Consider the following 109226-nt stretch of genomic DNA (forward strand, 5'->3'; position numbering starts at 1 on the left):
TTCGATCCATTATCTCGACCTGATCCGGCAATTGCTCGGCGACCCCAAGGGGGTTCACGCCAAGACGCTCGGCCATCCCGGCCATAAGGTTGCGCAAACGCGCACCAGCGCGATCCTCGACTATGGCGACACCGTGCGCTGTGCACTGTCGATCAACCACGATCACAAATTCGGTCGAAAACACCAGGCCTGCGAATTCCGCATCTGCGGCACCGAAGGCGCCGCCTACCTCAAATTGGGCGTCAACCTCGACTATCCGCGCGGCGAGCCGGACATCCTCGAAATCTACCCCAAAGGCGGCAAGGACTGGATTGCGGTTCCACTCGTCGGCGCATGGTTTCCGGACGCCTTTGCCGGCCGCATGGCCAATGTCCAGCGCTACGCGTCGGGCGAGGACGCCGAGCTTGTCAGTTCCGTCGAGGACGGCTGGAACACCATGGCGCTGGTCGAAGCCGCCTACCAATCGAGCGCGGCGCCGGCAACACCGATCGCGGCGAGGCCCTGACTTGGAGCAGACTGTCTATTTCGAGGACTACCAGATCGGCTCGTCGCGCATGACCAGCGGGCGCACCATCACCGAGACCGATTTCGTCGTCCATGCCGGCCATACCGGTGATTTCTTTCCCCATCACATGGACGCCGAGTTCATGAAGACGACGCCGTTCGGCCAGCGCATCGCGCACGGCACGCTGGTCTTTTCGGTCGGCGTCGGGCTGACAGCAAGCGTCGTCAACCCGGTCGCCTTCTCCTATGGCTACGACCGGCTGCGCTTCATCAAGCCGGTGTTCATCGGCGATACGATCAAGACCCGCGCCACCATCTCGGCCAAGGAAGACGACCCGAAGCGGCCCGATTCAGGCCGGGTCGTCGAGCGCTGCGAGGTGATCAACCAGCATGGCAACGTGGTGCTGGTCGCCGACCACATCTACATCGTCGAGCGTCGCGACAAGCCGAGCAGGGCCTCGACGGACGGCCCCGAAACCTGAAACAAAAAAACCGCCTTGCGGCGGGTCCTCGGTGCGAATCAGCACCATACGCAAATTAGTAGCATAGCTGCCGGCACAAAGCAAGAACAAAATGTGGCGCTGTCCGCAAAAAAATGCGAATTCACTTCACCCGTTCCCGTCTTTATCCGCTTGCCGAGATCGCGCTCAAGGCTGCCTGCCCCGGAACGTTAAGGTGGAACTGTCGGCAGGCAGCGGATGGTGCCGGCATCGGGAATTGGTCACACCCGGTTGACCGGATATACCGCCTTGCCGCCGCGCAGGACCGCTGCGACGTCGGCAAACACCTTGTTGCGAACCTCCGCGTAAGATTGCGTCGAGTAGTGCGCCGCGTGTGGACTGACCAGGACGGTGTCCAGCGCCAGCAGCGGATTGTCGGGCGAAGGCGGCTCCTGCTCGAACGTGTCGATGCCCGCGCCTGCCAGATGGCCGCGCCGGATCAGATCCGCCAACGCGACCTCGTCGACGAGGCCGCCGCGGGACACGTTAATGAATATCGCTCCTTCCTTCATCCGCGACAGGGCATCCGCCGACATGATGTTTCTGGTCTCCGGTGTCGCTGGAACGTGCAGCGAGACGATGTCGGCCCTGGCTAGCAGCTCGTCGAAGCCGACCGGTTCGGCACCGCCGGCCGTGATGCGCTCTGCCGGCATATGCGGGTCGTAGGCGATGATATGATAGCCGAAGACCCGCGCCCGCTCGGCAGTCAGGCGCCCGATCTGGCCGAAGCCGATCAGCCCGAGAATCTGCCTGTCCGGCCGCGTGATGCCGGCACCGTCGGTCATCGCCGCCCAGCGGCCGGCGCGCACCGCGCTGTCGAACTGCTTCAGCCTGCGCGCCAAGGCCAGGATCAGGGCCATGGCGTGGGTGCTGACTTCCACCAGATTGGCGTCCGGCACGTAGGTTACCTGAACACCGGCACGGCTAGCGGCCTCGACGTCGATCGAGTCGAGCCCTACGCCGAACCGCCCGATGACCTTGAGGTTCTTCAGTTCCGCCAAAACGCGAGCCGTGATCGGCTCCCGCAATACCATCAATGCGTCGGCGTCGCGGCAGTGTTCGATCAGGGCATCTTCTGTGAGCAGCGTCTTTTCGACAAACTCGGCGCTCAAGCCGTCGAGGTAGCGCAGCTGCTCCTCCTCGACTGACAGCACACCGTCGGTCTTGATGATCTTCATGGCAAACTCTTGCTATGAGGCGCTGCGCGCCGAGGCGACGCCGGCGGCAAGGCCGGCGCCGAGAAACATCGTGTCGCTGGCCAGCATGTAGAAGCTGATGCCGTGCCGCGACCATTTGCCGACATCATCCGCCGAAGGGCGAAAGATGCCGACGGCCTTGCCGGCCGCGCGCGCTACGGCCGCAATCCTGGTAATCGCGGCATTGAGCTTGTCCTGGCCGGCCGGCCCCATGGCGTCGATCGAGACCGACAGGTCGCCGGGGCCAATGAAGACCACGTCGACGCCGTCGACCTGGACGATGTCGTCGATGTTGGCCAGGCCCTCTGCCGTCTCGACCTGGATGGCGACCGTCAGGACCTCGTTGGCCGATTTGAGGTAGTCCGGAATCCTGTAGCCATAGCCGGCGGCGCGGCCCGGGCCGACACCGCGTGCGCCGACCGGCGGGTAACGGCAGGCCATGACCACCATGCGGGCTTGCTCGGCCGTCGAGACGCGGGGTACCAGGACGCCCGACGCGCCGGCGTCGAGCGCGGCCGCCATCCATTCCGGCGTGTGGCCGGGAACGCGCACCATCGCGGGAACCTTGTGGACATCGGCGGCGCGAACCAGATCCTCGAGCCGTTCGCGGCCGATCTGCGAATGCTCCCAGTCGATGCACAGGAAATCGACCCCGCTGGCGGCCGCCACTTCGACCGCCACCGGGTGCGGGATGGCGCAGAACGTGCCGATGAGGCGATCGAGAGAGACACATTTCTTGCGAAAGTCGTACATGAAATCTCCAGAGATTTTTCGGCGTCGGCAAAACCTGTTTGCGCTATGTGGCCCGCGGCAAAGGATGCACGGCTTCCGTCGACATCGGGAAATGCCGGCTGCCGCCTGAAAACGGCGGGAAAGTCTTGTAGTCGGCGCGCATCTCCAGCCGCGCCGGCGACTGCAGGGCGTGCGTCAATGCCGCGGGGCTGTCGAACATGACCCGGTTGCGCTGCATATGGTCGATGCGCGGCCAGGGCAGCGAACCGCACCAATCCAGTCGCGACAGAACCTCGATGTGGCGAATGCCGGGGAAGCCCCGCATCAATTGCGGATGATGCGTCACATAGTGGTAGAGCCAGACATTCATGTCTTCGGCCGGCCCGGGATAGTGGACAAGATAGCTGCAGGGGAGTCCCGACGTCTGGACGCCAGCGTCGTCGACGGGAAACGGACGCACGCACATAGCCTGTTGCGTCGGCCTCGAACCGGCGACGCTCGACAGCATACCCGGTGCGGCAAGCGCCTGCAGATGGCCGGACGGCGCCAGCGCCGCCTCCATGTCCGCCAATTCGTCGAAATAGAGCTGGAAGCCAAAGACCGGCGGTGGGCCATCCTTGTTGAACATGTCCGTCGCCACTTCGGGCAGATAGATGTTTGCAAGCGCAAGGCCCGGCGTCGATGCAATCACCCGCCGCACGGCATCAACGTCTTCACCGGCGATGGCCAAATTTGCCTCGCGGTCATCATGGAAGAAAGCAAGATAGGCAAAGCGCATTTGGACACCTGCTGGATCGAGTTCGACTAGATCAAATTCGGAAGAAAGAGAGCGATCTGCGGAAAGAGGACAATCAGCAGGATCAGCAAAAGCGTCAGCGCGATGTAGGGTGCCGCTGACATGGCAACCGTCTTGAGCGATGTGCCTTTCGGCGCAACACCGATCATGATGAACAGCAGCAGACCAAACGGCGGCGTGGTGAAGCCGACCTCGTAGGCGAGCAGCAGGATCAGCCCGAACCATACCGGCTCGTAGCCGAATTGGTGGGCGATCGGCAGGAAGATCGGCAGCGTGATCAGCATCATCGAGACCTGATCCATGAACATGCCGAGCAGCAGGATGACGAGCACCATCATGAGCAGCATGGGATACGGTCCAAGATCATAGCCGACGATGAACTGGATAAAGCCGTTGGAGGCGCCGGAGAAGGCGAATATCTGCGAAAACGTCGTCGAAGCCGAGATGATCAGGAAGGTCATGCCGGTGACCTTCATCGCATCGTCCAGCGACCTCCAGACAACCGACCAGCTGAACCGCCGGTAGACAAACAACAAGGCGAACACGGCGGCACAGCCGAGCCCCGCCGATTCCGTCGGCGTCGCTATTCCAAGGATGATCGTGCCAACCACCATGAACACGATGACGCTCATCGGAATGATGTTGACGGCAACCGCCCTCACCTTCTCGGCCGCAGGAACGGCGGGCACCGGATAGTGCGGAGAGGCGTCCGGATCGATCTTCGTCTGTGCGAAGATCAGCGCCGCGTACATGACAACGAGGAGCAGCCCGGGCAAAGCCCCCGCTATGAGCAGCGCGCCTACGTCGATCTGGGCCAGCGAGCCGAGCAAGACGGCCAGCGAGGATGGCGGGATGATGACGGCAAGGCTTCCGGCGCCAAGCACCGGGCCGTAGGCCATATGCGGCTTGTAGCCCCGCTTCAGCATCTCCGGCACCATCAGCGAACCCATCATGCCGGTATTGGCGAGGCTCGAGCCCGACAGCGCGGAAAAGATTGTGCCGGCGGCGAGAACGACATAAGCGAGGCGTCCGCGCAGATTGCCGATGCACAGGTCGAGCGCGTAGATGACCTTCTCGCCGAGGCCGGAGCGGAAGAACAGGCTGCCCATGACAAGAAACATCGGCAGCGGAGCGAGCGCATAGGTCGAGACGGCGTCGGAGAAGTTGGCGACCATCTGCGTCACGCCGATCGAACCGCCGAAGAACAGGTACAGCCCGATCACATTGGTGACGAAGAAAGCGAAGGCGACCGGCAGCCCAAGCCCCATCAACACGAGGATGGTGCCAACAAGCACGGCGAATGGAAACAGCCAGGCCACCGGTCAGAGCCCTTCCATTTCCAGCGGATCGAGCGTGTACAGCGTGTCACGGCCGAGGAGATATCTGAGCCATTCCAGCGCAGAGAGGTAGAAGGCGAGCATGATGGGCAGAAAGACCAGCCATTTCGGCATGTCGAAACTGCGCGTTTCATATTCGCCGCCCGCCACGGCGCTTGTCAGGGAAAACAAGGCGACGCTGCCAAGGTAGAGGCTGACGCCGATGCAGGCGAGATAGACCAGTTTTTCAAGCACCGCCCGAGCCCGCATCGGCAGCGCCTTGCGCAGGAACTCGACGAAGACATGGCCCTTGCTGTGGACCAGCCAGGGCATCGGCAGGAATGCCGCGTAAAGCAGGCCGTATTCCGTCGCCGATACTGCCCAGGCAAGCGGCCTCAGGCCCAGATTGCGGACGCATACATCAGCAACCACCGCGACGATGATGAGGCCAAGCACCACTTTTGCCGTCGCCGCCAACGCAAGGCTCAGCTTCGCAATCGCTGCAAACAATCTGTCCATGTCCGACGACCCTCATGTCCACCGTTGCCCCGCTTTTGCCCAGCTTTGATGGAGGGCTTACAAGGCAGCCTCCGCTCGGCTACTGGAAGAATTTCTTCAACTGATCGATGTTGGTGGGATCGCGTTTGGCCATTCTCGCCCAGCTCGCCTGCGTGGCAGCCGCCAGGAATTTGTCGCGGCCGGCACCGGTCAAGCTGATCACCTTCTGCCCGCCGTCGATCATCGCCTGTGCCTGCTTTTCCGACTCGGCAAGATTGGCGTCATAGCTCGCGCGCTCGTATTCGACGGCCGTGTCGGCAAGCAGCTTCTGCGCCTCGGGCGACAGCGTGTCCCATTTGGCCTTGTTGATCGAGATCAGCACGTCGGTTTTGAAGAATTGCGGGTCGACACGGTATTTGGTGAACTTGTCCCAGCCGAACGACGCATAGCCAAACACGGTATAGGCGTTGGCATTGACGACGCCGCGCTCGAGCGAGGTGTAGACGTCCCCTGGCGCTTGCACGATCACCGTTGCGCCCAGGGATTCAAGGAAATCGCGATAGAGCGGCGACGAGCGGATCTTCAGGCTGCTCCAGTCGATGCTGCCTTCGCTGTTGAGCTTGGGTTCGTCGATGGTGAAGACGTTGAAGCCCGAGCCCGCGTCGACATGCGCCAGCAGATGGGCATTGGCCTTCTTCTCGAAAATTCCGCTGATGAAGTCCCAGCCGCCATTCTCGCGAACCTCCCACGGCGTCTTTGTCGATGCGGAGAACACCTCGCCTTCGGGCACGAGCTCGAGGAACTGCCCTGCCGGCGTGTCGATCACGTCGATCAGGCCGCTCCTGAGCGCCGCGCCCTGCTGGATCGGCGGAATGACCTCCGGCCCGCCACGCACGTTGATCTGGACCACACCCTTGCCCTTTTCGTTCACCTTCTGAACGAACTTCAGGAAGCTCTGGGCGTAGCCGTTCTGCGTCGGCGTAAAATGCACGGCGTTGAGGACGACCTCCTCGGCCGGGGCGATACCCGCCACACCCGACAGGAGTGCAGCCAGAACAAGGGATTTCCAAATGCGCATTGCCGTACTCCCTTTGATAGTTCGCCCATGATCGGGCCGATCTGAAAATTACAATCGCTGCGCCGCCACGCGAACGGCGGTTAACTGGCATCATCTCCTACTGTCAGGAACCGTCCATGTGCGTAGAAGACCGGCGATCGGTCAGCGCGGTCCAGCGCGACGCCTGAGACGATGCCGATGACGATCATGTGCGACGCCCGCACAATGATTTCGGCCACCCGGCATTCGAACATTGCCCGCGCGCCGACAAGCAAGGGCGCGCCGGTTTCGCCACGCACCCATGATCCGGACGAGAACCGCGCGGCCCCCTTGGCTTTGGTCATGCCGCCAAAGGCACGCACAACGTTCTCCTGGTCGCCGGCTGGCAGATTGACCGAAAAGGGCAAGCCTTCGCGAATGGCCGAGGCAAAGGTGCTGCTGCGGTTGACGCAGGCCAGCAGCGAAGGCGGCTCGGCACTGAACGAGCAGAGTGCCGTCGCCGTGATGCCGCAAAAGCCGATCTCGTCATGTTCCGACGCGAGGATGGCGACCGAGCCCGCCACGGCCCGCATTGCCTGCTTGAAGGCGCGCGGATTGATGGCGTCGTGTCCATCCACCCACGGCGTCGGAATGGCGGCCGCCGGCATCAATTTACTCGAAGCCCGGCCTGGCGCATCAGCGGCAGCACGCGGTCGCAGAAGAAGGGCAATTCGTAGGTATAGTTGACGAATGTGAGGGCGGCGCCGGAATAACCCTGGTCCATGATCGCAGTGAGGTCGTCGACGATCTTTTCCGGCGTGCCGATGAGCGGGAAAGTTCCAGCACCGCCGGCGAACCTTTGCCGATATTCGGTGAAGGCCTTCGCATCATGCGAGTTCGCGAATTCCTTCTTCTTGCGCATATGCTCGTCGACGGCGCCCTCGTCCGCGCATTCCAGCGCGTAATGCCGGTAATAATCCTCGGCTTCCTGCTGGGTTTCCCGGCAGACGACGTGACAAACCGTATAGACGCCGACTTCGCGTCCGACTTCGGCCGCTCGGTTGGTGATGTCGACCACATGCGCACGGCCGTCGGCAATTTCGGAAAAAGTCGAAAACAGGTAGTCGCAGTGGCGCGCCGCATAGTTGCGCCCCGGCGCGCCGAAGGCGGCGTTCATGGTCACCGGTCGCGGCGCCTGCAGGCTTGGCGGGCGGCTGACGACCCCCTTCAGATCGTAGAACTCGCCGCTGAAGTCGAACGGCTCCCTCGATTGATAGGCACGCACGATGATGTTGATCCATTCCTCGGCCTGATCGTAGGTCCGCTCGCCGACCGTCTGCCCGAACATGGCGAACTCGTCCGGGTTCCAGCCGCAGACGATGTTCAAGCCGGCACGCCCGTTGGAGATGTGGTCGACCGTCGCCAGCGCTTTTGCAGCCTGCAGCGGATGAACCAGCGGCACATGCACCGTCATGAACAGGCCGATGTTTTCGGTGGCGACAGCAAGACCCGCCGCCCAGGTGAACGTCTCGAACGACCATTCCCGCACATGCGTCAAACCGCCGAAGCCGCGCCAGCGGGCGATCGGCAGCAGAAACTCGAGGCCGGCGCGATCGGCGATGCAGGCGGAGTTGAGGTTGTCTTCCCAGCGGGCACGCCAGCGCTCGGGGACGGTGGTCATTGCCAGGCCGCCATCGGCGTTCATGGAAAAGACGCCGAGCTTGAACCTGTTCGGCCCTTTCAGCGGGTGCTGCTTCCTGATCATGATTTCCCCCGCCGTGACATGCTCTTGCCCTCGCCGTCGGAGTTTTGAAACGGTGGGCTCAGCTTCATGAAACGCTCCTCGGCGTTCTGAATGAAGTGGGTCATGCGGTCGTAAGCGGCGACGGCGTCGCGCTTGACGAATGCCTCGTAGATGGCGCGCATGCCGGCCACGATAACGGCCTGCGTCGGCTGGTGCGACAGCGTCCTTAAACGGACGACGAGTACATGGTCGACGAAGCGGGCAATCGTTTGTGAAAGACGCTCGTTCGCGACCGCGCCAAGCCAACAATTCCTGAATGCCGAATTGGCCTGGAAAAAGCGGTCGGCATCGCCATCTGCGGCCGCAGCCTCTGCCTCCCGGAGCGCGGCTGCCAGGGTCTTGAGGCCAGCGGCGTCAAGTGTCCGTGCGGCGTGCGCGGCGGCCCGCGGCTCGAGCAACCGGCGGACCTCGAAGATGTCGGCGACATCCGTTGCGGTAAGCGTGGGCAGCGTGAAGCCGCGTGTGGTGCCGACGAGATAGCCCTCATGCACCAACTGCATCAAGGCGTCGCGGACAGGCATTCTGGAAATGCCGAGCCGGGCGGCAATATCGACATCGACCAGCTTCTGGCCAGGCGCCAATTCGCCATGCTGTATCGTCAGCCGGACTTGTTGATAGACCTGGGCACGCAGATTGCCATCGCCAACCCGTTTGAGCTCTATCGTTTCCGTCATCCACGCCTTCCCATGCGAAGATTTCGTATATCGTTTGAGGCTGTGATCTCGCAGTCGTGCCGTTGAAATGCAGCCATATATCGGCAGAAATCGACCTGTCAGCCATGTTCCCGGCTCAAGTGAAGCACAGGCTGGATCACCTGGCAAGATATTTCAAGTCTATAATGTATACTGTTTGAGCTCGCTGTCCGGAGGGCAGAGGATCGCGCCGTCTGTGCTGCCGCGCCGCGCGACGGCGGGTACAGGGCGCGGTTCGGTAAAAAACGTACAGACGTTTTTCCGTGACACATCGAAGTTGGCGGATTTAACTAAAATTACTTGCGATCTGCGCGCGCCGGCACGCCCACCCCCGATCCCCTCGCCGGTGCGCATTACTGGATCGCCCGCCGTATCGAAAGGTGCGGCGGGCTTTTCGTTTCGTTTGGCGGGGAGGCGCTTATGCGAGACTTGCCCAGGAATATCGACGCCGACGTCGTGATCGAAATCAGCAAGTTGCTCGACGACCGGGCGAAGTCCGTGCCGGTGCCGGTGCACAAGCTGGCGGCGATGATCCGGCTGGGCGTCGAAACCCTTCTGACCGATCACTCCATCGAGGAGCTGATCGTGGAAATGGCCGCGACGCGGGGGCTTCCGATGCTGTTCGATTTGCCGGTGATCAATGTCGACAACGTCGTGCCGATTGCCTTGGCGCGCCGTCCCCGCTGACATTTCGCTCGAGCCCCATCGGTAGTCGCGTCGCCGCCCGACTTCACTTGTCCTGATGCGCCGGCCGAGTGTCGCCTTTCTTTTCGGGGTCATGGGTATGGTGGCTGTCGCGTTCGCCGCCGCCGCCGGAGACCTTGCTGTGGCTGCGCTGGTCTGAATCGGCCGGCGGCTTTTCGACGCTCAGCGGCTTCTTGGCGTTTTCGTGCGCGGCGCCGGGACCGCCCTGGCGGATGCTGGCAGGAGTTTTCTTCGACGTGGACATGGCCTAGCGATCCTGGACGTTGCCTTGATGAGTGGTGTTGACCTTCGTATTGCCTTGCTGACCCTGCTTGTCGGGATCGGGGACGGTGGATTGCGGTGCCTGGTCGGCTGCTACCGATTTTTTGTCACCGGCGCCCTTTGGGCTCAGATTCTTCGGCGGCACAGGGGGAGGTTTCGTGCTCATGGCGTTTCTCCTTCCGCCACCCAAACAAGCGGCTCGGGAGAAAGGTTCCCGAGGGTCCGATACGAACGGCGATTGCCGCAACGAGCCGGGTCCACAGGCCGTGGCTTGGGGCCGGCGGGGTGCCCGCACAATCCAGGATTATTTCTTGATGATGTTTCCGTTGTTCAGATCGAAGGCCTGGGCACCGAACGCCTGCCTGAAGAAGTCCTCCTGCAGATCGCCCCATTCGCCGAGATAGGCGCCGCAATTGCTGCAATAGATCGGTGTGGAATCCTTCGGGTTGTCGGGAATCTCCATCAGGATCGTCCCGCACGCCTTGCAATCGAGCTTGTCATCCAAACGGCGGCCCATTGACACATGATCGCGCGTTTTCAGCCGCGCGCCAATTGTCGTTTTCGTACGAAGCCCGAATGGCGCGTTTTCCAACCAGCAAGGGGATCGAAAGCTAGCGTTCCGCCGGATTTCCGAAGGCCGGATCTCGCCGCCTCGAATACATCCCCACCCGCGGCAGCTCGTCTGGAAAGTCGACCCAGGGTAACCTCATGTCCCAGTATGCGTGGGCCTCTGGCGGAAACCGTTCGGGGTGATCGAGAAAGCCGATCGCCAGATAGAGTTCGTCGGGCAGGCCCTGGTCGACATAGCCGATCGATGTTCCGCAATCCGCGCAGAAGGACCGGAGCACACCGGGGGTTTTCGAAAAGGTCTTCGGTATGCCGGTGAGCAAGGTGAATTCAGAAGGCCGATAACCGACCCACACCGTTAGCGGGCTTCCTATCGCCTTGCGACAGTCGTCGTCGTGATCGGAGCAAACCCAGAACGGCTCGCCGCGCATTTGCGCCGTTATGGCGCCGCAAAAACAGGAACCCGTTTCAGTTCGTGGCATTGGCTAACTTCATGGCTGGACTCGCCTTCACTGCTGGCCCGGCATTTCGGTATTTTCCTTGGGGTTCTTCTTGATGCCGGCGGCAGGCGAGGTATCGGCCGGAGCATTGCCACCCTGGTTCTGTTCAGCGGCTCTTTTGAGCGGCGAAGTCTGCCAGCCCATATCGCCGTACAAAAAGCCTATGAGGAAGCCGACGATGATGATGGCCGAAATCACCATTGCAATTAACGCGTTACGTCGCTCCATTTCGCACGGCTCCTTTCTTTGAGCCGAACAAACGATGGCGGAAATGGTTCCGGTTAGACGGACGGCGTGACGGGACGGAGCCGGCCGGGAACATTCAGCCTCACGGCGGGTTCGTATGACTGCTCTTCTACAGGGAGTGGCTTGCATGAAACCCGCGGTAACCGATCGCATTGAAACCAAGAAATACGACCACCCGACAGGCGGCTGGGGATCGCTCAAATCGCTGGTCCGCAAGGCGCGTGGCGAAGGCCTGCTATTGTCCGGGATATGGAGCACGCTGCTCAAGCAGAACAAGGCCGACGGCTATATGTGCGTGTCTTGCTCATGGGCAAAGCCAGCTCAGCCGAGGCCTTTCGAATTCTGTGAAAACGGCGCCAAGGCGACGATGTGGGACCAGACCAAGCTGCGCTGCGAACCCGCTTTCTTCGCCGAGCATTCGGTGGCGGAATTGCTCGATTGGCCGGACCACGATCTGGAGAAACAGGGCAGGCTTACGGAGCCCATGCGCTACAATGCCGCCGGGACGATGCATTCCGCGACATAGCTGCCGAATTGCGACGGCTCGATCCCAAATCGGTGGTATTGTACACGTCCGGCCGCGCCTCGCTCGAGGCCTCGTTCATGTATCAGCTTTTTGCGCGGATCTACGGGTCTTCGAACCTGCCCGATTCGTCCAACGTGTGTCATGAATCGACCTCGGTCGGCTTGCCGGAATCGATCGGTTCGCCGGTCGGGACCGTGCAGCTCGAAGACTTTGCGAAATGCGACATGATGCTCTTCTTCGGGCACAATACCGGGGTGACGGCGCCGCGCCTGTTGCATCCGCTGCAAGAGGCACGTCAACGCAACGTGCCCGTCTTCACTTTCAATCCTTTGCCCGAGCGGGGACTGAAGCGCTTCAAGAATCCGCAAAACTCCATCGACATGCTGTCGCCCGGACCGGGCACCAAAATGTCCAGCGACTTCTTCCAGGTCCGTTCGGGCGGCGACATCGCCGCGATAACGGGCATCGCCAAAGCGTTGCTGGCGCTCGACGATGCCGCCCGCGAAAGCGGCAGGACGCGTGCCCTCGATACGGCTTTCATCGCCGAGCACACGCATGGCTTCGCCGAGTTCGAAGCCTTCCTGCGCAACACCCAGTGGAGCGATATCGTCGCACGATCGGGCATTGCGCAGGCCGATCTGGAGCATGTCGCCGAGGTCTACAGCCATGCCAACGCGGTGATCGGCAATTACGGCATGGGCCTGACCCAGCATCGGCACGGCACCGAGAACGTCCAGATGCTGTGCAACCTTTTGATGATGCGCGGCAATATCGGAAAACCCGGCGCCGGTATTTCGCCGCTGCGCGGCCATTCCAATGTCCAGGGACAGCGCACCGTCGGCATATCGGAAAAACCCGAGCTCGTCCCGCTCGACAAGTTCGCCGAATTCTACGCCTTTGAACCGCCGCGTGAGAAAGGTCTCGATACGGTCGAGACCTGCGAGGGCGTCATCGACGGATCGGTCAAGGGCCTCGTCGGGCTCGGCGGCAATTTCGTGCGGGCCGTGCCGGAAACCGGCCTGGTCGAGAAAGCCTGGCGTGGGCTCGACCTGCATGTCGAGATCGCGACCAAGCTCAACCGCAGCCATCTGATCGCCGGCCGGACAACCTATCTGCTGCCTTGCCTGTCACGGCTGGAAAGAGATCATCAGGCGAGCGGCGACCAAAGGGTGTCGATAGAGGATTCCACCGCCTGTATCCATGGCTCGTTCGGATCGCGACCTCCGGCTTCGCCGCATCTGCTTTCCGAGCCCCGGATCGTCGCCGAACTTGCCAAGGCGACGGTGCCGGGCAGGAGTTCGATCCCACGGGATGAGTGGGTTGGCGACTATTCCCGCATCCGTGACGAGATCGAGCGCTGCTACCCCCAACATTTCCGCGACTTCAACAAGCGCTTTCTGACGCCCGGCGGGTTCCATCGCGACATCAAGGCGAGCAAGCGGGTGTGGGAGACGCCGAACAAGAAGGCCAATTTCAAGCTGCCAAGTGGCCTTGAAACCGATCCTGACATCGATGTCGCCGGCCGCGATGTGCTGACACTGATCACGGTGCGCTCCAACGATCAGTTCAACACGACCGTCTACGGCTACAACGACCGGCTGCGCGGCATCAGCGGCACACGCATGGTGCTGTTGATGAACGAAAAGGACATCCAGCGCCTCGGCTTGAGCGCGGGACAGGAGGTCGATCTCGAAGCCAATGCGCAGGATGGCGCGGAGCGCCGCGTGCGCGGGCTGCGCATCACGCCTTTCTCAGTGCCGGAGGGAAATTGCGCCGGTTATTATCCCGAGCTCAACCCACTGATTCCTCTCTGGCACAGAGCCGAGAAGGCTCATGTCCCGGCCGCCAAATCGGTACCGGTGCGGATCTTGCCATAGGCGTTCGTGTTCGCGGCAGGCACGCACCATGCGGATGTGACTTGGTTCAAAATCGAGACCTCAGCAGGCTCGCGCGAGTTCATCCACGGCATTCAGGATCGCACTCTGGCTCGCCGGCTTCTGCACGATCCTGCAAGCGCGGAAACCTGCCGGAATTTCGCGTTCGCCATACCCGGAGAGGAAAGCGAACGGCACGCCGCGCGTCCGCAACGCTTCCGCGATTGGATAGCTGGTCTCGTCGTTCAACTGGATATCCAACAGCGCCGCGTCGATGCCGCCTTCACCGACGAGGCGGAGGGCCGCCGTAACCGACGAAACCGGCCCGACCACCTGATGGCCGGCCTTGCGCAGGTAAGCCGCCGCGTCGTCGGCGATCAGCCATTCATCCTCGACGATCAGCACACGCACCTTTCCGGTCACGACGAGCCCTCGCGGGTCAGAGGGAATGCAATTTCCACCTCCAAACCATTTGAGCGGAAACTTGTTTCAACTTTTCCGCCCAGCCTGTAACCGATTTCTCCACGCAGAAGGGTAAGGCCGAAGCCGCTGTCGGTTGGCTCCTTGATGCGGGGGCCGCCCTTCTCGCGCCAGACGAGCTTGAAGGTGCCATCCACCACCGACCATTTGACAACTATGCGCCCGGCAGGTTTCGACAGTGCGCCATATTTGGCGGCATTCGTCGCCAGCTCATGAATTGCCATGCCGAAGGAGAGCCCTTGCACAGGCTTGAGGCTTACCCGCTTGCCATCGAGCTCGAACCGTTCGGCCCCAAAGGGATCAAGTTCCTGGCGCAGCAGTTCCTCGACGGAGGCTTCCGTCCAGCTTTCTCGCGAGAGCAGACTGTAGGCTCGTGACATCGCCTGCAGCCGGCCGATCAAGGCTTCGGCGAACTCGTCTTTCGACGCCGAGTTTTCACGCGTCCGGTTGGTGATGCTGGCGACGACCGCCAGCATGTTCTTGACGCGATGGTTCAGCTCCGAGATGAGCACCTGCTGACGCTCTTCAGCCTGCGCCAGCGTCGTCACGTCGATCAGGGTCACGACCACGCCCTGGATGCTGCCGCCTTTGTCCCGGTACGGGTTGATGCGAACCAGGTAGAACCGGCCCTTGTTGTCGCGCGCAAGGTGATGGTTCAGGGTCTCTCCCGTCTCGAACACCGCCTGGATGTGCCGCTTCAACTCGGGGTAGTCGAGCTGGCTCGAAAGATCGGTCAGCGGTCGGCCGACATCGGACGGACGCAAGTTGAAGAACGACGACGCGGCGGGAGTAAAGGTCCGCACCACAAGGTTGCGGTCGAGGAAGATGGTGGCGATTTCCGTGCTTTCGAACAGGTTTCTGAGATCGCTGTTGGCGCGGTCGAGTTCCTCTATCTTGCCAGTCAGCTCTGCGTTGATGGTATTGAGCTCTTCGTTGAGCGACTGCATCTCCTCCTTCGAGGCCTCAAGCTCCTCATTGGTCGACTGCGCCTCTTCATTGACGGAGACGAGTTCCTCGTTCGAAGACTTTACTTCCTCCAGCGCGGTTTCGTATTCCTCGATGGTCGACTGCAGCCGCTCGCGCGTGTCGCGCAACTCCCGTTCGAGATCGGTCGCATCGTCGGCGCCGCGGCTTTCGCGTGCCGGATCGGAGCGGATCTGGGCCTGTCCCACCGGATTGAACAGGACGAGGTAGAGGGGCTCGCCATTGCCGCGTTCCGTGTACGGCTCGACCATCAGTGCAATGAACTGAAGCTGTCCGTCGTCTTCTTCGACCGCTATGTTCTCCCGAACGACCGTGCGGCGCGTCGTGGCTGCCTCCCGCAACGCGGCTCGCAGCTCAAGTCTAAGCCCGCGGCGGGCCAGTGTCAGCAACTGCCGGCTCGGGGCGCCTTGCGGTGCTTCCAGATATTTGCCCGTCCTCGCCGAATAGTAGACGATGTCGCCATCGCCATTGACCAGAACGTGAGGCGGGGCGAACCGCTCCAGCACCTGAGCCTCGATCGCCTGGCGCAGTGAATGGCTGGCGGCATCCTTCGTCGAGCCGCCGCGTCCGACCGGAAGGGCACCCGTGGGGCCATTGCCGATCAGAACCAGCGGCCGCGGCATTGCATGTTCCCGCGCCTGGAAAATCCGATGCTTCTTGTCGACCGTGGCAAACAGGTCGCCGTGCTGACCGACGCTTTCCGAGGTGCCGAGGAACAGATAGCCGCCCGGCCTCAGCGCGTAATGGAAGATCGGAATCACCCGGTTCTGGATCTGCGGGCCGAAATAGATCAGCAGGTTGCGGCAGGAAATCATATCCATGCGCGAGAAGGGAGGATCGCGGATAATGCTGTGCGGCGAAAAGATGCACAGTTCGCGCACCTCGTTGCCAAGCACGTAGCTCGCGCCGTCGCTGTGGAAAAAGCGTTGCCTGCGCTGTGGCGAAAGCCCGTGCAGCAGCGCTTCGGGATAACGCGCCGCACGCGCCACCGCGAGCGCCGGCTCGTCGATGTCGGTCGCGAATATCTGGACGCGCGGCGGCGCGGAAAGCTTCTCGATGCGCTCGCGCATCAGCATGCCGATCGAGAACACCTCCTCGCCGGTGGCACAGCCGGGCACCCAGACACGCACCGCATCGGAGGCGTTCTTGCCTTCGAAAATCTGCGGTATGATCTTTTCCTCCAGCAATTTGAACGCTTCGGCGTCGCGAAAAAAGCTGGTGACGTTGATGAGCAGGTCGCGAAACAGCTTCGCCACCTCGTCCGGATCGCCTTTCAGCCGTTCTATGTAGGTGGTGACCGACTGCAGCTGCGTGATCTGCATGCGCCGCTTTACGCGACGCAGGAACGTCTTGGTCTTGTAGCCGGAAAAGTCGTGACCGGAATGGCTGCGCAAAATGGCGTAGATTTCATCGCGGGCCCGATCCATCTCGGCCTTGTGTTCGTCGTCCGCTTCGGTCAGGCCGTTCAGCACGTCGAAGCCGCGGACAAACGCCTGAAGCTTTGCACCGATCTGCTCGGCGGGCGCCGCTATGTCGATCAGGCCGCTCGAAATCGCACTCTGCGGCATGTCCGGATTGCGGGGGCCGTACCCGTTGGAGGCCTGGGCTATGGTCAGCCCGCCATGCTCCTTGATCGCCCTGGCGCCGAGCGTGCCGTCCGAATCGCCACCCGACAAGATGATGCCGACGGCATACTCGCCCTGGTCCTCGGCCAATGCGCTGAAGAAGATGTCGATCGGCTTGCGCTCGCGGTTGAGCGTGTTCGGCCGGCGCAGCGAAAGCGCGCCCTTACGGATGGTGAGGACGACGTTTTGTGGCATCACATAGACCTGGTCCGGTTGGACCGCTACGCCCTCCTCGGCCACGACGACCGGCATTTCGGTGTAACGTTGGATAACCTCGTGCAGCAGGCTTTCCCGTTCCGGGCTAAGGTGCGTGACGACGACAAACGCCATGCCGGTGCCGTCGGTCAGTCCTTTGAACAGGCCCTCCATCGCGGGAATGCCGCCGGCCGATGCGCCGACGCCGACAATGGGAAATCTTCCATTCTGGGATGCCACGCCACGCCCCTGGTAACCGCCGCAACACGAAGCCGTCCAATCGGGCCTTAGACCCAAATCACGCGTCAGATTAAGACCGGGCTGAGCCCGAGGCCAGTAAATAGTCCACCAACGGAACAAAGCACCGCCGGTGGGCATTAACATCTGACTTCGGAGGCGGTTCCAATGGCAAAACGACCACCTGAGATAAAGCCGGCCAAGCGAGTCCTGTTGCCGTCGCCGGATCTGACCAAGTTCCCGGTATCCGAAAATATTCCGCCTCGCCTGCTCGCGCTCGCGGAACGGTTGCAAGAGGTCCTGGCGCGCCACTTTGCAGACGTCCGCGCCGACAGCCGTAAATCCCGCAGGAAGAAGGAACAATGAGGTGCGCGACCTGCAAGGCTTGCATATCCTGATCGTCGAGGACGAATGGATGCTGGCGGGCGATCTTGCACGTTATTTCAGCAAGATGGGCGCCGTCGTACTTGGCCCCGTGGCGACGGTCGAACAGGCATCGAAACATACGGATGAGGCGGAAGCCGCGATCCTGGACGTCAATCTCAACGGAAGGCGGGTATTCCCGATCGCCGACGAACTGATGCGCCGTGGCGTGCCGTTCGTGTTTTTCAGCGGCGACGAAGACATCGTTATTCCTGAGCGCCTTCGATATGCCAGCAGCCTCAGAAAATCCTCGGACGGCCAAGCAGTCTTCGATGCTCTCTTCCCAGCCGAGACGTCGGCATCGAAAGGAGGCCGAGCGTCCGAGCCCTCAGACGACGTATTTTCGCTGCTGCCCAAGCTCAGGCTCGCGGCGCGTCTGCTGCTGGGAGATATGGATGCTTCCGACCGGCTGGTCGAGCGAACGCTCGAGCAGGCCATCGGCGAGATCGACAACAGACGATCCGGTTCCTCGACAGAGGATTGGCTCAACGGCATCATGCGAAACATCGTCAAGGCACGTGGAGCAAACCTGCTGCACTGACCATGGCCGCCGGCAACTAGACGATGTTAGCTTTTCCGGCTGCGCTCGACGAATTTGTTGAAGCGGCTGGTCTTTCCGCCGCTGGTCTCATCCTGGTAGAGGAAGGCCAGTTCGTTCTCATCGAATATCCTGAAGAACTCGTTCCACTCGACGGGCTCGAACGTCTCTTCAGGCTCGCCGAAATCGATGCGCAGTATGCCCCCCTCGCCCTTGGTGCGCACCACCGCCGGCCGCCCGTCGCGGTCTTCGGCCCAACGGCGGATTTCGTCATGATCGGTGGTCGTCTTCGATTCAGACATGGCAATCTCCCTTCGATTCCACCGCGAGATCCCCCGCGTTGCACAACCAGCAGATGCATCGCTGCCCGGCATGTGCGCGCGGTTGGTCGAACATGGCTCCTAACACCAAGCAGCCTTCGATGTTCCCACGCCTGGTTGAAACCTACCCCGGCGAGCCTCCTGAACTTTGTTGAAGCAAGGGAACAAACCTTTCGCCCGGAAGTTTGGGGCGGCAAAGCCATTCGTATGAGGAGTTGTCGTGAAACGTATACTGGTCACGGGAGGCTGCGGTTTCATCGGCCGCCACGTCGCCCAGGAACTCGTTGAACATGGCTATGGGGTTTCAATTCTCGATGCGCTGCTGGATCAGGTGCACGGCGGCGAGGCAATCAGCCTGCCGGCAGGCGCCAAGCTGATCAAAGGCGACGTTCGCGATCGCGACGCTATCATAGAGGCGGTCGAGGGTGTCGACGCGATCATTCACCTGGCGGCTGAAGTGGGCGTCGGCCAGTCCATGTACGAGATCGCCCGCTATGTCGGCGCCAACGACCTCGGCACCGCCACGTTGCTGGAAGCGCTGATCAAACGGCCGATCGAACGGATTGTGGTCGCTTCTTCGATGAGCGTCTATGGCGAGGGTCTCTATGCCACGCCAGACGGCCGGCGCATCGACAATGCAAGACGGCAGCCGGACGACATCCGCAGCGGCCAATGGAATCCCCTGTCGCCGGAAGGTGAAGTCCTGTCGCCGCTGCCGACCGACGAGGAGAAACCGGTCGATCTAGCCTCGATCTACGCACTGACAAAATACGCCCAGGAACGCGCCGTACTGATCTTCGGCGAAGCCTATAGCGTCGACGCGGTGGCGCTGCGCCTGTTCAATGTCTTCGGCGCCGGACAGGCGCTCTCGAACCCGTATACCGGCGTCCTGGCGAACTTCGCCTCCCGCATCGCCAATGGCCAGCGGCCGCTGATTTTCGAGGACGGCGAACAGCAGCGCGATTTCGTGCATGTGCGCGACGTTGCCCGCGCCTTCCGCCTGGCTCTGGAACAGCCCCAGGCGCGCGGCCACGTCATCAACATCGGCGGCGGTCGGGCCTACGCGGTCAGCGACGTCGCCCGGCTGCTCGCCGAAGCCATGGGCGTGCCTGGCCGCCAGCCGGAAATCCTCGGCAAGGCACGCTCCGGCGATATCCGCAACTGCTTTGCCGATATCTCGAAGGCGCGCGAACTGCTCGGCTTCCAGCCGCAGCACCGGCTGGAGCATTCGCTCGGCGATTTCGTCGCATGGGTGCGCAACACCGTCGCCATCGATCGCAGTGCCGAGATGAAGCGGGAACTCGAAGCGCGAGGGCTGGTATCATGAGACCGGAGTCACCCGATTTTCGCGAAGCGCCCATCGCCATTATCGGCGGCAGCGGTTTTATCGGCTCCAACCTCGCCGACAGCCTGTTGTCGGATGGCGAACCGGTGCTGGTCATCGACAACCTGAGCCGTCCCGGCGTCGAACAGAACCTGGAATGGCTGACGCAAAAGCACGGCAGCCGTCTGACCATCGAAATCGCCGATATCCGCGACGCAGAGGCGCTCGCGCCGCTGGTGGCGCGTTCGAAAGCGGTTTTCCACTTTGCCGCGCAGACCGCCGTCACCACGAGCCTGGTTCGGCCGGACGAGGATTTCGACGTCAACCTGCGCGGAACGTTCAACGTCCTGGAAGCCGCTCGCCGCAGCGGCAAACGCATCCCCGTCGTTTTCGCCAGCACCAACAAGGTCTATGGCCGCCTCGCCGACCTCGCCATGGGCGAAGAAGACGGCAGATACGCGCCTCGCGACGCGGCCATCCATGCGCACGGCATCGACGAGACGCGCGGCCTCGATTTCTGCACGCCCTATGGCTGCTCCAAGGGCGCGGCGGACCAGTATGTCCTCGACTACGCCAAGTCATACGACCTGCCGACGGCGGTGCTGCGCATGAGCTGCATCTATGGACCGCGCCAGTTCGGGACGGAGGATCAGGGCTGGGTCGCCCACTTCCTGCTTAGCGCCTTCTCCGACCGGCCGATCACCATCTATGGCGACGGCAAGCAGGTGCGCGACATCCTCCACGTTGCCGATGCGGTCGCGGCCTATCGCGCCGTGCTCGACCGGATCGAGGAAATCAGCGGCCAGGCATTCAATCTCGGCGGCGGACCACAAAACGCCGTCAGCCTGCGCATGCTGCTGAAGGAGATTCGCGACATAACGAAACGTGACGTTCCGATCCGTTACGACCGCGAACGCACCGGCGACCAACCGTTCTTCGTCGCCGACACACGCGCGATCGAGGCGGCGCTGGGATGGAAAGCGCACGTCCCGTGGCAAAACGGCATCCGCGACCTCGCCGACTGGCTGCAGCGTCATCGCCTCGACCCGCATCCCGAACCGGCGAGGTACGTGGCATGAGGATCGCTCTGGTCAATCCGTCCTGGACGTACCAGGACAGCATCTATTTCGGCTGCCGCCAGCCGCATCTGCCGCTCGAACTCGGCTATTCGAAAGCGCTGCTCGAAGCTGCCGGCCACGAGGTGCTGATGCTGGACGGGCAGATCCAGAAGCTCGACAACGCCGCGCTCGCCGATCGCGCCGCCGCATTCGAGCCTGACATAACCGTCGTCAGCACCGCGCCGACCTACCTGTTCTGGCGCTGCGCACCGCCCGAGTTGCGCGTGCCGGCCGATTTCCTCAATCATCTTGCCGGGCGCGGCGGTCGCACCGTCGCAGTCGGGCCGCATGGCTCGGCGACGCCGACGCCGACTTTGCGCAAGCTTGGCGTCAACATTGTCGTGCGCGGCGAATGCGAGGAAGTGGTCGCGGAACTTGCCCGGCGCGACGACTGGACTGCGGTGCCGTCCACCGCCCATTTCGAGGATGGAGAACTGGTCTCGAACGGCGGCGTGCATGCGAGCTCGTTCATCGATCACCCGCCGCTCGAATGGCCATCGGACTGGATTGCCGCGCATTCGCACCACCATCACCGCTTCGACGACAACCAGGTCGGTTTTGGCGCGGAGGTCGAGGCGTCGCGCGGCTGCCCGTATAATTGCAGTTTCTGCGCCAAGATCGATTTCCGCGATGCCTATCGCCGCCGGAACCACGAAGCAGTGATCGCCGAGATCGACCGGCTGATCGCACAGGGTGTCGGCTACATCTACTTCATCGACGAGATCTTCCTGCCGCAAAAGGCATTGCTGGAGGCGCTGGTCGATCGCGATGTGAAGTTCGGCGTGCAGACCCGTATCGACCTCTGGAAGCCGGAATTGCTGAAGCTGCTCGGTGCCGCCGGCTGCGTCTCGATCGAGGCGGGCCTCGAAAGCCTGACTGTGGAAGGCCGCGCCATGCTGGCAAAACGCTGCCGTTTGGGCACCGAGGAGCTGGCCGCGCTGCTGGTCGACGCAAGGCGCCACGTGCCGTTCGTGCAGGCCAATCTGATCGGCGTGGTCGAGGACGATCCCGCGCTCGTCGATTATTGGCGAAAGCACCTGATCGACAACGGCGTTTGGGCCAACGAACCGGTGCCGCTCTATCCTTATCCGAGTTCGCCGAGCTACCGCGAACTTTGGGGCGAGCCCGACGACCTCGCCTGGGAGCGCGCGCATGAACATTACCTCGCATCCTTCCGAACGTTCAGCGACATCCAGGAGAAGCGGCCGCGTCCGCTGGCCGAATTGGAGGCCACATGTTGCGGACACTGAGCCCGCCGCGTCGCATACTGATGACCGTCGATGCCGTCGGTGGCGTCTGGCGCTATGCGCTCGATCTGGCCGGGCAACTGGTCGCCGGCGGCGACAGCGTCGTGCTTGCCGGGCTTGGTCCGGAACCGTCCAGGCAGCAGGCCGAGGAGGCCCAGTCTTTCGCGGCGCTGACATGGCTCAACACGCCGCCGGACTGGATGACCCGCAGCGAGCACGTTCTCGACACATTGCAGCAGGAGCTGCGCCCACTCATACGTGACTACGCTGTCGACGTCGTCCATCTCAACGCGCCGACGCAGGCGGCGGCGCTCGACGTGCCCTGCCCCATCGTTGCGGTATCGCATTCCTGCGTCGTGACATGGTTCCACGCGGTCAAGGGACAGGCGGCGGACGGCGAGTGGGCCTGGCAAAAGGACCGTAACCGGCGCGGTTTCGACAAAGCAGGCATGGTCGTTGCACCGAGCCGCAGCCATGCCGACATGCTCGAAACCTGCTACGGGCCGATCGCGCGGCTGAGCGTCGTCGGCAACGGCGCACGGCCGGGCGCGAAGGGCGAAAGGCGGGAATCGGTGGTTTTCGCCGCCGCGCGCTGGTGGGATGAAGGAAAGAACGCGGCGGTGCTTGACCAGGCCGCCCCCCTGACGCAATGGCCGGTCTTCGTCGCCGGTTCGCTGCAAGGGCCGGACGGCCAGCATGTTGGCTTCAGCCACGCCGTTCCCGTCGGGCCGGTACCACACGAGGAAGTGCGCTCGCTGATGGCGCGGGCCGGCATTTTCGTATCGCCGTCGCTCTACGAACCGTTCGGCCTGGCCACGCTGGAAGCCGCAATGTCGGCGACGCCTTTGGTGCTTGCCGATATCTCGACCTACCGCGAATTGTGGGACGGGGCGGCCATGTTCTACGACGCGCGCGATCCGGGCGATCTCGCCAGATGCATCAATGGTCTTTGCAGCGACACGCAGCGCCGGCGAGAACTCGGTGAGGCAGCCGCCCGCCGAAGCCGCAGATTTTCATTGGCAAGACAGGCGACCGCCATGCGCGGCGTCTACGACAAGGCGGCCCTGGCCACCATGGCGGATAGTTGATTATGCGGTTTTTATTCTACACCCATTCGATCGTTTCCGACTGGAACCACGGCAACGCACATTTCCTGCGCGGCATCATGCGCGAGCTGGTCGCGCGTGGGCACCAGGCGATTGCGCTGGAGCCCGCCGACGGCTGGAGCCGGTCGAACCTGCTGGCCGAGAAAGGGTCCTTCGCGATCGAGCGATTCCGGAAAGATTTTCCGGAGTTGATGACGGTCACCTATGACGCCGCCTTCGACCACGAAGCCTGGATCTCCGATGCCGATGTGGTGATCGTGCACGAGTGGACCGCGCCGGACCTTGTCGCGCGGCTGGGCAGGGCGAAAGCAATTGGCGGCCGTTTCACGCTGCTGTTTCACGACACGCACCATCGTGCCATCTCGGCCACGCAAGCGATTTCCGCCTTGCAGCTTGAACATTATGATGGCGTGCTCGCCTTCGGCGAGGCGCTGCGGGAGAGCTATCTTCGCGCCGGATGGGGCAGGCGGGTCTTCACCTGGCACGAGGCAGCCGATGACCATCTGTTCCAGCCCCATCCTGAAATCGACCGTAGCGCCGACCTGATCTGGATCGGCAATTGGGGCGACGACGAGCGCAGCACCGAAATCAGGGAGTTCCTGGTCGATCCGGTGCATGAACTTGGCCTGAGCGGCACTGTCCACGGCGTCCGCTATCCACGCGAGGCGCTCGCCGACCTCGCCGCCGCCGGCCTGCGGTACGAAGGCTGGATCGCCAATGCCGACGTGCCGAAGGCATTCGCGGCGAACCGCATCACGGTTCACATCCCGCGGCGTCCATATCGCGAAAGCCTGCCCGGCATCCCGACCATCCGCATGTTCGAGGCACTCGCCTGCGGCATCCCACTTGTTTCGGCACCGTGGTCCGATGTCGAACGTCTGTTCAGGCCCGGCACCGATTTCCTGTTTGCAAACACCGGCTTCGAGATGCGGCATCATCTTCGCACCGTGCTGCGTGACGCGGATCTCGCCGCATCTCTGGCGACATCGGGCCTCGAGACGATCCGCTCACGGCACACATGCCGGCACCGGGCGGATGAATTGTTCGGCGTGCTCGCCGAATGCGGGCGCCGCCAAGCCGCCGACACGATCCTTGCAACGGAGGCCGCCGAATGAAGATCGCATTTTACGGGTCGAGCCTGCTGTCGTCCTATTGGAACGGCGCGGCCACCTATTACCGCGGACTGCTCAAGGCCCTGGCCAGGCTGGGCTATGACATCACCTTCTACGAGCCGGACGTCTACGATCGCCAGAAGAATCGCGATATCGAGGCGCCGGACTGGTGTGCCGTCGTCGTCTACGAGGCCGCCCCGCATGCGCTCATGCAGGTGGCGGCGCGAGCGGCCGAGGCGGACATCGTCGTCAAGGCGAGTGGCGTCGGTTTCGAAGACGACGCGCTGTTGCGGGCGGTGCTCGATCACGCCCGTGCCGATGCGCTGACCGTATTTTGGGATGTCGATGCGCCGGCGACGCTTGGCCAGTTGCGCGACGAGCCGGATCATCCGCTGCATCGGGCGCTGCAGGAAATCGACCTGGTGCTGACCTATGGCGGCGGCGATCCCGTGGTCTGGGCCTATCGGGCCATGGGGGCCGCCGAATGCGTGCCGATCTACAATGCGCTCGATCCGGAAACGCATCATCCGGTCGGCAAGGATAGGCGCTTTGCCTGCGATCTTGCCTTTCTCGGCAATCGGCTGCCGGACCGCGAGGCACGCGTCGAGGCTTTCTTCCTCGATCCGGCCAGCCGCCTGGCCGATCAGCGCTTCCTGCTCGGCGGATCGGGCTGGGGCGACAAGCAGATGCCCGCCAATGTCCGATGGCTCGGCCATGTCGGCACGCGCGACCACAATGCATTGAACGTCACGGCCAAGGCGGTGCTGAACATCAGCCGCGACAGCATGGCGGCCAATGGCTTTTCACCTGCGACGCGCGTCTTCGAGGCGGCGGGTGCCGGCGCATGCCTCATCACCGACGACTGGCTCGGTGTAGACCTGTTCCTGAAACCCGGCGAGGAAATCCTGGTCGCGCGCGATGGCGACGATGTCGCCGAGATCATGCAAAGCCTTAGCGCCGAACGGGCCAAGGCGATCGGGGCATCTGCGCTTCGGCGTGTGCTTGGCGAACATACCTATACGACACGGGCCGTTTTGGCCGACGCCATTTTCAGGCGCCATTTCGAGCGCCCGACCGTGGAGGCTGCGGAATGACAAAGCCACTCGACATCGTCTTTCTTGGCCTGTCGCTCTCCTCATCCTGGGGAAACGGCCACGCCACCACCTTTCGGGGGCTGCTTAAAGGTCTCCACGAGCTCGGCCACCGCATCACCTTCCTCGAACGCGACGTGCCGTGGTACGCAAGTCACCGGGATCTGCGCGATCCCGATTTCTGCGCCTTGCGCTACTATGAAACGACCGATGATCTTCGCCGCAATTTTGCGCGCTGCCTGCGCGAGGCCGATATCGTGGTCGTCGGCTCCTTCGTTCCGGAAGGCCCTGAAATCATTGAGGTCGTGGCGTCGCTGTGCACGGGTCAGTTCTGCTTTTACGACATCGACACGCCGGTTACGCTGGTGAAACTTTCAACCGATGATTGCGAGTACATTGCCAGGCGGCAGGTCCCGTATTTCGATGTCTATTTCTCGTTCACCGGCGGACCGACGCTTGCCCGTCTGACGGCTGAATTCGGCGCAAGGCGGGCCGAGCCGCTCTACTGCTGCGTCGACCCGGAACGGCATCACGGAACCGGTGATCCAATGCGCTGGGATCTCGGCTATCTCGGCACCTACAGCCCCGACCGCCAGGCGACGCTGGAGGCGCTGCTGTTCGAGCCGGCGCGTCGCATGCCGGAGCGCCGCTTCGTCGTGGCCGGCTCGCAATATCCGCGCGAAATTGCCTGGCCGGACAATGTCGATCGCATCGAACACCTGCCACCGGCAGATCACGCAGTCTTCTATAGCCGCCAACGCTACACGTTGAACGTCACGCGCAGTTCCATGATCGCGGCCGGATGGTCGCCCAGCGTGCGCCTCTTCGAGGCAGCCGCCTGCGGCACCGCGATCATCAGCGACTGCTGGACCGGATTGGACAGCCTGTTTCCGGAGCGGACAATCCACACGGCGCGCAGGACCGAGGACGTGATCGGCATCCTGTCTGGGGAATCCGACGGTGCCCGGCTTGCCATGGCCAGGCAAGCGCGCGCGCTCGTCCTGGCAGCCCACACAAGCACCGCGAGAGCCCGCGAATTCGTTTCGCTGCTGGCGCGGGCCAAATCGCCACGTTCTGCTCTCGATCTGGATGTCGAGAGTGCAGCATGACCCGCAGACGGGAGAAAATAGAGATGCAGCTATCAAGAAAGGCGGAACGGACCAGGACCGTGCTTGTCGCCGGCGGCGCAGGCTTCCTCGGTTCGCATCTTTGCGAGACATTGCTCCAGGCCGGCTGGCGCGTGATCTGCGTCGACAACTTCCTTACCGGCCGCATGGAGAACATTGCATCGATCGCCGATCGTCCGGATTTTCGGCTGATCAAGCAAGACATTTGCCGGCCCTTGGAGCTTGGCGAACCTGTGGACCGCATTTTCAACATGGCGTGCGCGGCCTCGCCACCACGCTATCAGGCCGACCCGGTCCACACGACGCGGACTTGCGTCATCGGGACGCTCAATCTGCTGGAGCTCGCCGCCCGCAACGGCGCCCGTTTCCTGCAGGCGTCCACCAGCGAAGTGTATGGCGATCCAGAACAGCATCCGCAAAAGGAGGACTATGTCGGCCACGTGAACTGCATCGGCCCCCGCGCCTGCTATGACGAAGGCAAGCGCACCGCCGAAACCCTGTGTTTCGACTATTTGAGAATGGGAAAAGCCGATATCCGTGTCGCGCGCATCTTCAACACTTATGGTCCCAGGATGGACCCTGCGGACGGACGGATTGTTTCCAATCTGATCGTGCAGGCACTCGAGAGACGGCCGCTGACGATATTCGGCGACGGGCTGCAGACCAGGTCGTTCTGCTATGTTTCCGATCTGGTCGACGGCTTGATCCGGTTGATGGAGGTCAATCCCAGCCCGCGCCAGCCGGTCAATCTGGGCAATCCGGGGGAGTTCACCATCCTGCAGTTGGCGGGCCTGGTGAGGCGCATGACCAGAACCGGATCGGCCTTGAAATTCCTGCCGCTGCCGCAAGACGATCCTCGTCGTCGGCAACCCGACATTTCCCGTGCAAAGAAGCTTCTCGGCTGGTCGCCAAAAGTGCCGCTCAGGCAAGGTTTGATGCATACAGTCAGCTATTTTACCGAGCTTGAGACGACGCAGACGGTCGACAGAACACGGCGAATTGCCACCAGCGTGCATTCTGCATCAGGCCGGCTGCAAAATCTGCCGGCCTGACGGCAGTATTTGCCACGTTCCCCTCGGAGATCACGGTCGTTTCGCGCCGATCGTCGGTCACTTTTTCTCGTCGCGGGAACAACCCGTCCAGCTTGCGGTTCGGCCAGGGTACCGGCATGGAGAGGATTTGTGCATCCAAAGCGATCCGCCAAAGACATCGAGCAAATGGCCGCAAGGGAGACGGCTGCCTTCCTGCGGCGCGCCTCCATCACCTATCTGGAATGTTGCGTGAGCCTGATGCTGACGCATCTTCAGCGGGAAGAGGTAGCCGCCATCCTCGAAAAGGAAGCGGATATGCTTCGCCGGCTGGACTGATCCTGCTCGAAGGGCCGCAGGTGCCCTTGGGTATCCAGGAACCGAAGCAACATCGCCGTATAACGTCTTGCCGCGGCCGCCAGCCGGATCTGTTCCCGATCATCGCCAGATCGTAAAGCCATGCTCCACAAGCCAAGCTGGAAGGCGAGATAGCAGGGCTCGTAGTAGTGGACCAGATTGGCATCGACGGGACGGGAAGCTCTCGCTTCCACAACCTTGCAAAGCGCCGCAGTCGCCGCGTCCGAGAGGCTGTATTCGACGCGGGCGCCGGCAATGTCCCAGGCGATGTCCTGACAGCCGACCAGATCGTGCGACCGGCAATGGTCGAGGGCGTCCGTCTTGATCAGCGTTCCGCCGCGCGAAAGGATGAACTCCCACGGATGAAGCCGCCCGTCGATCTCGACCCGCTGCATATTCTTGGGTGAAGCCTGGTTCGAGAACCAGTTCTGCAGCTCCGCCGCGCGGCGCTCGCCCAGCGCCTCACTTGTATTCCGCACGGCCATGTCGGCAAGCGCCTCCAGCGAGGCGCCCGGCTCGGAGGCGGGCAGATTGGCTGCGCGCCAGGCCAGATAGCGCGCGAGATGAGCGACCACTTTTTCTTTCGAAAGCCTTGCCCGGTCCAGCGTTGTACCGTCGATCCAGCGTTCGACGAGAAAGCCATGGCACAGCCCGGCGACTTCCGGGCCAAAGCCTGCATCATGTAGCCTCCCGGCAGTCCCGGCCTTGTGCATTCCGATTTCGCCGAGCCCGACGAACTTGACCGACCATTTTTCCCGGCCCGCAGAAGCGAGGAACTTTCGCCGCTCGAAGCCGCGGTGAACGGGTGGCCAATGATCCTGCGAGTGATAGTGCAAGCGACGCCACTCTCCGCCGGATGTTTCCGCCAGGCTGGCCGCTGTGCTGCCGATGGTCCGGGCTACCCAATTCCGCAACGTCGGGACAGCGGATCCAGCGGGGAAAGTGCGTTCGAAATCCGCGGTGTGTTTTTGGCAAACCCTCCATGCCTCGCGACTGTCCGCCGAAGCCTCGGGACCCGGGCCACCCAAATGGCTTGGGAACAGATGGATGCGCCCGGCATCGATGCCTAGCCCTTGCAGCCATGCGACCACGGCGTGGAACGAACTGCCGGACAGGCCCGGGCCTTCGTCGACGATTGCAAAGCGGGCCGACGGCTTCGTCATCCAGCCACCGATCAGCTCCGGATCGGCGGCAAGCCGCCTGCGAAACGGGTGGCCGGTCGGACGGACGCTGACGGGTGCTGGTGCGCCGATGGCTGCAGCCACCATCGCTGCAAGCCCCAGGCCGATGCTGCGGATGCCGATTACGCATGTGTTCGCATCGAGACCCGACTGCCGCGCGGCGACGAAATAGCTCTCCGGATAAAGCGCGTAATGGGCGTAGCCCTCAGCCGAGCCGGTCAGGATGTCGCCATCGCATTCGAGTTCGGCCAAAATTCGCGGCACGTCTGCCTCGACCGGGCCATCGATCGTGAACCCGGCCTCCCACGATCTACCCACGTGCCGGGCCAAGCCGACCAGGAGATTTGCGCCCGCGATCCGCTGTGGGGAATTCCGGTCCGTGCCGTTGGCCTCGAATTCAGCATCGGCAAGGCCCTGGACCAGTTCCGAGGCCCTGATGAACAGGCCGACCAGGGCTGCGTGGCGCTCGATCCCACTTGGCATGTCCGCAATGTGCTCGGCCGCTTTGCACGCTGAGCCGCGAACAAGTTGCGCGCTCTGCATTTGCTTGTGGTCGCCATAGACGATCATTGTCCCGTCCTGGTTGGCCTCACCCCTCGCTGCACAACTCGGCGGGCGCTACTTTGATCCACTATCGGTTGCACGATTTTTGCAGCCGGCAAGGAACAATCCGGGAGGAAGGCGGTTTGGCACGAAGAACTTACCTTCAACAGCATAGGCAGCGGTTTCGTGGGATCGAAGAAAGTTCGAATCGGTATAGTCGGCGTCGGCAACTGCGCTTCCTCCCTTGTTCAGGGCATCACCTATTACCGCGACGCAAGGAGCAATGAGCCCATACCCGGGCTGATGCACGCCGATCTTGGCGGCTACCATGTCAAGGACATTGAAGTGGTCTGCGCATTCGACGTCGCCAAGGGCAAGGTCGGACGCGATGTGGCAGACGCGATCTACAGCGCGCCGAACAATACTTTCCGCTTTGCCAATGTGGCGCCTACCGGCGCTCGCGTCGAACGCGGACCGACGCTGGACGGCATCGGCAAATATCTGCGCGACGAGATTGAGGAGGCCGACGAGCCGGTCGCCAATGTCGGCAAGATCCTCGCCGACAGCGGCGCCGAAATCCTGGTGTCCTATCTGCCAGTCGGCTCGGAGGAGGCAACGCACTTTTATGCCGAGTGCGCGCTCGATGCGGGCTGCGCCTTCGTCAACTGCATACCAGTCTTCATCGCCTCGCGGCCGGAGTGGCGCCGCCGCTTCGAGCAACACGGCCTGCCGCTGATCGGCGACGACATCAAGAGCCAGGTCGGTGCGACGATCGTACATCGTCTGCTTGCCAACCTGTTTCGTGAGCGCGGCGTGCGTATCGATCGCACCTACCAGCTCAATTTCGGCGGCAACACCGATTTCCTCAACATGCTGGAGCGCGAGCGGCTGGAATCGAAGAAGATCTCAAAGACGCAATCCGTCACCAGCCAGATCGATGTTCCCTTGGAGCCCGGCAACATTCACGTCGGGCCGAGCGACCACGTGCCGTGGCTGACCGACCGCAAGTGGGCCTATATCCGGGTCGAAGGCACGACCTTCGGCGGTGTGCCGCTGAATGCCGAGCTCAAGCTGGAAGTGTGGGATTCGCCCAACTCGGCCGGGGTCGTGATCGATGCGGTGCGTTGCGCCAAGCTGGCGCTCGACCGCGGCATCGCAGGCGCGCTGACCGGTCCCTGCAGCTATTTCATGAAATCGCCGCCCGAGCAGTTCACCGACGCGGAAGCCCGCCAGCGCACGCTCTCTTTCATCGCCGGTAAGGACGAGCCGATGCTCGATGCCGCGGAATGACGACGACGTTCTTTCTGGTCCGCCACGCCGCGCATGACAATGTCGGCTGTTATCTTGCCGGACGGATGGCGGGCGTTTGCCTCGGCGAAGCCGGCAGGGCACAGGCCTCGCATCTGGCTGACCGTATGGCACGCGAGGCGATAGCGGCAATCTTTTGTAGCCCGCGCGAACGCACGCAGGAGACGGCCAATCCGATTGCGCTCGCCTGCAATGCCGGTGAAATCGTGATCCGCGAGGAACTCGATGAGATCGACTTCGGCACCTGGTCGGGAAAGACCTTCGAGGAACTGAACCAGGATGCCGACTGGCGGGTGTGGAACGACCAGCGCCAGCAGGCGAGAACACCGAGCGGCGAGACCATGCTGGACGTGCAGCAACGCGTCGTGTCGCTGATCGAGCAGGTCCGCGGAACATACCAGAACCAGTGCGTTGCACTGGTCAGCCATGCCGACGTCATCAAGGCCGCCGTGTGCAAAGTGCTCGGCCTGTCGCTGGGGAACTGCTTTCGTTTCGATATCGACCCAGCATCGATCACCACGGTTGTTTGGGGAGACTGGGGGTCGAAGCTGATCAGACTCAACGAAGCTGCCTGACGAGGAATTGCCGGATGCGCATGGTCATTTTCGGTCTTACCGTGACATCGTCGTGGGGCAACGGGCACGCCACGCTGTGGCGCGGATTGATCCGGGCGATGGCCGGGCTGGGCTGGTCCATCACCTTCTTCGAACGCAACACTCCCTATTATGCCGGGACGCGCGACCTCGACCAGCTGGATGGCGGCAGCATTGTCCTTTATCCGGACTGGCAGGACATCCAGAGCGCTGCCGAGCAGGCGGTGAATGAGGCCGATGTCGTCATCGTCACCTCCTATTGCCCCGATGCGGTGAGCGCGTCGCGCTTTGCCCACCAGGCCTGTCGCGGGCTGAAGGTCTTCTATGACCTAGACACGCCGGTGACGCTGGCGCGAATCGAACAAGGTGAGCCTCCGGCCTATTTCGGGCCGGAAGGGCTTCGGGATTTCGACCTCGTGCTGAGCTACACGGGAGGAACCGCGATCGATGCGCTGAAGACGATGCTGGGCGCGCGCCGCGTCATGCCACTCTACGGCCATGTCGATCCAGAGCGACACCGGCCGGCCCCGCCCAAGCCGGAGTTTGCCGGCGACCTTTCCTATCTCGGGACGTATGCGGCAGACCGCCAGACCGGGGTCGAAAGGCTGCTGGTCAGTCCGGCTGCGCGCCTGCCGGATCGCCGTTTCATCATTGGCGGCGCACAATATCCGCAAGAATTCCCGTGGAGCGACAATATTTTCTTCGTCCGTCACCTGCCGCCCGCCGAACACCCCGCCTTCTTTTCATCATCACGGCTGACCCTGAACGTGACCCGCGAGGCGATGGCCGAAAGGGGCTGGTGTCCTTCCGGCCGGCTATTCGAAGCCGCCGCTTGCGGTGCTGCGATGGTGAGCGACACGTGGCCGGGACTGGAGGCCTTCTTCCGGCCCGGCGAAGAGATCGTCGTGGCCAACAGCACCGACGACGTGGTCGCCGCGCTCGACCTGCCCGACGCCGAGCTTGACGCGATCCGCCGCCGAGCGCGCGAGCGGGTGCTGGACGAACACACCTCGGCGCGGCGGGCGAAGGAATTCGACCGCATCCTGTCCGATGCACTGCACGGCTCCACGCATGGCGAGCCGTTGAAGGAGGCAGTTTGATGTTGGGCATCGTGCCCGCAGCCGGACGGGGAAGCCGCATCCAGCCGCTCGGCTTTTCGAAGGAGCTTCTGCCGGTCGGCAGCCGCATCGACGGCAATACCGAGCGGCCTTGCGCGGTCAGCGAATACCTGGTGCGCCGCATGGTGCGCGCGGGGGCTGACAAGATCTGCTTCGTCATCGGCTCGGGTAAGTCGGATATCCTCGAATATTATTCTGCCGGCTATGCCGATGCGGCCGCTCTGTTCGTGGTGCAGCCCTCTCCAGTCGGCCTTTGCGACGCCATCTTCCGCGCCGCACCACTCGTCGCAGCCGACGAGACCGTTCTGGTCGGGTTGCCCGATACGATCTGGTTTCCCGAAGACGGCTTCTTAGCGCTTCCGGACGACGGCCTGTCCTTCCTGCTGTTTCCGGTGGACCAGCCGGAATTCTTCGATGCCGTCGTTGTCGACCAGAACAGCCGGGTGAAGCAAATCCAGGTCAAGCAGCAGAATGCCGCGTCGAACTGGATCTGGGGTGCGTTCAAGATGCCCGGCCACACCCTTCACCGGCTTGCCGCGCTGTGGCGGGAGCGGGACCGGTGCGACGAATATATCGGCACGCTGGTCAATGCCTATCTGGCCGCCGGGGGTGAAGCGCATGGCATCAAGGCTGGCACCGCCTATGTCGACGTCGGCACCTTCAACGGCTATCGCACGGCACTTCGGCTGCTCGAAAGCGCCGCCGGTACCAAGGACGACCAAGCCGCCATGACGCTGCCCGGCCACCAGCACGTCCCTATCCTCGCAGGCGAAGGAGGCTAGCCATGCTGCATTCCGATGCCGAAATCCGCCGCCGCATCGATGCGCTCGGCCCATGGTTCCACAATATGGAGCTGGCCGGCGTGGAAACGGCTCCCGATCATTTCCTCGGCAATTACCCGCTGATCAAATGGCGCAAATTCGCCGACGCCATTCCCGCCGATCTTTCCGGCAAGGCGGTGCTCGACATAGGCTGCAATGCAGGTTTCTACTCTATCGAGATGAAACGCCGCGGCGCCGGTCGCGTGCTCGGCATCGACTTCGACGAGGCATACCTTGCGCAGGCGCGCTTTGCCGCTGAGGTTGCGGACTGCGACATCGAATTCCAGCAGCTCTCGGTCTACGACGTTGGCGCGCTGCGTGAGCGGTTCGACATCGTGCTGTTCATGGGAGTGCTCTACCATTTGCGCCATCCCTTGCTCGCTCTCGATCTGATCCGGGAGCACGTTGCCGACGACCTGATGATTTTCCAGTCGATGCAGCGCGGCAGCACCGACGTGCCGGCACTCGAGCAGAATTATCATTTCTGGACGCACGACCTGTTCGACCGGCCGGAGTTCCCAAAGCTGCATTTCATCGAGCATCGTTATGCCGACGACCCGACCAACTGGTGGATTCCCAATCGCGCCTGCACCGAAGCCATGCTGCGCAGCGCCGGCTTCGAGATCGTGCTGCAACCCGAGCAGGAGGTCTATTTCTGCCGCACCGCCGACGTACCGGCCGGCGGCGGCGCCATCTACCCGTCGAAAGGACAGATAAATGATTGAAGCCGCGATGATCTGGAACGAGCCAAACAACAAATCCCACTGGGATCCAGAGCTCGATCCCGACTGGAGCCGCTTCGCCAACATGGCAATCCTGGCCGCCGACGCGATAGCGTCGGAGAATCCGGCCTTGACCAAGGTCCTTGGCGGCATCTCGCCGATCGACGCCGCCTTCATAACACGGATGCAGGAATTCGGCGTGCTCGATCATGTCGACGCGGTCGCCGTGCACGGCTTTCCGCTCGACTGGAACCTCTGGCAGATCCACGAATGGCCGCAGAAGATTGGCGAAATTTCGGCTGTCACCGATCTTCCGGTATGGGTCAGCGAGGTCGGCGTGTCGACCTTCGGTGCCGAGGAGGTACAGGCCTGGGGCCTGCGCCGGACAGCGGAACTGCTGATCGGCAACGCACCGCGCATCCAATGGTATAGCCTCTACGACCTGCCGCGCGAATGGGAAGCGACGACGCGCCATCGCGAGGCGGAAGGCTCTTCCTACTACCGCCATTTCTACATGGGCCTGCTGCGCCAGGACGGCACGCCAAAGCCCGCGCTCGAGGAATTCCTGCACCACGCGCCGGCAATGGGACTGGTGCAGTGGTTCCATTTCGAAGATCACCGGCTGGATGACGCCGTCGCCTGGATGAAACGGCTCGGCGTCACCAATCTGCGCACCGGGCTTTCCTGGGCCGACAGTTTCAGGCCGAACGCACTTGACTGGTTCGACCGGCAAATGGAGGCGTTGGCCGACTTCGACGTGACGGTCACCTTCTGCTTCACGCCGGAACACCGCGGAATGATGCCGCACCACGCCAGCCCGCCGCTGGTGCCGGCGGAATTCGCCGAATTCTGCGCGGCAATGACGCGCCGCTATGCCGGCAGCATCGCTGCCCCTTCCGCCGGCAGGCAGCGCGCCTCCGCAGCGTGAGGAGCTTCGGCTCGCCAGCCATGACGCTCACCGTCCTCAACGTCGCCTATCCCCTCGCCCCGGTCGGGCCGGATGCGGTCGGCGGCGCCGAGCAGGTGCTGTCGATGCTCGATCAGGCGCTCGTACAGGCCGGACACCGTTCGATCGTGATTGGCTGCCAGGGCTCGAGCGCTGCCGGCACTCTCATCGAGACGCCGGCCGAACCGGCTGTGCTCGATGAAGCGGCGAAGCGCCGGGCCCAGCGTGCTCATCGCGCAGCAATAGCTACCGCGCGCGCCCGTTGGCCAATCGACGTGGTACATTTGCACGGCATCGATTTCGACGCCTATCTGCCGGGCGATGGGCCGACATTGGTGACCTTGCATTTGCCGCTCGACTGGTATCCGGCCGACGCTCTCAATCCGGCGCGGGAGGACCTGTGGCTGCATGCGGTATCGGCGGCTCAGCAAAGAACCGCGCCGCCGGGCGCCAGGCTGATCGGGCCGATTCCCAACGGAGTGGACGTCGACGCGCTGAGCGAGCCGCAGGCCAAACACGAGTTTGCGCTCGTGCTCAGCCGCGTCTGCCCGGAAAAGGGCATCCATCTGGCGCTGGACGCAGCCAAGAAGGCCGGTGTGCCGCTGGTCGTCGGCGGAAAAGTCTACCCCTACGAAACCCACACCGCGTATTTTCGCGACGAGGTCGAACCCCGGCTGGACGACCGGCGCCGCTTCCTTGGTCCCCTCGGCCTTGTCGCCAAGCGGCGCCTGCTCAACACAGCCCGCTGCCTGGTCATCCCGAGCCTTGCCGCGGAAACCAGTTCGCTCGTCGCCATGGAGGCGCTCGCCTGCGGCACCCCCGTGGTGGCCTTCCCGAATGGCGCACTGCCGGATGTGGTCGAGCACGGCAAGACCGGGTATCTGGTCGGGGATGTCGACGAGATGGCGGAAGCCATCGTTGCCGCGTCCGGCCTGGATCCCGAGACCTGCCGGGCCGAGGCGCGGCGCCGCTTTTCACTCGACCGCATGGTCTCCTCCTACATGGACGCCTATCGGGCGCTGGCACGGCTCGGCACAGACAGCGGACAGCTCGCGGCGGCGAAGTGAGCGGGACATGCTCCGCAGCGAGATCATCGACGATGCGGCGGGCCTCGAAGCCCTCGGGCCACACTGGTGGGAACTCTGGTCGCGCAGTCCCTCGGCGACGCCGTTCCAGTCTCCCGCATGGCTGGTGCCGTGGTGGCGGACATTCGCTCCTGGTGAGCTTGCGACGGTCGCCGTCTGGAGTGGCGATGACCTGGTCGGCCTGGCGCCACTCTATCTGGAACACCGGGAAGCTGGCGCGCGATTGCTTCCGCTTGGGATTTCGTTGAGCGACTATCTGGACCTCCTTTGTCTTCCCGAGATCGCCGAACCGGTCGGCGCCGTCATCGCCGGCTCGGTTCTTTCCATCGGCTGGTCACAGTGGATCTTGCCGGATCTGCCGACCGACGGTGCCGGCCTCGCCATCTGCCATGCCGCGCTCGAAACAAGCCAGGCTGTCAGCCACGCTGCTTGCCCGGTGCTTTCCCTCACGGGCGATGAGACGCTTCTCACCTGTGTTCCGGCGCGGCGACGGCGCCAATTGCGCCGCGCCCATAGAGCCGCTTCGAGACGTGGCCGGGTCTCCATCGAGCCCGTTTTGTCCGATCCGCAGACATTCCTCGATCATTTGATCCGCCTTCACCGCGCGCGCTGGGCCGGACACGGCGACGGCGTCCTGTCCGACAGCCGGGTGGAAGAATTCCATCGTCAGGCGCTGCCGCAGCTGGTTGCTCAGGCACTTGCCCGATGCTGGCTTGTCGCTATCGGTGGCGCGATCGTGGGCGCTTATTACGGGTTTCATCATCGAGGCCGCGCTTACGCTTACCTCGGTGGCTTCGATCCGGCCTATGCGGAGGAAAGTCCCGGCGCGCTGCTCATCGGCCAGGCGATAAGCCAGGCGATCTGCGAAGGCGCGGAAGACTTCGATTTTCTGCGCGGGCAAGAGGCCTACAAATACAGCTGGGGCGCCGTCGACCGGTGGACGCTGCGCAAGATCTGGACGCGGAGCAAAGGGCGGTGAACGCGACCCGATCGAGATCTCGGCGGGCGACATCAGCAACACAGGTGCTGGAGGAGTGCATGGCAGATGGTGCCGGCGTCGAAGCCGTCATCGCCAGGCTGGCTCTCCGTTTCGAGACAGGAATCGACGCCGTAGAACTGGCGACGATTGCGCAAAATATGCACTCGGCCGACCCGCGAAAGACGGCGAAACTACAGCGGATTGCCGGCCTGCTTCAGCGCAGGCCCGAGATCTTCGCCACGCTGCGCAAAACAGGTGCTGCGGTTCGGCACGAACGCGGGGAGGACGAGACCGACGATGCGGTGGTCAAGCGGCTGGCGGCAGGATTTGACGCGGCGGCGGCGATCTCCCCGGCGGCGAGCGTCCAGCTGTCGTCGCTGGGCAATGAGGAAAAGCTCTCGGCCGCGACGGCTGAGATCGTCGCATGGCTGGAGAGGCGAGGCTTTACCGGCACTGACCGCGACATACTGGACATCGGCTGTGGCATCGGTCGGTTCGAACAGGCGCTCTCCGCTCTATCGCACCGGATCGTCGGCATCGACATATCCGTGGCGATGATCTCGATCGCCCGGCGGCGATGCGCCGGGCTCGGCAATGTAGAATTCCGCCCTACCCGCGGTTTCGATCTTGCCGATTTTCGCGATGCCAGCCTCGATCGCGTGCTGGCCGTCGACAGCTTTCCCTATCTGGTGCTGGCCGGCCTCGCGGAACGGCACTTCATGGAAATCGCCCGCGTGCTGAAGAGGCCGGGCATCGCTGTGCTTTTGAATTATTCCTATCGCGGACAGCCGGCGCTGGATCGCGCCGACGTTCGTAACTTCGCCAATGCAAATGGCATGCAAGTCCTCGTCGACGGGGAAAAGCCGTTCCGGCACTGGGACGGCGATGCCTTCCTGCTTACGATTTCCGGCGGAACATTGCGGCCCAACGCTGGTTCGGATGCCGAACGGGAAAAGCCGCTCGACAGTATGAAGGAGGACAAGATGGCGTCCGGCAGCAAGAAGCACATCGGCCGCGGCAGTCACGGCAAAGGCGCTGGCGCTGGCGCGATGACCGATCTTCCCAAGGACAAGATCGGAGAGAACGCCGTTCTGTCCAACAGAGACAAGAAGCAGCACACCAAGGAGCGTGGGCTCGACGGCAATCGGGTCAAGTCCGAGCAGTACCAGGATCATTCAGCGGATCGGCGGCCTGAAAACTGATCGTTGCGGCGGCATGTGGCTTGCAGCCGGCGAGCAATTGAAACGCAGCGAGAGCCCAACTGCTGACCAAGCTGTGCAAGGACCGAAGCCGGTCGCATGGAATAGCCTGCAAATTCTTGCAAACTCGCACTGTTGCCACCAGAGTGAGGTGAAGGGACCAACATTTGCCAAGAGAACGCGATGTCTCGCTCAAGGGAAGATTCCGTCAGCACGCGTGCCGATCTGACGATAGACCGGGAAATCGCTTCTTTGCTTGCGGCCATCGAACAGGAAATGGTTCCTGACCGGCTGACCAAACTTGCGATCGAATTGCAGCACGCGCTTGTGGAAAGACGATTGCGCCAAACCAGCAACTAACGTCACATGTATATTAGCGGCGCCTCTCGGCTTCGAAGTCCAGTTGTCCTTCGGACAGGTAGCTGCGCCTTTCCATCAGCGTTTGCGAGGAACTTTCGCCAAGGTATTCCAGCACGCCGGCGCGTGCCCTGTTGAGCCGGCTTTTCACCGTTCCGACTGCGCAACCGCATATTTCGGCCGTTTCCTCATAGCTGACGCCCAGCACGCCTATCAGCATCAGAACCTCGCGCTGGTGCTCGGGAAGGCTCTGGATGGCCTGGTGGACTTCCTTGCCCTGTACCGACCATTCCTGCGTCGCTTCCGAGATCGGCCGCAGCGAAGCGCAGTCGAGCAGGCCTGGCGCTTCCCTCACCGCGGCTCTGACACGCGTGTAGTAGGTGTTGCGCATGATGGTGAACAGCCATGACTTCATGCGCGTTCCAGCTTCGAACTTGTCGATGTTGGCCAGTCCCTTGGTCAGCGTCTCCTGGACCAGGTCGTCGGCATCATCGGGAGTGCGGCAGAAGGTGCGGGCGAAAGCCCTTAAAGCGGGTATGAGGTGGACGATGGAAACTTCTTCGGTTTCGCGGGTCGCGAAGGCGTAGGCTGTGGGTGGCAATGGTCCAGCTCCCGTCCAGAATGAGTTCGTGAGCGCAGACCAGTTAAATGCATTGGGCGAAAGATCGTTCCGGTTGGCGAAAATCACCTGGCTCCAGAAACCGGAGGGGCTTGGCTGGGCGATCCAGCCGACGGCGATATTTTTGACGGAACAACCACCGGTGTCGCGGAGTTCGAATCGAGGTCTGCGAAAATCCGGGGCGCCGCTACTGGCGCGAGCCTTGGCCGCCACCTCAAGGACAGCCCGCCACCTCAAAAACAGGAGGAATCCATGACAGGAAACAAGCACGTTAAAGGCAAAACGCCGGCCGATAGCGACCTCGCCAACGATCCCGGCATCGGCAGTTCCAAGGGTACGATCAAGGAGGGCGACCGGCTCGATCAGGGCGACAACACGTTCGAAGGTGATGTCGAGAACGACACCACGCCCCAAGGCGGTATCAATCCCCGGCAGAAGATGCGGACCAACAAATAATGGCACGACCGGCCGCCGCACGATCGAACAAACCCGCTGCAACCCGTGCAGCAATCCCGCGTTAAAGAGCATCGGCCTCTGTCCGTCCCGAGCGTTGATGCGACAGGCTCTTTCGCGGAGACACAGATGACAAAAAAATCGTTTGGCCGCCCCGTTCCAATTCTCGTCGGCCTTGGTTTCCCTCGCCATGTCGAAAATGTCTGGCAGGCCTATGACGTCTTGAACGAATGGCCGAGCCGCGGCCCGGCGCACAAGGCGGCGTTCGACGCCTGTCGCGCCGGGCTGGCTAACGAGGTCGATACCCAGACGGTGCGCGCGGCGTTCGAAGCATTCGCCCGCAAGGCGGGCATTCTGGCGCACGATATGACGACCGAAACACCAGCACGCATTACAACACCTGCGAAGGCTCACGACGTTTGGCTAAAACGCCCATCGGACGGCCCTCCAGACCCTGGAGAAACCCAGCTTACTTGAAGCGGCCAGCTTGCTTGAACCGGGAGGAATACGGTGCTGAGAATAGAGTTCGATACTCCTGTTTGCATCTATTTCGGCAAGCCTGGGCGATCGCGATTGGTCAGTTCCGTTTTCGAAGCATTATATTGCCTGAAAAGCGAGAAATGGCCGGCGCGCAACGCGCCGCTGTCGCTGATGGCGGCAGATTTATTGAATCGCGCCCGGACCGGTGAAATCACGGCCGCCAAAGCCCGCCAAGCATTTGTCGACGCCGCTTGGGAGGCGAACATTCTTGTCGAGGGCGAGCCGCATGATGCGCATGCCCCGACAGCCTTCATGTCCGACATCGAGTGAGCCGGCAGGCTGCCTCCCGGCAGTTCCGTCCAGCGCCAGCTTATCACGAATGGCTGGCGTTCTCGGCCTTTTTCTCGCGCTGCTGCCTGAGGACCTCGTCGGTTCCGACGAGCTTCTTCGATCCGCCGGGGATCGCGGTGGAGACGACCGACGGCGGGTCGCTCGCCGGGAAAGAATCCTCCAGACCAGCCTGCAACTGGTCTTCCAGCGTCTGCGGCTCTTCAGAGCGGCCGGGAGTCCTTCGAGTATCTACGTTCTCCAGCGGCTGTGTCATATCCGGTGACGACTTGACGTCTCGAATCCAGCCATAGAGCTGTTCGATGGCAAATTCCTTCATCGTGTCGAAATCGGCTTTCTCGTCACGCGATGCTTCGATTTGGTCGACCATGGTCTTCTCGAAACGTTCGAGGCTATCGCTTCCGCAGGCCCGGCAGAGACGCACCAGCGCCTCGCGCAGTATGAGGGGCGCAAAGTGCGCCGTTGCCTCAAGCCTGAGCTGCTGCAAACGCTCTGGGGTGGCGGCTTGGAACTTCGACATGTTCGACCTCTCGCCTTGTGGAGCATGTCAACGAAAATTGTCGATGGATGTTCCATAAGGGCGGCCGCCGGTGCCATCGCTCGATCCTCAGCGGTGTGCGCCACCACCGAGTGCCATGCGGACACCGAGGCCGACAACGAGGCAGCCTGCCACGCGGCGCTGCCAGAGCCTTACCTTCGGTCGTTTCATAATCCAGGCCCCGAAGGTGCCGGACGCGAGCGCATATGTGCCTAGCACCAGCGCACCGGTCATTTTCTGTGTGCCACCGAGCAGCAGCAATTGCAGCGTGACCGATCCGCGAGCAGGATCGACGAACTGCGGAAGGAATGCCACCATAAAGGTTATCGGCCAGGGATTTATCAGATTGGCGATCATTCCTTCACGCGCGGCCGCAAGCGGTCCGACATTGCGCGGCTCGTCGACGGCGACGCTATCCGACCGTAATAATACCATACGCGATCCAAGCCAAACCAGATAGGCTGCGCCCGCCCAGCGAAGCATCGCAAAGGCAAGGGGCGATGCCTGGAGCAGTGACGATATGCCGAGGGCAAGGAGCGGCAACTGGACCATTCCGGCGCCGAGGGTCATGCCCAGAACGGTGAACAGGGCAACGTCCCGGCCCTGTCCGACGCCACGCGCCATCACCAGCAGACTGTCAGGCCCTGGCGGCATCTGCATCAGGATGACCGTCCCGCCAAAAGCCGCCCACGACGCGAGATCCATGCCGCTACTTCGACCCGGTTTCGTAAGACGGCTTCCCGCCACCCTTCAACCGGCCGGCATCTCGCATCATCTTGAGCGCTTCGTCCCTGGTCAGGCCACACCTGCGGGCAAAGAAATTGATCTCATAGACCTGCTCGGTCGAGAGGCAATCTTTGGCTTGCACTCTTCGCTTGTGTTTGCGTCCACTCATACACGCTGGATCCGGTATAACTTAGCCTTCCCAACTCACATCGGGCCAGCCGGTTCCCCACGGCTTCGTCGCTTCCGCTGGTTTTCAGGCGCCGTCGGGCCGGCCGACCTTGTCCTTGAGTTCGTTCAGGAATGCGAGCAGCGCGTCCTCTGGATCGTCGGCATCCTCGGTCAGCATATCGATGCCCCAGCGTCCGAGGACGGCCTCCTGGACGATGCTTGGCTGCGGCATGAAGATGAAGGATTTTGGCCGATTCTTCTCATAACCGGACCGGCGCCAGGTCTGCCAAAGCCTGTGCAGCAGCAGACGGATGTTCATATCGGACATGCTGTAGCCGATGAACAGGATGGTACGCCCGAGCGCGTCGGCGCGAAACTTCACGTCGAGCGCCGAATCGAACGAAAGCCGGTCGAAATAGTCGGTCTCCGCCAGGACTAGGGATTTGTCGTCGTCGAAATCGCCGTGGAATTTGATGATCTGGGTGACCTCGCCTGTTGTCTTGGGCAAGTCCTTTGCATTGGCCACTTTCACAAAGGGCCGGCCATGGATCTCGAAGGCAACCTCGAGGTTGCGATCATAATTGGTGGTGTAGATGATCGGAAAATCGAGCGACACGATAAGCTTGTGGATCGCCGAGCCCCGCACTTTTTCCCGCGATACGCTCCATTCGCGATCCATCCAGCTGCGCAAAGGGCCGAGGCTCCCCTGCTTCAGCCGGTAATATTCGGCAAGGGCCTGATAGTTGGCCTCCGGTGCGCCGATCATGTCCTCGTCGAGGCCGAGCTCGTTTTGCATGTGCTCGATGAGCTTTTGCCAGGACGGCAAGCCGACGCTCATCGACACTCCGGCTCCAACGAACAAGATCGCTCGTCGCTCTTTCACCGATTGAGCCAGTTGCTCGACTGCAGACAGCATCCGACACAACTGCGAACAGCGCCCTCCGTTCCGGCCGAGCCCGGACCACCGCGGGAATAACTCCAATTTGCGGTTGAATGAGAACGCCAGGATCAACTATCCCGAGCGCCGGCCGCCGAGTTTGGCCGACGGAATCCGACATTTATTTCATTCCATTTGGCACTTCTGCGCCTCTCGCGCGTTGGGAGTGTTCAACAAAGACGGCGCAGCTAATGGATCGCCATCGGATTGTCTCAGTAGCATTATGTCTGTTCCTGCTTACAATCGGCGCCGTCCAGCAAAAGGCTTGGGCTCAAGCACCTTGCCCGGCCGACCATGACAAATTGCTGGCCGCCCTCAAGGCCAACGTCAAAGCCAGCGGCGGCCCCGGCAATGGCGGCTTCGATACCAATGAATGGGCGGCAATCGTGGCTCGCGACGGAACTGTCTGCGCCGTCGCCTTCAGCGGGCCTACCGCCGACGCCCAGTGGCCCGGCAGCCGACTGATCGCCGCCGAAAAAGCCAATACGGCCAACGGGCTCAGCCTCGCGCAGATGGCTTTGTCCACCGCGAACCTCTACGCGCCGGTGCAGCCCGGCGGTCCTCTATTCGGCCTCCTGGCCACCAATCCGGTCAATCAGGCGGCTGCCTATGCGGGCGATCCTTCTACGTATGGAAGCTCCAGCGATCCATTGCTGGGAAAGCCCATCGGCGGTGTCGTCGTGTTTGGCGGTGGCCTGGCTCTCTACGACGGCAAGGGGATCGTCGGGGCCCTCGGGATAAGCGGCGATTCCTCTTGTGCCGACCACAATGTCGCCTGGCGGGTGCGGGCCGCACTCGGGCTGGACAAGGTACCGGCCGGCGTCAACCCAAACCGCAAGGACGCTATCATTTTCGACCTCGATCCCGGCGGCAAGAGCGCTTCCGGCTGGGGCCATCCATTGTGTGCCGGAACCGAGGCGGACGTAGCCGCAGAGCTTGGCGCCGGTGTCGGCGGGTCGATACGCTAATGAGGCAAGTGCGACAGGTGGCAGCGAAAACCAGTGTGTCAGCCAAAAGGGGAGAAAGGCCAATGGCTGCGATGCTGGGATGGACGCTGCTGGCAGGCTTCGCGCTAGTTACCACGGCGGTTGCTCAGTCAACGTCAAGCTTTGCGATAAATCCGCCGTCCGCGGCTGCTCCGCCCGACGACGGCCAGTGGGCGATGCCGGCAAAGAACTACGCCTCGACCCGCTACAGCGAACTTGCGGAAATCACCGAGGACAACGTCAAGAACCTGCAGGTGGCCTTCACATTCTCCACTGGCGTCAACAAGGGCCAGGAGGCTGCGCCCCTGGTCGTCGGCAACACGATGTACATCGTGACGCCGTTTCCCAACATCCTCTACGCGCTTGACCTTACCAAGCCCGGCGCGCCGATGAAGTGGAAATTCGAGCCCAATCCCGAGCCTGCGGCGCAGGGCGTTGCCTGTTGCGACGTGGTCAACCGCGGTGCGGTCTTCTTCGACGGGCGCATCTATTTCAACACGCTCGACGGCCATACCATCGCCGTTGATGCAGCCACCGGCAAACCGGTCTGGAACACCCATATCGGCAACATCAATATCGGCGAGACCATCACCATGGCGCCGCTGGTGGTCAAGGGCAAGGTGCTGGTCGGCAATTCCGGCGGCGAAATGGGCGTGCGCGGCTGGATCAAGGCGCTTGACGCCGGCGACGGGCACGTCGTCTGGACGGCCTACAACACCGGCCCGGACGCCGAGGTGCTGATCGGCCCCGATTTCAAGCCGCATTACGACATGGACAAGGGCAAGGATCTCGGCGTGACGTCATGGCCGCCCGATGCGTGGAAGATCGGCGGCGGCAATGTGTGGGGCTGGATCTCCTATGATCCGGATCTGAACCTTATCTTCCACGGCACCGGAAATCCCGGCCCGTGGAATCCGGATCTGAGGCCCGGCGACAACAAATGGACCGCCGGCATCTTTGCCCGCGATCCCGACACCGGCGCAGCCAAATGGTTCTATCAATGGACCCCGCACGACCTCCATGATTACGACGGCATCAACGAGCAGGTGCTGCTCGACATGACTTGGCAGGGCAAGCTCCGCAAGGTCCTGGTCCGACCGGAACGCAACGGCTATGTCTATTTGCTGGACCGCACGACGGGGGAGGTATTGTCGGCGGTGCCGTTCGGGCCTGTCAATTCCAGCAAGGGCGTCGACCTCAAGACCGGCCGGCTGATTGTAAATCCCGACAAAAAAACCGGCACCGGTAAGGTCGTGCGCGACATCTGCCCCACCGCATCCGGGCTAAAGGACTGGCAGCCTTCGGCGTTCTCGCCAAAGACCGGCCTGCTCTACATTCCGCACAATAACATGTGCATGGACGAAGAAGGCGTCGAGGTGAATTACATCGCCGGGACGCCCTATGTCGGCATGAACGTGCGCATGATTCCGGGGCCGGGCGGCAATCGCGGCGCTTTCACCGCCTGGGATGTCGCCGCCGCCAAGCCGGCGTGGAGCCTAAAGGAGAACTTTCCGGTGTGGAGCGGCGCCGTCGCCACCGCCGGCAATGTCGTGTTCTATGGCACGATGGAAGGCTGGTTCAAGGCGGTCAGCGCCAGGACCGGCGCGCTGCTTTGGCAGTTCAAGACGTCGTCCGGCATCATCGGCCAGCCGATCACCTATCGCGGCCCAGACGGGCACCAATATGTCGCGGTCCTTTCGGGCGTTGGTGGCTGGGCTGGGGCGATCGTATCCGGCGATCTCGACCCGCGCGACGCCACCGCCGCGCTGGGCTTCGTCAACGTCATGAAGGATCTGAAGGATGTAACCACGCCGGGAGGTACGCTGTATGTGTTCCGGCTGCCTTGAGACGATCGGCCGAGTTGCGCGGCCACGGAGAACGCGACCGCGGCGGCTTGCCGCCGCGGTCGGTGCACTGGCGCTCTCGCTTGTTGCCCCCCTTGCCGATGCGCGCGAATTGAGAATCTGCGCCGATCCCAACAACATGCCGTTCTCCAATGCCGCCAGGGAGGGCTTTGAAAACAAGATTGCCGAACTCGTCGCCGAGGAGCTTGGTGCGACTGTTTCCTACACATGGTGGGCACAGCGGCGCGGCTTTGTGCGCAACACGCTGAAAGCCGGCCTGTGCGATCTGGTGCCCGGCACACCCGCCAATCTCGAAATGCTGCGCACCACCGCGCCCTACTACCGGTCTTCCTACGTCTTCGTGACACGAAAGGATGCGCCGGAAATCACGTCCTTCAACGATCCTCGCCTGCGCGATCTGCACATCGGCGTCCAGCTGATCGGCGACGACGGCGCCAACTCGCCACCCGTCCAGGCGCTCGGGCGCCGCGGCATCGTCGGCCATCTCATCGGCTTCCCGGTCTATGGCGACTATTCCGCGCCGAACCCGCCAGCGCGCATCATCGAGGCGGTGGCGAATGGCGACATCGATGTTGCCGTCGTCTGGGGACCGTTGGCCGGCTACTTCGCCGCCAGGCAAAAAGCTCCGTTACGAATTACGCCGGTTGCGCCGCGTATCGACGGTCCGCTGCTGCCGATGATCTACGACATCTCGATGGCCGTGCGCCGCGACGACGATGCACTGCGCGGTGAGGTAGACGCAGCTATTGCCAAACACCGCGCCGAGATCGATACGATCCTGGCGGAATATGGCGTGCCTCGCCTCGACGGCGCCGGGGCGGCAGTGCGATGAACCGCGGCCTTCCATGCTTGCTGTCGGCGATGCTCGTCCTTGCCGCTTGCCAGCGCGAGGAACGCGACACGCGTCCACAGTCGGTGCTCGGCTCGGGCAACCAACCGGCGGCTGTGACGGCCCTCGAGCCGGGCGGCCAACGGCCGGCCTCGTCCGACAACAAGGCCGGCGTGTTCGAGGCCAACGCGTTCCACCTCAGCGAGGGCAAGCGTCTGTTCAACTGGTTCAACTGTTCCGGCTGCCATGCCAATGGCGGCGGCGGCATGGGCCCGGCCCTCATGGACCAGAAGTGGCTCTATGGCAGCTCGATCGAAAGCATCCACGCCACGATCAGGGACGGCCGGCCGAACGGCATGCCGAGCTTCCGCGACAAGATCCCTGACGACCAGATCTGGGAGCTTGCCGCCTTCGTCCGCGCGCTGAGCGGCAACGCGCCAAAGTCCGCTGCGCCGAGCCGCGACGACGACATGATGCCCCATCCATCCGAAAATCGCCTGCCGGACGCCGCGACGCTGGGGAAGTCGCCGTGAACCGCCTTCTTTGCAGGGTGTGCTGCAGCACAGCCTGCATGCTGCTCCTTGCAGGATGCAGCGGCTGGCAATCCGCGCTCGACCCGAAAGGCCCGGCCGCGGGCGAGCTTGCATGGCTGATCTGGTTCTTCACCGCGCTGTGCACGGCGGTCTGGCTTCTGGTGATGGCCGTGCTGATTACGCCATTGGCCCGGCGCCCGGCGCCGCTCGGCGATCCGCTTGTCCTCGACGCTGCCGCCGAGCGCAGCAAGATGCGAATTGTCGTCGCCGCACTCGCCGCTACCGCCCTGATCCTGGTCGGCCTGACGCTGCTGAGCTACTTCGCTAACCGGACGCTCGCCGCCATCGGCTCGGATGCGGCGCTGACGATCCGGGTGACCGGGCATCAATGGTGGTGGGAGGTGCGCTACGAAAACGATCAGCCGAACCGCATCCTGACGACCGCCAATGAAATCCATATCCCGGCGGGGGAGCCGGTGCGGCTTGTCGTGACCTCGACCGACGTCATCCATTCCTTCTGGGTGCCGAACCTCTCGGGCAAGCTGGACCTCATTCCAGGCCACGAGAACGTTCTCGATCTGAAGGCGGACAAGCCCGGCGTCTATCGCGGCCAGTGCGCCGAGTTCTGCGGCGCGCAGCACGCCAATATGAGCACCTTCATCGTCGCCGAACCCCGGCCCGTCTTCGACGCGTGGCTGAACGATCAGCTGCGGCCGGCGGTCGCTCCTGCCTCTGGCGAGGCAAAAGCCGGCCATGACCTATTCCTCAAACGGCCTTGCGTGATGTGCCACAAGATCGGCGGCACCATCGCCGGCGGTACGGTCGCTCCCGACCTTACACATATCGCAAGCCGGCAGACGCTCGCTGCCGGAACGCTGGCGATGAGCCGCGGCAATCTCGCAGCCTGGATAGCCGATCCGCAAGGGATCAAGCCAGGTGCCCACATGCCCGTAGTGGGACTAAACGGGGACGAGCTGAATGCGATCGTAGCCTATCTCGAGGGCCTGAAATGAGCAGCGCCGACCTAGCCCATGAGCGTGACCTCGCCCAGCAACGCGCCGCAGCACAAAAGGGTGACCTAGCTCCCGAGCACGACGGTCCTCGCGATACCGGCCTCGACGACGCCAGCCTTGACCGCTGGCTGGCGCGGACATGGCAGACGGCACCGGGCATCATCGGTGCGCTCTCGAGCGTCGACCACAAAATTGTCGCGCGGCGCTACCTGATCACCGCCTTCTTCTTCCTGTGCCTCGGTGGCCTCAGCGCCGTTGCCATGCGCATCCAACTGTCGGGGCCGGAGCGCGGGCTGATCGGGCCCGACCGCTACAACCAGCTGTTCACCATGCATGGCGTAACCATGATGTTCTTGTTTGCAGTGCCGATCGTTCAGGCGACTGGCATCTACCTCGTGCCGCTGATGGTCGGCACCCGCAACATCGCCTTTCCGCGCCTCAATGCATTCAGCTTCTGGATTTATCTCTCCGGTGGCCTCTTCGCCTGGGTGTCGTTTGCACTCGACATGGCGCCCGACGTCGGCTGGTTCTCCTATGTGCCGCTGTCCGGCCCTGAATTCGGGCCAGGCAAGCGTTCCGACGTGTGGGCGCAGATGATCACCTATACCGAAGTGTCATCGTTGGCGGTCGCGGTTGCCACCATCGTCACCGTGCTGAAGCAACGCGCGCCGGGCATGTCGCTGGACAAGATTCCGCTCTACGTCTGGGCGATGCTGGTCACCTCCTTCGTGATCGTGTTCGCCATGCCGGCGGTCATGATCACGTCGACGTTCCTGATCCTCGACCGGCTGGTCGGCACCCATATCTTCAATCCCGCCGAGGGTGGCGACGTACTGCTCTTCCAGCACCTGTTCTGGTTCTTCGGCCACCCCGAAGTCTACATCATTTTCCTGCCGGCCACCGGCATGGTGTCCTCGATCATCGCCGCTTTCGCCCGGCGTCCGGTATTCGGCTATCTGGGCATGGTTCTGTCGCTGATTTCGGTCGGCTTTCTGTCGTTCGGCCTGTGGGTCCACCACATGTTCGCAACCGGCTTGCCGAAGCTCGGCGCGAGCTTCTTCACCGCGTCGAGCATGCTGATCGCCATCCCGAACGGGCTGCAGATCTTCTGCTGGCTGGCGACATTGTGGGACGGAAAGCCGATAGTCAGGACGCCGCTGCTGTTCGTGTTCGGCTTCTTCTTCACCTTCGTCGCAGGCGGCCTGACCGGCGTGATGCTGGCCTCGGTCCCATTGGACCTGCAAGTGCACGACACCTATTTCGTGGTCGCGCATTTCCATTACGTGCTGATCGGCGGGTCGGTGTTCCCGCTGCTCGGCGCGACCTATTTCTGGTTCCCCAAGATCACCGGCCGGATAATGAACGAGCGTCTCGGACGCTGGCACTTCTGGCTTGCCTTCATAGGCTTCAATGCGGCGTTCTTTCCGATGCACATTGTCGGGCTGTGGGGCATGCCACGCCGGGTCTACACCTATCCGGCGGAGCTCGGCTGGGGCAACATCAACCTGTTCATCACAGCCGGCGCGGTCGTCCTGTTCCTGAGCTTCGTGCTGTTTACCATAAACCTGGTTCACAGCGCCTTGAGGGGCGCGCCGGCCGGGGACAATCCCTGGAATGCGGGCACTCTGGAATGGGCGACAATGTCTCCGCCGCCTAACTACAATTTCGCCCATATTCCGGTGGTTACACATGCCGAGCCGCTGTGGGCCGAACGCGATACGCTGCCGGTGGCGACTGGGCTTCGTGTCGACGTGCGCGAACTTGTTATTTCGACCGTGGCAGAGGCGCATCCCGATGTGCGCGAGAAGTCGGCGACGCCATCGATCTGGCCGTTATTCGCCGCCCTCGCCGTGGGCGCCACCTTTCTCTATTCGATCTTCAGCCCGTGGGCGGTGGTCTGGGGAGCCGGGCCGATCGCCATCACCTTGATCGGCTGGTTCTGGCCGAAAGGCGATCCGGAGGACGAGGAATGAAACAGCGCCCGGCCGCGGATCTTTCCGAACTCCCGACCTTCGGGCTCGGACCGCGCAGCCCGACTTGGTGGGGCACCCTCGCCTTCATGGCGCTTGAGGGCACTGGTTTCGCGCTCGCCGCAGGCGCCTATCTCTACCTTGCCTACCTGTCCCCCGAATGGCCGCTCGGCGTGCCGCCGCCCAACCATTGGCCGGGCACCATCGTCATGCTGTTGCTGCTCGCCAGCGTGGTGCCCAACCACATACTGAACCGCTACGCCGAAGCCTGTGCCATGGTGCCGGTGCGCATCGGCCTGCTGGTGATGTCGCTGCTCGGCATCGCACCGCTTGTCGTGCGCTGGTTCGAATTTCCAGCCCTCAACATTTATTGGGATACCAATGCGTATGGCTCGATGCTGTGGGTGCTGCTCGGCCTCCACACCACACATCTGATCACCGATGTCGGCGACACGCTGGTGCTGACGGTTCTGATGTTCACGCGCCATGGCTATAGCGGCCGGCGTTTCGGGGATGTGGGCGACAACGTCTTCTACTGGGATTTCGTGGTCGCGACCTGGATCCCGATCTATCTGTTTATTTACTGGACGCCGAGGCTGGGTTGAGATGCGTGCGGTTCGGTACGGAACTTCCTGGGGTGGGCTGTTGTCGGGGCCATTGGCCTGGGCGGTATCGACGCAACTGAACTACGCGGTTGTCGAGTGGCAGTGCGCTCACAGGATTGCGATCATCCCCGTCATTGCGTTGGTGTTGGCGGTGCTGGCCTTGCTCGGCGGCGCGCTTTCGTGGCGGGCGCGACAGCAAGGCGGCGCCGCCTTCAGACCGGAGCGTACGCGCGGCACCGAAGATTTCGTCGCCAATGTCAGTATTCTAAGCGCGGTGCTGTTTACGCTGGTAATCGTCATGCAGGGCGCTGCCTCGCTCATTCTTGACGGCTGCATACGATGAGCTTCGAGGCGCTCTTCTCGACCTCCATCTGCTACGGTGCCGGCGCCCCTCAGGCCGGTTGGACGCTGGCGCTGCCAATTACGCTGCCGTTGGCAGCGATCGCACTGCTTTACACCGCTGGAGCCGCTCGGTTGTGGCGGCGGAGTGCTCGCAGCCGCCCGTTGCGGCTGTGGCAAGCCCTGCTGTTCGCGGCCGGCTGGGTCATTCTGGCAGCAGCGCTGGTCAATCCGCTCCATGCATTGGGTGAGCGCGTTTTCACCGCCCATATGATCGAACATGAGCTGCTGATGGCGGTGGCGGCGCCCTTGCTGGTCGCCTCCTGTCCGGCCGCGGCGATGATGTGGGCATTGCCGATCAAGCTGCGGCAGGCGCTGGGCACAGCCGGGCACGCCAAGATGCTGCGAGCGGTTTGGGTCGCCATCAGCCGCCCTGCAGCCGCCACCGTCCTGCACGGCGTCGCGATATGGGCGTGGCACGTTCCGGCCCTGTTCGAGGCAGCGCTTGGACAGGGTGCCCTGCACTATGCGCAACATGCCAGCTTCCTCGGTAGCGGCCTGCTGTTCTGGTGGGTGCTGCTGCCGCGCCCCGGCCGCGAACAAGCCTATGGCAGCGCGGTCATGCACCTTTTCTTCACCTCGCTGCACACCGGCCTGCTCGGAGTGCTGCTGCTGGTCTCGCCAAGGCTGTGGTACCCGGAAAACGCCGCCGGCGCAGAATTGTGGAGCCTTAGTCCGCTCGAGGACCAGCAACTCGCCGGTTTGGTGATGTGGGTTCCGGCCGGCCTGATCTATGGCGGCGCGGCGTTGCTGCTGGCCGGCCTGTGGATCCGCTCGAGCAGCCGAAAGGAGGCGCCGCATGCGCTTCACGCTGTCTAAAGCCATAATCGGCGCTGCGGTAATTGTCGTGCTCGTTGCAGCCCTGGCCGGGATTGCGTTGTACTTCGAGCAAAGCCGTCGGGTCGAGCAGAAGGCCGACGATGCGACCGGCGGTGTCGGCGCCCGCGCCATACCGATCATGATGGCCAATGGCTGCGCCGGTTGCCACACCATCACCGGCGTTCCCGGAGCGCAAGGGCTGGTCGGCCCGCGCCTCGACGCCAGCTTGGCCAACCGGGTTACGTCGGCGGCGTCTTGTACAACAAGCCGGAAAACTTGATCCGCTGGATCCGTGCGGCAAGGGAGATCAGCCCGCATACGGCAATGCCTTCGACCAGAATTTCCGAGCAGGAGGCGCGGGACGTGGCTGCCTACCTCTATTCGCTCAAATGAAAGTCATTGCTCGCCGCGTCGCGACCACAGGCCACGACCGGGATCATAAGCGGCCGCCGCGGCGAGGAAGAACACGACGAGGCAGGCCAGAACTACTTGGCATGAGACCGGCTCGAAGCGCAGATAGAGCGCGAAGCGGATCAGCTCGACTGCATGGCTGAACGGGTTCAGCGCTGCGACCGTCGCAAGCACCGGACCAGCCTCGGCAAGTCGCCACAGTGGATAGAGCGCGGTCGAGGCGAAGAACATCGGAAAGATGACGAAGTTCATCACCCCGGCGAAATTCTCCATCTGGGCCGATACTGACGAGACGAGCAGGCCGAAGGCGCCAAGCATCAGCCCGGACAGCACCAGCGCCGGCAGAACCGCGAGATAGCCGAGCATCGGTGGCCGCACGTCCCAGTAGCGCGCGATCAGCAAGAACAGGTACACGAGCGGCAGGCCGACGACCACACTGGCGAGCAGGCGAGCGCCGAGCAGATACCAGCGCGGCAGCGGCGCGGTCAGCAACAGACGCATGCTGCCCATTTCGCGGTCATAGACCATTGCCAGCGAACTGGCCATGGCGTGGAACAGCAGCATCATCGCGGCCAGCCCGGGCACCACATAGACTTCATACAGCACATAAGTCTGGTAAGGCGGCGTGATCGACAGGCCGAGCACGGAGCGGAAGCCGGCGGCGAAGATGGCCAGCCATACCAATGGCCGGGCAATCGCCGAGATCAGGCGGCCGCGCTGGCGCAGCGTGCGAAGCAGTTCTCGCTGCAAGATGCCGATGAGCGCCCGCAGCGCATGACGGGTTATCATGCCGACTCCGTCAAGCGAGCGAACGCGTCTGCCATGCTGCCGACGCCGAGTTCGGCGGTAATGCGATCGGCGCGGCCTGCCCATCGCACACGGCCGCCGTGAAGCACGACAACATCATCTTCGGCAGTCACCTCCTCAAGGAAATGCGTCGCCCACAATACCGCAATGCCGCGTTCGCGGCATAAGCCGCGAACATGCTGCGCCAGTGCCCGGCGCCCGGGCACGTCCAGTCCGGTGGTCGGCTCGTCGAGCAGGAGAAGGCGCGGCTGGTGCATGAGCGCACGGGCGATCTCGACACGCCGCCGCTGGCCGCCCGACAATGAGCGGATGGGATCGCCGAGCCTGTCGAGGACTTCGAGGCGGCCGAGTTCCTCGCGTGTTCGGACCTTGGTAACGTCGGCGGCAAGACCATGCAGGGCGGCGTGATAGCGTAGGTTCTCGCCCGCCGTGAGATCGAGATCGAGCGTCTGCTGCTGGAAGACGACGCCCATCTGGGCGAGCGCGGTCGCAGGGTCGGTGCGCATGGCGTGTCCGAACACTTGCACCGAGCCAGAACGAGCGTGATAGAGACCGGTAATCAGCGAGAACAAGGTGGTCTTGCCGGCGCCGTTGCGACCAAGCAGGATGCACATCCTGCCCTGCTCGACCGAGAAGGAGATAGCGTCGAGCACCCGCCGGTCCTTGAAACTGTGCCCCAGATTGTCGAGCGACAGCGCTTTCATGGCCCAACCACGACGCCCCACGGACCGCGCCCGACCGGCAGCGATTTGACCACCTCTTCATTCTCAAGGTCGATGACCGAGATATCGCCGGAATTGCCGTTGGCGCTGAATAGGCGTCTCTGATCGTCTGCCAGCGCGACGTGCCATGGCCGCTGGCCGACAAGATAAAGGCGGCGCACCGCCAGCGTGGCCGTGTCAATCTCGGCGATCCGGTTTGCGGGACCCAGCGCGACATACGCAGTGCCGCCGTCACGCGACATCTCGATGCCGACGGCCTGGACGCCTTCGCGGCGAATACCCGGCACCTCAAACTGGACCTTGCCGGTTTCAGCCCGTGTTAAGGTGTCGAAGACCGTCACCGTGCCGCGGATCTCGGAAGAGACCCAAAGCCGCTTTGCGTCCGGGGAGAACGCCGCGGCGCGCGGTCGCGTGTCGACCAGCAAATTATCCACGAGATCGAGCGTGCCGGCGTCGATGAGATGCAGCATGCTCGTCGTCTCCGAGGTGCAGGCGACGTAACGGCCGTCCGCGCTGACCGCCATTCCCTCGGGCTCGACACCGACATCGACGTTGCCGATGACCTTGGCCGAGGCGATTTCCACTACCGAGACCAGATTGTCGTTCTCATTGGCCACAAACAGCCGCTTGCCGTCGGGATGCACGACGAAGAATTCCGGATCGGCTCCCGAAGGCAGTTGGCCGACCACTCGTCTCTTGGCAAGGTCGACGACATCGATGCGATTGTCGTCGCCGACAGCGACAAAGAGGGTCTTCTTGTCAATGGAAAGCGCCAGTCCGCGCGGCCGCCGTCCGACGTCGATCGTTGCCGAGAGGCTCATACTTGCCCCGTCGACGACGGCAACCGCATTGTCCTGTTCGTTCGACACGTAGACGGTTTCGGCAGCAACAGGACCGACCGAGATAAGCACGGACACCACCAGGAGGATTGCGGTCAAAAGCGGCATGCGCTCTCCTCGAGATCGATGCCAAGCGTGTCGAGCGGCGTCCGCTGATGCAGGAAGCCGGGCTGCGGCGAGGCGGAGACCAGCAGGCGAGGCCCAGCAATCAGGATCGGCTGCCGCAGTTGCCCGTCCCATGGACGAAAACTGAGCCCTTGGCCTTTGAAACCGGGGAGAAGAAAATCGTCGCCGCGCATGTAGCCGGCGATGGCTGACGGATCGACGCTGCGCAGCCGCGTCGCGGCCTCGCCGACGCTGCGCACGGCGAGCCAGGCGGCATAGTCGCTCGGCGTCATCCATCGCCCCGCCTGCTTCCGGAAGCGGTCCTGCAACTGCGTCGCTCCCCATTCCTCGGTGACGGCGCTCCAACCGGCCGCAACCAGCCCTTGCGTGCCGGCGACCGGTCGCGGCAGTGCCGTGCGGTCATCGAGATAGGCGCCGAATTCGTCAGCCTCGTCGGCGACGACCAATACATCGTAATCGGCGACCTGCGTGGCGGCCGGTATTTCTGACTGCAGCGTGACATGGCCGGTATCAGCGCGTCCGTTCGCCGGACGGAACGTCCATGGCTGGTCGACGGTGATTTCGGCCCCGAAACGTTGCGCCGCGCGGCGAAAAGCGGCGGCCATCGCCTGGTCGGCAGAATGCGTGCCGACAAGCAGGAACCAGCGCTGCCAGCGCTTCCACACCAGGTACTGCGCCAGGCCGTCGGCGAGCATGGCGCGGCTTGGAATGGTGTGTAGCAGGTTCTTCCTGCAGTCCTGCTGGCGCAGCGCATCGTCGGTAGCGCGGCTGTTGAACAGCAGCATCTTCTCGGCGCCAGGCGCCGCAAGCGCCTGCGTGAGCGGCACAGCGTCAAGATCGGCGACGACAAACGCAAGGCCGGCGCCAGCGAACTGGCCTATCGCGTCCGATGCCGTCTCGGCGGGCTTCAGCACTCGCTCCTCCAGCCGGAAATGCTGGCCGAGAAAGCGCCCGGTCGTATTGTCGTCGGCGATGCCAAGACGTGCGCCTTGCAGCCCGTCATCTGTCGCGAACTGGTCCAGCGGACCCAACTGTAAGGGCGGCTTGCGCGACTGGCCGAGATAGCCGATTACCACCGTCTGAGGCTCGGCAAGACCGGGAGCAGCGACGAAAAGCAACAGGGCAAGAACAGCAAGCGCCAGCCTCATTCCGCTGCAGCTCCCTCTCCCGCAGTGACTGACCGAGGCGGAGTTGGATTAATTCCCCGCCATTGAAAAGGTTCCACTCTGGATATTCACGGCCTTGTGGTGACGGCTGGTCAGATCTGGATCGGCCTCACCTTGACTGTTCCTTCCAGCCGCCGAGTGAGAACGAGGGTAGCCCCGGACTCTTGATCGAGATCATGTGCGGCCGATACGGCGAAAGGCAAAGGGCGGGATGAGGTCTCCGCCGGTCCTCGCATCGGACGGCGGAAGCGTCTCCTCGAGCAGCATCGCCATCCGGGCATGGAGGGGCGACCTGACGCATACGGGATCGGCCGCCGCAGCATCGCCGGCCAGCGCCAGCGCCTGGCAACGGCAGCCGCCCCAGTCGACATCACGGCGCTCGCAGCTGCGGCAGGGTTCCAGCATCCAGTCCGTCCCACGGAAGGCGTTGAATGCCGGCGAGTCCCGCCAAATGTCGGCCAGCGGCCGAGAGCCGAAGCGCTCGAATCGCAGCGATGGAATGGTCATCGCAGCATGACAGGGCAGCACCAAGCCGTCCGGTGCGATGACGAAAGCATCGCGCCCCCAGCCGCCCATGCAGGGCTTGGGATAGGTCGCAAAATGATCCGCCACCACGAAATCGATCTCCAGCACGCCGACAAGACGTGCCCGTGCGGCCTCCACGGTCGCGACCTGATGCTCTATCGAGGCGCCGTCGGGCAGCAGATAGCGACGATTGAGCAACGCCCAGCCGGCATATTGCACGTTGGCAATCTCCAGCCGCTCGGCGCCGAGCGAGAGCGCCAGGTCGATGTAATCGGGAATTTCCGCGATGTTGTGCCGATGGATCGGCGCATTGATCGTCAGCGCCAGTCCGAGGGCCCGCGCATGTCTGGCGGCAGCGAGCTTTTGCGCGTGGGCGCCGGAATGGCGTCCGATCCGCGCGGTGGTTTCGGCATTGGCACCCTGGAAGCTCACCTGAACATGGTCTAGCCCCGCGCTGGCAAGTGCTTCCAGACGGATGCCGGCAAGGCCGACGCCGGCCGTGATGAGGTTGGTGTAGACACCGGTTTGCGACAGCGTTGACACGAATTGTTCGAGGTCCCGGCGCAGCGTCGGCTCGCCGCCCGAAAGATGCACTTGAAGAACGCCCATAGCCGCCACTTGCTCGAACACGTCGAGCCAGCGTTCCGTCTCCATTTCACGGTCGGCTTTCAGCAAATCAATGGGATTGGAGCAGTAAGGGCACTGCAGAGGGCAGCGATGCGTCAGCTCAGCCAGCATCGCGATCGGAGGGAACGGCGCCTGCGTCACAGCCGCACCAACAGCCGGTCTGCCCATTCCTGCAGGAAGGCGCCGACGTCGGCGTCGATTTCCTGGCCCTGACCGTCATATTCGCAAGCAAGCTCCCTCACGATGGCACTGATTGACGTCTTGCCGTCACAGCGCCGGAGGATGTCCAGTCCGATTGCATCGGGCCACAGAACGCGCTCGGGTGCCAGCACCGCCCAGGCATTCCGGACGGGATCGAAACGCAGGCGTACATAGGGCGCGAGGCGCGGGCGAGATTGCGCCGATACAATCCCTCTCCGGCGGTCCGCTGTCATCCGTTGGTCTCCGGCCGGAAGCAGCCAGGGGGTATGACGCCGTCATGCCCATATGCGTAGTCGAGCGCGTCGAGCATCGCCCAGAGCACATCGCACTTGAAGACCATGGCGTCGACAACCTTCTGCTGACGTTCCGGCGTGTCGGCATAGCGAAGCACGTAGCCCAGCGCGAAATCGGAATCGCGTGCGGCCTGATCGGGCCGCCGATCGAAATAGGCGAGCGTGTCGGCCCTGACGAAGTCGTATCGCGCCAGCATCGCTGGCACGCGTTCTGCGATAATATCGGGCGAAAAGAGTTCGGTGAGGGAGGAAGCAACTGCTTCGAGCAGCGTATGGGACGCGCAGAAATTGACATACGCCTGCACCGCGAAGCGTGTTGCCGGCAGCGCCAGCCTTTGGCTTTTCACCTCTTCCGACTCAAGGCCGAGCGACGTCGCGAGATGCAGCCAGCGCGCAATTCCGCCACTCCGGCCGTCCTCGCCGTCATGGTCCTCGATGCGCTTGCGCCATGCGGCCCTGAATGCCGGATCCTCGGCGTGGGACAGGATGGTGGCGTCCTTGCGCGGAATGGCCGCCTGATAGCAGTAGCGGTTGAGCGCCCAGGCCTGCAGCTCGGTCTTCGACATCGCTCCCTCCACCATTCTGCGATGGTAGGGGTGTCGGTTGTGATAACGCTCGCGGCCGACCTGCAGAAGGACTGTGCGCAAATCTTGTTCATTGAGGCCGCGGCCGACCACGTCGGAAAAATCGTTCACAGCATGAGCTCCATCCGGTCTTGCGCAATCTCCCATCCAGCTGCGCGCACCGCCGCGTGTTCGGGCGATTCCTCGTCCAGAACCGGATTTGTGTTGTTGATATGGATGAAAATCCGGCGGTCGACCGGCAGGTGGTTCAGACATGCGATCGCACCGTTCGGTCCGGACATGGCGATGTGTCCCATGCGCGCGCCGGTCTTCACGCCCACGCCGGCCGTGATCAGCTCGTCGTCCGTGAACACTGTGCCGTCGAGGAGAACCATGTCGGCGCCGGCAATCCGTTGCCGCAGCGATTCATCGACGGCTGTACAAGCGGGAATGAAGAGCAGCGAGCGGCTCCCCTCCATCAGACGAACCCCGATCGTGCCGCCATCGGCGGAACGGAGCTCCGGATCCTGTCGGCCGCCATCTTCAAGAAAGAGCGCCACCTTGCCAGGAACGGAAAACACCTCGATGCGGATGCCGATTTCCGCGCCCTCGGCATCGCAAAGATCGATGAAGCCTTCAGGAGGAAGGCAGCGGCGCGAAACAATCTGAGCATCGAGGACATCGAAGATCGAATTGGAGGCGATAACCGCCAGAACCTCCTCCGTTGCATAAAGAGCGAAGGGTTGCCGCTCACGCAAGCTGAGGAGCCCCGAAATCTGGTCGATCTCGGCGCCGGTCAGGACGACGGCTCCCAGCGGTGTGGCGCGTGCCGACATCTCCGGATGCGGTTGGAGTTCAGGGTTTTCAGCAATCTGCTGGCGGATATCGGGAGAGGCATTGAAAAGCACCCAGCGTCGCCCGTCTGGAGATGCCGCAACACTCGTCTGAAGACGCGGGCGGACCCCAGGATTACCCGCCCGCGCGGCCCTGTTCAGCCGGTCGTTGGCGTTCCACTGAGGAAAACCGCCACCCGCGGCGGAGCCGATGATCCTAATCCACACGCCGTGACAAACTCCGCGTTTCTCTATTCCAGCAATGTCGCGAACCGGTCGAGCACAGCCGATGCCGTACCCGCCGGTTGCGTAATGTCATTTCTTTGTGGTGATTTCGGCAGGCAAATAGCGCGATATCTCCATTCCCGCCGCGACTTCGCACATGACGGGCTTCTTCCAAGTCTTCTTCTTCATGTCTTTCTCCGATCTGGCTGCCTTGGAAATACCGCAGCCAATCCCATAAGCACGCAGCCCAAGCTTTGTTCCCGACAGGGTATGCGAGGGGTGCTCTTTCGGATTGGGCGTCGGACGCTCGCGTCAAAGAAAAGACAGATCAACCGAAAGCGGAACCGGGGTGGCGGATGTTCGCGCGAAGCTTACAGCATCGGCCGGCCACCTGTGACCAGAAGCAAGCCCCGGTGAAACAACCGGCTTCTGACGAAGCCAGGAGGATGTAAGCCGGCGCAACGCAACTCTTGAGGAAATCGCCCTGCTGGCGCTAAGCTCGTTCTCCTGCATCTTGTATCGGGCACAATGATGAACGGTGAGGCGAAAAGCAGCCTGTCCGGGCGCGCCATGCGCTGGGCCATCGCATTGACCGAGCAGAAGAGCGTCACCGGGACCGGCGGCGAAGCCTCGTTCGGCCCGTGGCTGGCAGACGAGTTACGCCGCGAAGCCGCGTTTCGCCACGCGGAACCTGGACCATAGAGGTCGAGCCGGAAGATGGCCGCCATTGCGTGGCGATGCTGGTCCGCGGTACTGGCCGCGCCACCATCGTGCTGACCGGTCACTACGACACCGTCACGACGCGCGACTATGGCGATCTGGAGGATCTGGCCACCCAGCCGCAACAACTCACCCAAGCGCTAAGAAAAACTTTGGCCATGGCCGAGGCGCCTGCCGTGAGGCGGGCGCGGGACGACTTCGCCTCGGGGGAGTTTCTCGCCGGCCGCGGGCTGCTCGACATGAAGGCCGGTTTGGCCGCCGGGCTGGCGGTTTGCGCCGCATTCGCCGAAAGCACCAACGCGGCGGGAAACTTTCTGTTTACCGCGGTTCCCGACGAAGAGAACAATTCTGCCGGTGCGCGCAAAGCGGCACAGGTTCTCACCGAGATAGCCGGCGAGCACGAGTTGGACATTTTCGCGGCGATCAATCTCGATGCGATCGCCGACGACGGGGACGGCAGCAAGGGTCGCGTCATCGCGCTTGGAACGGTCGGCAAGCTGCTTCCGACGGCCCATGTCGTCGGCGTTCCCGCGCATAGCGGCTTTCCGTTGAGTGGCCTGAATGCGGCGACCATTGCCGCGGCCATAGCCGCCCGGGTGGAATGGGCATCGGAGCTGACCGACGACTCCCGGTCGCTTCCGGGTACACCGCCGAGTCTGCTCAGCATTCGCGACGGCAAGTCCGGCTATGACGTGACCACGCCGGCTGCGGCGTTCGCCACCTTCAACGTGCTGAGCTATCGCCGGACGCCGGATGAGGTGCTCGAACGCTTCGACCGGCTTTGCGCCGATGCTGCTTCGGCCTGCCTGGCGGAGTTGAAGCGGCGGCGGCACTTCCAGCACGGCAGCGCCGCGATCGATCTCCTCGAAACAATCCCCCTGCATCGTTACGAGGCAGTGCTGGACCGTCTCGACGCGGAGGCAAGATCGAGGCTTGGCGCCGTTGGGGCTTCGCTTGCCGCCCGCGATCTTCCACTGCCGGAGCAATGCCGGCTGGTCACCGACTAGGCATGGCGATTGAGCCGCTTGCCGGGACCGGCAATCGTCACCGGCTTCGGCTCGATACCTTACTTGCCGACGAACCTTTCGGACCGGCCGGCAGCGGCGCGGCTGCGGGCGATCGCTTCGGACGTCGCGGCCGACGCAAGCGCCCGCTATGGCTCGGCAATCGGCTGTGCGGATTATTTCGCCGGCATCTCGGATATGAGCTTCTTTGGCGAGGCGGCCGAGTCCGGTCTCAAGGTCGTCGCCCGCAACACGCCGATGTGGCGGGACGGCATTCGCTGGCCGAAGTCAGGTGGGCTAGCCAACATTCCCACCATCAATATCGGTCCGTGGGGACGAGACTACCACACGCCGCCTGAGCGGCTTCACATCGGCTATGCTTTCGACGTCCTGCCGCAGGTCGTGAGCGATGTTTGTGCAGCGCTGCTTAAAGAGCAAGGATAGGTACGAGTCCATCAAATCTCGCCAGGAACAAATCGGCGAAGCCGAGGTTTGGTTCTACAAATCAAATCGCGAGGAAATCCTATGGACACTGACGTCAACTCCGAAACCCGTTCGATCTTCATTGTTGGGCTGCGCAACGCCCACGCCATGGAGAACCAGGCACTTTCGATCATGAAGCCTCAGGTCAAGCGGATCGAGAACTATCCGCAGGTCGCCGATCGCCTGCAGCAGCATATCACGGAGACCGAAGGGCAGATCGCCCGGCTGGAATCCATTCTGGATGGCCTCGGCGAGGACCATTCCACATTGAAAGACACGGCCATGTCGATGGTCGGCAGCATGGCGGCGATGGGACATTCCGTAGCCGGCGACGAAATCCTCAAGAACAGCTTCGCCAACTTTGCATTCGAAAATTACGAGATCGCCGCCTACAACTCATTGCTCGTACTCGCCGAAGCCGGAGGGTTTAGTCAGGCAACCAACTCTCTTCAGCAAAATCTCAGCGAAGAAGAAAAAATGGCCGACTGGTTGAAGCAGAACCTTCGCGCCGTCACCTTGCAATACGCCAGGCTGCGTGAGGCGGGAGAGACCGCCAAGAGTTAGGCCGCCCCGCTGGGGAAGAGGAATTCCTGACAACCACCCCAGCCGAATTGACCGGGTGGTTGTTTTTTCTGGGATCGGAAGTGCTGCTAAGGACCGCGCGCCACGCGTCGGCCAGACACGCTTCCTTGGAGCCCGAAGAACCGAACGGATTCAGAGCTAAGAATCCGAACGGATCGGAGCGCCCCGGTTCTGATGGCTTGAACGCCGCGATCCCATTTGTCTGCGGAAGGTTGCGGACTCCTGGCCGACTTCGATGTTCCCACCGCAAGGCGACCCGCGGTCGAAATCACCAGGAACGACCGGTGGCAGCGCTATGACGTCGATTTGGGAGACTCGTCGGTCTCCGGCAAACGATCGCGAATGGCTTCCTCGGTTTTGCTTGCCGTCTTTTTCACGACTTTCTCGACGCGGTCGACCAACGTCTCGGCGTCGCCGCTGGAACCCTGTCGGTCAGCCTCTTCCTTTACAGTCTCATATGCTTCGGCGGCAACCTGCTTGGCTTGCTCCACGCCTTCTTCAACGACTTCTTCGGCACTGTCACGAAGCTTGTCGCGGTAAGGGCCGAGTTGCGCGTCTTCCGCGGCGGTGTGAGGCAGCATCACGCCGATGGCTGTGCCCACGGCAAGGCCCACCGCGGCCATTGCCAGAGGTTCGCGCTGGAACAGGTCCTGCGCCGACTGCCGCACCCGCCCCGTCATATCGGTGGCGGCCGAGCCGACCTGCCCGGCTGTGCTTCTCAATCTTTCTTTGGCGCCGCTCGCAACGTCTGCCACAGCCTCAGTCGCACCGCCTGCCACGGACGCAACCGAACGAGCGGCATCGGAGAGCATGGAGCCGGCGGAACCTTCGCCCTCGGCACCGTACTCATCGCCGCGTGAGTCCTGCCAGGCCCCGCCCAAGCCCCTCTGGTCAGAGAAGTTTCGGGTGCCGTCAGGCTCCCTGCCGGTCGAATAGGCATCAAGTGCTGAACTGTCTACCGACGTGCCCTTGCCAAGCATCAGCCAGGCTAGGCCCGCGCCGACCAATGTAAGCGGCAACGGATTGTCCCTGACCTGAGTCTTAAGATTGCTGAGCATGGCGGATCCCTCGCCGCTGAACATCCCGGTGAATTCGTCGATCAGTTGGCCCGGTGTCATCTTGCTGCGGATCGTGTCTGCGGTATCTGCCACTCTGGCGCGCGCAATATCAGCATCGCGTTCCAACTCGGCTGCGGATTTCTCGGTCATCTTATCTGTTCCTTGATCACGCGTGCGTCGCGTTTAAGTTGGTCTTGTGTCCGGTCGGGGGTCAACTCGGAGGGAGCCATGCTTGCCTTGCCCGAGCGCAAGAGTATGACGCCCAGTACTGCCACCACGACGCCGACGAGCAGCGAGGACCATCCGGCTCCCAGGCCGGCGCTCGCCAAGGCAATCACCAGCGCCTGCAAAAGCACCATCAGGGCGGCAAGCAGGCAAATGACGCCTCCCATTACCTCCACGGCGCCGGCGCCGACCTTGCTTACCTTTTCCGACATTTCAGCCCGCAACAGCCTGCTTTCGGTTTGAAGCAGTGTTGTGACCTGCTGTGCCAGATCGCTGACAAGGGTTGTCAGGCTGCGAGTGTCCTGATTGTCAGTCATGGGTTTCGCTCCAGGCTTGCATTGGCCCAGTCATCGCCGGACTGATCGGATCCTAGCGGGGCCGGCTCAACTGCCTCTGCCGATCGCCATCCGAACTCATTCGAGCGAGGACCCGTCTCGGGCGCCCGGCCTGTTTCCGACTGGCCCGGTGCTCCGGTTTGGGCAGAGGGTGGCGAGCTCTTGATGAACCGTCCCAACGCCAGGCCTGCCAATACCGAACCGGCGATCAGCGCGCCCGAGTTTTTGCGGCCGAACGACTGAATTTCGCCAAGCACCTCGTCGAACGGTTTATCCTTCAGGGACGAGGAAAGCCGCTCGAGCCCGCCTGCGGCGTCAAGGGCGAATTTCGAAGCGGTCCGTTGATCATTGTTGGCAAGATGCTCGCTTGCCGCGCGCAATGCGCCGCTGAAGGCCTTGAGGTTGGCGCTCACGTCGCGCTGCGTTCCCTCCGCCTTGTTGAACAATGCTTGCTTTGCTTCCGATGCGTAATCTCCGGCTTTCCTGGTGATCTCGTCACGCGCATCGTGGAGCGCTTCCGTTGCGGTCTGCTTTTCCCGTTGTAGTCTTTCCGAAAGCTCGCTTCTGGCTGTCTCGAAATCGGCCGGCTGACGGCCCTGATCGTCCTGGTCCTGCATGGTGTCTCCTAGTGGAATCCGAGGAAGGAGAGGATCGCAAGCACGACGACGACGAGGCCGATGAGATAAATAACACTGTTCATGGCGCAATCTCCTCCACTGCGCACCGAACTTGCCTGTGCTTCCCGTGTTCCCTCGGACGTCATCTTTTTTGGTAAGCGAAGCCTAACCCGCCTCAAGACGGGATCTTGTCCTGTGCCGATGGCGGTGAGCGCGCGGTTGGGAATGATACGGGACCGGACTCCGGTGCGACTTACGGGTCGAGGCGCAGTTCCTTTCCGGCAGATATTCGTGCTGCATGGGCCGGAATTTTTCCGCAGTGCCTTGACTGCGCATTATCGCAGTGGGACCTGCCTGCGACCTACCACTCGATTGCTGGCCGCGCGATCATCAGCCAGAAAATTCCGAGTACGGCAGCGAAGGCGGGGACGCCGAAGGCGAACCACAGCCAGAAGAGCCGATGATAGCGTGGCGGCAACGGCGCGCCTGCAGCGGCGGCTTGCGAGGCCAGCTTGCGCATCTCCATCTGCATCCAGACGACCGGGAGCCAGAACATTCCGGTGAAGATATAGAGCGTGATCGAAAGCACGATCCAACCTTCCGACAGCGAGTAGCCTGCCTGCCAGGCGAGCGCGGCGCCCGTCAGCGGCTGCGCGACGACGGCCGTCGCTGTGAAAAGAAAGTCGGCTACGACGACCATGCGCGCCACCGCCGCAACCGTTGCCGTATTGCCCGTCCTGTGGGCGAGCAGCATGAAGAACGCGATGCCGGCGCCGGTGCCAAGCAGCACGGCCGCGCCGATGACATGCAGAAATTTCAGCAGGAAATAGTCCATCAACGCTCCTCCAGCACTGCCAAGGCTACAAAGTGCAGCACCAGGATCGGCAACACTTTGAGGAACGGCCCAAGCGGTTCGTTCCACAGCTCCGGGCGCAGGAAACTTCCGACGGCTAAGTAGAGGAGCGAGAGCGCGATGCCGCCATAGAGGCCTTTTCGCGTCGTCGACCGCCAAGCTATGAGCGCGCCAATGGCGATGTCGGCCAGAGCGCCGGCGATCACGATCGGCGCCGACAAGATGCCAGCCACTGTGCTTTGCATCAGATCGATGCCGCCGTTATAGCCGGTGGTCAGCGACACAATACCCGTCGCGATCCAGAAGAACGGCAGGACGACGAAGATCGCAGGCTTGATGAAATACAGCCGGGCAAACCATTTTTCCTGCACCGTTGCCGGATTGAGCGCGAGGAAACCCGCCAGGGTTTGCGGCCGTATGCCGGTCAAGGCGGTCCAGTTGGAGGGATCTCCAACCGCCCCTCGGGCGATCTCCCTGGCCGCGTTGGTACGCATTGGTGGGCGCCAGCCGAACATCGCGGCAAGATCGCCGAGGCGGTAGAGAAGCCTTGCAACAGCCGCCGGCAAGACAAAGCTAACTGCCGGAGCCCAGCCGAGCCATCGGCGATAGCTGCCGACGACCTCGTCCATGCTCAGCTGTTCGGGACCGACAAGTTCCAGCACGACGCGAGACGGACTGGCGGGAGCGAGAAGGAAGACGACGGTTGAGACCACGTCGTCGAGTTGTACCACCTGGAGCCGGCCGGTGTCGGGCATGGACGGCAGCACCGGCAGCGAGGCGAGACCCCGAAACAATGCGCTGGCTCCAAACACCGGCCGCCCGAGCACCACGGACGGGCGCAGGATCACCCAGTCCAGATCAAGCGCCATAAGCGCTTGGTCGCCGGCCAGTTTCGTCGCCGAGAACGTCGAAGGCTGCGTCCGATCGACGCCTATCGCCGAGAAGTGGATCACCCGGGCAACCCCTGCCCGCGCACAGGCGAGGAAGAGTGCTGCCGCCGCATCGCGATGGACTTCCCGCGTCTTTTCACGGGGGCTGTCCTGCAGAACGCCGGCACAATTGACGACGGCGTCGATGCCCGTGAGATGCGGCAACCAGTCTTCGGGCTGCAGCGCCACCGCCATGTCCAGCACCAGCAACTGATAATTGCCGGCCCGGTTTGCGCCGGAGCTGCGGACCAAGCCGATCACCTCATGCCCTTCGGAAAGAAGGCGTGCGACGACCGAGGCACCGATCAGGCCGGTGGCGCCGGCAACCAGAACTTTCACACTGGACCCCATTCTCCGACGGCGGGAAAGTGTCGTTCATTCCCGCTTATCGCCCTATACTCCCCTTCATAGCGGAAAGTTCTTCCTTCGTGCATAACAACCGCGGCCGCGCCGGATCGGAGATGTCGAGCTTGGCCCAGGGAATGCGGTATATGCTGTCGCGACTGCGCATTCGAAAGACGTCGAGGACCGCAATGCCGATGGCCGAAGCGGACAGGCGCTCGAATGCTGCGTAGATGCCGACATGGTACTCGGTAACCACGAGGTCATCGCCATCCGGTTCGGCGCGTATCTCCTCGATATGGCCGATGCTTTTGCCGCGCTGCGAAAGCACATTCCTGCCAGCCAATTGCTCAAGATTGACGGTGGCCATCACCCAGCTCCCGGGATACGCCCAATGACATGATCGCGCAGCCAGTTCTGCCAGTCGAAAATCGCCGTTTCGCGGACGTCGATATCGAACTCGATGTCGACGCCGATGTCGCGCACCTTGTTCCATGCGATGCGGTGCGGCTCGGCATGGCGCCTGCCGCCGAGCCTTGCCGCAAGCCGCGCCATCCAGCGCCCGGGCCGCTCGCCAAGCCGGCGCGCCAGCGTGATCGAACCGAGCTCGACCGCAATAATTTTTGGCGGCTTGCCTGGCCCGAGTTCGGCCACCAGCCCGTCCACCTTGCCGATCTTGACCTGCTCGCGGTCGACCACTTGCTTGTCCAGGATGTCGCGCAGCAAATCCATCAAGTGCCTCCGAATATCTGCAAAGGAATAGTCACGACTGCGAGCACGAAACCGAGCGCTATGATGAAGATGACCGCGGCATTCGCGATCAGGCCATTGCGGTGCTCGCCGACATAACGCTCGTCGTTCAGCAGGAAGAGGAACGGAACCACGGTCAGCGGCAGGCTGGCGGCCGTCAGAGCCATGGAAAAGATGGTGAGCTTCAGCGGATCGAGACCCAATGCGATCGGAATGGCGGCGAGAAACAACGAGATCGTATAGACGGTGCTGAAGCCGGGATCGTCGCGCGGTTTCAGGTCCTCGCCCCAGGTCCAGCCGAAACCCTGCGCCACAAGGTACGCTTGCTGCAGGCCGATTTCGAGCGCGGCACCGAAGCAAGCGATGCCTAGTGAAGCAACGAACAGGACGAACCCCCAGAAACCGAAGATCGGAATCAGCATCAGCGGCAGCTGGTGGTAGTCGTCGATCTGCTCAATGCCGTGCGCTGCCAGCACGAGCGCCGCCACAATCAACACACCGATCGAGATTGTGCCGCCAAAACACATGCCCAAGCCGGCAATGGCCCGATTGGCTCCGAGATAGCTCTTGTCCCATTGATCCTCGATTGCTCCCGACGAATAGAACATGAACAGATAGGGCGAGATCGACGCACCAAGAATGCTGACCGCCATGAACCAGTAATTGGCCGCATCGTGCTCGGGCAGAGTGGGCACGGCACCGGCCGCAACCTGCCCCCAATCGGGCTTCAGCATGACGGCGCCAACCACGAAGCACAGCGTGACCAGCCCGAGGACCGCGACACCTTTTTCGATGAATCCGAACGTGCCTTTCCAAAGGAACAGCCATGCCAGAAAAGCGACCGGCAGCGCCCACCACTGAAAGCCGATGCCGGTGGCGAGCTCGAGCGCAATGGCAACACCGCCGATTTCGGCTGCCATGACCAGGAAGTTGACCAGCAAAGTCGCAAGCAGCGGCCACAGAAAGGCGTTGAAGCCAAACCGTTCCCGGATCCCGTCGGCGATGGTGTGATGGCTGACGGCGGCGAAGCGTCCGGCCATTTCGACCAGGAAGATGATGCAGATCGTGCCCAGGACGACGGCCCATATCAGCTGGAACCTGAACGCCGCGCCGGCCTGAGCTGCGGTCGCCATCGATCCGACCTCGAGAAAGCCGCCAACGCTGGTGACGACGCCGAGCGATATTTCGAGTAGCTTCTTCATGATTTCGGCGCGAAATATCTGGCGTAGGACGCGCTCAGATCGGCGGCGGCGGCCCGCAGATCCTGTTGCGCGTGTTCCACGTCCGAACGGTTGCCGTTCTGCACTGCGGTCGCTGCGCGTGTTACCGCCGCCGAAAGCTGTCCGACCGCCGTCGTCAGACCGGCTTGCTCGCTGGGCTCAGGCGACTTGGCGGACTGGATTTGCGCACCGGCATCGGCGAGCGCCTTGCCGACCGATTGCAACGTGCGCGACGTGTATTTCGAAGGGGCTGCCCCAGCGATCCAAGCCTCCAGAACCAGCGATGCGGTCTGTGTGGCGGAAGCCGCGATTTTCGACTGCTGCTCGACCTGGTCGGAAGGCGTGCATGCCGTCAGTACAGATATTATCAGCAGCAAGCACAGGCGGTCTGGTCGAAGACCGACGGCTGTAACGGCATTTACAATACGTGCTTGTAGCGTTGCTGCCACACGATTGTTCTCCCCGCACCAAGCGACTTCGGCGTGAAGTTTGATCTAGAGCGCCCGGTAATCACGTCAACTGAACCGGATGAACGGCGCTGGCAGCGCGGAACAAACCAGCGACCGCTGGATTAGGTGATGAGGAGGCAAAGGCCATGGACAGGGAAGAGCGTATCAGGCAGCGAGCCCATGAGATCTGGGAGCGCGAAGGCCGTCCGCAAGGACGCGAGCGCGAGCATTGGGATCAGGCCGTGCAGGAGATCGAAGCCGAGGGTTCCGAGGCCGAACGCGGTCCGGTCGTGCCCGATCCAACGGTCGGGGCCGGCTCCAATCCAGAGGCGCGCGGCAGCAAGCGGCGGGGGAAGTGAGGTCCAATGCCTCGTCTCGTCGCCTGGATCGTGGTCGTACTGGTCGTGCTGTTCGCCGCCTGGCTGATGATCGGACGCGACAGAACCAGTGGCGGAGCTCAGCCCACGCCGCATGCAATAGATCAGAATGGATAGGAGCTGACATGGCGGGAACCGATACTCATCCTGAACAGGACCCTGCCGAAGGATCGCGATCGACAGTGGAAAAGCAGCTCCGCAAGGAGCAAGGCGGCGAGGGTCAAAATCGCAAAGCCGAGCCAGCTTCCGACAAATCCGGCAGCAAGACCAAGACGCCTTCGGAAGCGCGCAAGAAAGGCTCAGGCTTGGATTGAGCCGGCTGACGGCGGGCTCACGCTGCCGTTTGCCTCGAAATAATGGGGATAGCGCTCCTGGACGATTTCGAGGACCTCGAAGATACGGCGAAGATGCGTTCGCATTGCTTCTTCTGCCGCAAGCGCGTCGGCCTGCTCGAGCGCATCGACAATCCGCCGATGCTGGCCGAGGACCACCGACATGCTGTCGAGGCGCGGGAAAGACAGAAAGCGGAAGCGGTCCATGTGCAGCTTCGCCGCGCTGATGTCGGCCCAGATTCCGGGGAACCCGGCATGGCTGGCGATGTGCTGGTGGAACAGCTCGTCCGACTTGAAGAAGCGCCTGTCGTCCGCAATGGAGGCGAACGTCTCCTGGACCGCCAGTTCGCCTTTGAGCACGGCAAGCAGGTCGGCACGGCGCAGGCTCTCGACCGCACGATTGATCAGGCCGACTTCGAGCGATTCGCGCAGGAACTGCGATTTCTCGAGATCGGCGATCCGGAGCGGCGCCACCATGCTGCCGCGCTGCGGATAGATGTCGATCAAGCCAAGACCGGCCAGCCGGGCGAGCGCCTCCCTGACAGGTGTGCGACTCACGCCGAGGGCTTCCGACATCGCCTTTTCAGAAATCAGCTCGTGCGGCTTCAGGCGGAAGGTCAGGATCTGGTCGAGCAGGACCTCGAACGTCCTGGCCGCAACTGAAGCGCCGGGGCCGGTTTCGCCCAGCCGCCCCTCGGTGAGGGTCCGCATTCCCAAAAGCCCTGCCATCGGCGATCCCCTTATAGGCTCTGCAGTTTCAAGCCGTTCATGAAATGCCTACGAGCAGCAGCGCCGGCGTTATTCCTTGCGCGGAGAACCGCCGATGCGCGCCAGCAGGCCGCCATCGACGCGCACGACCTCGCCGGTGACGAAGGAAGCGTCGTCGGACAGCAGGAAGGCAACGACGGCGGCAATCTCCTGCGGCCGGGCGGTGCGGCCGAGCGGATGCATGTTGTCGAGGATGCGCAGTATCTCGTCGGGGTTGTCGTTGAGCTTGACCGCATCCCGCAGCATCGGCGTGTCGACGGCGCCCGGAGCAACGGCATTGACGCGCACGCCGAGGGGGGCGTAGTCGACGGCCATCGATTTGACGAGGCCGATCAGGCCGTGCTTGGCCGTGCTGTAGGCCAGAACCCCTTCCTGGCTGGCCAGGCCCTGCACCGAGCTCATATGGACGATGGCACCGCGGCTTTGGCGCAGCAGCGGCATCGCCGCACGCGACAGCAGGTAGGCAGCCTTGAGGTTGACGTTCATCACCTCGTCCCAAAGCGCCTCGTCTGTGGTCTCCACCGTTCCGTAACGCTGGATGCCGGCATTGTGGGAAAGCATGTCGAGCCCGCCGAACGCGGACCGGGCAAGCTCGACGGCGCGGCCGCAGGCTTCTGTGTCGGCGGTTGAGCCAAGCACGGTGCGCACGGTCACGCCGCGCGCCGAAAGCTGCGCCGCGACCTCATCCAGCTGATCGCCCGCCCGGTCGAACAGGATAAGGTCGACGCCTTGCTCGGCCAGCCTTTCGGCGACGGCACGGCCGATGCCCATGGCCGCGCCGGTAACCAGCGCGCGTTTTCTGAATTCAGCCATTTATCCTCCCAATAACAGTTGCGCAGCGACTACCATGGTAGTCGATCGGGCGCCACTTAACGTGCTCTTTTCCGCCGAGCCCGCCCAAGCGTGTTCGGCATCATGCCAATCCTTGCAGGAATGCCAGCGTTTCCGCGCGCGTCGGTGCGCCAAGACGTCCGCCAAAGCGCAGGCATTTCAGCGCGGCGGCGGCGCTGGCCACTGCTATGGCCCGCTCTTCGTCCCAACCTTCGGCCAGACCGAGGGCGAAGGTGCCGTGAAACACGTCGCCTGCCGCCAGGGTGTCGACGGCTTCGACCCGCGGCGACGGCAGGTGACGGACATCATTGCCACCCGGGTGCTGGAACGCGGTGCCGTTCGCCCCATCGGTGACGGCCACGAAGGCGCCGGTCCGTTCGCCGAGGATAGCAACGGCAGAACCGGCGGATATCTCCGAACCGCAAAGGATGCGTGCCGCCGGCAGCGAAGCAACGACATGCGAGGCGATCGGCAGCAGCCGGTCCAGCACCGGTCGCGACGCGACATCTGCGTCAAGGACCGCCGGAATGCCGTATTCACGAGCTTTCGCCAGCGCCAGGGCGGCGGCTCCGGGCCAGCGGACATCGACCAGCACGGCGTCGAACTGGGAAAAATCCGCGGGTGGAAGGCGGTCCGGATCGGCTTGCGTGACGGCATCGTAGAAGGGCACGATCATACGCTCGCCGGCGGCATCGACCAGGATCGTGGCAATGGCCGAGCGGCCACCCTCGACCCTGCGCACCAGCGAACAGTCGACCCGCTCCGCCTCCATCTGGCCAATGACATCGCGGCCGACGGCATCGTCGCCGACGCTTGCCCATAGCCAGACCTGCCCGCCCTGGCGGCTGGCCGACGCGGCGGCGCTGGCCGCCATGCCGGCCGCGATCTGCACGGCCTCGCTTGGCAGGAACTTGCCGGCGCCGGAGGGCAGGACATCGAGGCGCAAGATCGTGTCGTAGGTGAGCGCGCCGACGCAGAGCAGGCGGGGCGCCGTCATTGCAGCCGGTAGCCGCGCTGATGGGCAATCGCCGTCATCACGCCTCTCAGTTCGGCAAGGCCGCGAAGACGGCCGACGACGGGGTAGCCGGGATGGGTGTGCCGCGCGGCGTCATCGATCAGCTCGTGGCCATGATCCGGGCGAAACGGCAGCAGCGCCGCCGGTTCACCGGCGTCGCGACGGCGTTGCTGCTCGTCGAGCAAGACCGAGACCACCGAAACCATGTCGACATCGCCGTTCAGATGCTCGGATTCCATGAACGAGCCGTCCGGGTCCTTGCTGACATTGCGCAGATGCACGAACTTGACCCCATGCGCAAAGCGCCTGGCGATGGCAGGCAGGTCATTGGCCGGATTGGCGCCCAGCGACCCTGTGCACAAAGTAAGGCCGCTATGGGCCGATGGCACGGCATCCAGGATAAAGGCAATGTCGTCGGCGTTCTTGACGATCCGGCACAGGCCGACGAGATCGCGCGGCGGGTCGTCCGGGTGGATCGCCAGCGTGACGCCCGCCTCTTCGGCGGCCGGCAACACGTTTTCGAGAAAACGGACGAGGTTCTCGCGCAGCCCGTCGTGCGACAGGCTCGACTGCTCGGCAACCACTTCGCGCAATTCCGCTATGTCGTAGCGCTTGAAGGCGCCCGGCAGGCCGGCCATGATGTTGGCGAGCAGACGCTCTTTTGCCGTGTCCGGCGTCGTCTCGAACCATTCGCTTGCCCGCTGGAGAACATCGGACGCATAGTCGCGCTCCGATCCCTTGCGCTGCAGCATGTAGCAATCGAATGCGGCAAGCTCGTGCATGTTCATGCGGAGCGCCCGTCCGCCGCCCGGCAGCGGCGCAGCCAGGTCTGTGCGGGTCCAGTCGAGGATCAGCATGAAGTTGTAGCAGACCGTGCGCACGCCGCAGGCGCCGAGATTGCGCAAGGTCTGCCTGAAATTGTCGTAGAGCCGGTCAAGATCGCCGCGGCCGAGCTTGATGTCTTCGTGCACGGGGACGCTCTCGACGACGCTCCATTTCAGGCCCATCGCCGGATCCGCCTCGATCAGCGCCTGGCGGTGCCTGATGGCGTCGATCGGCCAGACTTCGCCGTAAGGGATGTCGTGCAGTGCCGTCACGATGCCGGTCGCGCCGGCCTGCCTGGCATGGGCAAGCGTTGCCGCATCGCCCGGGCCAAACCATCGCCACGTCTGCTCCATTCGACCCCCAACTGCGGAATTCCCCGATGACCGGTGGTGTATTGGATGCTACCATGGCAGTCAATCGATTGCAGTTCGGGGACCCTGCGAGATACCGTCGGGGGCGGCTTTGCTCCTTGAAAAGACTGCAACGACACCTGGCGTTCAGATCGAACGGCTACGCAAGGTCCGAGTTTCGGCTGGCCCAAATCGCGCCGCGTTCGAACATCGTGCGCATTTGCGGCACGGCGAACTCATCGGCGGTGTGGCCGAGCGCGCTATAGAAGACGCGGCCCTTGCCGTAGCGGCGCTTCCAGACGACCGGCATGACGACGCCGGCGATGAAGTCGAGATGCTCGCCGGTAAACGTCGTTGTCGCCAGCACCGCGTTGGTCGGATCGACATGCATGTAATACTGCTCAGAACGGTAGGCGAAACTATCGATGCCTTGCACGATCGGATCGTCTGGCCTGGTGATATCGACGTGATAGTCGATGATGTTGCCGGGATGGGCGACCCACTGGCCGCCGGTCATGAACTGGTATTCCGGCTCGTTGCGGAAGCTGTCGCACATCGTGCCGTGAAAGCCCGCAAGGCCGGTGCCGGCCCCGACGGCGCTGGTCAGGTTTTGCAGCTCCGGCTTTTCGATCGTCGACATGGTGATCACCGGGACAATGAGATCGAGCTTGCCCAGTTGCGGATCGGCGAGTGCCGAGGTCCCCTGCTCCAGCCGCACGTCGAAGCCGTTGCCGGTCAGCATCTCCTTGACGATTTCGGCGCTTCGGGCCGGGGTGTGACCTTCCCAGCCGCCCCAGAAAATCAGTGCCGTCTTGCTCATCGCATTATTCCCTAGGGCAGATCGGCGTGCATCGGCGCCGGCCGGGCGCAGCCATATCTGAGGTCGATACGCTGGCCTATCTCTGCTGAAGAGATGATCGATTCCATGATTTCCAGGACATGGAGGGAAAGATCGAGGCTGGCGCGGTGTTGCCTGCCGGAGACGATCGCCTGCGCCATGTCGGCGAGGCCGAGGCCCCGGTAATTGCCGTCGCCATAGGAATGGATCTGACCGGCCACCGTCCAGTCGCCCTTGCGCTGGCTCGTCCTGACGTCGCCCTGGAACTGGTTGGGGTCGGAGACGATCATCGAGCCGGTGGTGCCGTAGAGCTCAATGTGATTGTGATCGTGCTTCCAGACGTCGAAGCTGGTGGTGATCGACACCGCCGCGCCATTCTCGAATGCGAGCAGGCCGGAAATATGGGTCGGCACCTCGACCTGGATGGTTTCGCCCTGGCGCGGTCCAGAACCGATGGTACGAGTGGCATAGGATGACTTCGCCTGCCCGGTCACCGACTTTACCGGGCCTAGGAGATTGACCAGGCAGGTCAGATAGTAAGGTCCCATGTCGAGCATCGGCCCACCGCCGGGCTGATAGTAGAAATCTGGATTGGGATGCCAGAGCTCGTGGCCGGGCACCTGCATGAAGGCAGAGCCGGCGACAATGCTTCCAACGGTGTCCTCATCGACCAGCCGCCGCGCCGTCTGGTGGGAGCCGCCAAGAAAGGTGTCGGGTGCGCAGCCGATACGCACGCCCTTTTCGCGTGCGGCCGCGACGAGCCGCTCCGCGTCGCTGAGCGTCGTTGCTAGCGGCTTCTCGGAGTAGACGTGCTTGCCTTGCCCGACAGCCTGCAAACCGACCGGCACGTGATGCTGCGGCGTGGTCAGGTTGAGCACGATCTCGACGCGGGGATCGGCTAACAGCGCCTCGATCGGCATGGCAGCCAGGCCGTAGGCCGCTGCCTTGGCCTCAGCTGCCGTCCGGTTGATGTCGGTGACGCCGACAATGTCGAGCACCGGGAATTGTGGCGACGCCTTCAGATAGGCGTCTGAAATGTTGCCGCAGCCAATGATGCCGACACCGATCCTCCGCATGGGCTTCTCCTCAAAAGGCGGCATTGATGAAACAGCAGAACTCGTTTGTCACCCCCTTTTCGGCCAGGCGATGTTGTCCCGTGAAAAGGATTTACCTCGAGAGCCTCAGAACCGCGGCCCGATCACAATCGCGCGCCTATGCGCGAGCCGCTTGCTTTCGAGGTCGAACGCCCGGTACTCAGCAACACTGCTTCATGTAGCTTGCTCGACATTCTTGATGCCGGCGTTGAGCACTGCACCGATTTTCACCGGTAGAAGGACGCACATGATCCGCCCACAAGGAACCATCGCACCGATCCTGACGCCGTTCGAAAGCGACGGCCGCATTGCCCGCGACCTCTGGATATCACACGCCAAGTGGGTGCTGGATCAGGGAGCGCATTTCCTGTCGCCGTTCGGTACCACGGGCGAGGCGTTGTCCGTCTCGTTGCGCGAGCGCATGCAAGCGCTGGAGTGGCTGGTCGAGGCCGGCATTTCGCCAAGCCATCTGATGCCCGGCACCGGTGTCACAGCACTTGCCGAAACCGTCGAGCTGACGGCGCATGCGGTCGGTCTCGGCTGTGCCGGGGTGATGGTGCTGCCGTCGTTCTTCTATACGGCCGCCGGCGACAACGGACAGGCCCGCTACTACAGCGAGCTGATCGAACGGGTGGCGAACCCGGCGATGAGGATGATCCTCTACCACATCCCGCAGAATTCCGGCGTACCGGTGAGCCCGGCGCTGACCGCCCGGCTGAGCGAAGCGTTTCCCGATGTCGTGGTGGCCTACAAGGACAGTGCCGGTGACTGGAACAACACCGCGGCGGTCATTGCGGCAGCCCCAAAGGTCGCGGTGTTTCCGAGCTCGGAAGCACAGCTGACGAAAGGCCTCGCCAACGGTGCTGCGGGGTGCATCTCGGCGACGGTCAATCTGAATGCGGCAGCGATCCGGGCCCTCTATGACGCAACGCTGGCGGGAGAGGACATTACTGACGCGGAGGCCGGCATCAAGGCGTTCCGCAAAATCATCCAGGATGCCGGCCTCATCGCTGCGATGAAGGCGGTCCTGTCAGCACGATCGGGCGACAGGCGCTGGCTGAACCTGCGCGCGCCGCACGAGAATGCAACGCAGACCAGCGGCGAAGCTTTGCTCGCCGCTCTCGGCCCGCTAGCCGACCATATCGGCCGGAGCTGACTATCGGGCAGCGTTCAGGGCGGCAGCAGCGCGTATCAGCGCCTTGAACGCATTCTCATTTATAGCCTCGCCCTCACGGATATCGATGGCGCGCCTGGTGTTGCCTTCGAGGCTGGAGTTGAACAGGCCTGAAGGGTCCTGCAGCGAGGCGCCCTTTGCGAAGGTCACTTTCACGACGTTCTTGTAGGTCTCGCCAGTGCAGATTATTCCGGCGTGCGACCACACCGGAACGCCTCGCCACTTCCACTCCTCGACCACTTCCGGGTCGGCCTGCTTGACCAGAGCGCGGACATGCGAAAGCGTCTGGCCTCGCCAATCGCCCAGCTCGCTGATCCTCGCATCTATCAGCTGAGAGGGAGAGTTGCCTGCATTTCCTTCCATCGAGCCACTCTTCATCGTCATTGTCGCTTTCCCTAGGGTTGTTGCCGCTCGCCCGTCACATGAATACCGCTAGTCGGCACCTGGTTTGCGGGAATGACTGGCATTCCCACTCACATTCGCTCGCCCGGCAATTGGCTGGCTTGCTTCACCCAGGCGGCCAGTTGAGTTTCGTCCAGCTGGTCGTCCTGGCGGATATCGAGGTAGCGCACGTCCTTGTGCTTGGACTCGCCTGGAGGGACAGGATGCAGCGACGCGCCGCGGAAGAAAGCCAGCTTGATGTACTTTGTGAAGCAATGGAAGTTGAGGAACCAGCCTTGACCCTCTACGCCATAGAAGGGCGAGTTCCATTTGACGGCCTTGCGCACGTTGGGCACGCTGCGCACGATGAGCGCGTCGAGGCGGCGCCCGACGTCGCGTTTCCAGCCCGGCATGGCCGCGATGTAGGCTTGCACAGGGGCGTCGCCATCGGCCTTCGCTATCTGCGGGTTGCCGCCTGCGAGGAGGACCGGCTTGGCAGCGGCAGGGTTGGCGGCGGGCTTCTTCGCGACCGCCAATGACCTGATGGACGTCTTGTTGGCCATGCGTTCACTCCAATGCGCCGGTGCCCCCTGCGTTGCGCCAGTGGGAGCGTAAGGCAGCACGAACATGTACAGACCGGTAAGCAGGAGCAAGCCGAGCGGAAACAGCGGCAAAAGGTATACCCAGTAGGCGGGTTCCTTGCCTGCTCCCAGGCTGATGAAGATAGCGGCGACGACCGCCGCAAAGATAATCGACAGCCAGCGGTGGATCTGCCGAACCCATTTGTTCCAATCCATTGAGACCTCCTCTGAAGACGAACCGAAGCGGATCGGCGGCCCGTTTGGCGACTCCCGCCGGGCAGCCACGCCACTGAACGCGTGCCTTACCAGCGCGCCAGCTGGGTGATTTGAACGACATTGCCGCAGCCGTCGTTCAGCTGGGCGATGGTCGAGCCGGTTACTTCGGTCGGCGGCATGGTGAATTCGGCGCCGCGCGCTTTGATACGCTCGTAGTCGCCCATGATGTTGCCGCTGAAGAACATGACCGCGGGCTGGCCCTGCTGGAACATGGCTTTCTGGTAGGTCTTTGCGGCCGGGTTGTCATTGAGCGCGAGTTGCAGCTCGGCACCGTCCGGCTCGTCGGGTGATGCGACGGTCAGCCAGCGAAACGGCCCATTGCTGAAATCGGCCTTCTTCGTAAAGCCGAGCGTTTCGGTGTAAAAGCCCAGAGCCTTTTCCTGGTCATCCACGTATACTTTGGTCAACTTGATCTTCATTGGCTTGCCTCCATTATCGCCCCGCCATCTGCCGGTCTGTAACAGAGCCCCTGCTTGAATAGCGCCCGCGGACCTCAGTCCGTCCGCGCCAGAACCTGCTCCAGATCGTCAAAGAACCTCGGCCAGCCGACTTTGGCACCCCGGAAGTAAGGCTGCTGATCCGGCCGGAAGCCCGACTGCTCCATGCGCAAGCGGACCCCGGTACTCGTGGGGGTGAGGGTCCAGGAGACGACACTCTTGAGATCCTTGGTATCCCACGTGTAAGTCAGCGTTCTGTTCGGCTCGACCGTCCGGACCTGACATTCGACGGAGCCCCAGGCCGCGTGAAGATTAAAACGGTGGTCCGCGACAGGCTTGAAGTCGTTTTTCATGAGCCACTCCTCGATCAAGTGTGGTTGCGTGAGCGCGCGCCAGATCTTCTCGGGCGGATAAGCGATCTCCCGTTCGACAACGACGGAGAGTGTTTCGGTCGACGTTCGGTTCACTGGTCCATCCTTTTGAGCAGGTCTTCGAGGTCGTCGAACCGGCTCTGCCAGAACCCGGTCATCTGGCTTGTCCAGTCGATCAGGGGGGCAAGCGCAGCAAGCTGCGCGCTATAGTGGGTCTGTCGTCCTGCATGGCGGTCGCGCACCAGCCCCGCCTGCCTCAAAACCCCGAGATGCTTCGACACGGCCGGTTGCGAGATCCCGGCCTGAGCCGTCAGAGCCCCGACCGTCTGCTCTCCTTCGCGACACAGTCGCTCAAAAATAGCGCGCCGAGTCGGATCGGCAAGCGTTCTGAAGAGTACATCGTGAGCGTTTGGCATTGGGATCGATAACCCTTCGGCTATTGATCGATGTATAACCATTGGGATATGTATTAGTCAAGCGGAAAGCGGCATAATTCTCGTTACAGGAGCGATCACCTGCTTCGCTCACGCAGCCAGTTGCTCATTCGCCGTACTCTGCGCTGGAATCGTCAAGCGTGATGCGCTATATGACCATCTACATGGTCAGGAGCGTGACATGGACGTGGTCAATCTGGCGGACGCCAAGGCACATCTGAGCGAGCTCGTCGACCGGGTCGAGGCTGGAGACTCGATCGACATCACCCGGCGTGGCAAGCCGGTCGCCCGACTCACGGCCGTGGCCCGCCCCCGCAGGCGGATCGACGCCGTCCTGCTCCAATCCCTGACCGCAACCATGCCTCTGCAGGCTCAGGCCGCCGCCGATCTGGTGCGATCGATGCGAGATGGCGATCGCTATTGATGCTTTATCTCGACACTTCGCTGATCGTAGCAGCGCTATCCAACGAAGCCATGACCGCGCGCGTTCAGGGCTGGCTGGCGGAGCAGGACCCAGCGCAACTTGTGATCAGCGACTGGACCATCACCGAGATGTCCTCCGCCATGGCGATCAAGCTTCGGACCGGACAGATTGACCTGGAGCAGCGCGCAGCAGCGCTCGCGATGTTCAACAAGCTGGTCGCCGAGAGCTTCACCGTGCTGCCGGTGACGGGCGGGCATTTTCGGGTCGCCGCGAAATTCGCCGATCAGCATACGCTCGGGCTTCGTGCTGGCGACGCCCTGCACCTCGCGACGGCATCCGAGCATGGCGCCACGGTGAGAACCCTCGACCAGCGGCTCGCCGAGGCAGGGCCGATACTCGGCGTGCCGACGCAGTTGCTGGCATGATCAAGGCTCCTCCTTCAAATGCATATATCCCAAGTTGCCTTGATCTCGACCACTTCTGGATATACATGTCTCCTGGCGTATATCTAGGAGAGGAAGTGGCATGCAGGTCGCCAAATGGGGAAACAGTCTTGCGGTCCGCCTTCCCGCCGCTGTGGTCGAAGCGCTTGAACTCAGGGAAGGCGATGAGATCGAAATCCATGTCGCTGACGCCCGCCAGCTTGGCGTGGCGCGGAAGCCCGGGCGCGAGGAGTTGCTGAAGCGTCTCCGCGCCTTCCGTGGTCGGCTCCCCGCTGACTTCAAATTCGATCGGGACGAGGCGAATGCCCGTTAGTTTTTTTGATACCAATGTCCTACTTTATATCGCGTCAAGCGATACGGCGAAGGCTGATCGGGCCGAGGCGGCCATCGCTGCTGGCGGGGCGATCAGCGTGCAGGTTCTCAACGAACTCGCCAACGTCGCGCGTCGGAAGATGCAAATGTCATGGACCGACACGCATGCGCTGCTGACCACGCTGCGCGACCTGTTGACGGTTCATCCGCTCACGCTCGAGACCCACGAAACAGGATTGAGGCTCGCCGAGCGGTACAGCCTTTCTACCTATGACGCGATGATCGCGTCCGCGGCGATTCACGCTGGCTGCGATACACTTTTGTCAGAGGATATGCAGCACGGAATGGCGCTCGGCGATGGCTTGCGCATCGTTAATCCCTTTCGCGTTGCGGGTTGATCTCGCTCATTGAAGGCGGCTTTCGGCCCTGCCGAGCGGCGTTTCAGGCACCGAGGGCGATGCTTCAACCACAAGCGTCGGCGCGGGCGAGGAGAAAGGCCGCTTCCCGCGCGTTGCGGGTGAGCTTGGCCGCCGCCTCGAATTCGGCGCGGGCCTCGGCCAGCCGGCCGGCCCGAAACAGAAAGTCGCCCCTCGCTGCCGGCAATGGCGCATAGTTGCGCAGGGCGGCGGCGCCGGCAATCTCGTCTACCAGCCGCAGGCCCGCCTCAGGCCCGAAGGCCATGCTGTGGGCGACCGCTCGATTGAGATCGACCACCGGCGAGGGCATCACTGCTCGCAGCCGGTCGTAGAGCGCTGCGATGCGGGGCCAATCGGTATCGGCCGGACTGCGCGCCCGCGCATGGCAGACTGCAAGCGCGGCTTGTAACGCATAGGGGCCATCGCCCCCGAGAGCTTCGGCGCGGGCCAGCGCGTCAAGGCCCCGGCGGATCAGCAGTTGGTCCCAGCGTGCGCGGTTTTGCTCGGTCAGGGTCAAGAGGGCGCCGTCCGGCCCGATGCGTGCGGGCAGGCGCGATGCCTGGATTTCCATCAGAGCCAGCAGGCCGAACACTTCGGCATCCTCGGGCATCAGCCCCGCCAGCATACGGCCCAGCCGTTGTGCCTCCAGGCACAGGCCCGGCCGGACAAGGTCGTCGCCGGCCGTGGCAGCATAGCCTTCATTGAAGATGAGATAGATGACCTCCAGCACCGAGGACAGACGCGCCGCACGCTCGGCACCGCGCGGCACCTCAAAGCTGAGCCCGGCCTTTCCGATCGTCTTCTTTGCGCGGACGATGCGCTGGGCGATCGTCACCTCGCTCGACAGGAAAGCACGGGCGATCTCGTCCGTCGTCAGACCGCCGATGACACGCAGCGTGAGCGCCGCGCGGGCGTCGGCCGAAAGTACGGGGTGGCAGGCTGTGAAGATGAGGCCCAGCAGCTCGTCGCCAAGATCGTCGTTGATGGCCATTTCGATCACCTCGGCCGCGCCGTTGCACTCGCCGTCAAGCTCCCGCGCGATCTCTTCATGCTTGCGCTCGCGCATCTTGTCGCGACGGATCGCGTCGATGGCGCGGCGTTTGGCGACCGTCATCAGCCAAGCGCCGGGATTGGCCGGCACGCCGGCCCTGGACCATTCAGACAGAGCTATGACCAGGGCGTCTTGCACCAGCTCCTCTGCAAGGTCGACATTGCGCACGAGGCGGACCAGACCCGCGATGAGCCGGGCCCGTTCAATGCGAAAAATCGCTTCGATCGCCTGGTGCGTCTCGCCTGCAGTCATGCTGCCTTGTCGGCCAAAGCCATAACGGAGGCAAGCAGATTGCGGCCGACAGTCTCGGTTGCCGCTGAGCTTCTCGCGCGTTCGGTCATGGATTTCCGTGACCTCCGGCGTCAGATTCTCATTGCCAATCAGCCATCTCGTACAGCGGCCGGATTTCGATCTCGCTCGGTCCCGGCATGGGATTGGGGCAGCGCTTCACCCAGGCGACCGCCTCGTCCATGTCCTTGACTTCCCAGAGCCAAAAGCCGGCGACCAGTTCGCGGGTCTCGGCGAAAGGCCCGTCGATGACCGTCCGGCGGGGACCATCGAACGCAACGCGCTTGCCCTGCGAGGAGGGCTTGAGGCCGTCGGCGTCGAGCAGGATGCCGGCATTGCGCAGCTCGTCGTTAAATCTGCCCATCGCCTCCATCGCCTCCTTAGCCTCGGGTGTGGGGAGAAAGCCCTTTTCGCTGTCCTCGGTAGCCTTCACGAGCACCATCACACGCATCGTCTGTCTCCTTGTTTGAGCCGGCCTCATAGGCCGGCATCGGAACGACGAACGGAGTTTAGGAAATCGACATTGTCCTGCAAATTTTTTTCGACGGTTGAGGCGCGGGACGCCAATGGCCGCTTCCGGGTCAGGAATCGCGACGGTGCGATATTGAGATTGGGCGCTTGACGGGCGCCCGAGTCACAAGCTCGAACACGAGTTTCAAGAACGCGTTGATCGGGCGAAGCTCCTGCTACCCTTCAGACGGCCGCGAATGAACCTGTGAACCGGCTTGTGATCGGCAATCCGTAGCGGCATCAGGCGTTATCCGGCTGAAACTCCGTCTTCCGAGACGATCCCCGCGCCCAGCCGCGTTCGTTGCGCTGCTCTTGGACCTGACACGCATGAGTGGCCCGCCTAAACCATTTCGGGACGTTTTGAAGCCTCGCGGATCGCCTTGTGCACGCTGCGCTGCAAATCCATGAAAGCCGGGGTTTCCATGACCTCTTCCCGGCGCGGGCGCTCGATGTCGACATTGAAGGTCTGCATGATGCGTCCCGGGCCGATCCCCATCACAACGATGCGGTCGGACAGGTAGACCGCCTCTTCCACATCATGGGTGACGAAGAGCACGGTGAGCCTGTGCTCCTCCCAGATCTGCGTCAGGAGTTCCTGCATCTGATGCCTGGTCAAGGCATCGAGCGCGCCAAAGGGCTCGTCCATCAGAAGCATTTTGGGTCGATAGGAAAGAGCACGCGCTATAGCCACACGTTGCTTCATGCCGCCCGAAAGCTCAGACGGATAGCGATTGGCGCTGTGCGGGAGCTTGACCAGATCGAGATGCTCGCGTGCTATCCTGCGGCAGGTCGCGCGATCATGACCCGCGGCCTTGAGCGCGAACTCGATATTCTGCTGCGCCGTCAGCCAGGGAAGCAGGGTGTAGGACTGGAAGACGACGCCGCGGTCGAGACCCGGCTGCAGGATCGGCGAGCCATCGATGGCAAGATCTCCTGCGTCGAAATCCTGCAGTCCGGCAACGATCGACAGCAGCGTGCTCTTGCCGCAACCCGACGTGCCTACCAGCGAGACGAACTCGTTGTCGGCAAGATCGAGATTGATATCGCGCAACACTTCCGTGCGCCGCGCGCCCGTGCCGAAGCTCTTGTGGAGACCTTTGATCCCCAATTTGGGCAAACTCATCGGCCCGGCCTCATTGCACGTGGCCCTCCTGCCGGAACAACACTTTTCCCAGTGCCTTCATGACCTGGTCGGTGATGAGACCAAGCACGCCCAGCAGCAGGATGTAGCCGATGATGGTGTTTGTCTGGAAATAGCGCTGGGACACGGTGATGCGGTAGCCGAGGCCTGATGTCGCCGCGACAAGTTCCGCCAACACCAGCCAGGTCCAGGCCCAGCCGAGACTGATGCGCAGCGTATCCCAGATGCCCGGCAAGGCGCTGGGAACCACGATGCGCGTCAGGATCTTGCGATCCGGCAGGCCGAGCGTCCTGCCAAGGCCAATGAAATCAGCGGGAACCCGCTTCACATTGTCCATGATCATCAGCACCTGCTGGAAGAAGGTGCCGATGAAGATGATCAGGAACTTCTGCGCATCGCCCGTCCCGGACCACAGGATGGAGAGGGGCACGAACGCGACCACCGGCATGTAGCGGATGAAATCCACAAGCGGCTCGATCGCCGCTTCCCAGGTCCGGAAGCTGCCGATCAGCACGCCAATCGGAATCGCCAGGGCCGAGGCGATGAGGAAGCCAATGGAAATACGGTATATCGAGGTCCTGAGATCCAGCCACAGCGTGCCGTCACCCGCGAGCTTGCCGAGTTGGGTCACCACGCTTCCCGGCGAGGGTAGGAAAATCGGCTTTACCAGCCCAAGCCCCGTTGCCGCCCACCAGGCGAGGCCGAGGCCGGCAAAGACGGCCACCGCTATCATCAGGAAGCGCGAGCGTGCGATAGGCGCGCCGATCCCGGAGGATCGGCGACGGCGCATCGGCTGTTTGGTCACCGGCCCCGGTGCTGCGTGAGACGGGCTTGGCTTGGTCGCACGCTGCTCGGACATTTGCGTCACCACCGCGAGCCGGCCCTCGTCATTTCGCGGCCTTGACGAATGACGGGTCGATCATCTGCTCCGGCGTCACGTCCGCCTGAAGCAGCCCGGCGTTCTTGGCGGCCGCCTCGACATCGGCGAATGTCTTGGTGGAAAATTCGCCCGTCAGCGCATCCTTGTTTTCGGCGAGAGTATAGTAACGCACGCCATCAAAGGCGGTGTTGAGGTCTTCGACGCTCGAACCGACCGCCTTGGAGATGATCGCCCGGCCGTCGGGCGTGTCGGCGTTGTAGGCCTTCAGGGCCGCATCCCAGGTCTTGATCATGGCAAGCACCTGGCCGGGACGCGACTCGATCACCTCATCGCGCACCACGAACACGTCGCTGATCAGGCCGGGATCTTCGCCCGCGGTGAAGAGCAGCTTGACATCCTTGTTCTGCGCCCTGGCCGCGGTGAGATAGGGCTCATAGGTAACCGCGACCGGCACCTGGCCAGCGATCAACGCACTGCCGGCATCCGCCGCCGGCATCGGAACCGGCTGGACATCGGCGATGGACATGCCGTTCTTGGCCAGCGCGTATTTGAGCAGGATGTCGCTCGTCGTGCCTTCCTCGAAAGCGACCTGCTTTCCCTTGAGGTCAGCGACGGAGGCGATGTCCTTGCCGGCGATCATGGCGTCCGCCGTCATGCTGACGTCGAGCAGAAGCACGATCTTCACCGGCAGGCCGGCCGCAACCATGCCCATGGCCGTGTGGGTCGCGATATTGGCGGCATCGAGCTGGCCGCTGGCCAAGGCGGCGTTGATGTCCTTGTCCTCGGCGAAGTTCACGATCTGTACGTCGGACAGCCCGTTTGCCTTGAACAGACCCTTGGCTTCGGCGACGTGCCACTGGCCGTAGCCAAGCCATGGCTCGATGCCGATCTTGAATGTTCCTGCCTCAGGCGTCGCCGGAATGGTTGTATCGGCCGCGTAGGCCGCCGGGGCGAACCCGACGGCAGCAACCATAACGAGTGCCCGAAATTGTCCTGCTAGGTTACGCATCGTCTTGTTCCCCTTGATGATCAGGCCGCTTTTTTTGAACCAAACATCCGGCCTGGTGAGAATGCGGGCTTCTGCTCTTGCGGCACCGTGCCTCGGCATCTTAGCGTCAGTTCAACCGAAGTGCGACGACACTTCAACGTCAGCAACAGCGGATGTCAAGGCTAAATACATACATGCATATACAAGTCAGACCTCTCTGAATCGCTTCACTGCGATCAGGTTTTTTTGGACGGAGAATACCGACTGCCAAGCGAGTAGCGGCTTCCAACGTAAGTCAGCTTGCTGATCGTGGCAACGACGGCGCCCGTCCATGTCCGGCGATGCAGAAGCAGGCAGCAGCTGCCGGCATCGATGCCCAGATGCCGCGCCGTTTCGGCATCGGCAGGGGTCGCCGAAATGATATGCTCGACCTCCGTCACCGGGGTTTTCTGCATGAGATAGTCGTAGGTTGCTGTCCTGGAAAAATCCTGCTTGTCATAGTCGGGTATCAGGCCCGGGTTGACGAAGCGCTCTTCCAGTTGCACAGGCAGGTCGTTCTCGAAGTTGACGACAATGGAATGATAGATCGACACGCGCTTTGCGAACTCGAACGAAAGCGCGAGTTCCTTTGTCGGCATGATCTCTTCGAGGACGATAACCGCGGAGCGATGCCTGTTTCCCCGCGCGACAATTTCCGCTGCGATGTTGTTGATTTCGATCAGTGCGGATTGCGGTCGAGGTGGCGCGATGAATGTGCCGACGCCCTGGAGCCGGATCAGAAAACCCGCAGAGGTCAACTCCCGCAAGGCACGATGAACCGTCATCCGAGACACGCCGAGTGTCGCCACGAATTCATTTTCGGACGGCAGCTTCCGATCCTTGCTCCATCGCCCCGTTCCGATGTTCGTCAGGATGTAGTCCTTGACCTTCTCGTAAAGAGGGCTGGCGGTGTCGGGCAAAGAGATCATTTCAAAAATCCTTTCCGGCAACGTTCGGAAATCACACGCGCCCGGCAGACCGCATCCGGATGATTGTTTTCAAGCCATCGCCCTGCCCCGCCAACAGCCGCTCATAGGCTGCGGGAACATCATCCAGACCGATCTCGCGGTCGATCAGTTCGACCATGGGCTCGGTCAATTCGCCGAGCATCCGGATGGCGTCGGGAAGCTCATCTGCAAAGGCGTGGCATCCCAGCAATGTGATTTCGCGTTCAACCAGGATGTTGGGATCGATATCGAGGCGCCCATGGAATATGCCGACCATCGCAACGGTGCCGCCGGCATCGAGAACGCCGAGCAGCTGGCAGAGTACTGCGATACTGCCGGTCGCTTCGACGGCAGCGAGCAAGGGGGCATCCGCGGTCGCCGCGGCAATGGCGTCCCGGTTCAAGTCGACGATGCTGGCGTCTGTCACCCGCGCCACCCGGGCGCATCGGCCAGGGTTGCGATCGGCGACGAGCACGGTACCTGCGAAGGTTCGAGAGAGCAGCAGCGCGGCAAGACCGCCAATGGTGCCGCAGCCGACGACAAGAACGGAGCCGACCGTTTTCGGCAGACGCCGCACTGCATGCAACGCTACAGCCAGCGGCTCGGCCATCGCCGCGACCCGTTCGTCAAGCGCGGTATCGACGACGTGCAGCAGGCGTGCGGGCAGGACCGCTTGTTCGGCAAATCCGCCGTCGCATATTTCGCCAACAAAGCCCAGCGACGAGCAAAGATGCCGCCTGCCTGCATGGCATTGCGCGCACTCTCCGCACCAGAAGCGGGAATCGGCGACCACTCGGTCGCCAACAGCTACGGTGTCCACGCCCTCGCCGATGGCGATCACCGTGCCTGTCAGTTCATGGCCTGCCGTCGAAGGCGACCGGCTTATCCACTGGCCCGTGCGGAAGTTGTGGAGATCGGAACCGCAGATGCCTGCGGCATCGACCCTCAGCTTCACCCAGCCCACCTCGGGACCGCCTGGCGCGGCGATATTCTCGACGCGCAAGTCGCCGGGTCCATGGAGTCGTGCCGCCCTCATCGTCATCGTTTCCGCTCAGCCGGCGAGATAGCGATCGCGGATCTCCGAAACCGCGTTCTCGTGCGAGCTGAACCCTTCGTAACGGGCGAGCCTGCGGGCATGCAGTGCGAGTTCCGGATAGGCGGCCGAGGTCACATAGCCGACTGATGATCTCTTGACGAAATCCGTCACAGAAAGCGGTCCGAAGGTTCGCGCCCACCGGCTGGTCGGCAGCACCGCATTGGGCCCGAGGACGAAGTTGGCGAGGGTCACCGGGGTATGCGGCCCCATGAGGATCTCGGCAGCTTCTGTGATACGTCCGAGATGCGCAAATGGCTCCGTTGACAGAATCTCGAGATGCTCCGGCGCATAGTCGTTGATGAAGCGGTAGCTGTCCTCCAGCGATTCGGTCAGCACAATACCGCCGCGTTTTCCGGTGAGCACGGCGCGCGAGAACTCCACGCGCTGTTCGGTCATCCGGGACCAGTGTTCCGGTATCGCAATCAACGCGGCTTCGGCGACCTTGCGGCTGTGCGTCACCAGATAGGCGGACGAATCCGGCCCGTGCTCGGCCTCGATCAACAGGTCAAGAGCGGCCAGGCCGCCGTCGATGCTGTCATCGGCAAAGATGATCGCTTCGGACGGACCGGCGGGGAGACCCGTGTTGACGATCGGGGACAACACGCTCTTTGCCGCCACTACCCACGGGCTCCCCGGTCCGACGATCTTGACGGCGGGCTTCACAGTCTCGGTTCCATAGGCGACAGCGGCAACCGCATGGGCGCCGCCGCACTTGTACACGGTCTCCACGCCGGCGAGGCGGGCGGCAACCAGCGTCGCGGCATCGACGGAACCATCCGAAGTCGCAGGCGTCACGATCGCGATCTGCGGAACCCCGGCAATCACCGCCGGAACCGAGGTCATCATCGTCACCGAGGGGAAGGCGCCTTTGCCGCGCGGAACATAAAGCGCAACCGAAGCGATCGGTGTGTATCGGTCACCCGCATAGGCGCCAGGCCGAACTTCCTTGAGCCACATCGTCTCCGGGCGCTGCTCCTCGTGGAAATGCCTTATGTTCTCGATGCCAAACCGGATACTCTCCACGACATCCTTGTCGACCTTGTCGAATGCCGCATCGAACTCCGCTTCCGAAGCTTTCAGTCCACCGTCGGCAACATCGGCTTTGTCGAGCTCGCGCGCAAACCGGAGCAAGGCCGCGTCACCTTCATTCTTGACGGCCTGGATGATTGGACGGACCTTTTCGATGAAGGAAGACAGATCTCCTTCGGCGCGTTTAAGTAAATTGGCGCGCTGATCGACACTGAGGGATGACAGGCGGTGGAAGCTGACGTCAGACATGGCGGCTCCTTTTCTTAGTACGCAATCACGGTTAGCGCTTGTCGATCACTTCTGGGACACGTCTCCAGTCCCTGAAGCCTTCAAATCGATGCGAGAAAGCCTCCATCCACGGGAATGGACTGGCCCGTTATGTAGGCTGCCGCATCCGAAGCGAGGAACACCGCGATTCCGTGCAGGTCCGAGAGATCACCAAAACGGCGCTGCGGAATCTTGGCGAGCATCGATTGCTGCCATGCCTCGTTGCTGTAGAACACGTCTGTCATCGCTGTCCTGAAATAGCCAGGCGCGATGGCGTTGACCCGGATCCCGAGATCGGCCCACTCCGCCGCAAGCGCCCGCGTCATGCCGAGGAGGCCTGATTTCGACGAGCCGTAAGGCACCGCCGTGGGAATCCCGACCTCGGAGGTCAACGAGCAGAGATTGATAATGACGCCGGGCCGTCCGGCGTCTCTCATCTGCCGCGCGGCGGCTTGGGCGCAGAAGAAGGCGCCTTTGAGATTCGTATCGACAATCCTGTCCCACAAGGCCTCGTCGACATCGAGCGAGGGCCGGACCTCTTCCACACCCGCATTGTTGACGAGAATATCGAGACCTCCGAGCAGGCTGCCGGCCTCGGCTGTCGCCGCCCGGCATTGGTCGACATCGGTGACGTCCAGGGCGATGGCATGCGCGGCCCCGCCGGCAGTGCGGATGGCGGCCACCGTCTCCTCGAGCGAGGCCACGCTGCGCGCCGTGATCGCGACGTCGGCGCCGGCTGCGCTGAGCGCCTCGGCGATGCTGCGCCCGATGCCACGGCTTGCGCCGGTTACGAGCGCCTTCCTGCCTGACAGGTCGAAGAGAGATGCGTTGCGCATGTCATCCTCCTTGGTAATGTCGCGCTTGGACCGATCGCGTCGAGACTATCCGAATGCAGCTTATCTATACAAGCATGTACATCATGGCGGTAGTGCGCCATGCGGAACTTTGCTTGTCAGAGCGGCAGCGTATTGGCCGGCATCGGACCGGTCTGCGCGGTTCGCCGCAGCCCATCTGGAGTTCATCGGGAGGATAGATGAAGCGCGCAGTAGACCACGACGCGATGAGCGTGGTTGGTTATACCACCCCCTGGAGTGCCAAAGCAGGCCAGCAGATCAACCTCAGCCTGTCATGCGATCGGCCGATAAAGGCCACACGAATTTGCCGACTCGACAAGCCGGCTCCGGAATTTCTGGCCTGGTCCATCGAAGCGGTGGGTGAACCACGGCATCGGCATTTCGACCAAGGGTCGTTCCTGTTCGTGCGAGCCGGCGAACTGGCCAAAGTACAAGCCGTCCACGGCATTCGTTTTGAGCTGTTCCTCACGCGCAACGGAGGTGCGCGTACGATCCTGGAAGCAGGCGCCCTCGGGCTGCGCCTCCGCGACGGCGCATTTGCCCTGGAAATCGGCGGCGAAACCTTTGTCGAGAGGAAGGCGCCAACTGGTGTGTGGCTCACTGTCGAGTTGGATCTGCGGCAGGAGCAGCCGCGTCTGCGGATCAAATCGCATGATCTCCTCGCGCCTTACGAACTTCGTGAAGGTTTTGGCAGCCCTGCGCGGAACCTTCAAGCGCACGGCATCCATTTCGGCGCAAGTGCTACTCACCACGAACCTACCCTCAACGCGAAATTTGCCGCGATCCGGCTCGAGACACCGCAGGGGACCATTGCCTGGGATTTCCCGACGCTGTTACCAACGCAGCCGATCCTGTCGTCGGGCAGAGCAGATCCGCTGCTCCTCGATGTGATCAATCAGCCAGCCTTCTGCATGACTTCGGCACGCTGGGACGGATCGAGCTTCGAACCTCGCTTCGTGCCGTCGCACTACGACGCTATCCATTGCCACGACGACGACATCGGCCCGCTTGAGTGGCCGGCATCGCACTGCGTGACAATCCCTGAAAACGCACGCCCAGGCGTCTACGCGTTCCAGATCGAATGGGAGGATAGCTACGAACGCGTGGTGTTCTTCGTCACCTCATCACAGGTTTCGTCGCCGCTGTTGTATCTCGTGCCGACGGCCACCTATCTCGCTTATGCGGACGAATATCTCCCAGATCATCTTTATGAATGGAAAAGCGACGACCGGGGACATCGCTTCGCGGTCGCCAACAATCTGAAGTCTCTTTACGACTACCACTCCGACCTTAGCGGCGTTTCTATCTGCTCCTACAAAAAGCCGAAAGTGACGCTCAGGGACGATTACGATTATCCCCTCTGCGGCTGCCCACACAATTTGCCGGTCGATCTGCACTTCCTCCGATTCTGCCACGACAATGGAATCGTGTTTGACGTCATGACCGATCATGATTTGCACGAATGCGGTATAGACGGTCTGCGTGGACACCAAGCGGTCGTCACCGGCAGTCATCCCGAATATATGTCGATCGAGATGGAGCAGGCGCTGCGGCAGTTTGTGGCCGAAGGCGGCAGCATCGCCTATCTCGGCGGAAACGGCTTCGCCGCCACTGTGGCTTTCAAGGACGATCTGATGGAGCTGCGGCGCTCGCCGCTGGAGGCCGGCCGCACGTGGGACGGCCCGGTCGCCGAACAAGCGCTGTCGATCACCAACGAACCAGGCGGCTATCTCCGCTCCCGTGGCCGCGGCGAATTCTCGCTGATCGGTGGCGCGATCTCACTGATGGGATTCGAAGGCGCACGCCCCTTCACGCGCACTGACGAAAGCCATGAAGCAGGATGCGCATGGCTGTTCGAAGGCGTTGAAAATGCGACCTTCGGTTCGGACGGCATCGTGCTGGGCGGTGCCGCGGGCTACGAAGTGGATGCGACGGATCCAGCCCTCGGCACATCCGCGGACACCGTCGTGATCGCGCGTGCGACGGGATTTCCCGACAGCTTCTTCCAGGATCCGACGCGCTGGTGCGAGGGCGGGGATACGCAACGCATCGCCCGCCGCTGCGCCGAAATGACCCTGCGAAAGCTCGCAGCAGGCGGCTTGATCTTTTCGGCAAGCTCGGTTGCCTGGTGCGGCGCGCTGCCAGCCGCAGGCGCCATGAACGATGTCGGCAGGATCACGTTTAATCTGCTTAACCGCCTCGGCGCGACGAAAGGAGAACCCGGCCGAGAAAATCGATAAGCTGATTGGTCTCATTACGAGAAAGACCGCATCCTCAAGTCGCTGAGCCCAGCCTTCAACCGCGCAATGCGGCCGCGACGAGGCTTTGCATCGAAGTGGTCGGACGACCGATCAGCCGCCCGAGGACGCCTCCGTCATCGAACAACGCTCCGCGTGAGGCTGCGGCGTCGGTATCGGCCAGAAGCGCAGCGAGGTCGGCCGGCAGCCCGGCCCCCGCCAACACATCCTGATAGGCGGCTTGGGAAAAATCGTTGTAGGCGATAGCCTTGCCCGACTGCCGCGAGACCTCCGCCGCAAGCTCGGCGAGCGTAAAGGCTTGGTCTGCGGCGAGCTCGTACGTCTTTCCCGCATGGTCGTCGGTCGTCAGCACCACGGCTGCGGCCTCGGCATAGTCCCGCCGCGCTGCGGACGAGAAACGCCCGTCTTTCGCGGCGCCGACGAAGGCGCCGTGCTCCAGAGCCGCCGGAAGCGCCAGCAGATGGTTCTCGGTGTACCAGCCATTGCGCAGGATGACGGCGGGAACGCCCGAGTCCGCGATGACCTCCTCCGTCTGCCGGTGCTCGATTGCGAGCGTTGCGGAAGACGTGTCGGCATGCAGCATGCTGGTGTAAGCGATCAGCGAAACTCCGGCGCGTTGGGTTGCCTCGATCACCGCCCGATGCTGCGGCAGGCGGCCGCTGACCTCGGTCGACGAAATCAGTAGCAGTTTCTGGACGCCGGCGAAGGCCGGGGCGAGCGTGTCGGGACGGTCGTAGTCCGCCTCCCTTACGATCACACCGAGCTCCGCCAGATCGCTGGCCTTTGCCGGATTGCGAACCGCCGCGACGATCCGGTCGGCGGGAATGGTCTTCAGCAGTGCCTCGATCACGAGACGGCCAAGCTGTCCCGTTGCTCCAGTTATTGCATACATCGTTCAGTCCATTTCGTGGTTGTGTGATTGGAGAGCCTTCGAATAGCGGCCATCGTTACCATTGGAAACCACGTATCTTGCGGTTACCGCCATTTTCCGGTAACCAACTGGAAACTCCTCGAGAAGGGTGTGCGATGGTTCTCAAGGCGCGAAAGAAGGTGAAGGCTCCCCCCGGCTGCCCCATGTCGAGATGCATGGCGCTGCTTGGCGGCTGCTGGACACCCGAGGTGCTCTGGTCCCTGAGCGAAGGCCCGCGTCGGTTCTCGGAACTCCGCCGCGATATCCCAGCCGTTTCGGCGAAGGTACTGACCAGCAGACTGCGGGATCTCGAGGAGCGCGGCGTCCTCGGTCGCAACGTGATGGCGACCTCGCCGCCGACGGTGGAATATGAGCTGACCTCGTTGGGGCAGGAGCTGCTGCCGGCTATCAGGTCTATCGTGGAGGTCGGGTCGCGCCTGCTGCTCGGTGATTCTGTTCTTTAGAGAATCGCGAGTTTGTGGCGTCGACACTACTTTCGGCCTGCGCTTAACAGCGAGGATGACGCTTGATGTGCGTGTTGATCTGGTGGTGGAGCAGTTCCGCCCGCCCAGGTCAGCGTTCAAAATAGATGGCCAACCTTAGCCTCGGGTCATCATTTCGGACTGAAAGATACGGAGCGCCAAAGGGTGGTAATGCGCAGTGACTTGGGCCCACCAGGAGTCTAAGCTAGCATGCTTCTGCCAGCACGAAGAAAAAACCGCCGCATGCCCCGCTTTCTTGCCGTCTACACCATGAAGCCCGAAGACCTCGCCCGCTTTCGCAGCCTGCCTAAGCCCGAGCAGGATACGATTGATGCCGTCGGCTTACAGCTGTGGGCGGACTGGGAGGAGAGAAATGCCGCATTTTTCCCCGATCGCGGCGGCATGGTCGGTAAGACGAGGCGCGTTACCAGGGACGGCATCGCCGACGCCGTGAACCCTTTCTGCGGCTATATTGTCGTCGAGGCCGATACCATCGATGCCGCCGCCCGCCTGTTCGAGAACCACCCGCATTTCACCGTCTTCCCAGGAGACGGCGTGGACATCATGCCCTTCCTCACCGACCCTGCTCCGACTTGAACATCCGCTAATCGCTTGCGATTTCCAGAAGGGGCGGCCGGCAACGCAGCCCACTCGGCCTCCGCTTGCACGCCGCCAGCCCGTCTGTTAAATACTGAACCATATGGTTCAGTATTTAATGCCCCACCTCGATGCCTCATTCGCCGCGCTCTCGGACGCCACCCGGCGCGGCGTTTTGGAGCAACTCGGACGAGCAGACGCCTCGATCACGGACCTTGCCGAAAAGTTCCACATGACCCTCACGGGCATGAAGAAGCACGTCGGCATCTTGGAGAAGGCGGGGCTCGTCACCACGGAGAAGGTTGGGCGCGTGCGGACCTGCAAGCTTGGCCTACGCGCACTGGAGGAAGAGGCGGCATGGATCGAGAGGCACCGCCAGCTCTGGGACGCACGCTTCAACGAGTTGGACAAGGTTGTCGAGGAATTGAAACGGAAGGAGAAAGTCGATGGACGAAACAAGAGCTAGTGAGCCCACCCCCATGCAGAACCGCACGATGGTGGAACGGAAGTCCGACCGGGAGCTGGTCGTTACGCGAACCTTTGACGCGCCGGCACGCACCATGTTCGAGGCTTGGACCAAGCCCGAGCTGTTCATGCGGTGGTGGGCACCGAAGTCGATGGGCATGTTCCTGCGTTCCTGCGAGATGGATGTTCGTGTCGGGGGCAGGTACCGTTTGGTATTCGGCCACGATGCCTCAAACCCTGACGAGTTCTTCGGTAGGTATATCGAAGTGACACCGCACTCGCGCCTCGTCTGGACCAATGACGAAGGTGGTGACGGTGGACCCATCACCACGGTGACCTTCGAGGAAAAAGGTGGCAAGACGCTGCTGGTCATGCACGAGCTCTATCCCTCAAAGGAAGCTCTCGACGCTGCCGGCACCGGGGCGGCGGATGCGATGGGCGAGACGTTCGAGCAACTGGACGAGCTTCTCGTCACGCTAGGCGCGAGCGTGCGACGGTGATGAAGTCGTCGATCTCCCGGTCGGCAGCCTGGATCTTCAACTAGGCGGAAGAGAACCCCGACGAGATCGTCGCCGCCCTCTGTGAACCTACGAGGCCAATCATCAAACTCATTGAGGTTTCGCCAACTATCGGGACCAATCGAGTGATTTTCGCACCTCGCGACGTTCGGCGACGCGCTCAGGTCGTCTCAAAAAGGACCGTCACCGCCCCAGCTAAGGCATTAGCCAGAGGCCATAGCGATCGACAAGTAACCGGTGTTGCACACACTCTGCCGCAGGCGGTGTGTTGTGAGCGCTGGCGTCCACTCGATTCCTGCCGAAATTCCGGCTAGCTTGGGCGATAGATGGCTCAGTTCTGGTCGGTGAATCATAATCAGACCGCCCGTCAAGAGATTGATGGGCAGCACTTTTGGTCCCCCAAGACCGAGAGCAATGGCGCGCGAAATGAGTTCTACAACAACATGCGCCGTGCGACGCCCGGTGACCCTGTCCTTTCGTATACCGATCAAGCAATTGACTATATGCGCAGGATAGCGGAATTCGCTTTCACCGCTCGGAAACCAATCAAGTTCGGAGAGGCCTTATTGGAATCAAGAGCGATGACTTCTGCCGATCTTTTGGACACCGCTTTCCCCTTCGATCCATCCCAAAACAACAACAGGGAGTCTCGACCCGCTCCCGCCGAGGCGATATTCGCCAATCCATCTAGTTTCGGACTCAGGCAATCAGAAAGTTATCTGACAGGCATTCCACAGAAGTAATACAAATTGAAAATCGCGGCCTCATGTTTCAAAACCAGGATGGTTTCGAAGCCGGCGGGTCGCTCACGGTCCTCAAAGCGAGAATTCTAAGAGACGTTCAACAATGACCCAGCACGCAGAAAACGCTCGAATTCTCATGTACAGCCACGACACGTTCGGGCTCGGCCATTTGCAGCGCTGCCGGACTATCGCGCATTCGCTGGTCGAGGATTTCCGCGGACTTCAGGTGCTTATCATTTCGGGTGCGACTATCGCTGGCGCCTTCGACTACCGCGCCCGTGTCGACTTCGTGAAGATCCCCAGCGTCATCAAGCTGCGCAACGGCGAATACACCTCGCTGGAAAAGGACATCGATCTGCATGAGACGCTAAGGATGCGCCAGTCGATCATCCGCCATACAGCTGAGACCTTCCGGCCGGATATCTTCATCGTCGACAAGGAACCGCTCGGCCTGCGCGGTGAGATCGAGGACACGCTGTCCTACCTCAAGACGCGGGGCACCACTCTCGTGCTTGGCCTGCGCGAGGTAATGGATGCGCCGCATCTGCTCGAAGCAGAGTGGGCACGCAGGGATGTGATGCGCAAGATAGGCCTGTTCTACGACAAGGTCTGGGCCTATGGCCCGCCGGATTTCTACGATCCGTTGACCGGCTTGGATGTGCCGCCGGCTGTCAGGGCAAAGATGAGGTTCGTCGGTTTCCTGCAACGGAGCCTGCAGCGGAACGAGTTGCCCGGCCACCGGCCCGAGGGCGACTATATCCTCGTTACCACCGGTGGCGGCGGTGACGGCGCCGAACTGATCCACGACGTCATCGATGCCTATCAGCAGGATCCGCAATTGCAGCATAGGGCCCTGATCGTGCTTGGGCCTTACATGCCGGCGCGCAAGCGCAACAAGCTGCTCAAGAAGGGGTCCAAGATCCCCTACATCAAGATCATCGAGTTCGACAACCGCATGGAAGACCTGATTGCCGGCGCCAAGGCGGTAGTGGCGATGGGCGGTTACAACACCTATTGCGAGATACTGTCTTTCGACAAGCCGGCGCTGATCGTGCCGCGCGTCGAGCCCCGCCAGGAACAACTGATCCGCGCTCGGCGCGCAGCCGAACTTGGCCTCATCGAGATGCTTTTGCCGGAGGAAGCCAAGGATTCCCAGCGGTTTGCCGATGCACTGGTGGCGCTGCCGGACCGGCCCCACCCATCACAGAGCAATCCGCATCTGACGCTGGAAGGGCTGCCTCATATTTCCGAAATCGTCGCGGAACTGCTCGACCGGCGGGCCGGCCATCACCTTTCGGTCATTGAAGGAATGACCTGAGTTGCGACATCGCAAGATCGTCGTGGTTCTGAAGGGCTATCCGCGGCTGTCCGAAACCTTCATCGCGCAGGAATTGCTCGGTCTGGAGCGTGCAGGGTTCGACCTGATACTCGTCGCGCTCAGGCGGCCGACCGACGAAAAACGCCACCCCGTGCATGACGAGATCAAAGCGCCGGTCCATTATCTGCCGGAATATCTGCATGAAGAGCCGCTGCGCGTGCTTCGCTCGCTGTTTGCCTATCTGCTGCGGCCGTGCTTCTGGCGCACGCTCGGATCGCTGGCTGCCGATCTCCCCCACGACTTTACGCGCAATCGCGCGCGCCGCTTCGGGCAAGCGCTCGTGCTGGCGGCCGAATGGCCGGAAGACGCGGGCTGGCTGCATGCACATTTCGCGCACACACCGGCATCGGTGACGCGCTATGCCAGCCAGCTTCGTGGCCTGCCCTGGACCTGCTCGGCCCATGCCAAGGACATCTGGACTTCGGCGGACTGGGATCTGGCCGGCAAGCTTTCCTCGGCGCGCTGGACGGTCACCTGCACGAAAACCGGCTTCGACCGTCTGAAAAAACTCGCTAACGGCAACTCGTCTATACATCTGAGCTATCATGGGCTCGACCTTGATCGCTTCGGCAGTTTCGGCGAGGCGCGAAAGCAGCATGACGGCTCGGCGCCGGACGAACCGGTTGTCGTTCTGAGTGTCGGGCGCGCCGTTGAAAAGAAAGGTTACGATACGTTGCTGCAGGCCCTTGCCCTGTTGCCCGGTGATTTGGCGTGGCGTTTCGAGCATATCGGCGGCGGCGAGGAACTGGAGCGGTTCAAGGCGCTGGCGCAAAAGCTCGGACTGGATGGTCGCGTCTCTTGGAAAGGCGCGCTTGCGCAGGAGGAAGTGCTTGAGCACTACCGCCGCGCCGACATCTTCGCCCTGGCCTGCAGGATCACCGCAAATGGCGATCGTGACGGTCTGCCGAATGTTCTGGTGGAGGCGGCCAGCCAGCGGCTTGCCTGCGTGTCGACCGATATTTCCGGCGTGCCGGAGCTTTTATCGCCGGATGAAACCGGGCTGCTGGTTCCGACGGAAAACCCAATTGCCCTGGCACAGGCGCTGGAGCGCCTGATCCGTGATCCCGTACTGCGCGCCCGCCTCGGCGACGCCGCAGAGCGGCGCGTGCGCGGCAATTTCGATCATATGGCAAGCATTGGACAGCTCAAGGAACTGTTCGAGCGGGAGTGGCGGGCCGCCGAATGAAGCGGCTGCGCGCTTTCTTCTATGTCCAGCACCTGCTCGGCATCGGCCATCTTGCGCGCGCCAGCCGCATTGCGGCGGCTCTGGTCGATGACGGGTTTGACGTGACCGTCGTGACCGGCGGAGCGCCGATCGCCGGGTTTCCGGGACTCGGTGTAAAATCTGTAATCCTGCCACCTGTCACCTCCGGTGATGAAGGATTTTCCGGACTTGTCGACCTGGAGGGCAACCCGATCGACGATGATTTCAAGAAATGGCGTTCAGAGATGCTGCTGCAGGCATTCCGGGATTGCAGGCCTGATATCGTCATTCTCGAGGCGTTTCCATTTGGACGCCGACAGATGCGTTTCGAACTCTTGCCGCTGATCGAGGCCATCGACGCGACGTCGCCCAGACCGCTGCTGGCGACGTCCGTCCGTGACATCCTTCAGGAGCGCGTCAAGCCGGGCCGAAACGAGGAAACGGTCGATCTCATCAACAGGCATTTCGACCTTGTTATGGTCCACGGCGATCCGGCTTTCGCAACCATCGACAAGACATTTCCGCTGGCTGGGACGATCAGGGCCGAGGTCACCTACACAGGGCTCGTTGCCGCGCCGCCCTCACCCGCGGCCTCCGAGCGCTTCGACGTTCTGGTGTCGGTTGGCGGCGGGGCTGCCGGAAAGAGCCTTGTCAGCTCCACGATCGCAGCGGCGCGGAATGCCAACAACGCTCGGAAATGGTGTTTGATCACCGGCCCAAACCTGCCGAAAGACGAATTTGACGCGATCGCACGCGATGCCACGCCGGGCCTGTCCATCTTCCGGTTCCGCGAGGATTTCGCCAGCCTGCTGACAGGCGCCCGCCTGTCAGTCTCGCAGGCGGGTTACAACACGGTCTGCGATGTCCTGCGCGCGGGTTGTCGCTCCCTGCTCGTTCCATTTGCAGCCGGCGGGGAAACCGAACAGACGGTTCGCGCCCTGATGCTCGAAGAACTCGGTCTTGCAACGGTGCTGATGGAAAAGGACCTAACGCCTGAAGGTTTGGCGCAAGCGATCGAACAGGCGCTTGTGAGACCGACGCCATCCGCGCATCGTCTCGATCTGGAAGGCGCGCGTCGCTCCGCGCAAATCCTGCACGAGCGGTATCGAACATGGTCCCTAAAAGTGGAGCCCGGTTTCGGAAAAGCTCATGATCAAACAGACGATAGATCCTAGTCCTACTGCGTTACTGACTCAGTAGGACTAACGCACGTCGCGTCTGGTGAGTTTCGTGCGACGCGCTTCAAGTCCTGTTTTATGCATGTCGTTGTCCGAAAACCGCTACGCACTTTTGGGCGAAATACATTAAACAGTTCCAATCAGCATGAAGCGCGTATAATTTTTTGTCGGCAGTTCGCCGGAGAACCGCACCTCCCGTAGCGCCGCCATTGCTTCGAAGGTTGCAAGTGAAGCCACGCAGTTGATGTGCGTCGGCTCGCTGAAATAATCGTTCGATTGCAGCAGTACATTTGTGCCCCGCGGAAGCAGAGCAAGCCAGGCGCGCAGATCGGCTATGTGTTCGCAGCTCGTATTGACTATCAGGTCGGGCCGGACGGCCGCATAGTCGAGTGCGTACATATCTGCCGTTAGCGCCCGGAACCGGTCGCCGGCTTCCCGGTTGAGGGTCCGGGCGACCGGCGCGACTTCGGGATCGATGTCGATGCTATCGACCGCCGCGATGTCGAAGCGGGCGTCGTTGAAAAGCATTGCCGGCAATACGCCGTACCATCCACCCAGAACCCATATGCGCCCGAACCGGCCGCCGCAGCTTTCGAACAGCCTGTCGAGCGCCCACATCTTGCAGGCGACCTGCTTGTGGTTGAAGGCGTTGGCGATATCGGCCTTCGGATGCTTGGTGACGACGCGCGCCAGCCCTGCCACGAGAGGGCAGTTGACATAAGCAGCAATTCCCCGCGTGAGGTCCAAGGCTTGCTCGCGCCAGTCCATACCGGCATTGCGTGGTTGCGTGACATCCATCATATTTGTCTTGTATGTTGGGATTTCGGGCGACACAACGCAATCTTGCCTCCCGCAAGACTGTTTGATTCCGCGGACGTGATTATGCTGCAAGCCGCTTGGCTATTGCCCGGTGCCGGAGAGAACCTGTTGCATCTGTCCGGATCATCGGCGTCCATCCGCCAGCACCAGCCGCGCAGCTGCGGCCTCGTGCTGCTCGGCTATTCGCCAAAGCCCTGCGGAAGCCGCGAACCGTCTGGCCAGCTGCCTTCTTCGCTGATCAACAATGCCCATGTCGTTGTCATCGACCATGCGCCGGAACTGGCTCGCGCCGCCTCGCAGGTTCCTTGCATCGTTGAGCGCAGGACAATGTCCGTGCACTGCAGCTTCGACTTTGTCGTTGGCGACGAAGAAATTGCCGATACGCCATTCGCCAGCAGGTGCGTTTACATCCTGCATCCTTTCAACTGAAGGGTCCGCAGTCGCATATGGAACCCAGCCTAGCCCGCTATATCTGGACGCACACCAAGAAGCAGCAGCTCTGGATATTGATGATCGTCGTGCTTTCGATGGTCCCGTATTTCATGTCCTTCGACCTGCCGAAGCTGATCGTCAACGGCCCGATCCAAGGTAGGGGCTTCGAGCAACCGGGCGCGACCCAGCCATTCATGAGGCTACACTATAACCTGCCGTTCATTGGAGAGGTCCAGTTCTTCTCCGGTTTTCAGCTCGACCGCAAGGAGACCCTGTTTGCCCTTAGCCTTGTGTTCCTCTTGCTAGTCGTCATCAACGGCCTGTTCAAATTCTACATCAACACCTACAAGGGCCGCCTCGGCGAACGCATGCTGCGACGTATCCGCTTCGATCTGGTGGACCGTGTGCTGCGTTTTCCGCCGGTCTACTTCAAGCGGGTGAAATCCGCCGAAGTGGCGACCATGGTGAAGGACGAGGTAGAGCCGCTGGGCGGCTTCATCGGCGACGCCTTCCTGCAGCCGGTACTGCTCGGCGGCCAGGCGCTGACGGCCATGCTATTCATCATGATCCAGAACGTCTGGCTCGGAATGATAGCGGTCGTGATCGTGGTGATCCAGATCGTACTCATCCCGCGAATGCGGCGGCGGCTGATCGTGCTCGGGCGCCAACGGCAGTTGACGGCGCGCGCGCTTTCGGGCCGGGTTGGCGAAATCGTCGACGGCATCGGCGCGGTTCACGTCCACGATACATCAAACTACGAGCGCGCCGACATAGCTGCCCGGCTCGGGCTCATCTTCAAGATCCGCTTCGATCTTTACCAATGGAAATTCATGGTGAAGTTCCTCAACAATTTTCTCGCGCAGCTCACGCCCTTTCTGTTCTATATGATCGGCGGGTATCTGGTCATCCAGGGGAGGCTGGACGTCGGCCAGCTCGTGGCCGTGATCGGCGCCTACAAGGACCTGCCCGGACCGATGAAGGAACTGATCGACTGGGATCAGGATCGGCAGGATGTCCAGGTCAAATATCAACAGGTCGTTGAACAGTTCACCGTCGAGGGTCTCATCGCGCCGAAAATCGGGGCATTGACGATCGACGATCCTGATCCGATGACCAATCCCCTATCGGCGATCAATCTGTCTATAGCAGACGATGGCGGTGCAATGCTCCTCAACCGTATCTCCCTCCAGGTCAAGCCGGGTGAGACGGTGGCGCTGGTCAGTACCGCAACAGGTGGAGCGGAGGCGCTTGCAGAAGCCTTCGCGCGGCTGAACTGGCCGGACAGCGGAAGGGTCGCTTCGGGCACCGACGACCTGCTTGAACTTCCCGAGGCAGTGACCGGCCGGCGCATGTCCTATGCCTCGTCGGATGTTTTCCTGTTCCAGGCAAGCCTCCGCGACAACCTGCTCTACGGGTTGAAGCATGCGCCGCTGACATCGGTGCCTTATGACGGTGCCGCGGCAGACCAGCACCGCTGGAATATCCACGAGGCGCGCCGGTCGGGCAATCCGGATCTCGATATCCACAGCGACTGGATCAACTATGCTTCCGCCGGGGCTACCGGCCCGCACGACCTCTTTGAAGCCGTGCGCCGGGTGCTCGACGCGGTTGTTCTGTCGCGCGACATTCTGGATCTTGGCTTGCGCTCTTCGGCCGACCTCACGCGTCACACGGAACTTGCCAGGCGGATCGTTGAACTGCGTGCGGCGCTGCGAACCCGGCTGGAGCAAGAGGGGCTGAGCGGACTGGTGGTTCCTTTCGAACCGGGCGCCTACAACAAGGAAGCAACGATCGGCCAAAACCTGCTCTTCGGCGCTGCCGCCGGCCCCGAACTGGCCGACAGGGCCCTGGCGGCCAATCCCTATTTTGCTTCTGTGCTGAGGCAAGCCGGCCTCGACCGCACGCTCTACGAAATGGGCTTGGAGATCGCCAAACAGGCGATCGAGCTGTTTGCCGACCTGCCGCCCGATCACCAGTTCTTCCAGCAGCTCGCCTTCATGAGCGCCGAGGAGATACCCGCCTACGAAACCTTGCTGCAACGGCTCAAGAACCGTCCTCACGAGGCGGTTTCGGAGAACGATCGCGCCATGATCGTCACCTTGAGCTTTGCCTACATCGAGCCCCGGCACCGCTTCGGCCTGCTGAGCGAGGAGCTGATGAGCAAGATCGTCGCTGCACGCAGCCAGTTCTATGAAAACCTGCCGCCCGAACTGCAAAATGCGGTCGAACGGTATGATCCTGCCAAATACATTGCCGCGGCCACCGTCATGGATAACGTCCTGTTCGGGCGTGTGGGCAACAACCATCCCGACGCGCCGGACCGCATACGCTCCATCGTCTATGACATTCTTGACGAACTGGGGCTTTATGCCGAACTTCTGGATGTCGGCCTGGACTTCAACGTCGGCTCCGGCGGCAGGCGGCTGACCGGTGGACAGCGACAGAAGCTCGATGTTGCCCGGGCCCTGCTCAAGCGTCCCGATTTTCTCATTCTCAACCGGCCGCTTTCGGCGCTCGACCAGCGCATGCAGGATAAGGTGCTGCGAAACGTGCTCGAGGAAGCCAGGCGCGACGGCCATTCGCCGGCAATTGTGTGGGTCGTGACGAATCCGGCAATGGCGATGATGTTCGATCGCGTTATCGTCTTCGACTCGGGTCAATTGGCGGAAGACGGAACACACGAGACACTTTTGGCAGGGAACGGTATCTTCAAGGAACTGCTGTCATAGAGCAACGGACATTCAGATGGGATCATTCTGCCGGTGCACGACATCGGGCTCGCCACCTTTCGCGTGGTTCGTCTCGCCATCCCGGAAAGAGAATTGATTCCATCTGGGCGTCCGTTGCTCTAGTCTGGCAAACGCGAATTTTGGGAAGGTTTGCGACAATGCTGCTCAAGGATGAAGTTGGAATGCTGCAACGCGTTCCCTTGTTCTCTGCCATCGAGCCGACAAAGCTCAAGCTGCTTGCGTTCACATCCGATCGTGTGAGCTACAGCGCCGGCCAGATCCTTTTCCGGCAGGGCGACGAGGGAGACGCCGCCTATGTCATCCTTTCAGGCAGGGCGGATATTCTTGTCGATTCCGACAGCGGACCGATAAAAGTTGCCGAACTGGAGCCAAATTCGATCGTTGGCGAGATCGCCATATTGTGCAACAGCTCCCGCACTGCCACCGTCAGAGCGGCAAGTCCGCTGGAAGTCCTGAGAATCCGCAAGGATCATTTCCTGAGGCTTATGAGGGAGTTCCCGGAAATGACCATCGAGATATTGCGGGTTCTTGCCGATCGCCTAAGCCATACGACCGCGGATCTGATCGACGCACGAAGCGCCAAATAAACGAAGGACGTGCGCTCGATCCTCGCCGTCGTGACGGCACTGTCCTCTCGCTGAGAAGATCACCCGGAGAAAGCCTGTCTCGCCTAGCAGCAGTTGTTTGGATATGATGGGCGAAGGGGTAGCATGGACGACAACGTTTTCCTGGTCAGGTTTTGGGGTGTCCGCGGCAGCATTTCGGTATCAGGGCCAGAATTCTCTCGCTATGGCGGCAACTCAATCTGCGTCGAGATGCGATGCGGTAAGCATACGCTTCTGTTCGACGCAGGCTCTGGCCTACGGCCTGCCGGCGCGGCGCTTCAGGCGTTGGGCGTTACCGATTTCGACCTGCTTTTCACCCATTGCCATTACGATCACATCATCGGGCTGCCGTCTTTTGCGCCGATCTATGACCGGGGCGCCAAGGTTACGCTTTGGTCCGGGCATCTTGCAGGACACATGACGACCCGGCAGATGGTCGATGAGTTCATGCGGCCGCCGTGGTTTCCGGTGAAACTGGAGATCAGCAAGGCAAGCCTCGACTATCGCGATTTCGTATCCGGAGACGTGCTTCGCCCGCGCGAAGGGGTGGTGGTCCGAACCGGCAGTCTTATCCATCCGGGCGGCTGCATAGGCTACCGGGTCGAATGGGGCGGCCGCGTCGTGGCGGTGATCACAGACACTGAGCACGAGCCGGACAAACTCGATCAGACGGTGCTCGGCCTGATCGAAGATGCCGACCTCGTCATTTACGATTGCACCTACACCGAGGAGGAAATGGAACGCCGCCGCGGTTACGGGCACTCGACATGGCAACAGGGCGTCAAGCTCTGTGAGGCGGCCGGTGCGCGGGGGCTTGCGCTGTTTCACCACGATCCGACACGCACCGACAAGGAACTGGACAAGATCGAGAAACTGGCCAAGGACAGGTTTACCGGCGCTTTTGCCGCGCGGGATGGCCAGACGCTCAAACTTCCAGTCTCATTGCGCAAAAAGCGCTGAGCTATTTTCCTCTAGAGCGCTTCACCGTTTCACAGAAACGGCGAAGCGCTCTATCTCTTTGTTTTGACGCAATTCCGGACGGAAAACCGTTCACACTTTTCCTGGAATTGCTCTACCGGCGCTGCGCTCGATCAATGTCCTGATCGGAAGCCATGCGCAGGCTTCAGTCCGTGCGGTGACGGTGAACAGCCGTTCGAGGAAAAGCCAGGCCGATTCATCATGTACGAGATGGTGGGTGAGCAGACCGACCGGTTCGCCGCCATCGAATGCATGCTGCAATTGCGCGATGATAGCTTGAACCAATAGGCCGTGATCGCGGCAGCCGCGCGTGCCATGCCAATCCATGATGTCGACATTGCTGTTGATGACCGCCAGTGAAGCGCGCCTCGGCGGCCCATAGACCGACAATGCCGCAAATCCTATCGATCCAAGGTCGGATACCAAGCCGGCGTCAATCCTGTTCCAGGGTGGCACCAGCATCGGAACGGTACGTGCGCCGTGCAGGCCGGTTACGTGCGACAGCCCGCGAGCCAGATCATTGAGCACCGCCTCGCGTGGCCGATGCGCGCCGAGCTCCTGCTTTTTCTGGTCCTCGGGCGCATGATTTCGGTGCGCCCAGCCATGGATGGCGACCGTGGCATGCGGCGCCTCGTCAAGCCGGACGGCAAGCTTCTCATCAGTCAGGGCCGGAATGACGGCCAGAGTCACCGGAACCGCGAATTCACCGGTGAGGTCGAGCAGCCGATCAAGCGCAGGCGTCGGACCCACGGCGTCATCGTCGCGCAGCCAGAACTCTGCCTTGCGGTCTGCCCGTTGCCGGCACGCCAGTTCTTCCACCAAGGGCTGCCAGATCTGATCGGGTGTCATGAAACCGGGATCTTCGCAAGGAGTTCGGCCAGCCGCGCCACTGCAGCACCGAGGGAACGTTCTTCGAGGATGAAACGTCTGGCTTCCGCGGCCATGATGGTTCTTTCGTCGTTACGGGCCAGAAGCCTTTCAATGGCAGAAGCGAACGCCGCAACATCGCCCGGCGGGGTGAGAAACCCGGTCTGGCCATCCCGCACGACCTCCGGCACGCCGGCGATGTCCTGAGCCACCACCGGAAGGCCGGCGGCCTGTGCTTCAAGATAGGCAACGCCATAGGCCTCGCCGCAACCCGGCCAGACGTAAATTCCCCCACTGTAGAGGACATCCGGCACGGCGGCTGGCTCAATCGCGCCAAGCCATTCGATACGGTCGGCGGGCAAGCCGGCGAATTGCGCTTTGACCTCGTCACGGGCAGGCCCATCCCCGACGACCGACATGGTCCAGGGCAGATGGCCGATCGGACCGAGCGCTTGCGCCAGCATGCGATAGCTTTCGACTTTGTCGCCCGGGCGCATCATGGCGACGGTAACGAGGCGCGTCGGACAACTCCGTGCCGGCGTTTCCCGGAATACCGATGTGTCGATGAAGGGCGAAAGCATGCCGAAAGCGGCGTCGGGAATCGCATCTGCCAGTCCCTGACGATCCCTTTGCGTGAAGCAGATGTTCAGCGCTGCCTGTTCGACGGCTCGCGCCACCAACGCTTGCGTATCGGCCCACAAACCGGTGTTGCGCCGCCTCGAATAGGAGGCTTCCGCTGTCACATAGGGGACACCAAAGGCCAACGCCAGCTCGGGCCCGATCAGGTCGGGCGCCTTGTAATAGGGATGATAGGTGAACCACAGACCGGGCTTGCCGTCACGATCCCAAAGCCTTGCCAGCCGCGCGGCTTCCTCCCGGGCCTCGATCTTGAGCGCGTCGAAACTTTTCGAATCCGGTTCGCGTAGATAGAAGCGTAATTCGGATGCTAGTTCGACGCTATGCCCTCCATGCTCCAGCGCCTTGACCAGCATCCGTGCCATCTGGCGGTCGCCGGAGGCAACGGGATGATTGGGCGACTTCAGCGGCGCGTAGAAGGCAATTCGCATCGCCGGACCCTATCATCGGAAAGCCTGCGCAAGTCAATTTCGAAGCATGATCGACTTCACCTTCAAGCAGTGGAATGTGCTATCTGATGCTCATGGAAACAGCTGCCGCGTCCGATCCGTTTGTCGCTTCCCTGCCGGTCTTCGCAAAGTTCGAAAGCGTTGCCGATATCGATAACTATCGGCCTCTCCCCGATGGCTGGGCGCTGGCCACCGCCGACATCGTCGGCTCGACCAAGGCGATCGGGGCTGGGCGCTATAAAACCGTCAATATGGCCGGTGCCAGCGTCATTTCGGCGCTGCTCAATGCGCTGGGTCGGCAAGATCTTCCCTTTGTCTTCGGCGGCGACGGCGCGCTCGTGGCATTTCCCGGCTCGGCGCTGGAGATCACCCGCAACGCGCTGGCGGCTGTCCAGAGATGGGTGGCGGACGAACTCGACCTGACCTTGCGTGCCGCAATCGTGCCGATAAAGGATATCAGAGCGCAAGGCCTCGACGTTCGCGTGGCGAGGTTCCAGGCCTCCGAAGCGGTCTTCTATGCCATGTTCGCCGGCGGTGGCGGCAGTTGGGCGGAAGCCGAGATGAAAGCGGGGCGCTACCGCATCGATCCTGCGCCGGCCGGCGCGCGGCCGGATCTGACCGGCCTCTCGTGCCGCTGGAACCCGATCGAAGCCCGGCATGGCGAAATCGTCTCGATCATAGCCATACCGGGGGCGTCGCGCGACGTGCGCGATTTTCAGTTTCTGGTTTCCGACATCATCGCCCTTGCCGGCAGGCAGGAACGCGATGGCCACCCGGTGCCGGTGAACGGACCGGACTACAGTTTGCTGCCCGCCGGCCTCGATATCGAGGCGCGCGCCACGGCGCCGGCAGGACGGCGATGGCTGTCGAAGCTGTGGATAGTGTTCCTGATGACGCTTACGGCTGTTACCGATAGATATGGCTGGACGATCGGCAAATTCGATCCGAAGATCTACAAACGCGACGTGGCCAGCAATTCGGATTTCCGGAAGTTCGACGACGGCTTGAAGATGACCATCGACGTTGACGCGGATGTGTTGCAACGGATCGAGAACCGGCTGAAACAGGCGGAAGAGGCGGGCATCTGCAACTATGGCCTGCACCGCCAGAAATCGGCCTTGATGACATGCCTCGTCGCCTCGCCGCTGCAGCGCGATCACGTTCATTTCATCGATGGCGCCGCCGGCGGCTATGCGATGGCTGCAGCAAGCCTGAAGGCGAAGGTGCCGGTCTGACAGCTTGCGGACATCGATTTTCCGCAATATGCCTCGGGGTTCTTGGGACCAAGTGAGCCTCGCCATGGAAGCGGACGGTCTGTCCGAATTAAGGGAAAGCAGATTTTTGGACGCCTCACGATCGACATATGACCGTCTTCTGAACCGGATTTCGACGCGCGCCGCGCAAGTCGGCGTGATCGGACTGGGGTATGTCGGGCTGCCGCTGGCGGTTGCGATCGCACGCGCCGGCTTCCCGGTTTCCGGCTTCGACGTCGAAGCCCAGAAGGTCGAGAGCCTGAACAACGGCCAATCCTATATCGAGGCGGTGACCTCGACAGCCCTTGCCGGCCAGGTGGCGAGCGGACGGTTCCGCGCCACTGCGGATTTTGCTGAACTGGCCGTCTGCGATGTCATCATCATCTGCGTTCCGACACCGCTGACGAAAAACCGTGAGCCGGACCTCTCCTTTGTCAGGAACACGGCAGGCACCATCGCGAAGCATCTGCGTCTCGGCCAGCTGATCGTGCTGGAATCGACCACCTATCCCGGCACCACCGACGACGTGATCAAGCCCATACTGGAAGAAACCGGCTTGCGGTCGAAGATAGATTTCTTCCTCGGCTTCTCGCCCGAACGCGAGGATCCCGGCAACCGAAGCTTTGAAGTCGCGACGATCCCCAAGATCGTGGCAGGCGACGGCATTGAAGCGGCGACACTCGTTCAGGCTTTCTACCAGGGCGTGGTCAAGACCGTTGTTCCGGTTTCCACCACGGCGACCGCCGAGGCGGTCAAGCTGACGGAAAACATCTTCCGCTCGGTCAACATAGCCCTGGTCAACGAGTTGAAGGTCGTGCTCGGTGC

At 62.3% G+C, this 109226-nt stretch carries 127 protein-coding genes and 2 pseudogenes (2 of these 129 only partly in view); 64 read left to right on the forward strand and 65 right to left on the reverse strand.

Annotated elements, in window-relative coordinates; all coding sequences use genetic code 11:
* On the forward strand, positions 1 to 505 hold the 3' portion of the coding sequence (locus NKI22_RS06665; RefSeq protein WP_352715857.1) for a Gfo/Idh/MocA family protein. Its footprint begins 572 nt before the window's first position; only the last 505 of its 1077 coding nucleotides appear in the window; its start codon lies beyond the left edge, outside the window; it ends in the stop codon at positions 503 to 505.
* Positions 506 to 554: 49 nt separating this feature from the next.
* Positions 555 to 986: a MaoC/PaaZ C-terminal domain-containing protein gene (locus NKI22_RS06670; protein ID WP_051409582.1), complete on the forward strand. Its 432-nt coding sequence runs from the start codon at positions 555 to 557 to the stop codon at positions 984 to 986.
* Positions 987 to 1225: 239 nt separating this feature from the next.
* Here NKI22_RS06670 and NKI22_RS06675 read toward each other — a convergent pair whose 3' ends face one another.
* From NKI22_RS06675 to NKI22_RS06715, 9 genes are all read right to left on the reverse strand, one after another.
* Entirely contained in the window at positions 1226 to 2182 is a 957-nt protein-coding gene (locus NKI22_RS06675; RefSeq protein ID WP_023716651.1) for a C-terminal binding protein, read from the reverse strand.
* A 12-nt stretch (positions 2183 to 2194) separates the two neighbouring features.
* Positions 2195 to 2953, reverse strand: coding sequence for an HpcH/HpaI aldolase family protein (locus NKI22_RS06680; protein ID WP_023716650.1), 759 nt, complete (start codon positions 2951 to 2953; stop codon positions 2195 to 2197).
* Between the two features lie 43 nt (positions 2954 to 2996).
* On the reverse strand, positions 2997 to 3710 hold the full coding sequence (locus NKI22_RS06685; protein ID WP_023716649.1) for a hypothetical protein: 714 nt from the start codon (positions 3708 to 3710) through the stop codon (positions 2997 to 2999).
* 26 nt (positions 3711 to 3736) lie between these two features.
* On the reverse strand, positions 3737 to 5047 hold the full coding sequence (locus NKI22_RS06690; RefSeq protein ID WP_352715861.1) for a TRAP transporter large permease: 1311 nt from the start codon (positions 5045 to 5047) through the stop codon (positions 3737 to 3739).
* Positions 5048 to 5050: 3 nt separating this feature from the next.
* Positions 5051 to 5563, reverse strand: coding sequence for a TRAP transporter small permease (locus NKI22_RS06695; protein ID WP_023716647.1), 513 nt, complete (start codon positions 5561 to 5563; stop codon positions 5051 to 5053).
* Positions 5564 to 5642: 79 nt separating this feature from the next.
* Positions 5643 to 6620, reverse strand: coding sequence for a TRAP transporter substrate-binding protein DctP (dctP, locus tag NKI22_RS06700; RefSeq protein ID WP_023716646.1), 978 nt, complete (start codon positions 6618 to 6620; stop codon positions 5643 to 5645).
* An 80-nt stretch (positions 6621 to 6700) separates the two neighbouring features.
* Positions 6701 to 7246: a flavin reductase family protein gene (locus tag NKI22_RS06705; protein ID WP_352493919.1), complete on the reverse strand. Its 546-nt coding sequence runs from the start codon at positions 7244 to 7246 to the stop codon at positions 6701 to 6703.
* Entirely contained in the window at positions 7246 to 8340 is a 1095-nt protein-coding gene (locus tag NKI22_RS06710) for an LLM class flavin-dependent oxidoreductase (protein WP_023716644.1), read from the reverse strand. The genes NKI22_RS06705 and NKI22_RS06710 overlap by 1 nt, the downstream gene beginning before the upstream one ends.
* Complete coding sequence (locus tag NKI22_RS06715; protein WP_352814512.1) at positions 8340 to 8963, reverse strand: GntR family transcriptional regulator; 624 nt, start codon at positions 8961 to 8963, stop codon at positions 8340 to 8342. Before NKI22_RS06715 ends, NKI22_RS06710 begins: the two co-directional genes overlap by 1 nt.
* Here NKI22_RS06715 and NKI22_RS06720 point away from each other — a divergent pair.
* On the forward strand, positions 8868 to 9122 hold the full coding sequence (locus NKI22_RS06720; RefSeq protein WP_352639243.1) for a hypothetical protein: 255 nt from the start codon (positions 8868 to 8870) through the stop codon (positions 9120 to 9122). The genes NKI22_RS06715 and NKI22_RS06720 overlap by 96 nt on opposite strands.
* Positions 9123 to 9530: 408 nt before the next feature.
* Positions 9531 to 9761 carry a hypothetical protein gene (locus tag NKI22_RS06725; protein ID WP_352547441.1) on the forward strand — a complete coding sequence of 77 codons (231 nt, stop codon included), beginning with the start codon at positions 9531 to 9533 and terminating at the stop codon, positions 9759 to 9761.
* Positions 9762 to 9804: 43 nt separating this feature from the next.
* Here NKI22_RS06725 and NKI22_RS06730 read toward each other — a convergent pair whose 3' ends face one another.
* The 5 genes from NKI22_RS06730 to NKI22_RS06750 form a co-directional block, all read right to left on the reverse strand.
* Complete coding sequence (locus NKI22_RS06730) at positions 9805 to 10023, reverse strand: hypothetical protein (protein ID WP_352715865.1); 219 nt, start codon at positions 10021 to 10023, stop codon at positions 9805 to 9807.
* Positions 10024 to 10026: 3 nt separating this feature from the next.
* Positions 10027 to 10206: a hypothetical protein gene (locus NKI22_RS06735; RefSeq protein WP_031193315.1), complete on the reverse strand. Its 180-nt coding sequence runs from the start codon at positions 10204 to 10206 to the stop codon at positions 10027 to 10029.
* Between the two features lie 138 nt (positions 10207 to 10344).
* Entirely contained in the window at positions 10345 to 10503 is a 159-nt protein-coding gene (locus NKI22_RS06740) for a hypothetical protein (RefSeq protein ID WP_023716639.1), read from the reverse strand.
* Between the two features lie 148 nt (positions 10504 to 10651).
* On the reverse strand, positions 10652 to 11089 hold the full coding sequence (locus NKI22_RS06745; protein WP_352958309.1) for a GFA family protein: 438 nt from the start codon (positions 11087 to 11089) through the stop codon (positions 10652 to 10654).
* Between the two features lie 27 nt (positions 11090 to 11116).
* On the reverse strand, positions 11117 to 11335 hold the full coding sequence (locus tag NKI22_RS06750; protein WP_352482798.1) for a hypothetical protein: 219 nt from the start codon (positions 11333 to 11335) through the stop codon (positions 11117 to 11119).
* A gap of 145 nt (positions 11336 to 11480) precedes the next feature.
* Here NKI22_RS06750 and NKI22_RS06755 point away from each other — a divergent pair.
* Positions 11481 to 13756: pseudogene (locus tag NKI22_RS06755) on the forward strand (FdhF/YdeP family oxidoreductase).
* Between the two features lie 60 nt (positions 13757 to 13816).
* Here NKI22_RS06755 and NKI22_RS06760 read toward each other — a convergent pair.
* Entirely contained in the window at positions 13817 to 14176 is a 360-nt protein-coding gene (locus tag NKI22_RS06760; RefSeq protein WP_023716635.1) for a response regulator, read from the reverse strand.
* Positions 14173 to 17277, reverse strand: coding sequence for a CheR family methyltransferase (locus NKI22_RS06765; RefSeq protein ID WP_023716634.1), 3105 nt, complete (start codon positions 17275 to 17277; stop codon positions 14173 to 14175). The genes NKI22_RS06760 and NKI22_RS06765 overlap by 4 nt, the downstream gene beginning before the upstream one ends.
* A gap of 165 nt (positions 17278 to 17442) precedes the next feature.
* On the opposite strand from NKI22_RS06765, the gene NKI22_RS06770 reads away from it, so the two are divergent.
* Together NKI22_RS06770 and NKI22_RS06775 are read left to right on the forward strand one after the other, a co-directional pair.
* Positions 17443 to 17640 (forward strand): hypothetical protein, encoded by a 198-nt coding sequence (locus tag NKI22_RS06770; RefSeq protein WP_023716633.1) that lies wholly within the window; start codon positions 17443 to 17445, stop codon positions 17638 to 17640.
* Positions 17641 to 17689: 49 nt separating this feature from the next.
* Entirely contained in the window at positions 17690 to 18238 is a 549-nt protein-coding gene (locus NKI22_RS06775) for a response regulator (RefSeq protein ID WP_352958311.1), read from the forward strand.
* 26 nt (positions 18239 to 18264) lie between these two features.
* On the opposite strand, the gene NKI22_RS06780 is transcribed toward NKI22_RS06775, so the two are convergent.
* Positions 18265 to 18537 carry a hypothetical protein gene (locus NKI22_RS06780; protein WP_352958314.1) on the reverse strand — a complete coding sequence of 91 codons (273 nt, stop codon included), beginning with the start codon at positions 18535 to 18537 and terminating at the stop codon, positions 18265 to 18267.
* 238 nt (positions 18538 to 18775) lie between these two features.
* On the opposite strand from NKI22_RS06780, the gene NKI22_RS06785 reads away from it, so the two are divergent.
* From NKI22_RS06785 to NKI22_RS06820, 8 genes are read left to right on the forward strand one after another with little or no spacing between them, the layout of a single operon-like run.
* Positions 18776 to 19882, forward strand: coding sequence for an NAD-dependent epimerase/dehydratase family protein (locus NKI22_RS06785; protein ID WP_352937235.1), 1107 nt, complete (start codon positions 18776 to 18778; stop codon positions 19880 to 19882).
* Positions 19879 to 20958 carry an NAD-dependent epimerase/dehydratase family protein gene (locus tag NKI22_RS06790; protein WP_352638951.1) on the forward strand — a complete coding sequence of 360 codons (1080 nt, stop codon included), beginning with the start codon at positions 19879 to 19881 and terminating at the stop codon, positions 20956 to 20958. The genes NKI22_RS06785 and NKI22_RS06790 overlap by 4 nt, the downstream gene beginning before the upstream one ends.
* The gene (locus tag NKI22_RS06795) at positions 20955 to 22247 is read left to right on the forward strand and encodes a TIGR04295 family B12-binding domain-containing radical SAM protein (RefSeq protein WP_352715873.1); all 1293 of its coding nucleotides are present in this window, start codon (positions 20955 to 20957) and stop codon (positions 22245 to 22247) included. Before NKI22_RS06790 ends, NKI22_RS06795 begins: the two co-directional genes overlap by 4 nt.
* Entirely contained in the window at positions 22232 to 23332 is a 1101-nt protein-coding gene (locus NKI22_RS06800; RefSeq protein ID WP_352715876.1) for a glycosyltransferase family 4 protein, read from the forward strand. The genes NKI22_RS06795 and NKI22_RS06800 overlap by 16 nt, the downstream gene beginning before the upstream one ends.
* A 2-nt stretch (positions 23333 to 23334) precedes the next feature.
* Positions 23335 to 24465, forward strand: coding sequence for a CgeB family protein (locus tag NKI22_RS06805; protein ID WP_023716626.1), 1131 nt, complete (start codon positions 23335 to 23337; stop codon positions 24463 to 24465).
* The gene (locus NKI22_RS06810) at positions 24462 to 25556 is read left to right on the forward strand and encodes a CgeB family protein (RefSeq protein ID WP_352715879.1); all 1095 of its coding nucleotides are present in this window, start codon (positions 24462 to 24464) and stop codon (positions 25554 to 25556) included. The genes NKI22_RS06805 and NKI22_RS06810 overlap by 4 nt, the downstream gene beginning before the upstream one ends.
* Entirely contained in the window at positions 25553 to 26662 is a 1110-nt protein-coding gene (locus NKI22_RS06815; RefSeq protein WP_023716624.1) for a CgeB family protein, read from the forward strand. Before NKI22_RS06810 ends, NKI22_RS06815 begins: the two co-directional genes overlap by 4 nt.
* A 23-nt stretch (positions 26663 to 26685) precedes the next feature.
* Positions 26686 to 27732: a UDP-glucuronic acid decarboxylase family protein gene (locus NKI22_RS06820; protein WP_352493912.1), complete on the forward strand. Its 1047-nt coding sequence runs from the start codon at positions 26686 to 26688 to the stop codon at positions 27730 to 27732.
* Between the two features lie 251 nt (positions 27733 to 27983).
* On the opposite strand, the gene NKI22_RS06825 is transcribed toward NKI22_RS06820, so the two are convergent.
* On the reverse strand, positions 27984 to 29816 hold the full coding sequence (locus NKI22_RS06825) for a hypothetical protein (protein WP_023716622.1): 1833 nt from the start codon (positions 29814 to 29816) through the stop codon (positions 27984 to 27986).
* A 159-nt stretch (positions 29817 to 29975) separates the two neighbouring features.
* On the opposite strand from NKI22_RS06825, the gene NKI22_RS06830 reads away from it, so the two are divergent.
* The 11 genes and pseudogenes from NKI22_RS06830 to NKI22_RS06880 all read left to right on the forward strand — a co-directional run bounded on the left by NKI22_RS06830 (position 29976) and on the right by NKI22_RS06880 (position 38920).
* Positions 29976 to 31079, forward strand: a complete 1104-nt coding sequence (locus tag NKI22_RS06830; RefSeq protein WP_023716621.1) for an inositol-3-phosphate synthase — start codon at positions 29976 to 29978, stop codon at positions 31077 to 31079.
* The gene (locus tag NKI22_RS06835; RefSeq protein ID WP_023716620.1) at positions 31076 to 31672 is read left to right on the forward strand and encodes a histidine phosphatase family protein; all 597 of its coding nucleotides are present in this window, start codon (positions 31076 to 31078) and stop codon (positions 31670 to 31672) included. The genes NKI22_RS06830 and NKI22_RS06835 overlap by 4 nt, the downstream gene beginning before the upstream one ends.
* 14 nt (positions 31673 to 31686) lie before the next feature.
* Positions 31687 to 32790 carry a CgeB family protein gene (locus tag NKI22_RS06840; RefSeq protein ID WP_023716619.1) on the forward strand — a complete coding sequence of 368 codons (1104 nt, stop codon included), beginning with the start codon at positions 31687 to 31689 and terminating at the stop codon, positions 32788 to 32790.
* Positions 32790 to 33590 carry a nucleotidyltransferase family protein gene (locus NKI22_RS06845; RefSeq protein ID WP_023716618.1) on the forward strand — a complete coding sequence of 267 codons (801 nt, stop codon included), beginning with the start codon at positions 32790 to 32792 and terminating at the stop codon, positions 33588 to 33590. Before NKI22_RS06840 ends, NKI22_RS06845 begins: the two co-directional genes overlap by 1 nt.
* Positions 33591 to 33592: 2 nt before the next feature.
* A complete protein-coding gene (locus NKI22_RS06850; RefSeq protein ID WP_023716617.1) occupies positions 33593 to 34354 on the forward strand; it encodes a TIGR04290 family methyltransferase in 762 nt (253 codons plus the stop codon).
* The gene (locus tag NKI22_RS06855; RefSeq protein ID WP_023716616.1) at positions 34347 to 35279 is read left to right on the forward strand and encodes a glycoside hydrolase 5 family protein; all 933 of its coding nucleotides are present in this window, start codon (positions 34347 to 34349) and stop codon (positions 35277 to 35279) included. The genes NKI22_RS06850 and NKI22_RS06855 overlap by 8 nt, the downstream gene beginning before the upstream one ends.
* A 20-nt stretch (positions 35280 to 35299) precedes the next feature.
* Entirely contained in the window at positions 35300 to 36364 is a 1065-nt protein-coding gene (locus NKI22_RS06860; protein WP_352810366.1) for a glycosyltransferase family 4 protein, read from the forward strand.
* A gap of 7 nt (positions 36365 to 36371) precedes the next feature.
* Positions 36372 to 37361, forward strand: a complete 990-nt coding sequence (locus NKI22_RS06865; protein ID WP_352715888.1) for a GNAT family N-acetyltransferase — start codon at positions 36372 to 36374, stop codon at positions 37359 to 37361.
* Positions 37362 to 37519: 158 nt separating this feature from the next.
* Positions 37520 to 38077: pseudogene (locus NKI22_RS06870) on the forward strand (class I SAM-dependent methyltransferase); the annotation flags it as partial.
* A 267-nt stretch (positions 38078 to 38344) separates the two neighbouring features.
* A complete protein-coding gene (locus tag NKI22_RS06875) occupies positions 38345 to 38563 on the forward strand; it encodes a hypothetical protein (protein WP_023717099.1) in 219 nt (72 codons plus the stop codon).
* 180 nt (positions 38564 to 38743) lie between these two features.
* Positions 38744 to 38920: a hypothetical protein gene (locus tag NKI22_RS06880; protein ID WP_352937239.1), complete on the forward strand. Its 177-nt coding sequence runs from the start codon at positions 38744 to 38746 to the stop codon at positions 38918 to 38920.
* Positions 38921 to 38933: 13 nt separating this feature from the next.
* On the opposite strand, the gene NKI22_RS06885 is transcribed toward NKI22_RS06880, so the two are convergent.
* The gene (locus tag NKI22_RS06885) at positions 38934 to 39518 is read right to left on the reverse strand and encodes a sigma-70 family RNA polymerase sigma factor (protein WP_036244131.1); all 585 of its coding nucleotides are present in this window, start codon (positions 39516 to 39518) and stop codon (positions 38934 to 38936) included.
* Between the two features lie 270 nt (positions 39519 to 39788).
* Between NKI22_RS06885 and NKI22_RS06890 the strand changes: the two genes are divergently transcribed.
* The 3 genes from NKI22_RS06890 (at position 39789) to NKI22_RS06900 (ending at position 40799) form a co-directional block, all read left to right on the forward strand.
* Complete coding sequence (locus NKI22_RS06890; RefSeq protein ID WP_023716611.1) at positions 39789 to 39992, forward strand: hypothetical protein; 204 nt, start codon at positions 39789 to 39791, stop codon at positions 39990 to 39992.
* A 126-nt stretch (positions 39993 to 40118) separates the two neighbouring features.
* Positions 40119 to 40466 (forward strand): DUF982 domain-containing protein, encoded by a 348-nt coding sequence (locus NKI22_RS06895; protein WP_352715892.1) that lies wholly within the window; start codon positions 40119 to 40121, stop codon positions 40464 to 40466.
* A 33-nt stretch (positions 40467 to 40499) separates the two neighbouring features.
* Entirely contained in the window at positions 40500 to 40799 is a 300-nt protein-coding gene (locus NKI22_RS06900; protein WP_084642356.1) for a DUF982 domain-containing protein, read from the forward strand.
* A 43-nt stretch (positions 40800 to 40842) separates the two neighbouring features.
* Here NKI22_RS06900 and NKI22_RS06905 read toward each other — a convergent pair whose 3' ends face one another.
* From NKI22_RS06905 to NKI22_RS06920, 4 genes are all read right to left on the reverse strand, one after another.
* Complete coding sequence (locus NKI22_RS06905) at positions 40843 to 41337, reverse strand: hypothetical protein (protein WP_023716608.1); 495 nt, start codon at positions 41335 to 41337, stop codon at positions 40843 to 40845.
* 87 nt (positions 41338 to 41424) lie between these two features.
* On the reverse strand, positions 41425 to 42060 hold the full coding sequence (locus tag NKI22_RS06910; RefSeq protein WP_352715896.1) for a LysE family translocator: 636 nt from the start codon (positions 42058 to 42060) through the stop codon (positions 41425 to 41427).
* A gap of 4 nt (positions 42061 to 42064) precedes the next feature.
* On the reverse strand, positions 42065 to 42223 hold the full coding sequence (locus NKI22_RS06915; protein ID WP_352810369.1) for a hypothetical protein: 159 nt from the start codon (positions 42221 to 42223) through the stop codon (positions 42065 to 42067).
* Positions 42224 to 42334: 111 nt separating this feature from the next.
* Complete coding sequence (locus NKI22_RS06920; protein WP_023716605.1) at positions 42335 to 43165, reverse strand: SIR2 family NAD-dependent protein deacylase; 831 nt, start codon at positions 43163 to 43165, stop codon at positions 42335 to 42337.
* Positions 43166 to 43488: 323 nt separating this feature from the next.
* Between NKI22_RS06920 and NKI22_RS06925 the strand changes: the two genes are divergently transcribed.
* The 10 genes from NKI22_RS06925 (at position 43489) to NKI22_RS06970 (ending at position 52485) form a co-directional block, all read left to right on the forward strand.
* A complete protein-coding gene (locus NKI22_RS06925) occupies positions 43489 to 44154 on the forward strand; it encodes a heme-binding protein (RefSeq protein ID WP_502897684.1) in 666 nt (221 codons plus the stop codon).
* Between the two features lie 62 nt (positions 44155 to 44216).
* Complete coding sequence (locus tag NKI22_RS06930) at positions 44217 to 46019, forward strand: methanol/ethanol family PQQ-dependent dehydrogenase (protein WP_280940404.1); 1803 nt, start codon at positions 44217 to 44219, stop codon at positions 46017 to 46019.
* Positions 46000 to 46869 carry a substrate-binding domain-containing protein gene (locus tag NKI22_RS06935; protein WP_352482827.1) on the forward strand — a complete coding sequence of 290 codons (870 nt, stop codon included), beginning with the start codon at positions 46000 to 46002 and terminating at the stop codon, positions 46867 to 46869. The genes NKI22_RS06930 and NKI22_RS06935 overlap by 20 nt, the downstream gene beginning before the upstream one ends.
* Positions 46866 to 47399, forward strand: coding sequence for a c-type cytochrome (locus NKI22_RS06940; RefSeq protein ID WP_352638931.1), 534 nt, complete (start codon positions 46866 to 46868; stop codon positions 47397 to 47399). Before NKI22_RS06935 ends, NKI22_RS06940 begins: the two co-directional genes overlap by 4 nt.
* A gap of 38 nt (positions 47400 to 47437) precedes the next feature.
* The gene (gene coxB / locus NKI22_RS06945) at positions 47438 to 48412 is read left to right on the forward strand and encodes a cytochrome c oxidase subunit II (RefSeq protein WP_352482828.1); all 975 of its coding nucleotides are present in this window, start codon (positions 47438 to 47440) and stop codon (positions 48410 to 48412) included.
* A complete protein-coding gene (ctaD, locus tag NKI22_RS06950) occupies positions 48409 to 50385 on the forward strand; it encodes a cytochrome c oxidase subunit I (protein WP_352638929.1) in 1977 nt (658 codons plus the stop codon). Before coxB ends, ctaD begins: the two co-directional genes overlap by 4 nt.
* A complete protein-coding gene (locus NKI22_RS06955) occupies positions 50382 to 50987 on the forward strand; it encodes a cytochrome c oxidase subunit 3 (RefSeq protein ID WP_352482830.1) in 606 nt (201 codons plus the stop codon). Before ctaD ends, NKI22_RS06955 begins: the two co-directional genes overlap by 4 nt.
* Before the next feature lie 40 nt (positions 50988 to 51027).
* Positions 51028 to 51330, forward strand: a complete 303-nt coding sequence (locus NKI22_RS06960; RefSeq protein WP_352958317.1) for a hypothetical protein — start codon at positions 51028 to 51030, stop codon at positions 51328 to 51330.
* The gene (locus NKI22_RS06965) at positions 51327 to 52205 is read left to right on the forward strand and encodes a cytochrome c oxidase assembly protein (protein WP_352482832.1); all 879 of its coding nucleotides are present in this window, start codon (positions 51327 to 51329) and stop codon (positions 52203 to 52205) included. Before NKI22_RS06960 ends, NKI22_RS06965 begins: the two co-directional genes overlap by 4 nt.
* A complete protein-coding gene (locus NKI22_RS06970) occupies positions 52186 to 52485 on the forward strand; it encodes a hypothetical protein (protein WP_352958319.1) in 300 nt (99 codons plus the stop codon). The genes NKI22_RS06965 and NKI22_RS06970 overlap by 20 nt, the downstream gene beginning before the upstream one ends.
* 116 nt (positions 52486 to 52601) lie before the next feature.
* Here NKI22_RS06970 and NKI22_RS06975 read toward each other — a convergent pair whose 3' ends face one another.
* From NKI22_RS06975 to NKI22_RS07015, 9 genes are all read right to left on the reverse strand, one after another.
* Positions 52602 to 53405 carry a lanthanide ABC transporter permease protein PedC gene (locus NKI22_RS06975; protein WP_023716594.1) on the reverse strand — a complete coding sequence of 268 codons (804 nt, stop codon included), beginning with the start codon at positions 53403 to 53405 and terminating at the stop codon, positions 52602 to 52604.
* On the reverse strand, positions 53402 to 54127 hold the full coding sequence (locus NKI22_RS06980) for a lanthanide ABC transporter ATP-binding protein PedB/LutE (RefSeq protein WP_023716593.1): 726 nt from the start codon (positions 54125 to 54127) through the stop codon (positions 53402 to 53404). The genes NKI22_RS06975 and NKI22_RS06980 overlap by 4 nt, the downstream gene beginning before the upstream one ends.
* Positions 54124 to 55092 (reverse strand): PQQ-dependent catabolism-associated beta-propeller protein, encoded by a 969-nt coding sequence (locus NKI22_RS06985; protein ID WP_023716592.1) that lies wholly within the window; start codon positions 55090 to 55092, stop codon positions 54124 to 54126. The genes NKI22_RS06980 and NKI22_RS06985 overlap by 4 nt, the downstream gene beginning before the upstream one ends.
* Positions 55080 to 56258, reverse strand: a complete 1179-nt coding sequence (locus tag NKI22_RS06990) for a lanthanide ABC transporter ABC transporter substrate-binding protein PedA1 (protein ID WP_023716591.1) — start codon at positions 56256 to 56258, stop codon at positions 55080 to 55082. The genes NKI22_RS06985 and NKI22_RS06990 overlap by 13 nt, the downstream gene beginning before the upstream one ends.
* A 192-nt stretch (positions 56259 to 56450) precedes the next feature.
* Positions 56451 to 57596: a pyrroloquinoline quinone biosynthesis protein PqqE gene (gene pqqE / locus NKI22_RS06995; RefSeq protein ID WP_051409553.1), complete on the reverse strand. Its 1146-nt coding sequence runs from the start codon at positions 57594 to 57596 to the stop codon at positions 56451 to 56453.
* Positions 57566 to 57862 carry a pyrroloquinoline quinone biosynthesis peptide chaperone PqqD gene (gene pqqD, locus NKI22_RS07000; RefSeq protein WP_023716589.1) on the reverse strand — a complete coding sequence of 99 codons (297 nt, stop codon included), beginning with the start codon at positions 57860 to 57862 and terminating at the stop codon, positions 57566 to 57568. The genes pqqE and pqqD overlap by 31 nt, the downstream gene beginning before the upstream one ends.
* Entirely contained in the window at positions 57859 to 58617 is a 759-nt protein-coding gene (gene pqqC / locus NKI22_RS07005; RefSeq protein ID WP_352715904.1) for a pyrroloquinoline-quinone synthase PqqC, read from the reverse strand. The genes pqqD and pqqC overlap by 4 nt, the downstream gene beginning before the upstream one ends.
* Complete coding sequence (gene pqqB, locus NKI22_RS07010; protein WP_352810378.1) at positions 58614 to 59546, reverse strand: pyrroloquinoline quinone biosynthesis protein PqqB; 933 nt, start codon at positions 59544 to 59546, stop codon at positions 58614 to 58616. Before pqqB ends, pqqC begins: the two co-directional genes overlap by 4 nt.
* A gap of 87 nt (positions 59547 to 59633) precedes the next feature.
* Positions 59634 to 59732, reverse strand: a complete 99-nt coding sequence (locus tag NKI22_RS07015; RefSeq protein WP_352482840.1) for a pyrroloquinoline quinone precursor peptide PqqA — start codon at positions 59730 to 59732, stop codon at positions 59634 to 59636.
* A gap of 452 nt (positions 59733 to 60184) precedes the next feature.
* On the opposite strand from NKI22_RS07015, the gene NKI22_RS07020 reads away from it, so the two are divergent.
* From NKI22_RS07020 to NKI22_RS07030, 3 genes are all read left to right on the forward strand, one after another.
* Positions 60185 to 61270, forward strand: coding sequence for a M20/M25/M40 family metallo-hydrolase (locus NKI22_RS07020; RefSeq protein WP_352715909.1), 1086 nt, complete (start codon positions 60185 to 60187; stop codon positions 61268 to 61270).
* Positions 61271 to 61279: 9 nt separating this feature from the next.
* Positions 61280 to 61711: a zinc-binding metallopeptidase family protein gene (locus NKI22_RS07025; protein ID WP_352590399.1), complete on the forward strand. Its 432-nt coding sequence runs from the start codon at positions 61280 to 61282 to the stop codon at positions 61709 to 61711.
* A gap of 81 nt (positions 61712 to 61792) precedes the next feature.
* Positions 61793 to 62314, forward strand: a complete 522-nt coding sequence (locus NKI22_RS07030) for a ferritin-like domain-containing protein (RefSeq protein WP_352482843.1) — start codon at positions 61793 to 61795, stop codon at positions 62312 to 62314.
* Between the two features lie 311 nt (positions 62315 to 62625).
* On the opposite strand, the gene NKI22_RS07035 is transcribed toward NKI22_RS07030, so the two are convergent.
* The 9 genes from NKI22_RS07035 to NKI22_RS07075 all read right to left on the reverse strand — a co-directional run bounded on the left by NKI22_RS07035 (position 62626) and on the right by NKI22_RS07075 (position 69038).
* On the reverse strand, positions 62626 to 63540 hold the full coding sequence (locus NKI22_RS07035) for a hypothetical protein (RefSeq protein ID WP_352590402.1): 915 nt from the start codon (positions 63538 to 63540) through the stop codon (positions 62626 to 62628).
* Complete coding sequence (locus tag NKI22_RS07040; RefSeq protein ID WP_352590405.1) at positions 63537 to 63932, reverse strand: phage holin family protein; 396 nt, start codon at positions 63930 to 63932, stop codon at positions 63537 to 63539. Before NKI22_RS07040 ends, NKI22_RS07035 begins: the two co-directional genes overlap by 4 nt.
* Positions 63929 to 64657, reverse strand: a complete 729-nt coding sequence (locus NKI22_RS07045; RefSeq protein WP_352715914.1) for a hypothetical protein — start codon at positions 64655 to 64657, stop codon at positions 63929 to 63931. Before NKI22_RS07045 ends, NKI22_RS07040 begins: the two co-directional genes overlap by 4 nt.
* Positions 64658 to 64928: 271 nt before the next feature.
* Positions 64929 to 65402 (reverse strand): DUF2269 family protein, encoded by a 474-nt coding sequence (locus tag NKI22_RS07050; protein ID WP_352715917.1) that lies wholly within the window; start codon positions 65400 to 65402, stop codon positions 64929 to 64931.
* Positions 65402 to 66688 carry an SDR family oxidoreductase gene (locus NKI22_RS07055; protein WP_352715920.1) on the reverse strand — a complete coding sequence of 429 codons (1287 nt, stop codon included), beginning with the start codon at positions 66686 to 66688 and terminating at the stop codon, positions 65402 to 65404. Before NKI22_RS07055 ends, NKI22_RS07050 begins: the two co-directional genes overlap by 1 nt.
* 46 nt (positions 66689 to 66734) lie before the next feature.
* Positions 66735 to 67061 carry a hypothetical protein gene (locus NKI22_RS07060; RefSeq protein ID WP_352937244.1) on the reverse strand — a complete coding sequence of 109 codons (327 nt, stop codon included), beginning with the start codon at positions 67059 to 67061 and terminating at the stop codon, positions 66735 to 66737.
* Positions 67061 to 67423: a hypothetical protein gene (locus NKI22_RS07065; protein ID WP_352715925.1), complete on the reverse strand. Its 363-nt coding sequence runs from the start codon at positions 67421 to 67423 to the stop codon at positions 67061 to 67063. The genes NKI22_RS07060 and NKI22_RS07065 overlap by 1 nt, the downstream gene beginning before the upstream one ends.
* Positions 67423 to 68643: an NRAMP family divalent metal transporter gene (locus NKI22_RS07070; RefSeq protein WP_352715927.1), complete on the reverse strand. Its 1221-nt coding sequence runs from the start codon at positions 68641 to 68643 to the stop codon at positions 67423 to 67425. Before NKI22_RS07070 ends, NKI22_RS07065 begins: the two co-directional genes overlap by 1 nt.
* A complete protein-coding gene (locus NKI22_RS07075; protein WP_352715930.1) occupies positions 68640 to 69038 on the reverse strand; it encodes a hypothetical protein in 399 nt (132 codons plus the stop codon). Before NKI22_RS07075 ends, NKI22_RS07070 begins: the two co-directional genes overlap by 4 nt.
* Before the next feature lie 218 nt (positions 69039 to 69256).
* Between NKI22_RS07075 and NKI22_RS07080 the strand changes: the two genes are divergently transcribed.
* Together NKI22_RS07080 and NKI22_RS07085 are read left to right on the forward strand one after the other, a co-directional pair.
* Positions 69257 to 69469, forward strand: a complete 213-nt coding sequence (locus NKI22_RS07080) for a DUF2934 domain-containing protein (RefSeq protein WP_352590413.1) — start codon at positions 69257 to 69259, stop codon at positions 69467 to 69469.
* A 6-nt stretch (positions 69470 to 69475) separates the two neighbouring features.
* Positions 69476 to 69604 (forward strand): hypothetical protein, encoded by a 129-nt coding sequence (locus NKI22_RS07085; RefSeq protein ID WP_280940403.1) that lies wholly within the window; start codon positions 69476 to 69478, stop codon positions 69602 to 69604.
* 182 nt (positions 69605 to 69786) lie between these two features.
* Here the strand turns inward: NKI22_RS07085 and NKI22_RS07090 are convergent, their stop codons facing one another.
* The 6 genes from NKI22_RS07090 to NKI22_RS07115 all read right to left on the reverse strand — a co-directional run bounded on the left by NKI22_RS07090 (position 69787) and on the right by NKI22_RS07115 (position 75522).
* Complete coding sequence (locus NKI22_RS07090) at positions 69787 to 70548, reverse strand: GntR family transcriptional regulator (protein WP_352810387.1); 762 nt, start codon at positions 70546 to 70548, stop codon at positions 69787 to 69789.
* A 69-nt stretch (positions 70549 to 70617) separates the two neighbouring features.
* Positions 70618 to 71400, reverse strand: coding sequence for an SDR family NAD(P)-dependent oxidoreductase (locus NKI22_RS07095; protein WP_352715938.1), 783 nt, complete (start codon positions 71398 to 71400; stop codon positions 70618 to 70620).
* Between the two features lie 100 nt (positions 71401 to 71500).
* Positions 71501 to 72415 carry a PfkB family carbohydrate kinase gene (locus NKI22_RS07100; protein WP_352715941.1) on the reverse strand — a complete coding sequence of 305 codons (915 nt, stop codon included), beginning with the start codon at positions 72413 to 72415 and terminating at the stop codon, positions 71501 to 71503.
* Positions 72412 to 73611 (reverse strand): mannonate dehydratase, encoded by a 1200-nt coding sequence (gene uxuA, locus NKI22_RS07105; protein WP_352715944.1) that lies wholly within the window; start codon positions 73609 to 73611, stop codon positions 72412 to 72414. The genes NKI22_RS07100 and uxuA overlap by 4 nt, the downstream gene beginning before the upstream one ends.
* A gap of 157 nt (positions 73612 to 73768) precedes the next feature.
* On the reverse strand, positions 73769 to 74428 hold the full coding sequence (locus tag NKI22_RS07110) for a ThuA domain-containing protein (protein WP_352493889.1): 660 nt from the start codon (positions 74426 to 74428) through the stop codon (positions 73769 to 73771).
* 11 nt (positions 74429 to 74439) lie between these two features.
* Positions 74440 to 75522, reverse strand: coding sequence for a Gfo/Idh/MocA family protein (locus NKI22_RS07115; RefSeq protein ID WP_352715947.1), 1083 nt, complete (start codon positions 75520 to 75522; stop codon positions 74440 to 74442).
* Between the two features lie 265 nt (positions 75523 to 75787).
* Between NKI22_RS07115 and NKI22_RS07120 the strand changes: the two genes are divergently transcribed.
* Positions 75788 to 76696: a dihydrodipicolinate synthase family protein gene (locus tag NKI22_RS07120; RefSeq protein WP_352715950.1), complete on the forward strand. Its 909-nt coding sequence runs from the start codon at positions 75788 to 75790 to the stop codon at positions 76694 to 76696.
* Here NKI22_RS07120 and NKI22_RS07125 read toward each other — a convergent pair whose 3' ends face one another.
* From NKI22_RS07125 to NKI22_RS07145, 5 genes are all read right to left on the reverse strand, one after another.
* Positions 76697 to 77098 carry a DUF1801 domain-containing protein gene (locus NKI22_RS07125; protein WP_352482862.1) on the reverse strand — a complete coding sequence of 134 codons (402 nt, stop codon included), beginning with the start codon at positions 77096 to 77098 and terminating at the stop codon, positions 76697 to 76699.
* An 89-nt stretch (positions 77099 to 77187) separates the two neighbouring features.
* Positions 77188 to 77658 (reverse strand): DUF1801 domain-containing protein, encoded by a 471-nt coding sequence (locus NKI22_RS07130; RefSeq protein ID WP_023716564.1) that lies wholly within the window; start codon positions 77656 to 77658, stop codon positions 77188 to 77190.
* Between the two features lie 320 nt (positions 77659 to 77978).
* Positions 77979 to 78371, reverse strand: coding sequence for a VOC family protein (locus tag NKI22_RS07135; RefSeq protein ID WP_352958322.1), 393 nt, complete (start codon positions 78369 to 78371; stop codon positions 77979 to 77981).
* A 74-nt stretch (positions 78372 to 78445) separates the two neighbouring features.
* Positions 78446 to 78856, reverse strand: coding sequence for an SRPBCC family protein (locus NKI22_RS07140; RefSeq protein WP_352715955.1), 411 nt, complete (start codon positions 78854 to 78856; stop codon positions 78446 to 78448).
* Positions 78853 to 79176: an ArsR/SmtB family transcription factor gene (locus NKI22_RS07145; RefSeq protein ID WP_023716560.1), complete on the reverse strand. Its 324-nt coding sequence runs from the start codon at positions 79174 to 79176 to the stop codon at positions 78853 to 78855. The genes NKI22_RS07140 and NKI22_RS07145 overlap by 4 nt, the downstream gene beginning before the upstream one ends.
* A gap of 199 nt (positions 79177 to 79375) precedes the next feature.
* On the opposite strand from NKI22_RS07145, the gene NKI22_RS07150 reads away from it, so the two are divergent.
* The 4 genes from NKI22_RS07150 (at position 79376) to NKI22_RS07165 (ending at position 80771) form a co-directional block, all read left to right on the forward strand.
* The gene (locus tag NKI22_RS07150; protein ID WP_352493885.1) at positions 79376 to 79618 is read left to right on the forward strand and encodes a type II toxin-antitoxin system Phd/YefM family antitoxin; all 243 of its coding nucleotides are present in this window, start codon (positions 79376 to 79378) and stop codon (positions 79616 to 79618) included.
* Positions 79618 to 80043: a type II toxin-antitoxin system VapC family toxin gene (locus NKI22_RS07155; protein WP_352482869.1), complete on the forward strand. Its 426-nt coding sequence runs from the start codon at positions 79618 to 79620 to the stop codon at positions 80041 to 80043. The genes NKI22_RS07150 and NKI22_RS07155 overlap by 1 nt, the downstream gene beginning before the upstream one ends.
* 100 nt (positions 80044 to 80143) lie before the next feature.
* Positions 80144 to 80374 carry an AbrB/MazE/SpoVT family DNA-binding domain-containing protein gene (locus NKI22_RS07160; RefSeq protein ID WP_023676182.1) on the forward strand — a complete coding sequence of 77 codons (231 nt, stop codon included), beginning with the start codon at positions 80144 to 80146 and terminating at the stop codon, positions 80372 to 80374.
* Positions 80364 to 80771 carry a PIN domain-containing protein gene (locus tag NKI22_RS07165; protein ID WP_352715958.1) on the forward strand — a complete coding sequence of 136 codons (408 nt, stop codon included), beginning with the start codon at positions 80364 to 80366 and terminating at the stop codon, positions 80769 to 80771. The genes NKI22_RS07160 and NKI22_RS07165 overlap by 11 nt, the downstream gene beginning before the upstream one ends.
* A 64-nt stretch (positions 80772 to 80835) precedes the next feature.
* On the opposite strand, the gene NKI22_RS07170 is transcribed toward NKI22_RS07165, so the two are convergent.
* The 9 genes from NKI22_RS07170 to NKI22_RS07210 all read right to left on the reverse strand — a co-directional run bounded on the left by NKI22_RS07170 (position 80836) and on the right by NKI22_RS07210 (position 89861).
* Positions 80836 to 82092, reverse strand: a complete 1257-nt coding sequence (locus tag NKI22_RS07170; protein ID WP_352715960.1) for an RNA polymerase sigma factor — start codon at positions 82090 to 82092, stop codon at positions 80836 to 80838.
* Between the two features lie 118 nt (positions 82093 to 82210).
* Entirely contained in the window at positions 82211 to 82579 is a 369-nt protein-coding gene (locus tag NKI22_RS07175) for a YciI family protein (protein ID WP_352547395.1), read from the reverse strand.
* 399 nt (positions 82580 to 82978) lie between these two features.
* Positions 82979 to 83761 (reverse strand): ABC transporter ATP-binding protein, encoded by a 783-nt coding sequence (locus tag NKI22_RS07180; RefSeq protein WP_352493882.1) that lies wholly within the window; start codon positions 83759 to 83761, stop codon positions 82979 to 82981.
* Between the two features lie 10 nt (positions 83762 to 83771).
* Positions 83772 to 84569, reverse strand: coding sequence for an ABC transporter permease (locus tag NKI22_RS07185; RefSeq protein ID WP_245278504.1), 798 nt, complete (start codon positions 84567 to 84569; stop codon positions 83772 to 83774).
* A 97-nt stretch (positions 84570 to 84666) separates the two neighbouring features.
* Entirely contained in the window at positions 84667 to 85668 is a 1002-nt protein-coding gene (locus NKI22_RS07190; protein ID WP_352547393.1) for an ABC transporter substrate-binding protein, read from the reverse strand.
* A gap of 215 nt (positions 85669 to 85883) precedes the next feature.
* Positions 85884 to 86615 (reverse strand): histidine utilization transcriptional repressor HutC, encoded by a 732-nt coding sequence (hutC, locus tag NKI22_RS07195; RefSeq protein WP_352937251.1) that lies wholly within the window; start codon positions 86613 to 86615, stop codon positions 85884 to 85886.
* A 31-nt stretch (positions 86616 to 86646) separates the two neighbouring features.
* Complete coding sequence (locus NKI22_RS07200; protein WP_352791308.1) at positions 86647 to 87669, reverse strand: zinc-dependent alcohol dehydrogenase; 1023 nt, start codon at positions 87667 to 87669, stop codon at positions 86647 to 86649.
* A gap of 15 nt (positions 87670 to 87684) precedes the next feature.
* Entirely contained in the window at positions 87685 to 89007 is a 1323-nt protein-coding gene (gene hisD, locus NKI22_RS07205) for a histidinol dehydrogenase (RefSeq protein WP_352482878.1), read from the reverse strand.
* An 80-nt stretch (positions 89008 to 89087) separates the two neighbouring features.
* Complete coding sequence (locus tag NKI22_RS07210) at positions 89088 to 89861, reverse strand: SDR family NAD(P)-dependent oxidoreductase (protein WP_023716546.1); 774 nt, start codon at positions 89859 to 89861, stop codon at positions 89088 to 89090.
* Positions 89862 to 90058: 197 nt separating this feature from the next.
* Here NKI22_RS07210 and NKI22_RS07215 point away from each other — a divergent pair, with 197 nt between their 5' ends.
* Positions 90059 to 92119 (forward strand): N,N-dimethylformamidase beta subunit family domain-containing protein, encoded by a 2061-nt coding sequence (locus NKI22_RS07215; protein WP_352493881.1) that lies wholly within the window; start codon positions 90059 to 90061, stop codon positions 92117 to 92119.
* A 55-nt stretch (positions 92120 to 92174) separates the two neighbouring features.
* Here the strand turns inward: NKI22_RS07215 and NKI22_RS07220 are convergent, their stop codons facing one another.
* Positions 92175 to 93029: an SDR family oxidoreductase gene (locus NKI22_RS07220; RefSeq protein ID WP_352810401.1), complete on the reverse strand. Its 855-nt coding sequence runs from the start codon at positions 93027 to 93029 to the stop codon at positions 92175 to 92177.
* A gap of 194 nt (positions 93030 to 93223) precedes the next feature.
* On the opposite strand from NKI22_RS07220, the gene NKI22_RS07225 reads away from it, so the two are divergent.
* From NKI22_RS07225 to NKI22_RS07260, 8 genes are all read left to right on the forward strand, one after another.
* Positions 93224 to 93511: a winged helix-turn-helix transcriptional regulator gene (locus NKI22_RS07225; RefSeq protein WP_245278483.1), complete on the forward strand. Its 288-nt coding sequence runs from the start codon at positions 93224 to 93226 to the stop codon at positions 93509 to 93511.
* Positions 93512 to 93772: 261 nt separating this feature from the next.
* The gene (locus NKI22_RS07230) at positions 93773 to 94126 is read left to right on the forward strand and encodes a hypothetical protein (protein WP_023716542.1); all 354 of its coding nucleotides are present in this window, start codon (positions 93773 to 93775) and stop codon (positions 94124 to 94126) included.
* 103 nt (positions 94127 to 94229) lie between these two features.
* Positions 94230 to 94592, forward strand: a complete 363-nt coding sequence (locus NKI22_RS07235; protein ID WP_352715972.1) for an ArsR/SmtB family transcription factor — start codon at positions 94230 to 94232, stop codon at positions 94590 to 94592.
* The gene (locus NKI22_RS07240) at positions 94573 to 95091 is read left to right on the forward strand and encodes an SRPBCC domain-containing protein (RefSeq protein WP_352715975.1); all 519 of its coding nucleotides are present in this window, start codon (positions 94573 to 94575) and stop codon (positions 95089 to 95091) included. Before NKI22_RS07235 ends, NKI22_RS07240 begins: the two co-directional genes overlap by 20 nt.
* Before the next feature lie 344 nt (positions 95092 to 95435).
* A complete protein-coding gene (locus NKI22_RS07245; protein WP_352493877.1) occupies positions 95436 to 95852 on the forward strand; it encodes a hypothetical protein in 417 nt (138 codons plus the stop codon).
* 103 nt (positions 95853 to 95955) lie between these two features.
* Positions 95956 to 97170 (forward strand): glycosyltransferase family protein, encoded by a 1215-nt coding sequence (locus NKI22_RS07250; RefSeq protein ID WP_023716538.1) that lies wholly within the window; start codon positions 95956 to 95958, stop codon positions 97168 to 97170.
* A gap of 1 nt (position 97171) precedes the next feature.
* Complete coding sequence (locus NKI22_RS07255) at positions 97172 to 98416, forward strand: glycosyltransferase (RefSeq protein ID WP_352958326.1); 1245 nt, start codon at positions 97172 to 97174, stop codon at positions 98414 to 98416.
* On the forward strand, positions 98413 to 99609 hold the full coding sequence (locus NKI22_RS07260) for a glycosyltransferase family protein (protein WP_352482311.1): 1197 nt from the start codon (positions 98413 to 98415) through the stop codon (positions 99607 to 99609). The genes NKI22_RS07255 and NKI22_RS07260 overlap by 4 nt, the downstream gene beginning before the upstream one ends.
* Positions 99610 to 99738: 129 nt before the next feature.
* Here the strand turns inward: NKI22_RS07260 and NKI22_RS07265 are convergent, their stop codons facing one another.
* Positions 99739 to 100410, reverse strand: coding sequence for a class I SAM-dependent methyltransferase (locus NKI22_RS07265; RefSeq protein ID WP_352716038.1), 672 nt, complete (start codon positions 100408 to 100410; stop codon positions 99739 to 99741).
* On the opposite strand from NKI22_RS07265, the gene NKI22_RS07270 reads away from it, so the two are divergent.
* The 4 genes from NKI22_RS07270 (at position 100396) to NKI22_RS07285 (ending at position 105178) form a co-directional block, all read left to right on the forward strand.
* A complete protein-coding gene (locus NKI22_RS07270) occupies positions 100396 to 100860 on the forward strand; it encodes a hypothetical protein (RefSeq protein WP_352715979.1) in 465 nt (154 codons plus the stop codon). The genes NKI22_RS07265 and NKI22_RS07270 overlap by 15 nt on opposite strands.
* Positions 100861 to 100877: 17 nt before the next feature.
* On the forward strand, positions 100878 to 103592 hold the full coding sequence (locus NKI22_RS07275) for an ABC transporter transmembrane domain-containing protein (RefSeq protein WP_352715982.1): 2715 nt from the start codon (positions 100878 to 100880) through the stop codon (positions 103590 to 103592).
* Positions 103593 to 103750: 158 nt separating this feature from the next.
* On the forward strand, positions 103751 to 104200 hold the full coding sequence (locus NKI22_RS07280) for a cyclic nucleotide-binding domain-containing protein (protein WP_254023581.1): 450 nt from the start codon (positions 103751 to 103753) through the stop codon (positions 104198 to 104200).
* A 123-nt stretch (positions 104201 to 104323) separates the two neighbouring features.
* Positions 104324 to 105178 (forward strand): MBL fold metallo-hydrolase, encoded by an 855-nt coding sequence (locus NKI22_RS07285; RefSeq protein ID WP_352715985.1) that lies wholly within the window; start codon positions 104324 to 104326, stop codon positions 105176 to 105178.
* A gap of 90 nt (positions 105179 to 105268) precedes the next feature.
* Here NKI22_RS07285 and NKI22_RS07290 read toward each other — a convergent pair whose 3' ends face one another.
* Both NKI22_RS07290 and NKI22_RS07295 read right to left on the reverse strand, forming a co-directional pair.
* On the reverse strand, positions 105269 to 106045 hold the full coding sequence (locus tag NKI22_RS07290) for a polysaccharide deacetylase family protein (protein WP_023716530.1): 777 nt from the start codon (positions 106043 to 106045) through the stop codon (positions 105269 to 105271).
* Positions 106042 to 107130: a glycosyltransferase family 4 protein gene (locus NKI22_RS07295; protein WP_352715988.1), complete on the reverse strand. Its 1089-nt coding sequence runs from the start codon at positions 107128 to 107130 to the stop codon at positions 106042 to 106044. The genes NKI22_RS07290 and NKI22_RS07295 overlap by 4 nt, the downstream gene beginning before the upstream one ends.
* Positions 107131 to 107222: 92 nt before the next feature.
* On the opposite strand from NKI22_RS07295, the gene NKI22_RS07300 reads away from it, so the two are divergent.
* Both NKI22_RS07300 and NKI22_RS07305 read left to right on the forward strand, forming a co-directional pair.
* Entirely contained in the window at positions 107223 to 108383 is a 1161-nt protein-coding gene (locus tag NKI22_RS07300) for a DUF3095 domain-containing protein (RefSeq protein ID WP_352791329.1), read from the forward strand.
* Between the two features lie 106 nt (positions 108384 to 108489).
* Positions 108490 to 109226: the 5' portion of a nucleotide sugar dehydrogenase gene (locus tag NKI22_RS07305; protein ID WP_031193288.1), read on the forward strand. The gene runs 607 nt beyond the window's last position; the window shows 737 of its 1344 coding nt (coding positions 1-737); it begins with the start codon at positions 108490 to 108492; its stop codon lies beyond the right edge, outside the window.

The sequence above is a fragment of the Mesorhizobium sp. M0778 genome, assembly GCF_040320105.1.
Taxonomy (GTDB): Bacteria; Pseudomonadota; Alphaproteobacteria; order Rhizobiales; family Rhizobiaceae; genus Mesorhizobium.

Bases quoted from the DNA above. Each gene is read 5' to 3' on its own strand.
- NKI22_RS06670 (WP_051409582.1), top strand. From the start codon at position 555: ATGACCAGCGGGCGCACCATCACCGAGACCGATTTCGTCGTCCATGCC.
- NKI22_RS06675 (WP_023716651.1), bottom strand. From the start codon at position 2,182: ATGAAGATCATCAAGACCGACGGTGTGCTGTCAGTCGAGGAGGAGCAG.
- NKI22_RS06680 (WP_023716650.1), bottom strand. From the start codon at position 2,953: ATGTACGACTTTCGCAAGAAATGTGTCTCTCTCGATCGCCTCATCGGC.
- NKI22_RS06685 (WP_023716649.1), bottom strand. From the start codon at position 3,710: ATGCGCTTTGCCTATCTTGCTTTCTTCCATGATGACCGCGAGGCAAAT.
- NKI22_RS06695 (WP_023716647.1), bottom strand. From the start codon at position 5,563: ATGGACAGATTGTTTGCAGCGATTGCGAAGCTGAGCCTTGCGTTGGCG.
- dctP (WP_023716646.1), bottom strand. From the start codon at position 6,620: ATGCGCATTTGGAAATCCCTTGTTCTGGCTGCACTCCTGTCGGGTGTG.
- NKI22_RS06705 (WP_352493919.1), bottom strand. From the start codon at position 7,246: ATGCCGGCGGCCGCCATTCCGACGCCGTGGGTGGATGGACACGACGCC.
- NKI22_RS06720 (WP_352639243.1), top strand. From the start codon at position 8,868: ATGCACCAACTGCATCAAGGCGTCGCGGACAGGCATTCTGGAAATGCC.
- NKI22_RS06730 (WP_352715865.1), bottom strand. From the start codon at position 10,023: ATGTCCACGTCGAAGAAAACTCCTGCCAGCATCCGCCAGGGCGGTCCC.
- NKI22_RS06735 (WP_031193315.1), bottom strand. From the start codon at position 10,206: ATGAGCACGAAACCTCCCCCTGTGCCGCCGAAGAATCTGAGCCCAAAG.
- NKI22_RS06740 (WP_023716639.1), bottom strand. From the start codon at position 10,503: ATGGAGATTCCCGACAACCCGAAGGATTCCACACCGATCTATTGCAGC.
- NKI22_RS06745 (WP_352958309.1), bottom strand. From the start codon at position 11,089: ATGCCACGAACTGAAACGGGTTCCTGTTTTTGCGGCGCCATAACGGCG.
- NKI22_RS06750 (WP_352482798.1), bottom strand. From the start codon at position 11,335: ATGGAGCGACGTAACGCGTTAATTGCAATGGTGATTTCGGCCATCATC.
- NKI22_RS06770 (WP_023716633.1), top strand. From the start codon at position 17,443: ATGGCAAAACGACCACCTGAGATAAAGCCGGCCAAGCGAGTCCTGTTG.
- NKI22_RS06775 (WP_352958311.1), top strand. From the start codon at position 17,690: ATGCTGGCGGGCGATCTTGCACGTTATTTCAGCAAGATGGGCGCCGTC.
- NKI22_RS06780 (WP_352958314.1), bottom strand. From the start codon at position 18,537: ATGTCTGAATCGAAGACGACCACCGATCATGACGAAATCCGCCGTTGG.
- NKI22_RS06790 (WP_352638951.1), top strand. From the start codon at position 19,879: ATGAGACCGGAGTCACCCGATTTTCGCGAAGCGCCCATCGCCATTATC.
- NKI22_RS06795 (WP_352715873.1), top strand. From the start codon at position 20,955: ATGAGGATCGCTCTGGTCAATCCGTCCTGGACGTACCAGGACAGCATC.
- NKI22_RS06800 (WP_352715876.1), top strand. From the start codon at position 22,232: ATGTTGCGGACACTGAGCCCGCCGCGTCGCATACTGATGACCGTCGAT.
- NKI22_RS06805 (WP_023716626.1), top strand. From the start codon at position 23,335: ATGCGGTTTTTATTCTACACCCATTCGATCGTTTCCGACTGGAACCAC.
- NKI22_RS06810 (WP_352715879.1), top strand. From the start codon at position 24,462: ATGAAGATCGCATTTTACGGGTCGAGCCTGCTGTCGTCCTATTGGAAC.
- NKI22_RS06815 (WP_023716624.1), top strand. From the start codon at position 25,553: ATGACAAAGCCACTCGACATCGTCTTTCTTGGCCTGTCGCTCTCCTCA.
- NKI22_RS06820 (WP_352493912.1), top strand. From the start codon at position 26,686: ATGCAGCTATCAAGAAAGGCGGAACGGACCAGGACCGTGCTTGTCGCC.
- NKI22_RS06825 (WP_023716622.1), bottom strand. From the start codon at position 29,816: ATGATCGTCTATGGCGACCACAAGCAAATGCAGAGCGCGCAACTTGTT.
- NKI22_RS06835 (WP_023716620.1), top strand. From the start codon at position 31,076: ATGACGACGACGTTCTTTCTGGTCCGCCACGCCGCGCATGACAATGTC.
- NKI22_RS06840 (WP_023716619.1), top strand. From the start codon at position 31,687: ATGCGCATGGTCATTTTCGGTCTTACCGTGACATCGTCGTGGGGCAAC.
- NKI22_RS06845 (WP_023716618.1), top strand. From the start codon at position 32,790: ATGTTGGGCATCGTGCCCGCAGCCGGACGGGGAAGCCGCATCCAGCCG.
- NKI22_RS06850 (WP_023716617.1), top strand. From the start codon at position 33,593: ATGCTGCATTCCGATGCCGAAATCCGCCGCCGCATCGATGCGCTCGGC.
- NKI22_RS06855 (WP_023716616.1), top strand. From the start codon at position 34,347: ATGATTGAAGCCGCGATGATCTGGAACGAGCCAAACAACAAATCCCAC.
- NKI22_RS06860 (WP_352810366.1), top strand. From the start codon at position 35,300: ATGACGCTCACCGTCCTCAACGTCGCCTATCCCCTCGCCCCGGTCGGG.
- NKI22_RS06865 (WP_352715888.1), top strand. From the start codon at position 36,372: ATGCTCCGCAGCGAGATCATCGACGATGCGGCGGGCCTCGAAGCCCTC.
- NKI22_RS06875 (WP_023717099.1), top strand. From the start codon at position 38,345: ATGGCGTCCGGCAGCAAGAAGCACATCGGCCGCGGCAGTCACGGCAAA.
- NKI22_RS06880 (WP_352937239.1), top strand. From the start codon at position 38,744: ATGTCTCGCTCAAGGGAAGATTCCGTCAGCACGCGTGCCGATCTGACG.
- NKI22_RS06890 (WP_023716611.1), top strand. From the start codon at position 39,789: ATGACAGGAAACAAGCACGTTAAAGGCAAAACGCCGGCCGATAGCGAC.
- NKI22_RS06895 (WP_352715892.1), top strand. From the start codon at position 40,119: ATGACAAAAAAATCGTTTGGCCGCCCCGTTCCAATTCTCGTCGGCCTT.
- NKI22_RS06905 (WP_023716608.1), bottom strand. From the start codon at position 41,337: ATGTCGAAGTTCCAAGCCGCCACCCCAGAGCGTTTGCAGCAGCTCAGG.
- NKI22_RS06910 (WP_352715896.1), bottom strand. From the start codon at position 42,060: ATGGATCTCGCGTCGTGGGCGGCTTTTGGCGGGACGGTCATCCTGATG.
- NKI22_RS06920 (WP_023716605.1), bottom strand. From the start codon at position 43,165: ATGCTGTCTGCAGTCGAGCAACTGGCTCAATCGGTGAAAGAGCGACGA.
- NKI22_RS06930 (WP_280940404.1), top strand. From the start codon at position 44,217: ATGGCTGCGATGCTGGGATGGACGCTGCTGGCAGGCTTCGCGCTAGTT.
- NKI22_RS06935 (WP_352482827.1), top strand. From the start codon at position 46,000: ATGTGTTCCGGCTGCCTTGAGACGATCGGCCGAGTTGCGCGGCCACGG.
- NKI22_RS06940 (WP_352638931.1), top strand. From the start codon at position 46,866: ATGAACCGCGGCCTTCCATGCTTGCTGTCGGCGATGCTCGTCCTTGCC.
- coxB (WP_352482828.1), top strand. From the start codon at position 47,438: ATGCTGCTCCTTGCAGGATGCAGCGGCTGGCAATCCGCGCTCGACCCG.
- ctaD (WP_352638929.1), top strand. From the start codon at position 48,409: ATGAGCAGCGCCGACCTAGCCCATGAGCGTGACCTCGCCCAGCAACGC.
- NKI22_RS06955 (WP_352482830.1), top strand. From the start codon at position 50,382: ATGAAACAGCGCCCGGCCGCGGATCTTTCCGAACTCCCGACCTTCGGG.
- NKI22_RS06965 (WP_352482832.1), top strand. From the start codon at position 51,327: ATGAGCTTCGAGGCGCTCTTCTCGACCTCCATCTGCTACGGTGCCGGC.
- NKI22_RS06970 (WP_352958319.1), top strand. From the start codon at position 52,186: ATGCGCTTCACGCTGTCTAAAGCCATAATCGGCGCTGCGGTAATTGTC.
- NKI22_RS06975 (WP_023716594.1), bottom strand. From the start codon at position 53,405: ATGATAACCCGTCATGCGCTGCGGGCGCTCATCGGCATCTTGCAGCGA.
- NKI22_RS06980 (WP_023716593.1), bottom strand. From the start codon at position 54,127: ATGAAAGCGCTGTCGCTCGACAATCTGGGGCACAGTTTCAAGGACCGG.
- NKI22_RS06985 (WP_023716592.1), bottom strand. From the start codon at position 55,092: ATGCCGCTTTTGACCGCAATCCTCCTGGTGGTGTCCGTGCTTATCTCG.
- NKI22_RS06990 (WP_023716591.1), bottom strand. From the start codon at position 56,258: ATGAGGCTGGCGCTTGCTGTTCTTGCCCTGTTGCTTTTCGTCGCTGCT.
- pqqE (WP_051409553.1), bottom strand. From the start codon at position 57,596: ATGGGCAGACCGGCTGTTGGTGCGGCTGTGACGCAGGCGCCGTTCCCT.
- pqqD (WP_023716589.1), bottom strand. From the start codon at position 57,862: ATGACAGCGGACCGCCGGAGAGGGATTGTATCGGCGCAATCTCGCCCG.
- NKI22_RS07015 (WP_352482840.1), bottom strand. From the start codon at position 59,732: ATGAAGAAGAAGACTTGGAAGAAGCCCGTCATGTGCGAAGTCGCGGCG.
- NKI22_RS07030 (WP_352482843.1), top strand. From the start codon at position 61,793: ATGGACACTGACGTCAACTCCGAAACCCGTTCGATCTTCATTGTTGGG.
- NKI22_RS07035 (WP_352590402.1), bottom strand. From the start codon at position 63,540: ATGACCGAGAAATCCGCAGCCGAGTTGGAACGCGATGCTGATATTGCG.
- NKI22_RS07040 (WP_352590405.1), bottom strand. From the start codon at position 63,932: ATGACTGACAATCAGGACACTCGCAGCCTGACAACCCTTGTCAGCGAT.
- NKI22_RS07050 (WP_352715917.1), bottom strand. From the start codon at position 65,402: ATGGACTATTTCCTGCTGAAATTTCTGCATGTCATCGGCGCGGCCGTG.
- NKI22_RS07060 (WP_352937244.1), bottom strand. From the start codon at position 67,061: ATGGCCACCGTCAATCTTGAGCAATTGGCTGGCAGGAATGTGCTTTCG.
- NKI22_RS07065 (WP_352715925.1), bottom strand. From the start codon at position 67,423: ATGGATTTGCTGCGCGACATCCTGGACAAGCAAGTGGTCGACCGCGAG.
- NKI22_RS07070 (WP_352715927.1), bottom strand. From the start codon at position 68,643: ATGAAGAAGCTACTCGAAATATCGCTCGGCGTCGTCACCAGCGTTGGC.
- NKI22_RS07080 (WP_352590413.1), top strand. From the start codon at position 69,257: ATGGACAGGGAAGAGCGTATCAGGCAGCGAGCCCATGAGATCTGGGAG.
- NKI22_RS07085 (WP_280940403.1), top strand. From the start codon at position 69,476: ATGCCTCGTCTCGTCGCCTGGATCGTGGTCGTACTGGTCGTGCTGTTC.
- NKI22_RS07090 (WP_352810387.1), bottom strand. From the start codon at position 70,548: ATGGCAGGGCTTTTGGGAATGCGGACCCTCACCGAGGGGCGGCTGGGC.
- NKI22_RS07095 (WP_352715938.1), bottom strand. From the start codon at position 71,400: ATGGCTGAATTCAGAAAACGCGCGCTGGTTACCGGCGCGGCCATGGGC.
- NKI22_RS07100 (WP_352715941.1), bottom strand. From the start codon at position 72,415: ATGACGGCGCCCCGCCTGCTCTGCGTCGGCGCGCTCACCTACGACACG.
- uxuA (WP_352715944.1), bottom strand. From the start codon at position 73,611: ATGGAGCAGACGTGGCGATGGTTTGGCCCGGGCGATGCGGCAACGCTT.
- NKI22_RS07110 (WP_352493889.1), bottom strand. From the start codon at position 74,428: ATGAGCAAGACGGCACTGATTTTCTGGGGCGGCTGGGAAGGTCACACC.
- NKI22_RS07115 (WP_352715947.1), bottom strand. From the start codon at position 75,522: ATGCGGAGGATCGGTGTCGGCATCATTGGCTGCGGCAACATTTCAGAC.
- NKI22_RS07120 (WP_352715950.1), top strand. From the start codon at position 75,788: ATGATCCGCCCACAAGGAACCATCGCACCGATCCTGACGCCGTTCGAA.
- NKI22_RS07125 (WP_352482862.1), bottom strand. From the start codon at position 77,098: ATGACGATGAAGAGTGGCTCGATGGAAGGAAATGCAGGCAACTCTCCC.
- NKI22_RS07130 (WP_023716564.1), bottom strand. From the start codon at position 77,658: ATGGCCAACAAGACGTCCATCAGGTCATTGGCGGTCGCGAAGAAGCCC.
- NKI22_RS07135 (WP_352958322.1), bottom strand. From the start codon at position 78,371: ATGAAGATCAAGTTGACCAAAGTATACGTGGATGACCAGGAAAAGGCT.
- NKI22_RS07145 (WP_023716560.1), bottom strand. From the start codon at position 79,176: ATGCCAAACGCTCACGATGTACTCTTCAGAACGCTTGCCGATCCGACT.
- NKI22_RS07150 (WP_352493885.1), top strand. From the start codon at position 79,376: ATGGACGTGGTCAATCTGGCGGACGCCAAGGCACATCTGAGCGAGCTC.
- NKI22_RS07155 (WP_352482869.1), top strand. From the start codon at position 79,618: ATGCTTTATCTCGACACTTCGCTGATCGTAGCAGCGCTATCCAACGAA.
- NKI22_RS07160 (WP_023676182.1), top strand. From the start codon at position 80,144: ATGCAGGTCGCCAAATGGGGAAACAGTCTTGCGGTCCGCCTTCCCGCC.
- NKI22_RS07165 (WP_352715958.1), top strand. From the start codon at position 80,364: ATGCCCGTTAGTTTTTTTGATACCAATGTCCTACTTTATATCGCGTCA.
- NKI22_RS07170 (WP_352715960.1), bottom strand. From the start codon at position 82,092: ATGACTGCAGGCGAGACGCACCAGGCGATCGAAGCGATTTTTCGCATT.
- NKI22_RS07175 (WP_352547395.1), bottom strand. From the start codon at position 82,579: ATGCGTGTGATGGTGCTCGTGAAGGCTACCGAGGACAGCGAAAAGGGC.
- NKI22_RS07180 (WP_352493882.1), bottom strand. From the start codon at position 83,761: ATGAGTTTGCCCAAATTGGGGATCAAAGGTCTCCACAAGAGCTTCGGC.
- NKI22_RS07185 (WP_245278504.1), bottom strand. From the start codon at position 84,569: ATGCGCCGTCGCCGATCCTCCGGGATCGGCGCGCCTATCGCACGCTCG.
- NKI22_RS07190 (WP_352547393.1), bottom strand. From the start codon at position 85,668: ATGCGTAACCTAGCAGGACAATTTCGGGCACTCGTTATGGTTGCTGCC.
- hutC (WP_352937251.1), bottom strand. From the start codon at position 86,615: ATGATCTCTTTGCCCGACACCGCCAGCCCTCTTTACGAGAAGGTCAAG.
- NKI22_RS07200 (WP_352791308.1), bottom strand. From the start codon at position 87,669: ATGAGGGCGGCACGACTCCATGGACCCGGCGACTTGCGCGTCGAGAAT.
- hisD (WP_352482878.1), bottom strand. From the start codon at position 89,007: ATGTCTGACGTCAGCTTCCACCGCCTGTCATCCCTCAGTGTCGATCAG.
- NKI22_RS07210 (WP_023716546.1), bottom strand. From the start codon at position 89,861: ATGCGCAACGCATCTCTCTTCGACCTGTCAGGCAGGAAGGCGCTCGTA.
- NKI22_RS07215 (WP_352493881.1), top strand. From the start codon at position 90,059: ATGAAGCGCGCAGTAGACCACGACGCGATGAGCGTGGTTGGTTATACC.
- NKI22_RS07220 (WP_352810401.1), bottom strand. From the start codon at position 93,029: ATGTATGCAATAACTGGAGCAACGGGACAGCTTGGCCGTCTCGTGATC.
- NKI22_RS07225 (WP_245278483.1), top strand. From the start codon at position 93,224: ATGGCGCTGCTTGGCGGCTGCTGGACACCCGAGGTGCTCTGGTCCCTG.
- NKI22_RS07230 (WP_023716542.1), top strand. From the start codon at position 93,773: ATGCCCCGCTTTCTTGCCGTCTACACCATGAAGCCCGAAGACCTCGCC.
- NKI22_RS07235 (WP_352715972.1), top strand. From the start codon at position 94,230: ATGGTTCAGTATTTAATGCCCCACCTCGATGCCTCATTCGCCGCGCTC.
- NKI22_RS07240 (WP_352715975.1), top strand. From the start codon at position 94,573: ATGGACGAAACAAGAGCTAGTGAGCCCACCCCCATGCAGAACCGCACG.
- NKI22_RS07245 (WP_352493877.1), top strand. From the start codon at position 95,436: ATGGCTCAGTTCTGGTCGGTGAATCATAATCAGACCGCCCGTCAAGAG.
- NKI22_RS07250 (WP_023716538.1), top strand. From the start codon at position 95,956: ATGACCCAGCACGCAGAAAACGCTCGAATTCTCATGTACAGCCACGAC.
- NKI22_RS07260 (WP_352482311.1), top strand. From the start codon at position 98,413: ATGAAGCGGCTGCGCGCTTTCTTCTATGTCCAGCACCTGCTCGGCATC.
- NKI22_RS07265 (WP_352716038.1), bottom strand. From the start codon at position 100,410: ATGGATGTCACGCAACCACGCAATGCCGGTATGGACTGGCGCGAGCAA.
- NKI22_RS07275 (WP_352715982.1), top strand. From the start codon at position 100,878: ATGGAACCCAGCCTAGCCCGCTATATCTGGACGCACACCAAGAAGCAG.
- NKI22_RS07280 (WP_254023581.1), top strand. From the start codon at position 103,751: ATGCTGCTCAAGGATGAAGTTGGAATGCTGCAACGCGTTCCCTTGTTC.
- NKI22_RS07285 (WP_352715985.1), top strand. From the start codon at position 104,324: ATGGACGACAACGTTTTCCTGGTCAGGTTTTGGGGTGTCCGCGGCAGC.
- NKI22_RS07290 (WP_023716530.1), bottom strand. From the start codon at position 106,045: ATGACACCCGATCAGATCTGGCAGCCCTTGGTGGAAGAACTGGCGTGC.
- NKI22_RS07295 (WP_352715988.1), bottom strand. From the start codon at position 107,130: ATGCGAATTGCCTTCTACGCGCCGCTGAAGTCGCCCAATCATCCCGTT.
- NKI22_RS07300 (WP_352791329.1), top strand. From the start codon at position 107,223: ATGGAAACAGCTGCCGCGTCCGATCCGTTTGTCGCTTCCCTGCCGGTC.